The sequence below is a fragment of the Microbispora amethystogenes genome, from assembly GCF_016863015.1.
GTDB lineage: Bacteria > Actinomycetota > Actinomycetes > Streptosporangiales > Streptosporangiaceae > Microbispora > Microbispora amethystogenes.
In genome coordinates this window covers 1-109,418 of the sequence record NZ_BOOB01000029.1, presented here as the reverse complement: position 1 = coordinate 109,418, position 109,418 = coordinate 1, and the positions used below count along the sequence as shown (strand labels likewise).

General features: G+C 71.4%; 92 protein-coding genes, 2 tRNA genes and 1 pseudogene. 56 read left to right on the top strand and 39 right to left on the bottom strand.

The window, feature by feature from the left end:
* Positions 1–121 precede the first annotated feature (121 nt).
* The 4 genes from Mam01_RS20495 to Mam01_RS20480 all read right to left on the bottom strand — a co-directional run bounded on the left by Mam01_RS20495 (position 122) and on the right by Mam01_RS20480 (position 3,471).
* Positions 122–1,564, bottom strand: a complete 1,443-nt coding sequence (locus Mam01_RS20495) for an AAA family ATPase (protein WP_204286857.1) — start codon at positions 1,562–1,564, stop codon at positions 122–124.
* A 62-nt stretch (positions 1,565–1,626) separates the two neighbouring features.
* A complete protein-coding gene (locus Mam01_RS20490; RefSeq protein ID WP_204286856.1) occupies positions 1,627–2,121 on the bottom strand; it encodes an MSMEG_6728 family protein in 495 nt (164 codons plus the stop codon).
* Between the two features lie 55 nt (positions 2,122–2,176).
* Positions 2,177–3,280: a Zn-dependent alcohol dehydrogenase gene (locus tag Mam01_RS20485; protein ID WP_239101462.1), complete on the bottom strand. Its 1,104-nt coding sequence runs from the start codon at positions 3,278–3,280 to the stop codon at positions 2,177–2,179.
* Positions 3,277–3,471 (bottom strand): ferredoxin, encoded by a 195-nt coding sequence (locus tag Mam01_RS20480; RefSeq protein WP_204286855.1) that lies wholly within the window; start codon positions 3,469–3,471, stop codon positions 3,277–3,279. The genes Mam01_RS20485 and Mam01_RS20480 overlap by 4 nt, the downstream gene beginning before the upstream one ends.
* Before the next feature lie 41 nt (positions 3,472–3,512).
* Between Mam01_RS20480 and Mam01_RS20475 the strand changes: the two genes are divergently transcribed.
* The gene (locus tag Mam01_RS20475) at positions 3,513–4,157 is read left to right on the top strand and encodes a class I SAM-dependent methyltransferase (RefSeq protein WP_204286854.1); all 645 of its coding nucleotides are present in this window, start codon (positions 3,513–3,515) and stop codon (positions 4,155–4,157) included.
* Between the two features lie 45 nt (positions 4,158–4,202).
* Here Mam01_RS20475 and Mam01_RS20470 read toward each other — a convergent pair whose 3' ends face one another.
* From Mam01_RS20470 to Mam01_RS20460, 3 genes are all read right to left on the bottom strand, one after another.
* Entirely contained in the window at positions 4,203–5,264 is a 1,062-nt protein-coding gene (locus tag Mam01_RS20470) for a prenyltransferase (RefSeq protein ID WP_204286853.1), read from the bottom strand.
* Positions 5,261–5,974, bottom strand: a complete 714-nt coding sequence (locus Mam01_RS20465) for a class I SAM-dependent methyltransferase (RefSeq protein WP_150935526.1) — start codon at positions 5,972–5,974, stop codon at positions 5,261–5,263. Before Mam01_RS20465 ends, Mam01_RS20470 begins: the two co-directional genes overlap by 4 nt.
* A gap of 87 nt (positions 5,975–6,061) precedes the next feature.
* Positions 6,062–7,303 (bottom strand): glycosyltransferase family 4 protein, encoded by a 1,242-nt coding sequence (locus tag Mam01_RS20460; RefSeq protein ID WP_204286852.1) that lies wholly within the window; start codon positions 7,301–7,303, stop codon positions 6,062–6,064.
* Between the two features lie 245 nt (positions 7,304–7,548).
* On the opposite strand from Mam01_RS20460, the gene Mam01_RS20455 reads away from it, so the two are divergent.
* On the top strand, positions 7,549–8,577 hold the full coding sequence (locus Mam01_RS20455) for a GDP-mannose 4,6-dehydratase (RefSeq protein ID WP_150935524.1): 1,029 nt from the start codon (positions 7,549–7,551) through the stop codon (positions 8,575–8,577).
* A 77-nt stretch (positions 8,578–8,654) separates the two neighbouring features.
* Positions 8,655–8,990 carry an MmcQ/YjbR family DNA-binding protein gene (locus Mam01_RS20450; RefSeq protein ID WP_150935523.1) on the top strand — a complete coding sequence of 112 codons (336 nt, stop codon included), beginning with the start codon at positions 8,655–8,657 and terminating at the stop codon, positions 8,988–8,990.
* Between the two features lie 103 nt (positions 8,991–9,093).
* On the opposite strand, the gene Mam01_RS20445 is transcribed toward Mam01_RS20450, so the two are convergent.
* Positions 9,094–9,750 (bottom strand): TetR family transcriptional regulator, encoded by a 657-nt coding sequence (locus tag Mam01_RS20445; protein WP_204286851.1) that lies wholly within the window; start codon positions 9,748–9,750, stop codon positions 9,094–9,096.
* A gap of 112 nt (positions 9,751–9,862) precedes the next feature.
* Positions 9,863–12,469: an RNA polymerase sigma factor gene (locus Mam01_RS20440; RefSeq protein ID WP_204286850.1), complete on the bottom strand. Its 2,607-nt coding sequence runs from the start codon at positions 12,467–12,469 to the stop codon at positions 9,863–9,865.
* A 283-nt stretch (positions 12,470–12,752) separates the two neighbouring features.
* Between Mam01_RS20440 and Mam01_RS20435 the strand changes: the two genes are divergently transcribed.
* Genes Mam01_RS20435 through Mam01_RS20415 form a run of 5 tightly spaced genes read left to right on the top strand, consistent with a single transcriptional unit; the run spans position 12,753 to position 16,611 of the window.
* Complete coding sequence (locus tag Mam01_RS20435) at positions 12,753–13,805, top strand: ABC transporter ATP-binding protein (RefSeq protein ID WP_204286849.1); 1,053 nt, start codon at positions 12,753–12,755, stop codon at positions 13,803–13,805.
* The gene (locus Mam01_RS20430; protein ID WP_204286848.1) at positions 13,802–14,476 is read left to right on the top strand and encodes an ABC transporter permease; all 675 of its coding nucleotides are present in this window, start codon (positions 13,802–13,804) and stop codon (positions 14,474–14,476) included. Before Mam01_RS20435 ends, Mam01_RS20430 begins: the two co-directional genes overlap by 4 nt.
* A 13-nt stretch (positions 14,477–14,489) precedes the next feature.
* Positions 14,490–15,152, top strand: a complete 663-nt coding sequence (locus Mam01_RS20425; RefSeq protein ID WP_204286847.1) for an ABC transporter permease — start codon at positions 14,490–14,492, stop codon at positions 15,150–15,152.
* A gap of 38 nt (positions 15,153–15,190) precedes the next feature.
* The gene (locus Mam01_RS20420) at positions 15,191–16,108 is read left to right on the top strand and encodes an ABC transporter substrate-binding protein (protein WP_204286846.1); all 918 of its coding nucleotides are present in this window, start codon (positions 15,191–15,193) and stop codon (positions 16,106–16,108) included.
* A 44-nt stretch (positions 16,109–16,152) separates the two neighbouring features.
* Positions 16,153–16,611: a flavin reductase family protein gene (locus tag Mam01_RS20415; protein WP_204286867.1), complete on the top strand. Its 459-nt coding sequence runs from the start codon at positions 16,153–16,155 to the stop codon at positions 16,609–16,611.
* On the opposite strand, the gene sppA is transcribed toward Mam01_RS20415, so the two are convergent.
* Positions 16,593–18,284, bottom strand: a complete 1,692-nt coding sequence (gene sppA, locus Mam01_RS20410) for a signal peptide peptidase SppA (RefSeq protein ID WP_204286845.1) — start codon at positions 18,282–18,284, stop codon at positions 16,593–16,595. The genes Mam01_RS20415 and sppA overlap by 19 nt on opposite strands.
* Positions 18,285–18,381: 97 nt before the next feature.
* The gene (locus Mam01_RS20405; RefSeq protein WP_239101460.1) at positions 18,382–19,926 is read right to left on the bottom strand and encodes a glycosyl hydrolase family 18 protein; all 1,545 of its coding nucleotides are present in this window, start codon (positions 19,924–19,926) and stop codon (positions 18,382–18,384) included.
* Positions 19,927–20,105: 179 nt separating this feature from the next.
* Here Mam01_RS20405 and Mam01_RS20400 point away from each other — a divergent pair, with 179 nt between their 5' ends.
* Both Mam01_RS20400 and Mam01_RS20395 read left to right on the top strand, forming a co-directional pair.
* Positions 20,106–21,260, top strand: coding sequence for a sensor histidine kinase (locus Mam01_RS20400; RefSeq protein WP_204286844.1), 1,155 nt, complete (start codon positions 20,106–20,108; stop codon positions 21,258–21,260).
* Positions 21,257–21,913: a response regulator gene (locus Mam01_RS20395; protein ID WP_204286843.1), complete on the top strand. Its 657-nt coding sequence runs from the start codon at positions 21,257–21,259 to the stop codon at positions 21,911–21,913. The genes Mam01_RS20400 and Mam01_RS20395 overlap by 4 nt, the downstream gene beginning before the upstream one ends.
* Here Mam01_RS20395 and Mam01_RS20390 read toward each other — a convergent pair.
* Positions 21,903–22,544 carry a DUF2306 domain-containing protein gene (locus Mam01_RS20390; RefSeq protein WP_239101459.1) on the bottom strand — a complete coding sequence of 214 codons (642 nt, stop codon included), beginning with the start codon at positions 22,542–22,544 and terminating at the stop codon, positions 21,903–21,905. The two genes, Mam01_RS20395 and Mam01_RS20390, sit on opposite strands and share 11 nt — an antisense overlap.
* Before the next feature lie 273 nt (positions 22,545–22,817).
* Here Mam01_RS20390 and Mam01_RS20385 point away from each other — a divergent pair, with 273 nt between their 5' ends.
* Positions 22,818–23,801 carry an NAD(P)-dependent alcohol dehydrogenase gene (locus Mam01_RS20385; RefSeq protein ID WP_204286841.1) on the top strand — a complete coding sequence of 328 codons (984 nt, stop codon included), beginning with the start codon at positions 22,818–22,820 and terminating at the stop codon, positions 23,799–23,801.
* 6 nt (positions 23,802–23,807) lie between these two features.
* Here the strand turns inward: Mam01_RS20385 and glgB are convergent, their stop codons facing one another.
* From glgB to Mam01_RS20365, 4 genes are all read right to left on the bottom strand, one after another.
* Complete coding sequence (gene glgB / locus Mam01_RS20380) at positions 23,808–26,063, bottom strand: 1,4-alpha-glucan branching protein GlgB (RefSeq protein ID WP_204286840.1); 2,256 nt, start codon at positions 26,061–26,063, stop codon at positions 23,808–23,810.
* 46 nt (positions 26,064–26,109) lie between these two features.
* Positions 26,110–27,459 (bottom strand): maltokinase N-terminal cap-like domain-containing protein, encoded by a 1,350-nt coding sequence (locus Mam01_RS20375; protein ID WP_204286839.1) that lies wholly within the window; start codon positions 27,457–27,459, stop codon positions 26,110–26,112.
* Complete coding sequence (treS, locus tag Mam01_RS20370; protein WP_204286865.1) at positions 27,456–29,192, bottom strand: maltose alpha-D-glucosyltransferase; 1,737 nt, start codon at positions 29,190–29,192, stop codon at positions 27,456–27,458. The genes Mam01_RS20375 and treS overlap by 4 nt, the downstream gene beginning before the upstream one ends.
* Before the next feature lie 61 nt (positions 29,193–29,253).
* The gene (locus Mam01_RS20365) at positions 29,254–31,305 is read right to left on the bottom strand and encodes an alpha-1,4-glucan--maltose-1-phosphate maltosyltransferase (RefSeq protein WP_204286838.1); all 2,052 of its coding nucleotides are present in this window, start codon (positions 31,303–31,305) and stop codon (positions 29,254–29,256) included.
* Between the two features lie 356 nt (positions 31,306–31,661).
* On the opposite strand from Mam01_RS20365, the gene glgP reads away from it, so the two are divergent.
* The 13 genes from glgP (at position 31,662) to Mam01_RS20300 (ending at position 47,524) form a co-directional block, all read left to right on the top strand.
* Positions 31,662–34,259, top strand: coding sequence for an alpha-glucan family phosphorylase (gene glgP, locus Mam01_RS20360; RefSeq protein WP_204286837.1), 2,598 nt, complete (start codon positions 31,662–31,664; stop codon positions 34,257–34,259).
* Positions 34,260–34,331: 72 nt separating this feature from the next.
* Positions 34,332–35,390: a glycosyltransferase family 4 protein gene (locus tag Mam01_RS20355; protein ID WP_204286836.1), complete on the top strand. Its 1,059-nt coding sequence runs from the start codon at positions 34,332–34,334 to the stop codon at positions 35,388–35,390.
* Between the two features lie 22 nt (positions 35,391–35,412).
* Positions 35,413–36,186 carry an enoyl-CoA hydratase/isomerase family protein gene (locus Mam01_RS20350; protein ID WP_204286835.1) on the top strand — a complete coding sequence of 258 codons (774 nt, stop codon included), beginning with the start codon at positions 35,413–35,415 and terminating at the stop codon, positions 36,184–36,186.
* Positions 36,187–36,242: 56 nt separating this feature from the next.
* Positions 36,243–36,593, top strand: a complete 351-nt coding sequence (locus Mam01_RS20345) for a hypothetical protein (RefSeq protein WP_150935505.1) — start codon at positions 36,243–36,245, stop codon at positions 36,591–36,593.
* Between the two features lie 6 nt (positions 36,594–36,599).
* Positions 36,600–37,826, top strand: coding sequence for a DUF6395 domain-containing protein (locus tag Mam01_RS20340; RefSeq protein WP_204286834.1), 1,227 nt, complete (start codon positions 36,600–36,602; stop codon positions 37,824–37,826).
* Positions 37,823–38,665, top strand: a complete 843-nt coding sequence (locus tag Mam01_RS20335; protein WP_204286833.1) for a M55 family metallopeptidase — start codon at positions 37,823–37,825, stop codon at positions 38,663–38,665. Before Mam01_RS20340 ends, Mam01_RS20335 begins: the two co-directional genes overlap by 4 nt.
* A gap of 44 nt (positions 38,666–38,709) precedes the next feature.
* Positions 38,710–39,225 carry a YbaK/EbsC family protein gene (locus tag Mam01_RS20330; RefSeq protein ID WP_204286832.1) on the top strand — a complete coding sequence of 172 codons (516 nt, stop codon included), beginning with the start codon at positions 38,710–38,712 and terminating at the stop codon, positions 39,223–39,225.
* 106 nt (positions 39,226–39,331) lie between these two features.
* A complete protein-coding gene (locus Mam01_RS36790) occupies positions 39,332–41,584 on the top strand; it encodes a serine/threonine-protein kinase (RefSeq protein ID WP_239101458.1) in 2,253 nt (750 codons plus the stop codon).
* Positions 41,585–41,595: 11 nt separating this feature from the next.
* Positions 41,596–43,518 carry a serine/threonine-protein kinase gene (locus Mam01_RS20320; protein ID WP_239101457.1) on the top strand — a complete coding sequence of 641 codons (1,923 nt, stop codon included), beginning with the start codon at positions 41,596–41,598 and terminating at the stop codon, positions 43,516–43,518.
* Positions 43,519–43,655: 137 nt separating this feature from the next.
* Positions 43,656–44,894 carry a serine/threonine-protein kinase gene (locus Mam01_RS20315; RefSeq protein WP_204286830.1) on the top strand — a complete coding sequence of 413 codons (1,239 nt, stop codon included), beginning with the start codon at positions 43,656–43,658 and terminating at the stop codon, positions 44,892–44,894.
* Between the two features lie 180 nt (positions 44,895–45,074).
* On the top strand, positions 45,075–45,854 hold the full coding sequence (locus Mam01_RS20310) for an electron transfer flavoprotein subunit beta/FixA family protein (RefSeq protein ID WP_150935499.1): 780 nt from the start codon (positions 45,075–45,077) through the stop codon (positions 45,852–45,854).
* Between the two features lie 11 nt (positions 45,855–45,865).
* Positions 45,866–46,819 carry an electron transfer flavoprotein subunit alpha/FixB family protein gene (locus Mam01_RS20305; protein ID WP_204286829.1) on the top strand — a complete coding sequence of 318 codons (954 nt, stop codon included), beginning with the start codon at positions 45,866–45,868 and terminating at the stop codon, positions 46,817–46,819.
* A 144-nt stretch (positions 46,820–46,963) separates the two neighbouring features.
* Entirely contained in the window at positions 46,964–47,524 is a 561-nt protein-coding gene (locus Mam01_RS20300; protein ID WP_204286828.1) for an SRPBCC family protein, read from the top strand.
* A gap of 31 nt (positions 47,525–47,555) precedes the next feature.
* On the opposite strand, the gene Mam01_RS20295 is transcribed toward Mam01_RS20300, so the two are convergent.
* Positions 47,556–48,773 carry an MFS transporter gene (locus Mam01_RS20295; RefSeq protein ID WP_204286827.1) on the bottom strand — a complete coding sequence of 406 codons (1,218 nt, stop codon included), beginning with the start codon at positions 48,771–48,773 and terminating at the stop codon, positions 47,556–47,558.
* Between the two features lie 257 nt (positions 48,774–49,030).
* Positions 49,031–49,522, bottom strand: a complete 492-nt coding sequence (locus tag Mam01_RS20290; RefSeq protein ID WP_204286826.1) for a TetR/AcrR family transcriptional regulator — start codon at positions 49,520–49,522, stop codon at positions 49,031–49,033.
* Between the two features lie 119 nt (positions 49,523–49,641).
* Between Mam01_RS20290 and Mam01_RS20285 the strand changes: the two genes are divergently transcribed.
* Entirely contained in the window at positions 49,642–50,796 is a 1,155-nt protein-coding gene (locus tag Mam01_RS20285; protein ID WP_204286825.1) for a cysteine desulfurase family protein, read from the top strand.
* 10 nt (positions 50,797–50,806) lie between these two features.
* Positions 50,807–51,157 carry a hypothetical protein gene (locus tag Mam01_RS20280; protein ID WP_204286824.1) on the top strand — a complete coding sequence of 117 codons (351 nt, stop codon included), beginning with the start codon at positions 50,807–50,809 and terminating at the stop codon, positions 51,155–51,157.
* Between the two features lie 14 nt (positions 51,158–51,171).
* Here Mam01_RS20280 and Mam01_RS20275 read toward each other — a convergent pair whose 3' ends face one another.
* The 6 genes from Mam01_RS20275 to Mam01_RS20250 form a co-directional block, all read right to left on the bottom strand.
* Positions 51,172–51,441, bottom strand: coding sequence for a hypothetical protein (locus tag Mam01_RS20275; protein ID WP_204286823.1), 270 nt, complete (start codon positions 51,439–51,441; stop codon positions 51,172–51,174).
* Entirely contained in the window at positions 51,441–52,931 is a 1,491-nt protein-coding gene (locus Mam01_RS20270; protein WP_204286822.1) for a molybdopterin-dependent oxidoreductase, read from the bottom strand. The genes Mam01_RS20275 and Mam01_RS20270 overlap by 1 nt, the downstream gene beginning before the upstream one ends.
* An 11-nt stretch (positions 52,932–52,942) precedes the next feature.
* A complete protein-coding gene (locus Mam01_RS20265) occupies positions 52,943–53,452 on the bottom strand; it encodes a hypothetical protein (protein ID WP_204286821.1) in 510 nt (169 codons plus the stop codon).
* A 28-nt stretch (positions 53,453–53,480) separates the two neighbouring features.
* On the bottom strand, positions 53,481–54,035 hold the full coding sequence (locus Mam01_RS20260; protein WP_204286820.1) for a hemerythrin domain-containing protein: 555 nt from the start codon (positions 54,033–54,035) through the stop codon (positions 53,481–53,483).
* Positions 54,032–54,952 (bottom strand): Rieske (2Fe-2S) protein, encoded by a 921-nt coding sequence (locus Mam01_RS20255; protein WP_204286819.1) that lies wholly within the window; start codon positions 54,950–54,952, stop codon positions 54,032–54,034. The genes Mam01_RS20260 and Mam01_RS20255 overlap by 4 nt, the downstream gene beginning before the upstream one ends.
* Before the next feature lie 184 nt (positions 54,953–55,136).
* Positions 55,137–56,177 (bottom strand): DUF695 domain-containing protein, encoded by a 1,041-nt coding sequence (locus tag Mam01_RS20250; RefSeq protein ID WP_204286818.1) that lies wholly within the window; start codon positions 56,175–56,177, stop codon positions 55,137–55,139.
* A gap of 86 nt (positions 56,178–56,263) precedes the next feature.
* Between Mam01_RS20250 and mnmA the strand changes: the two genes are divergently transcribed.
* Positions 56,264–57,373, top strand: a complete 1,110-nt coding sequence (gene mnmA, locus Mam01_RS20245; RefSeq protein WP_275409056.1) for a tRNA 2-thiouridine(34) synthase MnmA — start codon at positions 56,264–56,266, stop codon at positions 57,371–57,373.
* A 2-nt stretch (positions 57,374–57,375) separates the two neighbouring features.
* Here mnmA and Mam01_RS20240 read toward each other — a convergent pair whose 3' ends face one another.
* On the bottom strand, positions 57,376–58,005 hold the full coding sequence (locus Mam01_RS20240) for an MBL fold metallo-hydrolase (RefSeq protein ID WP_204286817.1): 630 nt from the start codon (positions 58,003–58,005) through the stop codon (positions 57,376–57,378).
* An 18-nt stretch (positions 58,006–58,023) separates the two neighbouring features.
* On the opposite strand from Mam01_RS20240, the gene Mam01_RS20235 reads away from it, so the two are divergent.
* From Mam01_RS20235 to ligA, 3 genes are all read left to right on the top strand, one after another.
* Complete coding sequence (locus tag Mam01_RS20235; protein WP_204286816.1) at positions 58,024–59,028, top strand: methionine synthase; 1,005 nt, start codon at positions 58,024–58,026, stop codon at positions 59,026–59,028.
* A 111-nt stretch (positions 59,029–59,139) separates the two neighbouring features.
* Positions 59,140–59,574 carry a hypothetical protein gene (locus tag Mam01_RS20230; RefSeq protein WP_150935489.1) on the top strand — a complete coding sequence of 145 codons (435 nt, stop codon included), beginning with the start codon at positions 59,140–59,142 and terminating at the stop codon, positions 59,572–59,574.
* A gap of 317 nt (positions 59,575–59,891) precedes the next feature.
* Complete coding sequence (gene ligA, locus Mam01_RS20225; RefSeq protein ID WP_204286863.1) at positions 59,892–62,117, top strand: NAD-dependent DNA ligase LigA; 2,226 nt, start codon at positions 59,892–59,894, stop codon at positions 62,115–62,117.
* A gap of 424 nt (positions 62,118–62,541) precedes the next feature.
* Here the strand turns inward: ligA and Mam01_RS20220 are convergent, their stop codons facing one another.
* The 4 genes from Mam01_RS20220 to Mam01_RS20205 form a co-directional block, all read right to left on the bottom strand.
* The gene (locus Mam01_RS20220) at positions 62,542–62,985 is read right to left on the bottom strand and encodes a hypothetical protein (protein WP_204286815.1); all 444 of its coding nucleotides are present in this window, start codon (positions 62,983–62,985) and stop codon (positions 62,542–62,544) included.
* Positions 62,982–63,371, bottom strand: coding sequence for a hypothetical protein (locus tag Mam01_RS20215; RefSeq protein WP_204286814.1), 390 nt, complete (start codon positions 63,369–63,371; stop codon positions 62,982–62,984). Before Mam01_RS20215 ends, Mam01_RS20220 begins: the two co-directional genes overlap by 4 nt.
* A gap of 27 nt (positions 63,372–63,398) precedes the next feature.
* On the bottom strand, positions 63,399–63,827 hold the full coding sequence (locus Mam01_RS20210; RefSeq protein WP_204286813.1) for a hypothetical protein: 429 nt from the start codon (positions 63,825–63,827) through the stop codon (positions 63,399–63,401).
* Positions 63,828–64,076: 249 nt separating this feature from the next.
* Positions 64,077–65,489, bottom strand: coding sequence for a glycoside hydrolase family 6 protein (locus Mam01_RS20205; protein ID WP_204286812.1), 1,413 nt, complete (start codon positions 65,487–65,489; stop codon positions 64,077–64,079).
* A 287-nt stretch (positions 65,490–65,776) separates the two neighbouring features.
* Between Mam01_RS20205 and Mam01_RS20200 the strand changes: the two genes are divergently transcribed.
* The 7 genes and pseudogenes from Mam01_RS20200 to Mam01_RS36785 form a co-directional block, all read left to right on the top strand.
* Complete coding sequence (locus Mam01_RS20200) at positions 65,777–67,924, top strand: putative bifunctional diguanylate cyclase/phosphodiesterase (protein ID WP_239101456.1); 2,148 nt, start codon at positions 65,777–65,779, stop codon at positions 67,922–67,924.
* Positions 67,925–68,072: 148 nt separating this feature from the next.
* Positions 68,073–68,372, top strand: a complete 300-nt coding sequence (gatC, locus tag Mam01_RS20195) for an Asp-tRNA(Asn)/Glu-tRNA(Gln) amidotransferase subunit GatC (protein ID WP_150935484.1) — start codon at positions 68,073–68,075, stop codon at positions 68,370–68,372.
* Positions 68,369–69,859: an Asp-tRNA(Asn)/Glu-tRNA(Gln) amidotransferase subunit GatA gene (gene gatA / locus Mam01_RS20190; RefSeq protein ID WP_204286811.1), complete on the top strand. Its 1,491-nt coding sequence runs from the start codon at positions 68,369–68,371 to the stop codon at positions 69,857–69,859. Before gatC ends, gatA begins: the two co-directional genes overlap by 4 nt.
* A 25-nt stretch (positions 69,860–69,884) precedes the next feature.
* Positions 69,885–71,060, top strand: coding sequence for an AAA family ATPase (locus Mam01_RS20185; RefSeq protein ID WP_204286810.1), 1,176 nt, complete (start codon positions 69,885–69,887; stop codon positions 71,058–71,060).
* The gene (locus tag Mam01_RS20180; RefSeq protein ID WP_204286809.1) at positions 71,057–71,647 is read left to right on the top strand and encodes a DUF4276 family protein; all 591 of its coding nucleotides are present in this window, start codon (positions 71,057–71,059) and stop codon (positions 71,645–71,647) included. Before Mam01_RS20185 ends, Mam01_RS20180 begins: the two co-directional genes overlap by 4 nt.
* Positions 71,644–73,152: an Asp-tRNA(Asn)/Glu-tRNA(Gln) amidotransferase subunit GatB gene (gatB, locus tag Mam01_RS20175; protein WP_275409053.1), complete on the top strand. Its 1,509-nt coding sequence runs from the start codon at positions 71,644–71,646 to the stop codon at positions 73,150–73,152. Before Mam01_RS20180 ends, gatB begins: the two co-directional genes overlap by 4 nt.
* Before the next feature lie 727 nt (positions 73,153–73,879).
* A pseudogene (locus Mam01_RS36785) lies at positions 73,880–75,220 on the top strand (VanW family protein); the annotation flags it as partial.
* 342 nt (positions 75,221–75,562) lie between these two features.
* On the opposite strand, the gene Mam01_RS36780 reads toward Mam01_RS36785, so the two are convergent.
* The gene (locus Mam01_RS36780) at positions 75,563–76,774 is read right to left on the bottom strand and encodes a PQQ-dependent sugar dehydrogenase (protein WP_239101455.1); all 1,212 of its coding nucleotides are present in this window, start codon (positions 76,772–76,774) and stop codon (positions 75,563–75,565) included.
* A gap of 64 nt (positions 76,775–76,838) precedes the next feature.
* On the opposite strand from Mam01_RS36780, the gene Mam01_RS20165 reads away from it, so the two are divergent.
* The 5 genes from Mam01_RS20165 to ilvC all read left to right on the top strand — a co-directional run bounded on the left by Mam01_RS20165 (position 76,839) and on the right by ilvC (position 84,691).
* On the top strand, positions 76,839–77,759 hold the full coding sequence (locus Mam01_RS20165) for a 2-hydroxyacid dehydrogenase (protein WP_239101454.1): 921 nt from the start codon (positions 76,839–76,841) through the stop codon (positions 77,757–77,759).
* Positions 77,760–78,060: 301 nt separating this feature from the next.
* The gene (locus Mam01_RS20160; RefSeq protein WP_239101453.1) at positions 78,061–80,724 is read left to right on the top strand and encodes a putative bifunctional diguanylate cyclase/phosphodiesterase; all 2,664 of its coding nucleotides are present in this window, start codon (positions 78,061–78,063) and stop codon (positions 80,722–80,724) included.
* Between the two features lie 319 nt (positions 80,725–81,043).
* The gene (locus Mam01_RS20155) at positions 81,044–82,987 is read left to right on the top strand and encodes an acetolactate synthase large subunit (protein WP_275409052.1); all 1,944 of its coding nucleotides are present in this window, start codon (positions 81,044–81,046) and stop codon (positions 82,985–82,987) included.
* Positions 82,988–83,113: 126 nt separating this feature from the next.
* A complete protein-coding gene (ilvN, locus tag Mam01_RS20150) occupies positions 83,114–83,638 on the top strand; it encodes an acetolactate synthase small subunit (RefSeq protein WP_111698790.1) in 525 nt (174 codons plus the stop codon).
* A gap of 51 nt (positions 83,639–83,689) precedes the next feature.
* The gene (ilvC, locus tag Mam01_RS20145; RefSeq protein ID WP_507762934.1) at positions 83,690–84,691 is read left to right on the top strand and encodes a ketol-acid reductoisomerase; all 1,002 of its coding nucleotides are present in this window, start codon (positions 83,690–83,692) and stop codon (positions 84,689–84,691) included.
* A 113-nt stretch (positions 84,692–84,804) separates the two neighbouring features.
* On the opposite strand, the gene Mam01_RS20140 is transcribed toward ilvC, so the two are convergent.
* Positions 84,805–85,338 carry an FHA domain-containing protein gene (locus Mam01_RS20140; RefSeq protein WP_150935476.1) on the bottom strand — a complete coding sequence of 178 codons (534 nt, stop codon included), beginning with the start codon at positions 85,336–85,338 and terminating at the stop codon, positions 84,805–84,807.
* Positions 85,339–85,580: 242 nt separating this feature from the next.
* Between Mam01_RS20140 and Mam01_RS20135 the strand changes: the two genes are divergently transcribed.
* Complete coding sequence (locus Mam01_RS20135) at positions 85,581–86,366, top strand: hypothetical protein (protein WP_150935475.1); 786 nt, start codon at positions 85,581–85,583, stop codon at positions 86,364–86,366.
* Between the two features lie 93 nt (positions 86,367–86,459).
* On the opposite strand, the gene Mam01_RS37380 is transcribed toward Mam01_RS20135, so the two are convergent.
* The 3 genes from Mam01_RS37380 to Mam01_RS20120 all read right to left on the bottom strand — a co-directional run bounded on the left by Mam01_RS37380 (position 86,460) and on the right by Mam01_RS20120 (position 90,080).
* Positions 86,460–87,353: a CAP domain-containing protein gene (locus Mam01_RS37380; protein ID WP_204286806.1), complete on the bottom strand. Its 894-nt coding sequence runs from the start codon at positions 87,351–87,353 to the stop codon at positions 86,460–86,462.
* A gap of 243 nt (positions 87,354–87,596) precedes the next feature.
* Entirely contained in the window at positions 87,597–89,000 is a 1,404-nt protein-coding gene (locus Mam01_RS20125; RefSeq protein ID WP_204286805.1) for an MFS transporter, read from the bottom strand.
* 198 nt (positions 89,001–89,198) lie between these two features.
* Entirely contained in the window at positions 89,199–90,080 is an 882-nt protein-coding gene (locus tag Mam01_RS20120; protein ID WP_204286804.1) for a hypothetical protein, read from the bottom strand.
* 371 nt (positions 90,081–90,451) lie between these two features.
* On the opposite strand from Mam01_RS20120, the gene serA reads away from it, so the two are divergent.
* The 4 genes from serA (at position 90,452) to Mam01_RS20105 (ending at position 94,886) form a co-directional block, all read left to right on the top strand.
* On the top strand, positions 90,452–92,041 hold the full coding sequence (serA, locus tag Mam01_RS20115; protein WP_150935471.1) for a phosphoglycerate dehydrogenase: 1,590 nt from the start codon (positions 90,452–90,454) through the stop codon (positions 92,039–92,041).
* Between the two features lie 357 nt (positions 92,042–92,398).
* Positions 92,399–92,524 (top strand): hypothetical protein, encoded by a 126-nt coding sequence (locus Mam01_RS37375; RefSeq protein ID WP_263641850.1) that lies wholly within the window; start codon positions 92,399–92,401, stop codon positions 92,522–92,524.
* Positions 92,525–92,605: 81 nt separating this feature from the next.
* Positions 92,606–93,652 carry a 3-isopropylmalate dehydrogenase gene (locus tag Mam01_RS20110; RefSeq protein ID WP_150935470.1) on the top strand — a complete coding sequence of 349 codons (1,047 nt, stop codon included), beginning with the start codon at positions 92,606–92,608 and terminating at the stop codon, positions 93,650–93,652.
* 142 nt (positions 93,653–93,794) lie between these two features.
* Positions 93,795–94,886 (top strand): branched-chain amino acid aminotransferase, encoded by a 1,092-nt coding sequence (locus tag Mam01_RS20105; protein ID WP_150935469.1) that lies wholly within the window; start codon positions 93,795–93,797, stop codon positions 94,884–94,886.
* A 33-nt stretch (positions 94,887–94,919) separates the two neighbouring features.
* On the opposite strand, the gene Mam01_RS20100 is transcribed toward Mam01_RS20105, so the two are convergent.
* Positions 94,920–95,543: a hypothetical protein gene (locus Mam01_RS20100; protein ID WP_204286803.1), complete on the bottom strand. Its 624-nt coding sequence runs from the start codon at positions 95,541–95,543 to the stop codon at positions 94,920–94,922.
* A 388-nt stretch (positions 95,544–95,931) separates the two neighbouring features.
* Here Mam01_RS20100 and Mam01_RS20095 point away from each other — a divergent pair, with 388 nt between their 5' ends.
* Positions 95,932–97,188 (top strand): PAS domain-containing sensor histidine kinase, encoded by a 1,257-nt coding sequence (locus tag Mam01_RS20095; RefSeq protein WP_204286802.1) that lies wholly within the window; start codon positions 95,932–95,934, stop codon positions 97,186–97,188.
* Positions 97,189–97,253: 65 nt separating this feature from the next.
* Here Mam01_RS20095 and Mam01_RS20090 read toward each other — a convergent pair whose 3' ends face one another.
* A complete protein-coding gene (locus Mam01_RS20090) occupies positions 97,254–97,907 on the bottom strand; it encodes an O-methyltransferase (RefSeq protein WP_204286801.1) in 654 nt (217 codons plus the stop codon).
* Positions 97,908–98,217: 310 nt separating this feature from the next.
* On the opposite strand from Mam01_RS20090, the gene cimA reads away from it, so the two are divergent.
* The 4 genes from cimA (at position 98,218) to Mam01_RS20070 (ending at position 102,350) form a co-directional block, all read left to right on the top strand.
* On the top strand, positions 98,218–99,792 hold the full coding sequence (cimA, locus tag Mam01_RS20085) for a citramalate synthase (RefSeq protein ID WP_204286800.1): 1,575 nt from the start codon (positions 98,218–98,220) through the stop codon (positions 99,790–99,792).
* Between the two features lie 399 nt (positions 99,793–100,191).
* Positions 100,192–100,587, top strand: a complete 396-nt coding sequence (locus Mam01_RS20080; protein WP_204286799.1) for a group I truncated hemoglobin — start codon at positions 100,192–100,194, stop codon at positions 100,585–100,587.
* Positions 100,588–101,709: a globin domain-containing protein gene (locus Mam01_RS20075; protein WP_204286798.1), complete on the top strand. Its 1,122-nt coding sequence runs from the start codon at positions 100,588–100,590 to the stop codon at positions 101,707–101,709.
* Positions 101,706–102,350: a DivIVA domain-containing protein gene (locus tag Mam01_RS20070; protein WP_150935463.1), complete on the top strand. Its 645-nt coding sequence runs from the start codon at positions 101,706–101,708 to the stop codon at positions 102,348–102,350. Before Mam01_RS20075 ends, Mam01_RS20070 begins: the two co-directional genes overlap by 4 nt.
* A 26-nt stretch (positions 102,351–102,376) precedes the next feature.
* On the opposite strand, the gene Mam01_RS20065 is transcribed toward Mam01_RS20070, so the two are convergent.
* Positions 102,377–104,053, bottom strand: coding sequence for a heparinase II/III domain-containing protein (locus tag Mam01_RS20065; protein ID WP_204286797.1), 1,677 nt, complete (start codon positions 104,051–104,053; stop codon positions 102,377–102,379).
* A 310-nt stretch (positions 104,054–104,363) separates the two neighbouring features.
* A complete protein-coding gene (locus tag Mam01_RS20060) occupies positions 104,364–104,765 on the bottom strand; it encodes an antibiotic biosynthesis monooxygenase family protein (RefSeq protein ID WP_204286796.1) in 402 nt (133 codons plus the stop codon).
* Positions 104,766–104,846: 81 nt separating this feature from the next.
* On the opposite strand from Mam01_RS20060, the gene Mam01_RS20055 reads away from it, so the two are divergent.
* Both Mam01_RS20055 and gltX read left to right on the top strand, forming a co-directional pair.
* Complete coding sequence (locus Mam01_RS20055) at positions 104,847–105,617, top strand: fumarylacetoacetate hydrolase family protein (RefSeq protein WP_150935461.1); 771 nt, start codon at positions 104,847–104,849, stop codon at positions 105,615–105,617.
* On the top strand, positions 105,610–106,983 hold the full coding sequence (gltX, locus tag Mam01_RS20050; RefSeq protein WP_150935460.1) for a glutamate--tRNA ligase: 1,374 nt from the start codon (positions 105,610–105,612) through the stop codon (positions 106,981–106,983). Before Mam01_RS20055 ends, gltX begins: the two co-directional genes overlap by 8 nt.
* A 12-nt stretch (positions 106,984–106,995) precedes the next feature.
* On the opposite strand, the gene Mam01_RS20045 is transcribed toward gltX, so the two are convergent.
* Entirely contained in the window at positions 106,996–108,978 is a 1,983-nt protein-coding gene (locus Mam01_RS20045) for a M3 family metallopeptidase (protein WP_204286795.1), read from the bottom strand.
* Positions 108,979–109,162: 184 nt separating this feature from the next.
* Between Mam01_RS20045 and Mam01_RS20040 the strand changes: the two genes are divergently transcribed.
* A tRNA-Gln gene (locus Mam01_RS20040) sits at positions 109,163–109,234 on the top strand.
* A gap of 43 nt (positions 109,235–109,277) precedes the next feature.
* Positions 109,278–109,350, top strand: a tRNA-Glu gene (locus Mam01_RS20035).
* Positions 109,351–109,418: the final 68 nt, after the last annotated feature.

Sequence of the window (109,418 nt, the reverse complement as noted above, 5' to 3'; positions counted from 1 at the left end):
CCCGACGCGGCCTTCGACGCCGCCTTCTCCTCCGAGAGCTGATCTGTCAGCCGGCTGACGGGTAGCCCAAGGGGGGACACCTCCGGGGGCTACCCGTCCGTCCGGTGGAGCCGCCTACCGATCAACGCCATGCGGCGATGAGGTTGTCGGCGTTCCACACCAGGTCAGCGCCGATGGTGCCGTCGGTGCCGGACAGGGAGACCACAACGAGACCGCTCGTACCGGTCTCGAAGCCAGGCACCTGTAGTGCGTCGCGACGCAGCGCGGCCAGGTCGTGGCCGTCGAACGGCGTGCCGAGCCACTTGATCGAGCCCGCGAACAGCACCCGTCGTGCCACCGGCGCCCGATCCGCTCCCACCAGATCCACTTCCGGGGAGAACCGGCGGTTCCACCATCCGCCGACGGTCTCCGCGTCGGGCCAGGGCAGTTCTCCCGCCGCGGCCGCCATGCCCAGCGCATCTCTGACGACCGGTTCGACGGCCCGCCCTCTCAGGCTCGCCCAACGTCGCTGCACGAGCCGGAACGCGAGATCGGGCCGCCCACGATGCGAATGTTCCGCTGCGGCGCGCAGGACGCCCAGGTACATCCGCAGATTGTGGTCGCGGATGCGGTAGAGCGCCGGCTTGCCGGCCTGGACTGACAACGGTTCGTCCATCGCCAGGACACGCTTCTCCTCGGTGAGCCGGCGAAGAAGAGGAGAGAGCGACCCCGACTGCACAGGCCCCTCGCGCCCACCCGCCGTCGCGGCGATGGCGGCGTGTGTCCTGTCACCGCTGCCGACCGCCTCCAACACCCGGCGCGCCTGATCGGGTGAGGGAAACTCCGCGAGAAGGACGGATTCGGGCACGCCGAACAAGGCGGACGCCGGGTCCTCGCACTCCTGCCGGATGAACTCCTGCGTGGGAGTGCCGTGCGGCCAGGCCCGCAGGATTCCGGGCAGCCCTCCACTGGTGAGGTATGCGTCGATCGCGTCACCGCCGGTAAGACCGAGGGCGTCGGCGGTCTCCGCGGGATCCAGCGGGTCGAGCGCCATTGTGTCGGCGCGACCGTAGAACGGGCGGTCGTAGGCGGTCAGCCGCTCCATCATGTGGAGGTCGCTGCCGAGCAGGAGCAGGAGAACGGGCTTGGCCGACAGGAGTCTGTCCCAGGCCGTTTGCAGCGCGCCGTCGAACAGGTCGTCCTGTTCCGCGAGCCAGGGCATCTCGTCGAAGACGACAATAGAAGGGGCCAAGGGGATCGCCGTGTGCAGCACCCGAAACGCCTCCGGCCAGCTTCCGCTGGAGACGTGGACGACTTGTTCGGGGTCGGCGGGCAGGCACGACTCCTTGAGTTCGGCGCAGAGCGCCCCAACCGCCTCGACCGGCGACATCCCCTTGGTCGCGGTGAAGAAGAGGTACGGCACTTCAGCCCGGTCGCAGAACTCTTGAACGAGCCGGGACTTGCCGACCTGGCGACGTCCCCTGATGGCCATCGCGGAGCCGGCGCCGGTCCGGCGGACCCGGTCGAGGCGCTTGGTCAAGGCAGCCAGCTCTCGTCGCCTGCCGATGAAAGGAACCGCACTCACTCTGACATTATGTAGATTGTATCTACGTAGATGCAATCTACACACAACGGCCTCTGTGGGTTTCAGACGGGCCGGCGGGGTGGGAGCAGGGCGTTGACGCGGTCGGAGCCGGGCCAGACGTAGGGGAGGTCGTCGGGCTCGCCGGGGAAGAGCGGGCCGTAGAACCCGGGGTCCTTGCGCAGCAGGGCGGAGCGGTGGCTGAGGTGCAGGGCGGGATCGCCCAGCCACGGCGGCAGCTCGCCCGCCTCGGCGAGGGCCGTCTGGGGGCGGGGCGTCTCGATGCCGCGGCAGCCGAGCAGTTCCCTGGTCATCGTCCCGGCGCAGGTGTCGGCCCGGCCCATGTCGCACCACGCCGCGACGATCTCCAGGCCGTATCGGACCAGCGCCTCCTCGTATCCAGCCCACATGTGGGCGACGGGATGGTGCCGCCAGCCGTACCCCGGGATGGTGAGCGTGCGCAGGACCTGCAGCGCCTCGACCCGCTGCTTGCCCAGGCGGAGCGGGTCGAGCACGCGTGCGGAGGCGGTGAAGTCCGGGTACGGCAGGAACGTCTGCATGTCGCCGACCGGGGTACCCGTGACCGCCGGAGATATCCCCTCGGACGGGGAGATCTCAGTCGAACAGCACGATCTGCCGGAGCACCTCGCCGCCGCGCAGGGCGGCGACCGCCTCGTTCAGGTCGCCGATCCTGATCCGCGCGCTGATCATGCTGTCGAGGTCGAGTCTGCCCGCCTTGTAAAGGTTCACGAAGCGGGGGAAGTCCCTGCGGACGTCGGCGCCGCCGTACAGCGAGCTGAGGATGTTCTTGCCCTCGAACAGCAGGCCGAAGGCGTTGAGGGGCACCTGGTCGTCCACGGCGCCCGCGCCGACGACGATGACGTCGCCGCCGCGCCGGGTCGCCCGCCAGGCCGTCATGATGGCCGCCGACTTGCCGACCGCCTCGAAGCCGTGGTCGAAGCCCTGGCCGCCGGTGAGGGCGCCGATCGCGTCCGTGAGCCGGTCGGGGGTGCAGGCGTGGGTGGCCCCCACCTTCAGGGCGAGCGCGTGCTTGGACTCCAGTGGGTCGATCGCGAGGATCGTGGTCGCGCCGGAGATCCGGGCCCCCTGGATCACCGACAGCCCGACGCCGCCGCACCCGACCACGGCCACGGTCGCCCCCGGGCGCACCTTCGCCGTGTTGAGCACGGCGCCGACGCCCGTGGTGACGCCGCAGCCGATCAGCGCCGCCACCTCGTACGGCACGTCGGGGTCGACCCTGATCGCCCCCTGCCAGGGCACGACGATCTCCTCGGCCCAGGTGCCGCACCCGGCCATACCGAACGCCGGGGTGCCGCCGCCGAACCGGAAGCGCGGCTCGGCGAAGCCCTTCATCATGTAGGTCATGCACAGGTTCGGCTGCCCGGCCAGGCAACTCGGGCAGTCGCCGCAGGCGGGTGTCCAGTTGACGATGACGTGGTCGCCCGGCCGGACCGTGGTGACGCCGTCGCCCACCTCGACCACCTCGCCCGCGCCCTCGTGCCCGGGGATGATCGGCAGAGGCTGGGGGAGCACGCCGGTCAGCACCGACAGGTCGGAGTGGCAGACGCCGGTCGCCCGCACGCGCACGCGCACGTCGCCCGGGCCCACCGGCGTCAGCGTGATGTCGTCGCGGATGTCCAGCTTCTCGTCGCCGACCGCGTGCAGGATCGCGCCGCGCATGGTGACAGGCACGGTCACTCGTCCACGAGGGACAGCGCGGCCTTCGGGCAGGACCGGACCGCGTGGCGGACCCGGTCGAGCAGCTCGGCGGGCGGCTCGGGCATCAGCACCCAGAGGTTGTCCTGGTCGTCGACCTCGAAGACCTCGGGAGCCAGACCCATGCAGACGGCGTTGGCCTCGCACGCCTCGTAATCCACAACGATCTTCACGACGCGTCCTCCTCATCGGGGGCCCGGGTAGGGTGCCCGTCATGGTAACTCCGATGCCCCTTCCGCTGCGCCGTGCCGCCGAGGAGGCGCGCGGCTTCATGCCGCCCGCCGAGGGCGAGGCGCTGTACGAGACCGCCGCGACGTACGGCCTGCGGGGGCCGGTCTGCGAGATCGGCACGTACTGCGGCAAGTCGGCGATCTATCTGGGCGCCGGGGCGCGGCAGGCGGGGACGGTGGTCTTCACCGTGGACCATCACCGGGGATCGGAGGAGATCCAGCCCGGCTGGCCGCACCACGACCCCGACCTGGTCGACGCGCGGACCGGGCGGATGGACTCGCTGCCGTTCTTCCGCGACACGATCGCCGCCGCCGGCCTGGAGGACGAGGTGATCGCGGTCGTCGGCGAGTCGGCGACGGTCGCCCGGTTCTGGGCCACGCCGCTCGCCGTGCTGTTCGTCGACGGCGGCCATTCGGAGGAGCCGGTGACCGCCGACTACGAGGGATGGGCGCCGCACGTCATGCCGGGCGGCGCGCTCGTCTTCCACGACATCTATCCCGACCCCGCCGACGGCGGGCAGGCGCCGTACCACGTCTATCTGCGCGCGCTGGAGTCCGGCGCCTTCACGGAGGTGCGGGTCACCGGGTCCCTGCGGGTGCTGGAGAAGAGCTCATCAAGCGCAGTGTGATCGGGCGCAGTGTGATCGGGCGCGGTGTGATCAGAAGCAGGCTGATCAGGCGCGGGCGCGCTCGCAGCCGCACTCGCCGGTGACGCGGGCCTCCCGGCCGCCGGCGTCGCGGAAGATCCCCGAGCCGGGGGTCGCGTGGGCGAGCGCATCGGCGGCGAGCACCACCGCGGCCGCCGTGTAGCCCGACCGCTCGTCGGGGAAGTGCCGCTCGTTCACGAACTGCCAGCCGGTCCAGTAGGCCCCGTCCTCGTGGCGCAGGTGCTGCATGTCCGCGAACACCGTCAGTGCGCGGTCCGGCAGCCCGGCGGCGTCGAGCGCGAGCGCCAGCTCGCACGACTCCGCGCCGGTCACCCACGGCTGGTCGGAGACACAGCGCGCCCCGAGGCCGGGTTCCACGAAGGTGTCCCATCCCAGGTCGAACCGGCGTACGGCGTCCACCCCGCGTACGGCGCCGCCGAGCACGGGGTAGTACCAGTCCATCGAGAACCGGCTCTTGTCGGCGAACGCCTCGGGGTGGTGGGCGACGACGTGGCCGAGCCGGTCGGCGGCGAGCTCCCAGTCGGGCTGCGGGTCGCCCAGCCGTTCGGCGAGCAGCGCCCCGCACCGCAGGCCCTGGTGGATCGACGAGCACCCGGTGAGCAGGGCGTAGTCGGCCGGGCGGCCCTCGGCGTCGCGCTGCCAGAGGATCTCGCCCCGCGTGGTCTGCAGCCCCATGACGAAGCCGAGGCCCCGGACCACCGTCGGCCACATGGCGCGGGCGAAGTCCTCGTCGCCGGTCACCAGCAGGTCGTGCCAGACCCCCACCGCGATGTAGGCCGCGTGGTTGGACTCGCCGGCGGCCTCGGCGGGCCGCCCGTCCCGGATCCGCATCGGCCAGGAGCCGTCCGGGCGCTGATGCCGTACGAGCCAGTCGTAGCCCCTGCGGGCCTCCTCGCTCAGCCCGGCCACGGTCAGCGCCATCAGGCACTCGATGTGGTTCCAGGCGTCGATGTGGCCCTCGGGCCAGGGCACCCCGCCCTCGTCGTCCTGGATGGCGGCGATGCTCTCGGCCGTACGGAGGACCTGGTCGGCGGTGATGATCCCGGGAACGTGCGGCAGCCGCCTCATGCGGGCTTCCGGACGTAGACGACCACGCTCTTGCCGATCAGGGGGTTGAGCACGGCCTCGGCCAGCCGGGTGGCGAGGGGGCGCTTCATGATGTCCCAGACGAGAAGCTCGTGGTACGCCTTGGCGAGCGGATGCTCGTCGTTCTTCACTCCGACCGCGCACTTGATCCACCAGTACGGCGTGTGCAGCCCGTGCGCGTGGTGGTGGCCGCCGACCTCCAGGCCCGAGGCCTTGAGCTTCGCCTGGAGCTCCGCCAACGTATAAATCCGGATATGTCCGCCGGGGGTGGTGTGGTAGTCCTCCGACAGCGCCCAGCAGACGCGCTCGGGGAGGAAGCTCGGCACCGTGATCGCCGCCCGGCCGCCGGGCTTGAGCACGCGTACGATCTCCCGCATCGCGGCCATGTCGTCGGGGATGTGCTCCAGCACCTCGGCGGCGATGACGCGGTCGAAGGAGGCGTCGGGGAACGGCATGTCGAGGGCGTCGCCGACGACGGTGTCACCGGTCGCGCCCGCCGGCACCTCGCCCTCCTTGTCCATGGCCGCGAACATGGCCGCCACGCTCTCCATCTCGGCGGCGTCCATGTCGAAGGCGGTCACGTCGGCGCCGCGGCGCAGCACCTCGAAGGCGTGCCGGCCACCACCGGCCCCGAGGTCGAGGACGCGGTCACCCGGTCCGACCGGCAGCCGGGCGAAGTCGACGGTCAGCACTCGGTGCCTGCCTTTCGTGGGTGGCGCTGCGTGGGGTGGCGCTGCGTGGGGTGGTGCCGCGTGGGGTGTGCTTCGGGGGCCGGGGAGTCACCGCGAGGGGGTGTGAGCGGCGATGGCCTCGTGGTAGGCCTCGACGGTGCGCCGGGCGACGACCGGCCACGCGTAGCGCTCCATCACGCGGTCGTAGCCGCGGCGGCCGTACTCCTCGCGCTCCCGCGGGGAGTCGAGCAGGCGGCGCAGCACGGCGGCCAGCTCCTCCGGGTCGCCCGGTGCCACCTGGATCGCCGCGTCGCCGACCACCTCGGGCAGGGCGCCCGTACGCGAGGCGACCAGCGGGGTGCCGCACGCCATGTGCTCGACGGCCGGCAGCGAGAAGCCCTCGTACAGGGAGGGGACCACCGCCACCTCGGAGGTGGCGATCAGCTCGGCCAGCTCCTCGTCGGGGATGCCGTGCACGAACCGTACGCGGTCGTGCAGCGACAGCTCGCCGACGAGCTGTTCGGTGGGCCCGCCGGGGGTGGGCCTGCTCACCACGGTCAGGTTGACCTCCCGTTCGGTGGCGAGCTTTGCCACGGCCCGCAGCAGCGTCGCGACGCCCTTCATCGGGGAGTCGGCGCTGGCCACGGCCACGATCGAGTTCTCCCGCTTCGGCAGTTCCGGCCGGGGGTGGAAGAACCGCGTGTCGACGCCGAGGGGGATCAGCCGCATGTTCGACTGCGGCACGTTGAAGTCGCGGTGGATGTCGGCGAGGGACGACTCGCTGACGGTCAGGATCGGGCTGAGCCGGGGGGCGACGACGCTCTGCATGCGGACGAATCCGTACCAGCGGCGCATCGACAGCCGCTTCCATCCCTTGGCGGCCTTCAGCTCGATCCGCCGGTCGACGCTGATGGGGTGGTGGATGGTGCCGACCACGGGGAGCAGCTTCTGGATGCCGAGCAGGCCGTACCCAAGCGTCTGGTTGTCCTGGACGACGTCGAAGTCGCCCCGCCGCTTCCTGAGCTCGCGGAAGGCACGGAGGCTGAACGTCAGCGGCTCGGGGAACCCGGCCGTCCACATGGTGGCGACCTCCAGCGCGTCGATCCAGTCGCGGTATTCGGCGAGCTTCGGCGTGCGGAACGGGTCCTCGTCGCGGTAGAGGTCCAGGCTGGGGATCTTGTTGAGGATCACGCCCTCGTCCAGCTCCGGGTAGGGCTGGCCGGAGAAGACCTCGACGTGATGGCCCAGGGCGACGAGCTCACGGCTGATGTGGCGTAGGTACACCCCCTGGCCGCCGCAGGTGGGCTTGCTGCGATAGGACAGCAGCGCGACTCGCAGCCTCTCCGCCAAGAGGCACCCCTTTCCAGTCGTGCCCCCGTGGGGCTGCTGCCAGGAACACTACCATTTGACCTTATCTAGGGTGATGTGAGGTGGAAGGGGTCCTCGCTCGACCCTCACCCTCCCCGACCTGGGGTGTTAGGTTACCCGAACGAGATTCGGTGTAACGCGTTCTACTACCGGCTATGTGGGTGAGGTCGGGCAGGGCGGTACATTCGCCTCTCATAGGCCGAGTTGGGTGGTATGAGGAGGATCCGTTGGCCAGGCGTGCGCTGATCACCGGCATCACCGGTCAGGACGGCTCCTATCTCGCCGAGCACCTGCTGCGTGAGGGATACGAGGTCTGGGGGCTGGTCCGCGGCCAGGCGAACCCGCGCGTGCCGCGCGTGCGCCGGCTCCTGCAGGACGTGCGGCTCGTGCGGGGCGACCTGCTCGACCAGGGATCGCTGATCTCCGCGGTGGAGAAGGCGCAGCCGGACGAGGTCTACAACCTCGGGGCCATCTCGTTCGTGCCGATGTCGTGGGAGCAGGCCGAGCTCACCGGGGAGGTGACCGGCATGGGCGTGCTCCGGGTGCTGGAGGCCATCCGCGTCTGCTCGGGGATCACCGCCTCACGCGGCTCGTCCGCGCGGCAGATCCGCTTCTACCAGGCGTCGTCCTCCGAGATGTTCGGGCAGGTGAGAGAGACGCCGCAGACCGAGCGCACCCCCTTCCACCCGAGGTCGCCGTACGGCGTGGCCAAGGCGTACGGGCACTTCCTCACGCAGAACTACCGCGAGTCGTACGGGATGTTCGCGGTGTCGGGCATCCTGTTCAACCACGAGTCGCCCCGGCGCGGGGCGGAGTTCGTCACCCGCAAGGTGTCGCTCGGCGTCGCGAGGATCAAGCTCGGCCTGGCGTCGGAGCTGCGCCTCGGCAATCTGGAGGCGCGCCGCGACTGGGGCTTCGCGGGCGACTTCGTCCGGGCCATGCACCTGATGCTGTCGGCCGCCGAGCCGGAGGACTACGTCATCGGCACCGGGCGCACGCACTCGGTGCGCGAACTGGTCGAGGCCGCCTTCGGCGCCGCCGGGCTGGACTGGGAGCGGCACGTCGTCTGCGACTCCTCCCTGCACCGGCCGGCCGAGGTCGACCTGCTGTGCGCGGACCCGAAGAAGGCCCGCACCCAGCTGGGCTGGGAGCCGACGGTGTCGTTCGAGGACCTCGTGGCGATGATGGTCGAGGCCGACCTGCGCCTCCTCGCCGACGGCCGCGATCCCGAGCAGGACAATCCCTCCTGGCCGTGACCGTGCCATGACCGGTGACAGGACCGTCCCGCCCGGGACGGCGCGGTTCTGTCGGTGCGCTCTGGTACGACAGACGCATGGGTGTGAGCGTCGAGGAGTTCCTGGGCATGCTGGACCGGCTGCCCGAGGTGCGGCAGAGCGAGGGGGGCGACTGGGTCGCCTTCAAGGTGCGCGACAAGGGGTTCGGCTACCTCTGGGAGCGGACCCGGACGGTCGGCCTCAAGGCCACGATCGAGGAGCAGATCGCGCTGGTGGCCGAGCGTCCCGAGGTGTTCGAGCCGCAGTTCACCGCCGGGCGGTTCGGCTGGGTCGTCGTCCACCTGGAGGGGATCGAGCCGGACGAGCTGTTCGAGCTGGTCACCGAGGCGTGGTGCCTGACCGCGCCCAAGGCCCTCGTCGAGGCATTCGAATGACGCCCTGTTGAACTGGAACCCGTTCCAGCCCGATTGCGGGGGCAGGGTGAATACGGGGGCGGCGGTGAATACAGGGTCGGGTGAATACGGCCGACGGTGAATATCAGAAGCCGGCGAGCAGCCGCTCGGCGGCGAGTTCGATCCGGTGCTGGATCTGCTCGTAGGTTCGCCGTCCGCGCAGCATCTCCAGCAGCTCCTGCACCCACACGCCCACCAGGGACGCGGTGAGGGCGAGCTGATCGTCGGGAGGAAGGTCCGCGGTGTGGCCGCCGGCGGCGACGCGCAGCACCAGGCTCGCCATCCGGTCGCCGAACGGCGCCTCCACCTCCGCGATGATCAGGGAGCGGATCAGCGCGTCGGCCAGTTCCGGCTCGCGCATCAGCCCCCGGGTCGCCCGCATCAGCACGTCGACCGCGCGGCCGGCGGGCTGGGCGGCGGTTGGGGGCCGCCGCTCGATGCTGGACTCCAGCAGGTCGATCTCCTCGCCCACGACCGCCACGACCAGGTCCATCTTGGAGGGGAAGTAGCGGTAGAGCGTTCCCAGCGCGACGCCCGCGCGTTCGGCCACCGTGCGCATCTGCATCGCCTCGACGCCCCCGCGGGAGGCGAGGGCCGCGGCCGCCTGCACGATCCGCCGGCGTCGCTGGTGCTGGCTCCGGGCGCGGACTCCGGGGGTGGCCGGAGCCGGATGCGCGCCCGTGCCGGAGGGCGCGTCGGGGCGCGGCGGCGGGACGTCGGCGACCACATGCGAAGTGCGCATGGGAACACGCTATCCGACTCCCGCCCGTCCAGGCTGGTTACCCGCCAGTCGCGAAAACGCCGGGATTTCGCGAAATGTAATCGGTTCTACTTCGCTGTCCCGAGCGGGGAGGTCAGTGCGTGACGATCGTCGGCACGGTGAAGAAGACGACCAGTGCGATTATCAGGCAGATCAGGAAGCCGACGGCCTCCCACAGCCAGTCGTAGTGCCGGTCGCTCTTCTTGCGCGACCCCTTCCCCGCAGCCCTGGCACCGGCCTCCCCGGCGTTCCCGGTGCTGCCGGCCTTCTCCTTGGCGCTGCCGGCCTTCTTGGCGCCGCCGGTGTTCGTGTGCTTCTTGGCCGTGCGCTTGCCGTCCTTCCGCCCGGGCGCGACCGGCGAGGAGGCAGGGACGGCAGCAGGGACGGCGGCTGGGGAGGCGGCAGCGGCGGCCGGTGCGGTAGCCGATGTCGATGTAGTGGCCGATGCGGTGTCAGGCGCCGGGGTGGGGTCCAGGGCCTCGGCCTCCGCCTGAGGCGCCTCGGGGGCTCCCCCCTCGCGGAACGCCGCCGGATACTCACCGGTGAGTGCTGTGTCCTGGGAGACGTCGCGCGAGGCGCTTGCGGAGACCGCCGGGGAGACGTCCTCGCGGAATGCCGCCGGATACCCGCCGGTGAGTGCCGTGTCCTGGGAGGCGTCGTGCGAGGTGCTCGCGGAGACCGCCGGGGGGACGTCCTCGCGGAACACCGCCGGATACCCGCCGGCCGGATCCTCGACCCGCTCCTCAACCTGCGGGAATTCGACCTGCGGGAACCCGGTCGCTGGGAACTCAGCCTGTGGGAACTCAGCCTCCGGGAACACGACCTGCGGGATCGCGGCGCTCTCGGCCGGGGGGAACGCGTCGGATGGGGTGGAAGGTTCGGGGTGCTCGGACTGCCAGAACTGCCCGGACGGCCCGGATGCCTCGGGCGGCGAGGCGGCCTCTGTCGCGGGCCGTGGGTCCGGCTCAGCGGCGCCGGCCGTGGGCTGAGGAGCCGACTCGTCGGCTGGCTTGGGGGGCGCCTCGCCCGGGGCGGCGAAAGCGTCGAAGGGTTCGGCGGAGCGGAGCGTCTCGAACAGGAGCGTGTGCGCCGCGTCGAACGGCTCGCCGGGCCTGGAGGCGGTCGCCGGGTCCGCAGGGGTGAAGGCGTCGAAGGACTCGCCGGTCGGGAGCGGACTGACGGGCGTGAAGGCGTCGAAGGACTCCCCGGGCGGGAGCGGACCGGCGGGCGTGAAGGCGTCGAAACCGCGCCGTTCGCCCGGCACCTGTCCCGGTGCCTGCCTCTGCGGATCATCCGCGAAGACGGCGTGGCCGGGCAGTGGATCGGCGGATGGTGACTCGGCGGATGGTGACTCGCCGGGCGGTGGGTCGGCGGGCCGGGCCACGCCGGGAGGAGTCGCGGGAGCGAAGGCGTCGAACGGGTCGGCCGGTTCGGCTGGGCGGAAGGCCTCGAACGGCTCAGCGTCCGACCGCTCGGCGTCGAAGCCCTCGGAGCTGAACCAATCGACGTTGGACCTGTCTGCGGCGAGGCCCTCGGCACCCACAGCCGTCGCATGACCCGCGTGTCCCACCGAGCCCGCCGACTCCGGAACGCCGAAGCCGGACGGCTGTGACAGGTCCTGCGACGGCGGCTGTGACAGGGCCTGGGACACAGCCTCGGGCAGGGCCTGAGACGGGAACTGCGGGGAAGCCAGCGGCTCCACGGGCGCCGCCAAGGACTCCTGCGCCGGGCTTTCCTGCGCCCGGGTCTCTGCCGGTGTCTCCTGCTCCCGGGTCTCCTGTGATCGGGGCTCGGGCCGGGTGGCGCGCTTCCTGCGCAGGCGGCCCTCGGTGAGCGAGTTGAGCAGCGCTCCGCGCAGCCGGGGCATGGGCTCGGTCGTCGCCTCGTGCTTGGCCTTGCGCCGGGACTCCTGGGGCGTGATGGCCTCGGTATTGACCACGCAGGTGTTGGTGACCTGGTCGGGGTCGCTCAGCGGCAGCGGCCAGGTCGGTGTGGTCGGCCACAGCCTCTTGGTGACAAGCCCCCCGGACCGAGCCCCCGACTGCTCCGCCGCCTGCTCCGGACCGGCCTCGGACGAGTCGCCGGGCTCCTCGTACGGCAGCGCCGCCAGCACCCGGTTGCGTACGGAGGCGGACGGGTGACGCCAGGGCAGCCGGGCCAGCACGTCGGCGATGGGGGCGACCCCGATGGCGTCGTACACCTCCGCGACGGGGGGAGGCACGAACGGCGCGGACCTCGCCGCGGCGACCGCCGTCGCCAGTGTCTGGGTGAAGCGGCGCCTCGCTCCGGCGGCGAGCTCCTCCGCGGTGTCGCCCGCCACGTCGAGCACCAGCGACAGCTCGGGCGGCGTGAGGCCGCAGACCTCCGACAGCAGCAGGACCTCCCGCTGGTGCGGCCGGATGTCGCGGAACACCCGCTCGATCAGCGCGGTCGCCGGGTCGGCGACGGAGTCCACGGCGGGCAGCGCGTAGCTGACGTCCCGGCGGTAGATCTCGCGGCGGGCCAGCGCGTACAGCACGGCGCGCGAGGGGGGCTCGGGGGTGGCCGGAGTGGTGGTGAAGACGGCGACCACGGCGTCGGCCGCCGAGGCGGTCTCGCCGAGCTGGTCGTGGCAGTAGGCGAACAACCCCGCGGCGTGACGCTCGAAGAGCTCGGCGATCAGCTCGCTCCTGGAGCGCTGACCGGTGAGCGGTGAAGTCACGACCGGCTCCTCAAGGGTTCGTGGCTGGTCCCTACGGGAGGAACGGAGCGGAGGGACAGGAGAGGCGTGAGAGTAATCATGCCAACACATCGGCGCACCACGCATCAGGAGATGCCCTATTGATAGATATTCAGGCCCGGATCTCGCGAGTATCTCCATAGGCTGACTGCCGGGCTGACGAACGCGGTGGGGGCCGCCATGATTTCCGGGGAGCTGACGGGGAAGAGCGAAGGCGCCTCCGGTGTTGCCTTGATCGCACACTCTTTCGAAGGGCAGATACGGCGTGATCACATTCGAAGGTGTCACCAAGCGCTACCGGGACGGGACGGTGGCCGTGGACGACCTGAGCCTCGAGGTGCCCACCGGTGCGATCACCGTGTTCGTGGGCCCCTCCGGCTGCGGCAAGACCACCTCGCTGCGGATGATCAACCGCATGATCGACGCCACCTCCGGGCGTATCGCCCTCGACGGCCAGGACGTGCGGGAGATCGACCCGCCCACGCTCCGGCGCGGCATCGGGTACGTCATCCAGCAGGCGGGCCTGTTCCCGCACCGCAAGATCGTGGACAACGTCGCGACGGTGCCGTACCTGCTCGGCTGGAACAAGAAGAAGGCCCGTGCCCGGGCGATGGAGCTGCTCGAACTGGTCGGGCTCGACGCGGGCCTCGCGAACCGTTATCCCTTCCAGCTCTCCGGCGGCCAGCAGCAGCGGGTCGGCGTGGCCCGGGCGCTCGCGGCGGACCCGCCGGTGCTGCTGATGGACGAGCCGTTCAGCGCCGTCGACCCGGTCGTGCGGGCCAGCCTCCAGGACGAGTTGCTCCGCCTGCAGTCGGAACTGCGCAAGACGATCGTGTTCGTCACCCACGACATCGACGAGGCGGTCAAGCTCGGCGACACGGTGGCCGTCCTGCGCGTCGGCGGGCGGCTGGCCCAGATGGCGGGCCCGGCCACGCTGCTCACCGAGCCGGCCGACGACTTCGTCCGCGGCTTCCTCGGGCGTGACCGGGGCATCCGGCGGCTGTCGTTCATCTCCGCCAAGGAGGTGCGGCTCGGCCCGGCGCCGCCCGACCTCGTGACCGACGGGGACGGCAGGCCGCTCGGCTGGCGGACCGGCGACGGCCTCGCGGCGTACGGCACCTTCGACCCCGAGACCGACTCGCTGCGGGCGGCGCTCGACGCGGCGCTGCTGTCGCCGAACGGCGTCGCGGTCGCCGTGGACGAGGAGGGCCGCGTGCGCGGGGTGGCCGGGCGGGACGCGATCGACGACCTGCTCGCCGAGTACGCGCCGCCCGTCAGGGGCGCCGGCTCCGCCGCGGCCGAGGAGGCGCCCGCGTGATCGAGGAGCCCCTGGTCCGCTGGGACTGGATCGCGCGCAACTGGGACAGCGGAAGCCCCTCGGCGATCAGCACGCTGCTGGAGAACCACGTCGTGACGGCCTTCCTGCCGGTGCTGCTCGGGCTGGTGGTGGCGCTGCCGCTCGGCCTGGCCTGCGCTCGGTGGCGGTGGCTGTACCAGCCGACGGCGGCGCTGATGAACGTGACCTACTCCCTGCCCTCCCTCGTCCTGTTCTCGATCTTCCTGTCCGTCACCGGGCTCACCCGTGCGACCGTCGTCATCCCGCTGACGTTCTTCGCCCTGGCGGTCCTGATCCCCGCCGTCGTGGACGGGCTGGCCTCGGTCCCCGATCCCGTACGGCAGTCGGCCGTGGCGATGGGCTTCCGGCCCGCGCGCCGCCTGCTCCGGGTCGAGTTGCCGGTCGCGGTGCCGGTGGTCCTCGCCGGGCTGCGGATCGCGACCGTGTCCAGCATCAGCCTGGTGAGCGTGGGCGCGCTGATCGGCCAGGGCGGGCTCGGCAATCTGTTCATCGACGGCTGGCAGCGGCAGTTCTACACGCCGATCGTGGTCGGGATCGCGCTCATCGTGCTGCTCGCGGTGCTCGCAGACGGGCTGCTCGTGCTCGCCCAGCGGCTGCTGACCCCCTGGTCCCGGGCAAGGAGCGCGGCGTGAAGGGGGGCACGGCGTGAACTGGCTGGCCGACTTCTTCGGCGACGCGGCGCACTGGTCCGGCCCCGACGGCATCCCGGCCCGGCTGCTGGAGCACCTCGGATACTCGGCGGCGGCCTTCCTCGTCGCGGCGCTGATCGCCGTGCCGCTCGGCATGCTCATCGGCCACACCGGCCGGGGCGCGCTGCTCGTCGTCGTCGCGGCGAACGCCGCCCGGGCCCTGCCGACGCTCGGCCTGCTCGTGCTCGTCGTGCTGCTGGCCGGGGTGGGGACCGTGCTGCCGGTGCTGGTCCCGCTGATCGTGCTGGCGGTCCCGCCCATCCTGGTCAACACGTACGAGGGCCTGCGCGGCGTGGACGCCGACCTGCGCGACGCCGCGTACGGCATGGGCCTGCGCGGGCGGCAGGTGCTGTTCCGGACGCTGACGCCGGTCGCGCTGCCGCTGATCCTGCTGGGACTGCGCCTGTCGGCCATCCAGGTCGTCTCCACGGCCACCGTCGCGGCGTTCGTCGGCCTCGGCGGGCTCGGCCGGTTCATCATCGACGGCCTCGCCACCAAGGCGTACTCCAGCGTGATCGGCGGCGCGGTCCTGGTCGCGGCCCTCGCGCTGGCCGTCCAGTTCGGCTTCCTCCTCCTCGACCGGGTGGTCGTCTCGCCGGGAGTCCGGCAGACCCGCTAATCTCCGTATTATCTCCCAGAAATGAAGGGTTTTTCCTTATGAGGCGTATGTTCGGCGTCGCGGCGGTCGCCCTGACCACGGCGCTCACATTGTCGGCCTGCGGGGGGTCCGACCCGCTCACCACCGCGACCGCGGCCCCGGCGGCCTCCGGGTCCGGCGGCGCGGCCGCCGCCAAGGTGGTCGTCGGCTCCTTCGACTTCCCCGAGAGCGTCCTGCTCGCCTCGATCTACGCCCAGGCACTCAAGGCCAAGGGCGTCACGGTCGAGGAGAAGCCCAACATCGGCAGCCGCGAGGTGGTCTACGACCAGGTCAAGAGCGGCGGCCTGACCGTCCTGCCGGAGTATGCCGGGTCGCTGCTGGCGTTCATCGACAAGTCGAGCACGGCGCGGACCAAGGACGACATCCTCTCCGGGCTGAAGGCCAAGCTGCCGCCCGAGCTGGAGATCCTGGAGCCCGCCGCGGCCGAGGACAACAACTCGCTCACCGTCACCAAGGCGACGGCCGACAAGTACAAGCTCGCCACGATCGAGGACCTCGCGAAGGTCTCCAAGGACTTCACGGTCGGCGGCCCGCCGGAGTTCAAGGACCGCCAGGAGGAGAACTTCAAGAGCGTCTACGGCCTGGAGTTCAAGCAGTGGAAGCCCACCGGGGCCACCACGGCTGACGCGATCAAGAGCGGCACGGTCCAGGTGGGCAACGTGTTCACCACCGACCCCAAGATCGTGCTGAACGACCTCGTGCCGCTGCAGGACAACAAGAACGCCTTCGGCTCGGAGAACGTGACGCCCCTGGTCCACAAGGCCGAGGCGAACGAGACCGTGGTCTCCACGCTCAACGCGATCTCCGCCAAGCTGGACACCGAGACGCTGGTCTCGCTGATGAAGCGGATCGCCGTCGACAAGGACGACCCGCCGGCGGTCGCCAAGGACTGGCTGACCCAGAACGGTCTCGTCTAGGTGAGTCCTGAGTGAGTCCGGTGCAGGGGCTGTTCACCGAGGCCATGCGGCAGCTCGCCGCGGGCGTCGCCGTGGTGACGGTGAAGGACGACCGTGACGACCTCGGCACGACGGTCGCGACCCTGATGTCGGTGTCGCTCGATCCGCCGCTCGTGCTGGTCAGCCTCGACTCGGCCGGATATCTCGCCGAGGTGCTCCTGCGCCGGGACCGGTGGGCCGCCAGCCTTCTCGCGGACGGCCAGCAGGCGGTCGCCTCCCGCTTCGCCGCCGCGGGGCGGCCGGGGGCGCGGCTCCTGCTGGCCGGGGCCGCCCACCACCGCGGCGAGCACAGCGAGGCGCTGGTGGTGGAGGGCGGCGTGGCGGCGATCGAGGCCGAGACGACGCAGGTCGTCCCGGCCGGTGATCACACGCTGTTCGTCGGCGCGGTGCTGGGCGTCGACTACGTCGACGCCGCCAAGCCTCCGCTCGTACGGCTGCGCTCCCGCTACCGGATGGTCCAGTAGCCCGGCAGCGCGAGCGGGCCGTACGCCGGGAGGCCGAGCTCCCCGGCGAGCCGGGCCAGCGGTCCCCACGCCTCCAGGCGGATCCGGGAGATGGCGGCCGACCTGTCCTCGCTGGACTCCGCCGGCCGCAGCCGCTCCAGCGGGTGCATGCGGGGATAGGTCCGCACCGGGGCGGCGGTGGGGAGCCCGGCCCGGCGGCGGGCCATGGCGAGGGCGTCCTCCAGGCCGCCGAGCTCGTCGGCGAGGCCGGCCGCCCGGGCGTCGGCGCCGGTCCACACCCGGCCCTTGGCCAGCTCGTGCGCCCGCTCCCTGCTCAGGCCGCGGCCGTCGGCCACCTTGCCGACGAAGTCGTCGTAGATGCGGTCGAGCCAGGCGTTGACCCGCTCCCACTGCGTCTCGGAGAACGCGGTCGTCGGCGAGAACATCCCGGCGTTGGCGCCCTCGGCGACCGACTCCGTCGCCACGCCGAGCTTGCCGAGCAGCTCACCGACGACGGGCTTACCGCCGAACACGCCGATCGAGCCGGTCAGCGTGCCCGGCTGGGCCACGATCACGTCGGCGGCCATCGACACGAAGTAGCCGCCGGAGGCGGCCAGGTCGCCCATCGACACGATGACCGGCTTGCCCGCCTCCCGGGCCAGCACGACCTCCCGCCAGATGGCGTCGGAGGCGACGTACGAGCCGCCGGGGCTGTCCACCCGGAACACGATGGCCTTGACCTTGTCGTCCCGCCGGGCCGCGCGGAGGGCGGCGCAGACGGTGTCGGAGCCCATGGCCCCTCCGCCGCCGAGGGGAGACCTGCCGCTGCGCCCGAGGCGGATCATGCCGGTGCCGTGCACCAGGGCCACGGTGTCGGCGCCGGGGTGCGGCAGCTTCCCGGACAGCGCGCTCTTGGCGTACCGGGACACGTACAGCAGGTGGGCGCCGTCCTCGACGGTCTCCGCGTAGACCTCGTCGCGGTACTTGAGCCCGTCCACGAGCCCGGCCTCGACGGCCTCGGCGCCGATGAACGGGCCCTGGTCGATCAGCTCGCGCACCCGCTCGGGGGTGAGCCGGCGCGCCTCGGCGATGCCGGCGGTGATCTGCTCGGTCACCGACTCGGCGATGCGGGCCGCCGACTCGCGGTGCGCGTCCGTCATGTGGTTCTGGGTGAACATGTTGGCCGCGGTCTTGTACTCGTGCCGCTGGCCGAGCTGATACTCCACCCCGGCCCTCGCGAGCGCGTCACGCAGGAAGCGCTGCTCCAGCGCCACCCCGGTCAGGCCGACGTCGCCGGAGGGCTGGAGGTAGACCCGCTCGAAGGCGCTGGCCAGATAGTACGGAACCGTCCCGGCGCCGAACTCCCCGAAGGTCTCGGCGAACGCGACGGTCGGCTTGCCCGCCGCGCGCAGCTTCACGACGGCTTCGCGCAGTTCCTGCACCATCCCCAGGCCCAGGGGGTTCCCGCCGATCTTGACGATGAGCGCGGTGACCCGGGGGTCCTTGCGGGCGCGGCGCAGGCCCGACAGCACCTCCGCCAGGCGCGGCTTGCGCATCGACAGCAGGGCGGTGACAGGGTCGGCGGGCGGTCCCTCGGACAGCCCTTCGGTCAGGTCCAGCTCCAGCACCAGCGGCCCGGTGCGGCGCTGCCGCAGCTTGGCCACGGTCTCAACGATCGTCCTCGACGCGTCCATAAATGCCACCATAAGCGACGGTTTTGGCCGGTATGCCCCGACGGTCAGGGCCCCCGCGTGAGTGTGGCACGCGGAGGCCCCGATCGGTGCGAAGTGGTTACCTCAGGCCGCTCGACATCGCGGTGATCAGTTCGCCGTTGGCGGTGTCACCGCTGAACTCCCAGAAGAAGGCCCCGCCCAGACCCTGGTTCTTGGCGTAGGTCATCTTGCCGCCGATGGTGGCGGGGGTGTCGTAGCTCCACCAGTTGGAGCCGCACTTGGCGTACGCGGTGCCGGCGACCGTGCCGGTGGCCGGGCAGCTGTTCTTGAGGACCTTGTAGTCCTCGATGCCCGCCTCGTACGTGCCGGGCGCGGCGCCGGTGGCGGTGCCGCCGGGGGCCGACTGGGTCACGCCGGTCCAGCCGCGGCCGTAGAAGCCGATGCCGAGCAGCAGCTTGCTCGCGGGCACGCCCTTGCTCTTCAGCTTCTGGATGGCCGCGTCGGAGTAGAACCCGGCGGTGGGGATGCCCGAGTAGGAGGTCAGCGGGGAGTGCGGAGCCGTCGGGCCCTGGGCGGCGAAGGCGCCGAAGTAGTCGTAGGTCATCACGTTGTACCAGTCGACGTACTGCGCCGCTCCCGCGTAGTCGGCGGCGTCGATCTTGCCGCCGTTCGTGCCGTCCGCGGTGATGGCGGCGGTGACGAGATAGCTGGAGCCGAACCTCGCGCGCAGGGCCGCCATCAGGTTCTTCAACGCCGCCGCGCCGCTGGAGTCACAGCTCAGGCCGCAGGCGTTCGGGTACTCCCAGTCGATGTCGATGCCGTCGAACACGTCGGCCCAGCGGGGGTCCTTCAGCAGGTTGTAGCAGGAGTTGGCGAACGCGGTGGGGTTGGCCGCGGCCTGGGCGAACCCGCCGGACCAGGTCCAGCCGCCGAAGGAGTAGAGGACCTTGATGTTCGGATACTGCGCCTTGAGCTTGCGCAGCTGGTTGAAGGCGCCGCGCAGCGCGCCGGCGTCCCAGGTGTCGGCCTTGCCGTCCACGCTGTTGGCCGTCGTGTAGGCCATGTCGTAGTCGGCGTAGGAGTCGCCGATCGCGCACTGGCCGTTGGTCACGTTGCCGAACGCGTAGTTGATGTGGGTGAGCTTGGCGGCCGAACCGCTGGTCACGATGTTCTTCACGAAGTACTGGCGGCCGTAGACGCCCCAGTCGGCGAAGTAGCCCAGCACCTTCTTGCCGCCCGGCGGCGGTGTGACGGTCGGGGTGACCGTCGGCGTCACGGTGGGCGTCGCGCTAGGGCTGGGGCTCGGGCTCCTCGTGGGGCTCGGGCTCGGGGAGGGGCTCCTCGTGGGGGTCGCGCTCGGGGAGGGGGACGAGGTGGAGCCGCCCGGCAGGAGCTTCCACAGGGCCGGCACGATCGGCGGCTCCCACCCGGTCAGGGAGGTGTGCGCCTGGATGCACTCGTAGTCCTTGCCGGCGTACGTGACCCGGGCGCCGACGGCGTACCAGGTGTTGGGGGCCCAGGCCGCGTAGGCCAGGGTGACGACTCCGGCCTTGGGGGCGGTGGCGGCGGTGCTCGTGGCGACGGTGGCGGAGGCGGTCCCGATCGCGAGCGGCGCGAGCAGCGCGGCCCCGGCGATCATGGACCCGAGGAGGATCTTTCGCAACGGAAACTCCCGGTCTGGGGGGATAAACGATAGGAAAGTTTCCTATTAGTTGGCAGCGTAAGCACCGATCGCCGGAGGGTCAACGCCCCTGCGGCCGGTTAATCGCCGGTTAACTCCTCGCTAAGGTCCCACCCGCGCGCGACCTGCCCCGAAGGCGCGGGCTCCCGTACGATGATGCGGTGAGCGGTCTCGTTCGCTCGGTCTGGCACGAGCCCCGTCCCCCCGACCCGCCCAGGCGGGTGTGGCGCGACTGGGCGCTCGTCGTGGTGCTGGTGCCGCTCGCGGTGCTGGAGGGGGTGCTGCGGCCGGACCTGCCGTGGCGGGTCTTCTCGGTGGTCGTCACCGCGGGGCTGACGCCCGCGCTGCTGTGGCGCCGGACCCGGCCCCTGGAGGCGCTGGCGGCCTGCTTCGTCGTCACGACCCTGGTCCCGGTCGCCCTGGACGGCGCGACGCTCGACATGTACTCCCTGGCCTACCTGCTGATCCTGCCGTACGCGCTGCTGCGGTGGGGGTCGGGCCGCGAGATCGTGATCGGCCTCGCGGTCATGCTCGCCGGGGCCGGCCTGTCCGTGCTCGTCGAGCACGCCGCGCTCGCCGACGCGATCGGCCCGTTCGCCGTCGTGCTCTCCACGACCACGCTGGGCTGGGCGTTCCGCTACCGGGCCAGGGCGAGGGCCCGCGAGCTCGACCAGGTCAAGCTGCTCGAACGCGAGCAACTGGCGCGCGAACTGCACGACACCGTCGCCCACCACGTCTCGGCGATGGCGATCCGCGCGCAGGCGGGCCTCGCCACGGCCGCGTCGCGGCCGGACGCCGCGACCGACGCGCTGCGGGTGATCGAGGCCGAGGCGGCGCGCGCCCTCGACGAGATGCGGGCCATGGTCCGTGTCCTGCGCCGGGACGAGCCGGCGGACCTGACCCCCGGACGGCAGATCGCCGACCTGGAGGGGCTCGCGGCGCCCGGCGGGCCGGACCACCCGTCCGTCGGGGTCGAGATCTCCGGTGACCTCGGCGGCATCTCCCCGTCGGTCGAGGCGGCGGTCTACCGCATCGCCCAGGAGGCGGTCACGAACGCGCTGCGGCACGCCCGCCACGCCACCCGGGTGGCGGTGCACGTCGCCGGGGACGGCCCTTCGGTGTGCCTGCGCGTGAGCGACGACGGCGACGGCGGCTCCGCCCGCCCGCCGGGCCCCGCAGGACACGGCGGGGGATACGGCATCGTCGGCATGGCCGAACGCGCCGACCTGCTCGGCGGCACCTGCGTGGCGGGCCCGGACCCCGGCCGGGGCTGGACCGTCACCGCGGTGCTGCCCAGGAACGGGGTGGCGACGTGAGCATCCGGGTGCTGGTCGCCGACGACCAGGAGATCGTCCGCACCGGGCTCGCGATGATCCTCGACGCCCAGCCCGGCATCGAGGTCGCCGGCACGGCCGCCGACGGGCGGCGGGCCGTCGAGCTCGCGCGGCGCCTGCGCCCGGACGTCTGCCTGTTCGACATCCGCATGCCCGGCGTCGACGGCATCGAGGCGACCCGCTGCCTCGCCGGGCCGGGGGTCGCCGACCCCCTCGCCGTCGTGGTCATCACCACGTTCGACCTGGACGAGTACGTCTACGCCGCGCTGCGGGCCGGCGCCCGGGGGTTCCTGCTCAAGAACGCCGGCGCCGAGATGCTCTCCCAGGCCGTGCACGCCGCCGCCGGAGGGGACGCGCTCATCGCCCCGAGCGTCACCGCGCGGCTGCTCGGAGCCTTCGCCCGGTCCGGCCCCGCCGCACCGGCGGCGCGGCTCGTCGAGCCGCTGACCTACCGGGAGGAGGAGATCCTGGCCGCGGTGGCGCGCGGGCGGACCAACAGCGAGATCGCCGACGAGATGCACATCTCGCTGAGCACGGTCAAGACACACGTCGCCAGCCTGATGGCCAAGCTCGGCGCCCGCAACCGCGTCGAGATCGCCATGTGGGCCTATCAGACGGGCCGCGTCACGGGCTGACGGGCGCGGGCCGGCGGGCGCCGGGCTTACGGGCGCCGGGCCGGCGCCGGACGGCCCACTCGGCCACGGCGAGGTTGATCACCCACGCGAGGGTCATGAGCAGCGCGCGGGGGAGCGGGCCGGGCTGCCCGCCGGTCACCACGACCCAGGGCAGGATGGTCAGCGCCTGGGTGCCCGCGCCCATGCCGAGCGCGTAGCCGCGCGCCATCCACGCGCGGTGCCGGGTGACGTCCCGCCGCCGGATCGCCGTGAAGCCGAGCACGATCGACACGATCATGCCGCCGCCCACCGCCAGCCGTACGCCGACCAGGAGGGCGCTGTCGTCCGGCATGTGCGGGTAGAACAGCGTCATCCACAGGCCCGACAGGGCCGTGACGAGCCCGGCGGGCACCAGCACCCGTCCCGAGACCCGGTGCCAGCGCGGCGCGCGGCGGCGGAGCGCGGGGGCGAACTGCAGGGCGCCGAGAAGGCTGAACAGGGTGACGGCGACGATGTGCGCGACCACGGGGAAGGGCGTCGCGAAATACCGGGCGCTGTCCGCGGTGACCGGTCCGCCGCCGGTGAGCTGGGACAGCCGGGCCGCGCCGGCGACCACGGGCACGGCGCTGAGCGCGATCAGCCCCGCCGGCACCAGCCACTCCCTTTTCCTCCGGCCACCTCGCGGGGGTACGGACCGTCGCGTCGATGTCACGTCTGCCGATGTCAGTTCTGTCATGGCCCGATCGTCGTACGCGGGGCGGGGGCGGTTCATCGGCGGAACGGCTCGATCCGCACCGGTCCATCGGCTGCCGATCGGGCGTACTTTCGGCCGATGAGTCCCGGGCGCGGCGCTTCCTACGCTGGCTCTCCCAGCCACCACCCAGCCACCACCCAGCCAGCCGCAGAGGCGACGAGGAGAGATGCCATGAAGGCCTACGTCCTACGCTCGTACGGCCCGCCCGAGGTCCTGGAGCTCGGCGACGTCCCGACGCCGGCGCCCGGTCCCGGGGAGGTGCTGGTCCGGGTCCGCGCCACCTCCGTCCAGCCGTACGACTGGCACCACATGAGAGGCGAGCCGTACGTCGCGCGCCTGATGGGCGGCACGCTCGGCCCGCGCGGGCCGCGGATCGGCATTCTGGGCGCCGACGTCGCGGGGGAGGTCGAGGCGACCGGTGCGGGCGTCACGGCGTTCCGGCCCGGCGACCAGGTGTTCGCGATGGTCACCGGGGGCGGCTTCGCCGAGTACGTCAGCGTGCGGGAGAGCGAGCTGGTCCGCAAACCGGAGAACCTGTCGTTCGAGCAGGCGGCGGCGGTGCCGCTGGCGGCCGCCACCGCGCTGCTGGCCCTGGACGAAGGGCAGGTCCGGCCGGGGCACGAGGTGCTCGTGAACGGTGCCTCGGGCGGGGTGGGCACCTTCGCCGTGCAGCTCGCCCGGGCGTTCGGCGCCGAGGTCACCGGCGTCTGCGGCCCCCGCAACGTGGACCTGGTCCGGTCGCTCGGCGCGGGCGAGGTCGTCGACTACAGCAGAGCGGACTTCACCCGGACCGCCCGGCGGTACGACCTCCTGCTCGACATCGCGGGCACCCGGCCGGCGGCGGCCTGCCGGCGGGTGCTCAGGCCCCGGGGGACGCACGTTCTCGTCGGCGGGCCGGCCGGACGGTGGCTGCAGCCCGTCGGCCACACGATCGCGGCGCTCGCGACGTCGCCGTTCACGTCGAGGCGGGTGGTCCTCGCCGACGTGACCCGATGCCGCGAGAAGCGGGCGAAGCTGGTCAGGCTGGCCGCGCTGATCGAGCAGGGCGACCTCACCCCGGTCGTCGACCGCGTCTACCCGTTCGACGACCTCCCCGCGGCCGTCCGCTACGTGGAGGAGGGGCACGCGCGCGGGAAGGTCGTCGTCAGCGTGTAAACGGCGTCAGGACTCGGCGACCAGGCCCTCCGGCTCCTCCAGCGCCGCCTCCGCCTGCTCCGGCTCCGTCTCCGGCAGGGCCGTCACGGTCTGCTCGTCCATCTCGGCGCTCACCGGGGTCGGCGTCTCCACCGGCCGCAGCCACACCACGCCGAGCGGCGGCACGCGCAGCCGCGCCGAGCAGGGCAGGCCGTGCCGCGGCGTCTCCACCGCCTCGACGGAGCCCATGTTGCCGACCCCGCTGCCGGCGTACTCGTACGCGTCGGTGTTGAGGATCTCCTCCCACCGGCCCGGGGTCGGCAGGCCCAGGTGGTAGTCGTCGTGCGGCGCGCCGGAGAAGTTGGCGACGCAGGCCAGCACCGAGCCGTCCGCGCCGTACCGGAGGAACGACAGCACGTTGCCCGAGGCGTCGTCCGCGTCGATCCAGCGGAAGCCCTCGTGGGTGTTGTCGCGGGAGTAGAGCGCGGGCGAGTCGCGGTAGACGTGGTTGAGGTCCCTGATCAGCCGCCGCACGCCCTGGTGGAAGTCGAAGTCGAGCAGCCACCAGTCGAGGCCGCCCGCCTCCGACCATTCGGCGCCCTGGCCGAACTCGCCGCCCATGAACAGCAGCTGCTTGCCGGGGTGGGCCCACATGAAGCCGTACAACGCGCGCAGGTTGGCGAAGCGCTGCCACTCGTCGCCGGGCATCTTGCCCAGCAGCGATCCCTTGAGGTGGACGACCTCGTCGTGCGAGAGCGGCAGCACGAAGTTCTCCGAGAAGGCGTACATCAGGGAGAACGTCATCTGGTGGTGGTGATACTGCCGGTAGACGGGCTCCCGGGACATGTAGCTGAGCGTGTCGTGCATCCAGCCCATGTTCCACTTGAAGCCGAATCCGAGACCGCCGAGGTACGCCGGGCGCGAGACGCCGGGCCAGGCCGTCGACTCCTCCGCGATCGTCACGATTCCGGGCTCCTCGCGGTAGACGACCGCGTTCATCTCCTTGAGGAACTCGATCGCGTCGAGGTTCTCCCTGCCGCCGTACTCGTTGGGCGTCCACTCGCCCTCGCGGCGCGAGTAGTCGAGGTAGAGCATCGAGGCCACCGCGTCCACCCGCAGGCCGTCGACGTGGAACTCCTTCAGCCAGAAGAGCGCGTTGGCCACCAGGAAGTTGCGCACCTCCTTGCGGCCGAAGTCGAAGACGTACGTGCCCCAGTCGGGGTGGGTGCCGCGGCGTGGGTCGCCGTGCTCGTAGAGCGGCGTGCCGTCGAAGCGGGCAAGGGCCCACTCGTCCATCGGGAAGTGCGCGGGCACCCAGTCGACGATCACGCCGACGCCCGCCCGGTGCAGCTCGTCCACGAGGTGGCGGAAGTCGTCGGGGGAGCCGAAACGCGAGGTCGGGGCGTAGTACGACGTCACCTGGTAGCCCCACGAGCCGCCGAACGGATGCTCGGCGACCGGCAGGAACTCCACGTGCGTGAACCCCATGTCCGTCACGTACTCGACCAGCTCGCGGGCGAGGTCGCGGTAGGACAGGCCGGGCCGCCAGGAGCCGAGGTGCACCTCGTAGGTGCTCATCGGCTCGACGAGGGCGTCCCGCGACGCGCGGGCGGCCATCCACTCCTCGTCACGCCACTCGTACGCCGGCTTCTCCACGATGCTGGCGGTCGCGGGCGGGATCTCGGTGCGCCGGGCCATGGGGTCGGCCTTCTCCCGCCAGACCCCGTCGAGGCCGAGGATCTGGAACTTGTACCGCGTGCCCTCGCCGATCTCCGGGACGAACAGCTCCCACACGCCGGTCCCGCCGAGCGAGCGCATAGGGTGGGCGCCGCCGTTCCAGTGGTTGAAGTCGCCGATCACCCGCACGCCCTGCGCGTTCGGCGCCCAGACCGAGAACGCCGTGCCGTCCACGTCCTCGTGGCGGACCACCCGCGCCCCGAGCACCTCCCAGAGCCGTTCGTGCCTGCCCTCGCCGATCAGGTGCAGGTCGAGCTCGCCCAGCGTCGGCCAGTGGCGGTACGGATCGTCCGTCTCGTACGGCGGGGCGTCGGGATAGGTGATGCGCAGGCGGTAGTCCGGGACCTTGTCGAGGCCGGGCAGCGTCACCTCGAACACCCCGAAGTCGGTGTGGGCCATCTCGTGCGCCGAGCCGTCGGCCAGCACCTCGACCTTCTCCGCGAAGGGCCGCAGAGCCCTGATCGTGACGCCGTCGGGCCCGGGATGGGCCCCGAGAATCGAATGGGGGTCGTGATGAGCGCCCCCCGCCAGCCGGTCCAAATCCATGTCGCAAACCTGCCCTAGATGTATCCCACCGAACACTGCGATCTTGTCAGCGGAAGGCGGCGAGCGGTATGGGCAACCAGGAGGGCCGGTTGCGCGCCTCGTAGACGACCTCGTACACGGCCTTGCTCAGCTCCAGCGCGCGCAGCAGGACCGCCTCGTCGCCGCGGACCCGCCCGCCGCCCTCGGAGTAGCCGGCGAGGAACGCCGCGCGGTTGCGTTCCGACCACTCGCGGGCCCGGTGCTCCAGCCCGTCGGCGTCCGGGTGGTCGGCCAGCAGATGCCGGGCGGCGTACTCGAACGAGCGCAGCATGCCCGCCACGTCGCGCAGCGGCGAGTCGAGCGCCCGGCGCTCGGCGAGCGGCTGCCCCGGCTCGCCCTCGAAGTCGAGCACGACCCAGTCGGTCATGGTGCGCATGACCTGGCCGAGGTGGTAGTCGCCGTGCACCCGCTGCACCTGCACCGCGTGCCCGAGCTCGCCGAGCCGGTCGAACGCCTCGGCCGCGACGTCGGCGTGCTCGCCGAGCAGCGGCACCTCGGCGACCGCCTTGTCGAGCCTGCGGCGGAACCGCTCGGTCATCCGCTTGAGCTCCGGCGGCTCGATCGTGCCCGTGGGGAAGGCCCGGGCCAGCTCCCGGTGGACCTGCGCGGTGGCCACCCCCAGCCGCCGGGCCTCGCCCGCGAAGTCGCCTCCGGCGTCCTCCGCCGGCATGCCGTCGGCGGACGCGTAGAGATCGCGCACGCTGGTCAGCGCCATCGACCAGCCCTCGTTGGCGTTCCGCAGGTACTCCTGCATGATCGCCAGGGTGGTCGGCTCGTCCTCGAGCGTGGTCTCGATCCAGCCGTACGGCCGGGCCACGTGGGACGAACCCGCGCCGGCGAGCGCCGTGATGATCTCCAGCTCCGGGTTGGTCCCCGGGCTGAGCTGGCGGAACAGCTTGAAGATGTACGTGTCGCCGAACACCAGCGAGGTGTTCGACTGCTCCGCGGTCAGCACGAGGCTGCGCTGCGAGGTGTCGATCTCCACGCCGTCCGCGCGGTGGAAGGCGAGGCCGTCGAACGCGTGGTCCGCGGCCATCCCCTCCAGCAGGTGCGTGGTCAGGGCGGAGTCGTGCAGCGCGTCGTAGACGTCGGCCTCGCGGCCGTCGCGGCGGCACCTGCCGATGCGCACGTGCTCCAGCCGGTCGGGCAGCCGCTCGCGCAGCCCGACCGGGATCTGGTAGCGCGTGCGGCGGTCCCCCTGACGCACGCACACGACCAGATGGAGCAGCGCCGGGTCCCCGCCGGCGATCTCGATCTCGGAGTCGATGGACAGGTCGTCGATGGCGCGCCCCTTGCCGGCGAACCACCGTTGCCCGGTGATCCAGCCGGCCAGAAGCTCCTGAAGTGAAGTCGTCACTCCTCCTTCGTGCCGGCCGTCCGGTGCGTGACGGGCAACGTGAACCAGTAGAACCCATGCCCAGGGAGCGTCAAAAGATACGGAAGTTCGCCGATCGGGGGAAAAGGAACTCCGCCCATGCACTCGACCGGTGTCGATCCCTCGAACCTGCGCAGGTCGAGCTCGACCGGCTGGGGGAAGCGGGAGAGGTTGTTGACGCACAGCACCCGGTCGTCGCCGAGCTCCCGCACGAAGGCGAGCACGCTGGGGTTGGAGGAGTTCAGCTCGGTGAACTCGCCGAGGCCGAACACGGGGTGCCGCTTGCGGATCTCGATCATCCGCTTGGTGAAGTGCAGCAGCGAGCTGGCGCTCTTCTGCTGGGCCTCGACGTTGATCGCCTGGTAGCCGTAGATCGGATCCATGATCACGGGGAGGTAGAGCCGGCCGGGGTCGCAACTGGAGAAGCCCGCGTTGCGGTCGGGGGTCCACTGCATCGGGGTGCGGACGCCGTCGCGGTCGCCGAGCCAGATGTTGTCGCCCATCCCGATCTCGTCGCCGTAGTACATCACCGGCGAGCCGGGCAGGCTCAGCAGCAGTGCGGTGAACAACTCGATCTGGTTGCGGTCGTTGTCCAGCAGCGTGGCCAGGCGCCGCCGGATGCCGACGTTGGCCCGCATCCGCGGGTCCTTGGCGTACTCCGAGTACATGTAGTCGCGCTCTTCGTCGGTGACCATCTCCAGCGTCAACTCGTCGTGGTTGCGCAGGAAGATCCCCCACTGGCAGTTCTCGGGGATCTTGGGCGTCTGGGCCAGGATCTCCGAGATCGGATAGCGCGACTCGCGGCGCACGGCCATGAAGATGCGCGGCATCAGCGGGAAGTGGAAGGCCATGTGGCATTCGTCGCCCCCGGTGACGGGGTCGCCGAAGTACTCCACCACGTCGGCCGGCCACTGGTTGGCCTCGGCCAGCAGCACCCGGTCGGGGTAGAGGCGGTCCACCTCCGCCCGCACCCGCTTGAGGTAGGCGTGCGTCGGGGGCAGGTTCTCGCAGTTGGTGTCCTCCTGCTCGAACAGGTACGGGATCGCGTCCAGGCGGAACCCGTCGATCCCCAGGTCCAGCCAGAACCGGATGACCTCCAGCATCGCGTCCTGCACGGCCGGGTTCTCGAAGTTGAGGTCCGGCTGGTGGTGGAAGAACCGGTGCCAGTAGTACTGCCCCCGCACCGCGTCGAACGTCCAGTTCGACGCCTCGGTGTCGACGAAGATGATCCGCGCGCCGGGGTACTGCTCGTCGGTGTCGCTCCACACGTAGAAGTCGCCGAACGGCCCCTCGGGATCGTTGCGCGAGGCCTGGAACCACGGGTGCTGGTCGCTGGTGTGGTTCATCACCAGGTCGGCGATCACCCGGATGCCCCGCTTGTGCGCCTCGTCCACCAGCCTGATGAAGTCTCCCAGGTCACCGAAGTCCGGGAGGATCTTCATGTAGTCGGAGATGTCGTACCCGCCGTCCTTGAGCGGGGACTCGTACAGCGGGAGCAGCCAGAGGCAGTCGATGCCGAGCCACTGGAGGTAGTCCAGCTTCTCGATCAGGCCGCGGATGTCTCCGGTGCCGTCGCCGTTCGAGTCGGCGAAGCCGCGGATCAGCACCTCGTAGAAGACGGCCCGCTTGTACCAGCGCTGGTCCCGTGGCTCCTCCTCGGTGAAGGTGTTCGGGATCGGCTGCGTGTGGCTGGGCTGTGTGTGGCTGGGCTGCATATGACTGGACTGAGGCGTGGTCGAGCTCACCTGTTGACTCCCCGGAGTGTGCAGGGCTGCGTCACGGGCGGAGCACTGACCCGTGGCGGAGCGTGAGGATGTGTGCGGGTTGTACGTGCGGGTCGAGGCGCACGTAGTTCGCCTGCCCCCAGCGGTACGACTCGCCCGACAGTTGGTCGTCCACGACGAAGTCGGCATGCCAGTCGAGACCGAGGGCGGGCATGTCGAGCCGGACCGTCGCCTCGTGGGTGTTGTATGGATCCAGGTTGACGACGGCCAGTACGACATCGCCTAGTCCGTGCCGTCGTGAGGCCGTGTCATAGGCGCCGGGCAGCCGCTTCGAGAAGCAGATCACGTCCGGCTGGTCGACGTTGTGAAACCGTAGGTTACGCAATTCCTGGAGCGCCGGGTGCGCTCTTCGCAACAAATTGAGCTGGGTAATGAACGGGGCAAGGCTGCGGCCCTCACGCTCCGCCGCCGCCCAGTCACGCGGCCGGTACTGGTACTTCTCGCTGTCGAGATACTCCTCACTGCCCGGGCGGACTGGGACGTTCTCGGCCAGCTCGTACCCGGAGTAGACCCCCCAGGTGGGCGCCGTCAGCGCGGCCAGCACCGCCCGGATCCTGAACGCCGGCACGCCGCCGTGCTGGAGGTACTCGTGCAGGATGTCGGGCGTGTTGACGAACAGGTTCGGCCGCAGGAAGTGCGAGGTCTCGTGGGACAGCTCCCACAGGTACTCCTCGGCCTCCTGCTTGTGGTTGCGCCAGGTGAAGTACGTGTAGGACTGGTGGAAGCCGATCTTGGCGAGGGTCCGCATCATGGCGGGACGGGTGAACGCCTCGGCCAGGAACAGCACGTCCGGGTCGGTCGCGTTGATGTCGGAGATCAGCCGCTCCCAGAACCGCACCGGCTTGGTGTGCGGGTTGTCCACCCGGAAGATCCGCACGCCGTGGTCCATCCAGTGCCGGACGACCCGCTTCACCTCCGCGTAGATCCCCTCGGGGTCCTTGTCGAAGTTCAGCGGATAGATGTCCTGGTACTTCTTCGGCGGGTTCTCCGCGTACGCGATCGTGCCGTCGGCCCGGATGTTGAACCACTCCGGGTGCTCCTTGACCCACGGGTGGTCGGGGGAGCACTGCAGCGCGAGGTCGAGCGCGACCTCCATGCCCAGCTCGCGGGCCTTCGCGACGAACGCGTCGAAGTCCTCGATCGTGCCGAGATCGGGGTGGATCGCGTCGTGGCCGCCCTGCTCCGAGCCGATGGCCCACGGCGAGCCGGGGTCGTACTGGTCGGGCGTCAGGGTGTTGTTGCGGCCCTTGCGGAACTGCGTGCCGATGGGGTGGATCGGCGGCAGGTAGACCACGTCGAAGCCCATCTGGGCGATCGCCGGGAGCCGCCTGGCCGCCGTCCCGAAGGTTCCCGACTTGGGGGCGACGCCCTCCTGCCCCGCCACGGCTCCCTCCGAGCGGGGGAAGAACTCGTACCACGAGCCGAACAGCGCCCGCCGCCGCTCCACCCGCACGCGGAGGCGCCCGGACCGGGTGAGCAGGTCGCGCAGCGGATGCGCGGCGATCAGCTCGGCGGTCTCCGGCAGTTGCGTGACCGCGAAGCGCGCCCGGGGGTCCACGGCGTCGTCCCGCAGGCGGGCCGCCAGGGCCAGCAGCGCGGCCCGGTGCCCGCAGGTGCCGCCCGCCTCCGCCGCCGCCCGGCAGTCCGCGGCCCGCACGCCCTTGGCCGCCCGCTCGAACAGCCGGGCGCCCTCCTCGCACATGAGGTCGGCGTCCATGTCGCGGGGGATCTTGATGCCCGCGTCGTGCGTCCACGTGGCGATCGGGTCGCTCCAGGCCTCCACCCGGAACTGCCACAGCCCTTCGGCGGGCAGCGACACCTCCACGCTCCACCGGTCGGTGCCCGGCCCGGCCTCGCGCATGGGCAGCATCCGGCCCGGCGCGCCGTCGGGGTCGATCAGGACGACGCCGGCGGCGACCGCGTCGTGCCCCTCGCGGAACACCGTCGCGCTGATCTCGAAGGTCTCTCCCGCGGCGGCCTTGGCGGGCCACTGGCCGCAGTCGACGACGGGCTGGATGTCCTGGATGGGAATTCGTCCGATCATCGTCACTTCGTACTCAGGGGCGGCACACCGGGTACCGCCGGCAGGCGGGCAGCACGACAGAAGGGACCCGTAGACCGGAGTCCCACCTCGCTCATACTGGGGTTGCCCTAATAGTCCACTCTTACCCCTGCCGAACGAAAGACCGCTCGCCGTGTTTGGCGCGACGAGGCCTGGAGATCGATCACTGGTGCCGGGGTAGATCGTCCGGCATGGACATCACCAGGTCAAGGGTACTTTGGTGAGGTTTGAACCTGCGTGCTGGGGGTGAAAGCGTTCATCGAAGAACTTGATTCTGCAGTACGACAGGTATGTTTTCGGTCGCGCGTCGTGGCGCTGAGTAACTAGGGTCTGACCTCGTGAGAGCTATCCGCAGGTTCACTGTCCGAACCGTTCTTCCCTCGCAGCTCGCACCTCTGGGTGAGCTGGTCCAGAACCTCCGCTGGTCGTGGCACCCCGAGACCATGGACCTGTTCGCCGAGGTGGATCCCGAGGTCTGGGAGCGTGTCGATCACGACCCCGTCGCGCTGCTGGGCGCGGTCGAGGCCGACAGGTTGCGCGTGCTCGCCCAGGACCGGCGCTTCCTGCGCCGCCTGGCCGACGCCGCCGACGACCTGCGGGAGTACATGACCGCCCCCCGGTGGTACCAGTCGCTGGAGGGCGCCCCCAGGGCGATCGGCTACTTCTCGCCCGAGTACGGCATCGCCGCCGCGCTGCCGCAGTACTCCGGCGGCCTCGGGATCCTCGCCGGCGACCACCTGAAGGCCGCCAGCGACCTCGGCGTGCCGATCCTCGGCGTCGGTCTCCTCTACCGGCACGGCTACTTCACCCAGTCGCTGTCGGCCGAGGGCTGGCAGCTGGAGCACTACCCCTCCCTCGACCCCGGCGGCCTGCCGCTCACGCTGCTGAAGGAGCAGGACGGCGCGCCGGCCCGGGTCGCGATCAGCCTCGCGGGCGGGCGCACGCTGCACGCCCAGGTCTGGGTGGCGCAGGTCGGCCGGGTGCCGCTGCTGCTGCTCGACTCCGACGTCGCCGAGAACGACGCGGTCGCCCGGGACGTCACCGACCGCCTGTACGGCGGGGGCGGCGACCACCGGCTGATGCAGGAACTGCTGCTCGGCATCGGCGGCGTACGGGCCATCCGGGCCTACTGCCGGATCACCGGGCACCCCGAGCCCGAGGTGTTCCACACCAACGAGGGGCACGCGGGCTTCCTCGGCCTGGAGCGCATCCGCGAGCTCACCGAGGCCCGGCTGTCGTTCGAGGAGGCGCTGGAGGCCGTACGGGCCGGGACGGTGTTCACCACGCACACGCCGGTGCCCGCGGGCATCGACCGGTTCCCCGCGGAGATGATCGCCCGCCAGTTCGGCGGCTCGAACGCCTGGCCGACGGTGTCGGTCGACCGCATCCTGGAGCTCGGCGCCGAGCCCGAGGGGCCCGAGGCCGACCCCGCGGTGTTCAACATGGCCGTCATGGGCATGCGGCTGGCCCAGCGCGTCAACGGCGTGTCCGAGCTGCACGGCCGGGTCAGCCAGGAGATGTTCCAGGGCCTGTGGCCGGGCTTCGACGTCGACGAGGTGCCGATCGGCTCGATCACCAACGGCGTCCACGCCCCGACCTGGGTGGGCCGGGAGATGATGGAGCTCGCCGGCAAGGAACTGCCGTCGCTGATCGACAAGGCGCAGGGCTGGGAGGGCGTGCACAAGCTCTCCGACGCTGACATCTGGGGCATCCGGGGCACGCTCCGGGCCCGCCTGGTGGAGGAGGCGCGCCGGCGGCTGCGGAAGTCGTGGCGGCAGCGCGGCGCCACCGAGGCCGAGCTGACCTGGGTGGACGAGGCGCTCGACCCGGACGTGCTGACGATCGGGTTCGCCCGGCGGGTGCCCTCCTACAAGCGGCTCACCCTCATGCTCAACCAGCCCGACCGGCTGCGCAGGCTGCTGCTCGATCCGGACAAGCCGGTTCAGATCGTCATCGCCGGCAAGGCGCACCCCGCCGACGAGGGCGGCAAGAAGCTCATCCAGCAGATCGTGCGCTTCGCCGACTCCGAGGACGTGCGGCACCGCATCGTCTTCCTGCCCGACTACGACATGGCGCTCGGGCAGCTCATGGTCACCGGGTCGGACGTGTGGATGAACAACCCGCTGCGCCCCCTGGAGGCGTGCGGCACGTCCGGCATGAAGGCGGCGCTCAACGGCGGTCTCAACCTGTCCATCCGCGACGGATGGTGGGACGAGTGGTACGACGGCACCAACGGGTGGGCGATTCCCAGCGCCGACGGGGTGGACGACGTCGACCGGCGCGACGAGCTGGAGGCCACGGCGTTGTACGACCTCGTCGAGCGCGAGGTGGCCGACCGGTTCTACGACCGGGCCGCCGACGGCCTGCCGCGGCGCTGGCTGGAGATGGTCAAGCACACGCTCAGCTCGCTCGGGCCGAAGGTGCTCGCCGGCCGGATGCTTAACGACTACGTCACCGACCTCTACACCCCGGCCGCCACCAGCGCCCGTGTGCTCGCGGCGGACGGCTTCGACAACGCCCGGCTGTTCGCCGCCTGGAAGCTGCGCGTGGCCAAGGCGTGGCCGGGGGTGCGGGTCGAGCACGTGGAGGCGGCCGGTGTGGGGGACACCCCCGAGCTGGGAGCCCAGCTGGAGCTGCGGGCCACGATCGCCCTCGGCGAGCTGTCCGCCGAGGACGTGCGGGTCGAGGCGGCGTACGGCCGCGTGGGACCGCACGACGAGCTTCTCGCGCCGTGCTACGTCACGCTCAAGGCCGACTCGTCGGGCGACGACGGCCGGGCGCACTACACCGGCGCCGTGCCGCTGGACCGCACCGGCGCGTTCGGCTACTCGGTGCGGGTGGTCCCGTCCCACCCGCTGATGGCGTCCCCGGCGGAGCTGGGCCTGATCGCCGTACCGGAGGAGCCGGTCGGGATGACCAACGGCACCCTGAGGTAACCCTGGGCCGATGCGTGGCCTGTCCCCCCTCGTCCTGCTTTCGCCGCAGGTGAGGGGGGGTAGACCCGCACCATGGCACAGGTGCTGCACATCGGGATGGTCGCGCCGCCGTGGTACGACATCCCGCCCCGCGCGTACGGCGGCATCGAGGCGGTCGTGCACGGGCTGGTCCAGGGTCTGCGGCACCGGGGGCACCGGGTGACCGTGATCGGGGCCGGCCCGACCGTGGACCTGCGGACCTACGACGAGCCGCCCTCGGCGCGCATCGGCGACCCCTTTCCCGAGGTGGTGCACGCGGCCGGGGCGGCCCGCCTGCTGCGGGGCCTGGACGTGGACGTCGTCCACGACCACTCGCTGGCGGGGCCGCTCACCGCCGCCGCCCGGCTCGTGCCGACGATCGTCACCTGCCACAACCACGTGGGCGGTGAGCTCGGTGACTACTACCGGAGGCTCGGGCCGGACGTGGCGCTGGTGGCCGTCTCCGCCGCCCAGCGCGCCCACGCGCCCGACCTCAACTGGACGGCGCGGGTGCACAACGCGGTGGACGCCGCGGCGTGGCCGTTCCGGGAGCACAAGGACGAGTGGGTCCTGTGGCTGGGGCGGATGAGCCCCGACAAGGGCGCGCACCTCGCGGTCGAGGCGGCGCGCGCGGCGGGCCGCCGCATCCTGCTGGTCGGCAGGCAGGCCGAGCCGGTGGAGGTCGCCTACTTCCGGCGGCGGGTGTCGCCGCTGCTCGGCCCGGACGCCGAATACCTGGGTGAGGCGGACGGCGCGCTCAGGAGCGAACTGTTCTCGCGGGCCCGATGCCTGGTGCTTCCACTGCTCTGGGACGAGCCGTTCGGCATGGTCATGATCGAGGCGATGGCCTGCGGCACGCCGGTGGTCGCGCTGCGCCGGGGCGCGGTCCCGGAGATCGTGGTGGACGGGGTGACCGGATTCGTCCGCGACACGCCGGCCGAACTGCCGGCGGCGATCGAGGCCGTCTCCGCGCTGGACCCGCGCGCGGTGCGCGCCCGCGTCGAACGGCACTTCGACCTGCCCGTCATGGTGCAGGGATATGAGCAGGTGTACCGCAAGGCGATGGCGCGGGAGCCCGGCGCTCCCCGGCGGCCCCTCCCGCTCGGACGCTGATCTCCGTTCTAGGGTGAGGGCCATGGGTGAATTCGTCAGGGTGGAGACCTCGGGGCACATCGCCACGATCCGGCTCGACCGGCCGAAGATGAACGCGCTGAACCGGCAGGTCCAGGAGGAGATCGCGGAGGCCGCGCGGCTCGTGGACGCCGATCCGGACGCGCACGCGGTCGTCGTGTACGGCGGGGAGCGCGTCTTCGCCGCCGGGGCCGACGTCAAGGAGATGGCGGTCATGTCCTACGCCGAGATGGCCGTGCACTCGCGTACGCTGCAGGACTGCTTCACCGCCGTCGCGCGGATCGGCAAGCCCGTCATCGCGGCGATCACCGGGTACGCCCTGGGCGGCGGCTGCGAGCTCGCGCTGTGCGCCGACCTCCGGGTGGCGGGCGAGAGCGCGAAGCTCGGCCAGCCGGAGATCACCCTCGGGATCATCCCGGGCGCGGGGGGCACCCAGCGCCTGCCCCGGCTCGTCGGCCCGGCCAGGGCGAAGGACCTGATCTTCACCGGGAGGCACGTCTCCGCCGCCGAGGCGCTCGCGATCGGCCTGGTGGACCGGGTCGTCCCCGACGAGGAGGTCTATTCGGCGGCGCTCGAACTCGCCGCCACCTTCGCCGGGGGAGCGGCTGCCGCGATCCGGGCGGCCAAGCTGGCCGTCGACCACGGCCTGGAGACCGACCTGGACACCGGCCTGGAGATCGAGCGGCTCCAGTTCTCCGGTCTGTTCGCCACCGAGGACGCCAGAGAGGGCATGACGGCCTTCGCCGAGAAACGCCGCCCCACCTTCACCGGCCACTGAAACGGCCTCCGGAGTTGGGCCGAGATCGCTCCAAAATGCCGCTATCGTGGCGGTTCATGATGCGGTTGCGAGTCCTGACCCCGTCACGGTTGCGCCGGGCGCTGCTGTCCCGGCTCGATTCGCGGTACGTCACCAAACCCGACCACCGGCAGGACCTCAAGGACGCCCTGTGGGAGGTGCAGATGCTCCGCCGGGAGGTCGTGGCGCTGCGCGACGAGATCGACCGGCTGCGGCGGGGGAGCGCGGCGCCGGTGAAGGCGGCCGCCGACCCGAAGGCGGCCGAGGCGCACCGCCTCGCGACCGAGACCGCCGAGGCGGTCGACACGCTGCTGCAGAACGAGATGCGCATCTGGCAGGCGATCGACGGCCTGTCGGCGCGCGTGGGCGACTCCGGGCGTGTGGGGTAGCCGGTCATGCGGGTGACATGGACGCGTGACGAGGGCGTGTGGCGGCTGGTCTTCCTGCTCGACCCCGAGGACGAGACCACGGGGGCCTGCACCGACGGCACCCCGGTCGAACTGCGGACGAACTCCTGTCACGTCCACACGGGAGCCGGCGGCGGGTCTCCCCACCCCGACCTGCTCGCGCTGTCCGCCTGGACGGTCGTCGCCCCGTGGACCCGCCGCCGGGTGACCTTCGACCGGCCGATCTCTCCGGGACTCGCCGAGGCGCTGCGTACGGGATGGGGGGTGGACGCCGGGCCGGTGGGAGAGGACGCCAGGAGCGGCGCCCGCCTGGCCGTCTCCTACAGCGGCGGCGCCGACTCGATGGCCGTGGCCGCGATGTTCCCCGACGCGCCGTTCGTTCACTTCCAGCGGGTGAGTCATCCGCGCGTGCCGAACCGGTGGACGCACTACCGCGCCGAGGTGCTCGCCGATCTCGCCCGGCGCACCGGCCGGGAGCTCCACATCGTCCCGTCGGACCTGGAGTTCCTGCTCAGCCGTCCCCGGCCCGGTTATCCGGAGCACCACGCCGTCACCGTGGGGGCGCTGCTCCTCGCGGACGACCTGGATCTGGGCGGCGTCGCCCTGGGCTACGAGCTGGGGTCGCGATGGCTCGACAACGGCCGGCAGGCCGACCGCTTCACGTCGGACAACCCCATGTGGGGGACGCACGGGCCGTGGGGCCGGCTGTACGCCGCCGCCGGTGTCCCGCTGGCGCTCCCGGTCGGCGGGGTGAGCGAGCCCGTGACCATGCGCATGGCGCTGGGCTCCGACCTCGCGCATCTGGTGCGCTGGTGCCTGCGTGGTGACATGTCCGGACCATGCCAGAAGTGCGGCAAGTGCCTGCGCAAGGAGCTGATCCTCGCCGCCGTCGAGGGACGCCCGCTCAAGACGACGCTCACTGCCCGATCAGTCCCCGCCCGCCCCTGGCAGCAGCCGCCGCCGTACCCTGGCCAGGAGACGATCGAGTACGGCTGCGCGCGGGTGCCGGGCATCGAGACCACGCCGTTCGCCAACGCGGCGGAGCATCTCCGGGCGACCGTGGAGTCCACCCGCTGGATGGACCACTGCTATCCCCCCGCGATCGACGAGACGCCGGAGCCCTGGCGCGGGGAGGTCGGCGCCTACATGCGGGAGCACGTCGGGCTCATGACCGCGGACGAGCAGCGCCAGGTGGAGGCATGGACGGCGGTATGAAGATCTATCTCTCGGTGGACATGGAGGGGGTCACCGGCCTCACCGACCCCGAGGAGATGCACCACGGCGGCCGGGGCTACGAGCGCGGCTGCGAGCTGATGACGGGGGACGCCAACGCGGTCGTCCAGGGCGCCTTCGACGCCGGCGCGGCGTCCGTGCTGGTGAACGACGCGCACGGGTCCACCAAGAACCTCAGGATCGACCTGCTGGACGAGCGGGCCACCCTCATCAGGGGCCCGGGCAAGCCGCACCGCATGGGCCAGGGCCTCGTCGCGGGCATGGACGCCGCCTGCCTCGCCGGCTACCACGCCCGCGCGGGGGTGGCGCACGGCGTGCTCAACCACACCTGGATGGGCAGGGAGATCCAGAACGTCTACCTGAACGGCGAGATCTGCGGCGAGACCCGGCTGGTCGCCGGCTTCGCGGGGTCGATGGGCGTGCCGGTCGCGCTCGTCGCCGGCGACGAGGCGGTCTGCGAGGAGGCCCGGGAGCTGCTCGGCGACGTCGAGACCGTCGCCGTGAAGAAGGGCGTCGACAGGTTCTCCGCCGAGTTGCTGCCCCCGGCCGTCGCCTGGCGGCGGATCCGCGAGGGCACGGCGCGGGCCCTCGGCCGGCTGGCCGGCTTCCGGCCCTACGTGGTCGAGCCGCCGTACGTCCTGGGCGTGGAGTGGAACTCCACCGCCATCGCGGCGGCCTGCGCGATCATCCCCGGCGTGCGGCTCGTGGACCCCCGGCACACCGAGTTCGCCACGGACGACTACCACGAGATCATGGCCCTGTTCGGGCTCTTCTCCATGATCGGCGGGCAGGTCGCCTGCGGCAGCGGCCGGTACGGCTGACGTCCCGCGCCCCACACTCCACCTACGCGGTCAAGGAGGACCGAATGCCGCTCGAATGGGTTCCCGTCTCCGACCGGCCGGATCTGCTCGCCGATCCCGTCGCCAAGGCCGTCGCCTCGCTCGGCGTGCCGCCGCGGGTGGCCGAGATCGACCCCGGCCTCGCCGACACCGCGGCCTTCTGCGAGCGGTACGGCGTGGCGATGGAGGACTCGGCCAACTGCGTGATCGTGAGCGCCAGGCGCGGTGGGGAGACGAGGTACGCGGCCGTCATGGTGCTCGCCACGATGCGGGCCGACGTCAACGGCGTCGTGCGGCGTCATCTGGACGCCAGGAAGGCGTCCTTCGCCCCGCAGGCGGAGGCCGTCGAACTGACCGGAATGGAGTACGGCGGCATCACCCCGATCGGGCTGCCCGACGGCTGGCCGGTGCTCGTTGACGAAAACGTGACCCGGCTGTCGTTCGTCGTGATCGGCAGCGGCGTCCGCCGCTCCAAGCTGGCGCTTTCCGGCGAGGCGCTGGTCGAGGCGACCCGTGGGGAGGTCCTCGCGCTCACCGTGTGATCACCCGCCCGGAAACCGATCGCGTCCTTTCTCCGTTGTGCTGAGCGGAGATGTGGCGCGATGGTTCACTCATGGGCGTTCTTTTAGTCGGTATGGTGCTAAGGCGATGAATCAAGACGACCGACTCGGCCCGTACCGGCTGCTCCGGCGGCTCGGTGAGGGTGGCATGGGGGTGGTCCACCTCGCCCTGGACCCGCAGGGCCGGCAGGTGGCGGTCAAGGTCCTGCGCCCGGAGGTGGCGGGGGACGACGTGGCGCGCAGGCGGCTGTCACGCGAGGTCGAGACCATGCGCAGGGTGCGCGGGCGGCACATCGCGGAGGTCGTCGACGCCGACGTCACCGGCCGCCGGCCGTACATCGTCACGCGGTACGTGCCGGGACGGGCGCTGGACGAGATCGTCAAGAAGGACGGCCCGCTGCCGCTCGACGGTGTGCTCAAGGTCGCCATGGGGGTCGCCGAGGCGCTCGCCGCCGTCCACGCCGCTGGGGTCATCCACCGCGACCTGAAGCCGGGCAACGTGCTGATGCTGGACGGCCAGCCGGTCCTCATCGACTTCGGCATCGCCCAGGCGGTGGACGCCACCCGGCTCACCCAGACCGGGATGTTCATCGGCACGCCCGGCTATCTCGCCCCGGAGATCATCGAGGGCCACGAGGCGGGGCCGCAGGTCGACGTGCACGCCTGGGCCGGCACCGTGCTGTACGCCGCGACCGGCCAGCCGCCGTTCGGCAAGGGCACGCTGGAGATGATCTTCTTCAACATCACCTCCGGGCGGGCCAACGTGGACGCCGCCCCGGCGCCGATCCAGCCGGTGCTGCGCGCCGCGTTCAACCGCGATCCGGTCAGACGGCCGACGTCGGCCGAGCTGGTGCGGCAGGTCGGCCGGCTCATGCCGCAGGGCGCGGGGGGCAGGCCGCGGGTGCCCGACGAGATCACCACGGTGCCCAACGTCGACGACACCGGCGGCCAGCAGATGCCCGACTTCGGCGGCCGGTCACCGGCGCGACCGCAGACGGCCGGACCACAGGCGGCCGGACCGGTGGTGACGCCGCCGGTCGCGCCCGTGGCGACGCCTCCGGTCACGCCGTCGCGCCCCGCCGACCGGGCGGAGGAGTTCGTCTCGCTGCTGCGGGACACGCCCGTGGCGGGCCAGGGCGGCGATCCCTTCCCGACCGTGCGGGTCACCGGGGAGGACCTGCGCAAAGCGGGCCTCGGGTCGCCGGCGGAGGGCGACATCCCCACCCGGACGCCCCCGTCCCGCCCCGGCACGCACCCGGCCACCGGGTCTTCTCCGGCGACCGGGCCCGACGAGTGGCGCACGCCGATGCTGCGGCCGGAGGGGGACGTCCCCACGCGGCGGGTCACCTCCGAGGAGGTGCGCCAGGCCGTCACCGGCGGCGCCGCGCTGCCGCACGACCCGCCGCCGCCGCCGCGCCAGGCTCCGCGCGAGGCGGGCCCGCACGGGCCGGGCTCACAGGGGATGGGCTCGCAGGGGACGGGGCACCGGGACGTCGCGGCCCGCGACCAGGCCCTCTTCGGGCACGCGCCGGAGATCTACGAGCAGACGCCGCACATCCACCAGCACTATCCGCCCCCGCAGAACGCCCATCAGCAGAACCTCCACGAGCAGAACCTCCACGAGCAGAACCTCCACCAGCAGAACACCGTCCAGCAGAATCCGGCACCGTACATGCCGACGCTGCGGGTGCCGCCGCCGACCGTGCCGCCGTTCCCGCCCGGTGGGCTGCTCCAGCGCTCCAGGGCGTACGGCGTGGCGAGCGCGCTGCTGCTCGTCGTGATGACGAGCCTCGCGGTGGTCGCGCCGATGCTGGTCTGCCTGCTGGCCGTGCCGGTCGCGGTGCTGCTCCGCGCCGCCGACCTCGACCAGGCGCACCTCAACACCCGCCGCGCGGCGGGCGCCGCGGCCACGGACGTGCTGCGGGTGGTGGGCCGGCCGGCGGCGCTCGTCAGGTCCGCCGGGATCACGCTGGCGCTCGTGCCGTACGCGCTGGTCCTGGGGCTGGCCGTGACGCTGGCGCTCACCGTGCTCGTGGGGTCGGCGCCCTTGCTCGCCGCGCTGAGCTGGGGCGTCGCGGTGGCGCTGTGGACGCTGTGCGCGGGGCCGGGGGTGACCGGCCCGAGCCGGCAGATGCGGCGGACCCTCGCCTCGCTCGCTCCCGGCGACGGCGCGGCGCAGGGGCTCGCCTGGGGGATCGGGGCGTTCGCGGTGCTCACGGCGGCGATCGCGCTCGCCGCCCTCCTGGGTAAACAGACAGCAGGGCACTTCTGGGGCCCAATCGACGTTCTGTCAGTACTTGATCGGCTCGGGGACCTGCGGAGACAGGCAGGGTATGGGTGACGGGGGACGAGATGTCGGCTACTGAGGCTCCCGAGAGGATCGGCCCCTACCGGCTGCTGCGGCAGCTCGGCGAGGGCGGCATGGGGGTGGTCCACCTCGGCCTGGACGCGGAGGGGCGGGAGGTCGCGGTCAAGGTCCTGCACCCGCACGTCGCCTCCGATCTCAAGGCACGCGACCGGCTGACCCGCGAGGTCGAGACCATGCGGCGGGTGCGCAGCAGGCGCGTCGCCGAGGTCCTCGACGCCGACCTGACCGGTGCCGCGCCGTACATCGTGACGCGGTACGCCCCCGGGCGGACCTTAGAGCAGACCGTGCTGGAGGACGGCCCGCTCCGCGACGACGCCGTGGTCCGGCTCGCCCGGGGCCTCTGCGAGGCCCTGGTCGCCATCCACGCGGCCGACGTGATCCACCGCGACCTCAAGCCGGCCAACGTCATGCTGGTGGACGGCGAGCCGCTGGTGATCGACTTCGGCATCGCCCACCTCGTCAACGCCACGCGGCTGACCCAGACGGGAATGTTCGTCGGCACGCCCGGCTACCTCGCCCCCGAGATCATCCGGGACACCCAGATCACCCAGGCGGCCGACGTGCACGCGCTGGCCGCCACGGTGTTCTTCGGGGTCACCGGCAAGCCGCCGTTCGGCTCGGGCACGTTCGAGTCGGTCTGCTACAACATCCTCGAGGGCAAGGCCCAGGTGGATCTCGCGCCGGCCTGGCTGCGCGGCTGGCTCCGCCTCGCGCTGGCGTCGGACGCCGTGTCGCGCCCCACCGCCGCGTCGCTGCTGCGGCTGACCCGGTCGCTCGACCCCACGGTCACCGTGTTGCGGGAGACCCCGCAGGACGGCGGGACGAGGGTCCTCGACGGCACCCGGCTGCTCGACGAGACGGCGGTCCCCGGCAACGGCCAGGGAAACGGCCAGGGAAACGGCACGCGCAACGGACCCCGGACCAGCGTGCTGCCGTCGGACGACGACAGCTACTCCGACCTGCTGCCGCCGGTGAACTACGTGGAGCCGGAGCGGCCCTACCGGGAGCCCCGGGCGCCGAAGCAGCGCCGTCCGGTGTCCGCGCCGCCTCCGGCGCACCCGCAGGCCCCGCCGTACGGCCAGGGGGGCCCGCCCCCGCCGCCGTACCAGCCGGCGGTCTTCCAGCCGCACACCGACCAGCGGGTGGCGGGTTATCCCGAGCCCCAGGTCGCGCGGCCGCCCGCCCCCGGCCCGGCCACACCGGCCGCGCCGTACGCGCCGGAACCCCCGCGCGCTCCCTACCGCGCGCGGCACCCCGTGCTCGCGGCCCTGCTGCTGGCCACGCTCGTGGCGCTGGCCTGCCTGCTGCCGGTGGTGGTGAGCCTGTTCGCCGCGGTGGCGGCGCTGTGCCTGCGGGTGGGGCAGTACCTGCTCGGCGACCTCGCCGACCGCAGGGCGGCCAGGGGCACCAGCGGCGCCGATCCGCTCCTCGCGGTGCTCGGCACGCCCTGGGCGCTGATCAGGGCCGGCCTGGCCACGGTGGTACAGGTGCCGCTGGCCGTGATGTTCGCCATGTGCTGCTGGGGCGGGTTCCACTACCTGGGGGGAGTGCATACCGACCCCGCCGCGGCCTACGCGGCCGGCGCCTTCGTCGCGGGGCTGTTCCTCCTGCCCGGCGGCAAGGCCCCGCGCAAGGCCGTGGCCCGTACGCTCACCGCGGTGATCCGCAGCCCGGGCGCGGGCATGATCGTCACCATCGTGGTCGGCACGGTCGCGCTGTTCGCGATCATGACGGCGCTGTCCGCGGACGCCTCCTGGGCACCCTGGCAGCCGCCAAAGGTGGCGATCGACAAAATCGTCGGGGATCTCCAACGGAAGGGTGAGGACACCGTCGTCAACCTGATCGGCGGCGTCGTGGGCGACATCATGGACCGCATCGGCCTGGGCTTCCTGACCTTCTGGACCTGACCCCGTCCCGACCAATCGGCCAGCTAAGTGGAAACACCGAGCGAGCCGGAGGGGCGCGCCGGTGTCTGGACTGAGGAGCGCGCGGGAGCGAAGCGACCAGAGCGCGACGAGGGAAGACACCGGGTGTGAGCGCCCCGATGAGCGAAGCGGGAGGCACAGTGCAGCTCGGTCCCTATCGTCTGATCTCCGCACTCGGGTCGGGAGGGTTCGGGGAGGTCCATCTCGCGCTCGACGCCGACGGGCGCACGGTCGCCGTCAAGGTCCTGCATCCCCACGTCGCCTCCGACGCGTTCGCGATCACCCGGCTGGCCCGCGAGGTGGAGACCATGCGCAGGGTGCGCGGGCGGCACGTCGCCGAGGTGCTCGACGCCTCGCTGTCGGGGGAGCGGCCGTACATCGTCACCCGGTACGTCCAGGGCAGGCCGCTCAGTGCGGTGGTGGCGAAGGACGGGCCGGTCACCGGAGCGGCCCTGCTGCGGCTGGCGCTGGGGCTGGCGGAGGCGCTGGAGTCGATCCACGCGGCCGGGGTCGTCCACCGCGATCTCAAGCCGGCCAACGTCATCGTCTCCGACGGCGAGCCGTACGTGATCGACTTCGGCATCGCCTGCGCGCTGGAGTCGGCGTCGGTGACCGCGTCGGGCGCGGTGGTGGGGACGCCCGGCTATCTGGCCCCGGAGGTGCTGGAGGGCCGGGACGCCGGGCCGGAGGCCGACGTGTTCGCCTGGGGGGCGACGGTGGCCTTCGCCGCGTCCGGGCGCCAGCCGTACGGGACGGGACCCGCGGCGGCCGTCGCCTACCGGGTGGTGCACCGGGAGCCCGACCTGTCGGGCGTGCCGGCGTGGCTCGCCCCGCTCGTGGAGCGGTGCCTGAGCGGCGATCCGGCCGGTCGCCCCGAGACGGCCGAACTGGCCGGCCGCCTGAACGAGGCCGCGCCGGTGCTGGACGGGATCGAGCCCTCGCGGCAGGCCCTCTCCGAGGCGTCCACCCGCGAGTGGCGGCCGGGCGACCGGCGGCCCGCCCGGCGCGCGAGGCGGGCGGAGGTGGACGACCCGCGGGCCGCGCACCGGGAGAAGCTGCACCGCCGCTGGGTGGTGGGCTCCGCGGTGGTCGTGGGCCTGTTCGCCGCCGCCGCGCGGGCGAACTTCCCGGAGGTGTCCCTCCTCCTGCTGGTCCTCTACGGCATCGCCCTGGTGGCCGACGCGGGGTTCGGGCTGCTGGCCAGGTCGCGGCGGCGCAGGCTCGTGGTGGACGCCGTCAGCGGTGTGGGCGCCGTCGGGGTCTGGGCGCTGCTCAGCACGCTGTTCAGCACCACGACGCTGCTCATGGCCGTCGGCACCGTGGTGTTCATCCTCGGCACGCTCGTGTTCGCGAGCTGACCCGGCGACCCGCGGCCGCTCGGGCCCCGGATTCCGGAACAAAGTTCGGTAGTGTGAGATGGGCCGGTATGTGACATGGGCACGGTGCGGGCCTGGAGGTTTGCGGCTAAGCTACCCATGGGTAACATTGTGCGTAATCGCGGCGTCAGCCGTACGGAAAGGGGAGGTCGGCCACCGGCCATGAACATCGTCGTCTGCGTGAAGCAGGTCCCCGACACGGCGACCGAGCGCAAGCTGAGGTCCGAAGACAAGACGCTCGACCGCGACGCCGCCGACGGCGTCGTCAACGAGCTCGACGAGTACGCGGTCGAGGAGGCACTGCGGCTCAAGGAGGCCCACGGCGGTGAGGTCACCGTCCTGAGCATGGGCCCGGCCAAGGCCACCGAGACCATCCGCAAGGCCCTGGCGATGGGCGCGGACAAGGCGGTGCACCTGCACGACGACGCGCTGCACGGCTCGGACGCCCTCGGCACCTCCTACGCCGTCTCCCAGGCCCTGAAGAAGATCGGCTTCGACCTGGTCATCCTGGGCTCGGAGTCGACCGACGCCCGCACCGGCATGCTCGCCGCGATGCTGGCCGAGCGGCTCGGCGCCCCCCAGCTCACGCTGGCGAGCAAGGTCGAGATCGAGGGCACCGCCATCCGGGTCGAGCGGATCACCGACTACGGCTACGACAAGGTCGAGGCCTCGCTGCCGGCCGTCGTGTCGGTGGTCGAGAAGATCAACGAGCCGAGGTACCCGTCGTTCAAGGGCATCATGGCCGCCAAGAAGAAGCCGGTCGAAACGCTCGGCATCGCCGACGCGGACATCGCGGCCGACCAGGTCGGCCTGGCGAACTCGTGGAGCGAGGTCGTCGACTTCGCCGCCGCCCCACCCCGGGCCGCCGGCACCGTGATCAAGGACGAGGGTGACGGCGGCGCCAGGGCCGCCGAGTTCCTCGCGTCGAAGAAGTTCATCTGAGGGGCCCCGAGATGACTGAGATTCTGGTTCTCGTCGACCACGTCGACGGCGACGTCAAGAAGGTCACCTTCGAGCTGCTGACCCTGGCCCGGTCGCTGGGCACGCCCGCCGCGGTGTGGGCCGGCCCCGGCTACTCGGACAGCGCGAAGGCCAGGCTCGCCGAGTACGGCGCGGAGAAGATCTACGTGGCGGCGGCCGACGAGATCGGCGACTACGTGGCGGCGCCCAAGGCCGAGGTGCTCGCGCACCTGGTGGCCGAGCGTTCCCCGGCCGCGGTCTTCCTCGCGGCGACCGGTGAGGGTAAGGAGGTCGCGGGGCGGCTCGCGATCAAGACGGACTCCGGAGTGATCTCCGACGCGGTGGGCGTCGGCGAGGGCTTCGTCGCCGAGCAGTCGATCTTCGGCGGCGGCGTCAACGTCCACAGCCGGGTGACCCGGGGCCTTCCGATCATCACCGTACGGCCGAACAGCACCGCTCCCGTCGCCGCGGCCGGCGCCGGCGCCGAGGAGAAGATCGAGGTCGCCCTGTCGGACGCCGCCCGCGCCGCCCGGATCGTGGAGCGGGTCGTGCAGGAGAAGGGCGGCCGGCCCGAGCTGACCGAGGCCGCGATCGTGGTCTCCGGCGGCCGGGGCGTGGGCTCGGGCGAGAACTTCGCGATCATCGAGAAGCTCGCCGACTCGCTCGGCGCGGCCGTCGGCGCCTCGCGCGCCGCGACCGACGCCGGGTGGTACCCCCACCAGTTCCAGGTCGGGCAGACCGGCAAGACGGTGTCGCCGCAGCTCTACATCGCGGCGGGCATCTCCGGCGCGATCCAGCACCGGGCCGGCATGCAGACCTCGAAGACGATCGTGGTGATCAACAAGGACGCCGAGGCGCCGCTCTTCGAAGTCGCCGACTACGGCGTGGTGGGCGACCTGTTCCAGATCGTCCCGCAGCTCACCGAGGAGATCGAGAGGCGTAAGTAACACCCCGGATCGGAAGCGGCGCCGCGCCTGACGCGGCGCCGCTTCCGGCGTTCATGGGGTTGTATGGAGGCGGCGCGGCGATCCCGCGCGAAATCTTCTCCGGCACCTGGCAATCTGTCTTATACATACGTATGATACAGACAGATGACCAAATTCGAGGGGATGGTTCGGATGGCAAGCGGGATCAAGATGCTCATAGGCGGTTCGGCCGGAACGGCGGTGCTCGCCGCGACGGTGGCCGCGCTCGGGAAACTGCGCACCACGCACCTCATCACGGTCACGCGGCAGACCACGGCCGAGCCGGAGCACATCTGGCCCCTGTGGGCCGACGTCCCCGCACGCGTCCGCTGGGACGACGGGCTGGACTGGATCCGCCTCGACGGAGGGCCGTTCGCCCTCGGCGCCACCGGCCGCGTCAAGCTGAAGGGCCAGTCGGCCGTCCGCTTCGAGATCATCGACTGCGAGCCCATGCGCAGGTACACCGACCGGTTCTTCCTGCCCGGGGGCACCTTCATGGACTGGGAGCACACCATCGACGACCGCGGCGACGGCACGCGGGACGTGACCTTCAAGGTCTCCGTGAAGGGGCCGACCGCGCTCGTGCTGACCCCCATCATGAAGAAGATCCTGGGCGGCGCGCTGCCCGAGACCGTGGACCGGCTCGTCACCCTCGCCGAGGAGGCCGCCCTGGCCGGCCGGGGGTGACCCCGGGCGGGCTGGGCTCCCGGGACGGGCGTCAGGCGGCCAGCGGCAGGTGGGGCTCCTCGCCTCTGTCGCGGGCGGCCGCCCGCAGCGGGACGATCTCCGTACGGGACGCGGGCAGCAGCCGCCCCGCCGCGGCGATGACGACGCCGAGGACGACGGCCACTCCCATGGCCAGCCGCAGCGACGCCGCGGCGGACAGGAAGCCGATCACGACCGGCCCGAGCAGCAGCCCCGCGTAGCCCATGGCGCTCGCCTGCGCGATCGCGGGGCCCGGCTCGGCCGTCGCGGTGCCGGCGAGCGACAGCGCCATCGGCGAGATCGTCGCCACCGCGAGCCCGACGAAGAACAGCGCGGCCACGGCCGCCGCCGTCACCGGCGCGGCGACGACGGCGAGGAACGCCAGTGCCGTGGCCCCGCCGGACAGGGCGATCAGCGCGCGGGCGCCGAGGTGGCCGCGCAGCCGGTCGCCGCCGAGTCGCGCGACCAGCATGCCGGCCTCGAACACCGGATAGCCGAGCGCGGCGACCGCCTCGGAGGCGTGCAGCGTGCCGAGCAGGTAGAGCCCGTTCCAGTCGGCGACGACGCCCTCGACCATGAACGCGGCGAACGTGATCGCTCCGAGCAGGTAGACGACCCCCGGCAGCCTCCGCCGGGCGCGGCCGCTCTCCCGCGCGGCGCCCGTCTCCGGCGCGCGGTCGGGCAGGTGCATACGGCTGAGCGCGAGAGCCGCGGGCGCCGAGACCAGGGCCACCAGGAGGATGTGGGTGGTGAGGGACAGGCCCAGCGCGATGGCGGCCGTGCCCAGCAGGCCCGCCGAGATCGCGCCGACGCACCAGCCCGCGTGCATGCCGATCATGATCGGCCGGCCGTACGCGCGCTCGACCAGCGAGCCCTGCGCGTTCATGCCGACGTCGACCGCGCCGAACGCCATGCCGAACAGCGCGGTCGCGGCGACCAGCGCCGGGAAGGACGGCGCGAGCGCGACGAGGACCAGTGATGCCGCGCACAGGGGAACGGCCGCGCGCAGAACGCCGCGGCTCCCGGCTCTGCCCAGCACGACGCGCATGATCTGCATGGTCAGCAGCGCGCCGACGCCCCAGCCGAGCAGGGCGAGGCCGACCGACGACTCCGGGAGGCGGAGCCGGTCGGCCAGGGCGGGGAGGCGCACGGTGAACGTTCCGCACATCAGGCCGGCCAGGACAAAGGTGAGGACTGCCCCGTGACGGGCCTTCCTCAAAGCGCGGGTCATCACAGCTTCCTTTCCATGTGAGTCAAGTGGGTTTCCGAACCCGGAGAAGTGGGCAGACAGCAGCAGGTCGCCCTTTCACGGCGTCAGCCGGAAGGAAGGGCGACCACCAGTCGCGCGTGCGGCACGGTGTAGTGGGCAGCGGTGTAATGGGCATGGTCCGCGCCCGGCGCGGACGCGCCGCAGGGGGCATGTCACAGAGGGCGTGTCACAGAAGGCGCCGCTGCGGTGGCGCCTGGGGGAAGAGCTCTGGCGGAGCCCTATAACAGGGCGAGCAGCCTGGCGCGGACGGCGGCGAAGTCGACGATCGCCGAACAGTGGGTGGCGACCTCCCAGACGCCCTCGCAGGCCAGCCGTACGATCTGGGACGCGGGCGGGTCGGGCTCGTCGTCCAGTCCCTGCCGCATCCAGCGGGCCATCGCCTCACGCAGCGGCGCGAGCAGCGCGGGATCGCCGGCCGCGCCGGTGACCACCGCCCAGCGTCTGAGCCGTCCGGTCTCCACCGCCTCGAACGTCGCGGCGACGTAGGAGCGCGTGTAGGTGCTCTCCCCCTGTGCCTCGATCAGCGCGTCGAAGTCGGCGATCAGGCGCTCGATCATCCCTTTGACGAGCGCTTCCTTGGTGGAGAAGTGGTAGAGGAGGCCGCCCTTGCTGACGCCGGCGCGCTCGGCCACCGCCGCCAGGGTCAGGGCCTGGGCGCCCTGGTCCTGCAGCAGGGCCTCGGCCGCGTCGAGCAACTCGTCTCGCCTCATGCCACCCTCCTCATGCCGCCTACTGTACCGGCTGGACGGTTAACCCGCGACACCGTTCCGGTGTTCCCGGTCTCCCCGGATACGCTTGGTGCGCACGAAAGGCGTTCAGGGGAGGGGTCATGGGATCTGCGTACTTGGACCATGCCTCGACCACCCCGATGCGGCCCGAGGCGATCGAGGCGATGACGGCCCAGCTCGGTCAGGTGGGCAACCCCTCCTCGCTGCACGCGGCGGGCCGCCGCGCCCGCCGGGTCGTCGAGGAGTCGCGCGAGACGATCGCCGGAGCGCTCGGCGCCCGGCCCAGCGAGGTCGTGTTCACGGCCGGCGGCACCGAGGCCGACAACCTCGCCATCAAGGGCCTGTTCTGGGCGAGGAAGCGGCCGAGGATCCTGGTCAGCGCGATCGAGCACCACGCCGCCCTCGACCCCGCCCACTGGCTGGGCGACAACCACGGCGCCCGGGTCGAGTTACTCCGGGTCGACGAGCAGGGCCGGGTCCACCCCGAGACGCTGCGCGAGGCCATCGACCGTGACCCGGACGACGTCGCGCTGGTGAGCGTGATGTGGGCCAACAACGAGGTGGGCACCGTGCAGCCGGTGCGCGTGCTGGCCGCCATCGCGCACGAGCACGGCATCCCGTTCCACACCGACGCGGTGCAGGCGGTCGGCCAGCTTCCGGTCTCGTTCGCCGACTCGGGCGTGGACGCCATGACCGTCTCCGGCCACAAGGTCGGCGGGCCCGTGGGCGTCGGGGCGCTGCTGCTGGCGCGCGGCGTCGATCCCGTCCCCGTCCTGCACGGCGGCGGGCAGGAACGCGACATCCGCTCCGGCACGCTCGACGCCCCGGCCATCGCCGGGTTCGCCGCGGCCGTCGAGGCGGCCGTCGCGCGCCAGCCCGCGGCCGCGGAACGCCTGTCGGCGCTCCGCGACGATCTCGTCGAGCGCGTACGGCGGGCCGTGCCCGACGTCGTGCTGAACGGCGACCCCGCCGACCGGCTGCCGGCCAACGCCCACTTCTCGTTCCCCGGCTGCGAGGGCGACGCCCTGCTCATGCTGCTCGACGCCAAGGGCGTGGAGTGCTCCACGGGCTCGGCCTGCTCGGCCGGGGTGGCCCAGCCGTCCCACGTGCTGATGGCGATGGGTCAGGACGGCGTGCGCGCCCGCGGGTCGCTGCGCTTCTCGCTCGGCCACACGTCCACGGAGGAGGACGTCGACCGGGTCATCGAGGTCATCGGACAGGTCGTCGAGCGCGCCCGGCGCGCCGGTCTGTCGTAGCTTGCCCTGTTTGTCGCTTCGGGTCGCGGGCACGCCCCGGGACATGACGCGGCAGGTGCGCAGGACGAGGGTGGCGGGCGCCGACGCGGACCTCGACATGGTGTCCGGCCTGCTGGACGAGCTGCGCGAGCTCGCCTCCGCCTCCGGCCGGTCACGTGACCAGGGGCGGATCTACGACTTCCGCGTCCGCTGGGGAATCGCGATCGCGGGACGGCTGGAGCGGCTGGCCCACTACCACGCGGCGGGCGCGCTCGCCCCGGACGAACGGGTGCGCTACGAGGCGCTGCGCGCGCGGTTGCGGGAGAGCCTGCCGCTCATGGACCGCCTCGCCGTCCCGCGCCCGCGCGTCCCTCTCGTCTGACCTCGTCTGAGGTTCTACTGGTCGAGGAACTCCGATGCGCGCAGCCTGATGCCGGTGTAGGTCACCGGACATGAGGGGTTGGGGCAGGTGAGCCCGACCATGTACGCGTCGGCGGGCTCACTGAGGAAGGCGAACCCGAGGAACAGGGCGTCGCCGATCCCCAGGTCCTCGCTGCCGCAGGCCGGGCACGCGCCGTGACCCGCGCGCAGGCGGGCGCGCACCCGCTCCCGCTGTTCGTCGCCGAGCGGCACGATCTCGGAGAGGCCGGTGCGGGCGCCGTCCATCAGATCTCCACCTCCATGTCGAAGTAGACGTTGTCCTCGCGCCAGCCGCCCATCCCGTGGCCCACCAGGCGATAGTCGGAGACGAACTCGATGTCGTGGATCCACTTGGCCATCTTGAAGCCGAGCTGGGTCTCCAGGCGCAGCCGCAGCGGGGCGCCGTGCTCGATCGGCAGCGGGCCGCCGTTCAGCTCGTAGGCGAGCAGGGCCTGCGGGTGCCGGGCCAGCCGCAGGTCGACGATCTCGTAGAAGTGCCCCTCGCCGGGAGCGCCCGGCTCGTCCCTGCCGGTGTCCTGCATGGTCAGGAAACACACATATCGGGCCTGCGGCAACGGCCTGACCAGGCCGATCAGATCGCGCAGGGGCAGCCCGGCCCACTCCCCGACGCTCGACCAGCCTTGTATGCAGTGGTGCAGCACGCACTGGGACTGCCGGCCGTCCAGGGCGCGCAGGTCCTCCAGCGTGAGAACCAGAGGGTTCTCGACCAGGCCGCCGACGGTGAGCCGCCACGGCGCGAACCCGTGCACCGCCATGATCTTGTACGTCTCGCTGTCGGGCGGCCTGCCGTTCACCCGGTGCCGGGCGGAGACCGCCGCCCGGGGATAGCGCTGGCGGGAGACGGCGGGCCGGAGCAGCGCCCGGCGGACCGCCGTGACCACCGCCCCGAGAACGCGCTGCACGCTCCGGGGGCGGCGCAGGGACCACACCGTGACCGCGGCGTTCACCGCGACGATCGCGGCGATGACGACGAGCGAGACCCAGAGCCCCGCCGCCGGCGCGTCGCCGTGCCCGAAGAGCATGAGGGAGTTCTCCCGGCCCCAGCCCCACACGGCGATCATCAGCAGGTGGACGGCGGTGAAGGCGAGGAAGGCGAGCAGGACCAGGAAATGGACGCTCCGCGCCCGCTGGCGGCCGCCCCACAGCCGCAGGTACCAGGGGAAGCGGGCGTCGACGGCGGGCGACTGCGCGAGCCCGGTCAGGATCGCGACCGGCGCCAGCACGAAGATCACCAGCGCGTACGCCAGCTTCTGCAGGGCGTCGAACGGCTCGCCCGGCAGGCGCGAGGGAAGCCGGAAGCTCAGGTAGGTGACCAGGTCGTGCCACGCCTGGGGGAAGATCGCCCAGGAGGCCGGGACGTAGCGGCGCCACTGGCCGGTGGCGAACAGCAGCGCGATGTAGACGGCGCCGGTGAGCACCCAGAGGATCGCGGCGAAGAAGTGCCAGTGCCTCCCCATGCCGAGCTTCCGGCGCCCCGGCAGGGAGACGAGCGGCGAGTAGGACTCCTCCTCGTCCAGCGTGTCGTAGAGCCTGTCCCTCGGCATGGTCTTGCGGGTGAACCGCGCCCACTCGGATCCGGGCCTGCTGTCGTCGTGCCAGTACAGCTTGGGATGCGTGGCGATGATCTCGACTCCGCTTCGCACGAGCAGCGTGACGAACAGGACGTTGATCCAGTGCTCGATCCGGATCCAGGCGGGAAAGCCGTAGAGGTCCACTGTCGCCTCACTCAGTCGTGCCAGTCGCGCCGCCGGGGGAAGGCCACGTTGACCCCGGCCAGGACGCTGCCGTGCAGGGCGAGGAAGAGCGCCGCGGCGCCCATGGTGACCGTGCCGAGGGGGCAGTCCCACCGGCCGATGAGCTGCGGCATGCGGGGAAGGCCGGCAGTGCGGCTGACCAGGTGGACCGCGAGCGCCACCGCCGACACCGCCGAGCCGAGCCACCATCCGGCCCTCGCCGGGCGGCGGAGCGTCATCAGCACGGCCGCCGCCGACGCGCCGGCGGCGATCAGCTCCCGGTACGCGATCAGGTAGGCCGGGTCCGCCGTGGCGTCCGCGATCAGGTACGCGTGGACGGCGCCGAGCCCGGCCAGCAGCGTCACGCCGGCGGTGGTCGTCGTCCTCGGCAGGGCGAAGGCGAAGTACTCCAGCAGCCCGGCCAGCCTGCCGAGCCCGGTGTAGCGGAGCACGACCGTCGCGAGCGGCCCCCGCCGGATCTCGTGTCCTCCCGCCGTCCCCATCGCCGTCCCGCCTGTCGCCGTACGGCCTCTAGCGGGCCGTCAGGCGCAGCAGGGCCCGTTGCAGGCGGAGGAGCGTCCGCGTGCGCCGCGACGAGCGCAGCCGCGCCAGCCGGTCCCGGAGCCGGTCACCCAGCTCGACCAGCAGGTCCTCGTCCGCGAAGCGCTCGATCTCGGGGAACATCTGCCGTTCCTCGTCCAGGTGAGCGTGCGACTCCAGCGCGTCGTGCATCACCCCCAGCTCCCGGTCGAACCGCCCGGACCGCGGGTCGGCGCGCACCAGCGCCGCGAGCTGGTCGCTGAGCTGTCGGTGCTCGGACCAGGCGGCCGCGATGCCCGGGGTGACGTCCCGCATCGCCGGATAGAAGACGTCCTCCTCGATCATCTCGTGCATCCGCAGCTCGTCGAACAGCTCGTCGGCGAGCGCACGCCGCCGACCGGGCTCGGAGCGCGGCGTCTCCAGCAGGCGCCGCATCAGCCCGCGCAGCACCTCGTGGTGCTCCACGAGCACCCGCGTCGCCTTCTCGCGCTCCGGCGGGGCCGGCGCCTCCCGCACCTCGGTGAGCACCTGCGGTCGTCTCCTCATGGCCGCACCTCCTGCTGGTGGACCAGGGTGCTGCCGGGCGGCGCGCCGACCACCGTGGGCGCCCGGCGCACCTCGATCCACCCGTCCCGTACGCGGGTCTGGAAGCACGGCGCGGCCGCGACGGCCGGGCCGTTCAGGCTCTCTCCGCTGTGCAGCTCGAACGCCGAGCCGTGCCAGGGACAGGTGATGGAGCCGTCGCGGAGCCAGCCCTGGGACAGCGGGCCGCCCAGGTGCGGGCAGGCGTCCTCCAGGGCGTGGATGCGGCCGTCCGAGCGGACCAGGACGACATCCACGCCGCCCGCCCGCGCCCGGTGCGGCCTGCCGTCGGTCAGGTCGCGCTCGGCCAGCACCCGGGTGAAACGGCGTGGTTCGAGCCGCCGGTCCGTCTGGTCGACCCCGATCCGGTGGTTGTAGGTGAGCGCGCCGCCCAGGTAGCCGCTGACCATGATCAGGGGATAGCCGAGCAGGGCGGCGAGCAGGCCGCGCAGGTGGCGTTCCCGGCCCCGCTGCCACCACGACCAGCCGTACAGGCCGAGGGCGAGCGCGTTGAGCGTGCCGTGGACCAGCCCGACCCGCCGCGCGTTGTCGTGCGTGTACTGCCAGTCGTGCAGACCGGTGACGGCCGCGGCCAGCGCCCCGGCGAGACCGACTCCCACGGCTGTGCGCGCCGCGCGCTTCTGCCCGGTGAGGTCCAGGACCAGCGCCATCGTCCATGAGCCGATCGGGACGTCGGTGAGAAACGGATGAACGGGGTGTCCCAGCCAGACGCCGTGCAGGAGGCCGCGGGCGCGGCCCCTGGTGACCCCGAGGAGGTTCTCCGTGAACGCGAGACCCTGTTCGAGCCGGTGGCCCGGCCGGTCGAGGCGGCCGTCGCCCTCGATCGCGTCCAGCATCCGGTCCAGTGCGCGATGAGCCATGTCCGATCCCAATCCCATCGCCGGATCGGCCCCGCAGGCTGCGGGAACGGGCGGAGCGCGGGCGCTCGCCCGCGCGTCGGTCTATCGCGGCGTGCCCGTCCCGTATGTCATGAAACGCGCTGAATTTCTGGTTCGGGTCAGGAGCTGGTCGGGGTCGGGAAGCCGGCTCAGGTCAGGAGGGGGCTCAGGTCAGGAAGGGGGCGACCGCGCTCCAGGAGGGATCCTCGGCCGTCTCGACCCGGGCGGGCCCCTCCTTCCAGCCGGCCGTGACCTCCTCGATCACCGGCGGCACGTCCGCGGCGGGGTCGGCGTAGAGGTGCAGCGTCCGGGTGCGGTCGGCGCTCAGGTGGGCCGCCAGCACGGCCGACCCGTGCGCGGCCAGCCGTCCGGTCAGCCGCTCCTCGAACTCGCGCAGCGCGTCCAGCGAGGCTCCGGTGGGCTGCCCGTCCGCGTCGGCGTGCTCGTACGGCACCGTGACGGCGATGTGCTGGTCGAACAGCGGGAAGTCGACCGGGCGCAGGGGATAGCGGGCCGCGGCGGTGAGACGGCCGCCGGTGGCGGTGTGGCCCTCCAGCAGCGCCCACTGCTCCTCCGCGAACCCCTCCGCCACGTCGGCGACGACCGAGGGCAGGTGGATCGCCGGCAGGGCGTCGATCGGCTCGAACTCGGCGGCCTGGATCTCGCCGACCCAGCGGGCCACCTCGTCCTCGCCCAGCAGCCAGTCGAGGGCGGTGAGGGTCGCCTCCATCCGGGCGTCGTCATCGATATCCGGAAATATGGGGTGAAAGGCGGTGACGTCCACGCGCGGCGTGCCGGGCGGCACGCGCAACGCCACCACCAGCCGGTCGAGCCCGAACTCCCGCCCGCCGACGTCGATCGTGACGTTCTCGGCCTGCGGGTTCGCCTGCCGCGAGGGGTGGAACTCCCACATCGCGTCGACCGGCGGCGCGGCCAGGGCCCAGCGGTGGGCGAACGGCCGCAGTTCCGGATCGCCCGACGCGCTGACGACCAGGGCGTGCACGGCGAAGCGCCCGGGCACGACCTCCCAGACGAGGGACGGGTGCAGCGCGGCCACGGCCGGCCCGATGGTCTCGGCCAGGGCCTCGGGATCCTCCGCCTCGACGTGCGCGTCGATCCCCGGACGGGCCTGTTCCCACCAGGCCCAGAACGCGGCGATGGCCTCGGCGGGGTCGGCGTGCTCGCTCTCGCGCCCGAACAGTCGCATGACCCCGCATCCTCCCAGCCCGCCCGCCCCGATGCCAACGCGGGCGCGCGCCCGCGCCGGCATCGGGGCGGTAACCTCGAACTGTTATGGCTCCCACAGCAAAGCCCACCGGAAAGCCCACGGGAAGGCTCCGCGTGCTCGCCGCCATGTCCGGCGGGGTCGACTCCGCGGTGGCCGCCGCCCGGATCGCCGAGGCGGGGCACGACGTGACCGGCGTCCACCTGGCGCTGTCCTCCAACCCGCAGTCCTACCGCACCGGCGCGCGCGGCTGCTGCACCCTGGAGGACGCCCGCGACGCGCGCCGCGCCGCCGACGTCATCGGCATCCCCTTCTACGTGTGGGACATGGCCGAACGGTTCCACCGCGACGTGGTCGAGGACTTCGTCGGCGAGTACGCCGCCGGGCGCACCCCCAACCCCTGCCTGCGCTGCAACGAGAAGATCAAGTTCGAGGCGGTGCTCGACCGGGCGCTCGCGCTCGGCTTCGACGCCGTCGCCACCGGCCACCACGCGCGGCTGGAGGACGGCGTGCTGCGGCGCAGCGTCGACGACGCCAAGGACCAGTCGTACGTGCTGGGCGTGCTCACCCGCGAGCAGCTCGCGCACGCGATCTTTCCGCTGGGCGGCTCGACCAAGGCGGAGGTGCGCGAGGAGGCCGCGCGGCGCGGGCTGACCGTGGCCGACAAGCCGGACAGCCACGACATCTGCTTCATCGCCGACGGCGACACCCGGGCCTTCCTCGCCGAGCGGCTCGGCGGGGCCGAGGGACCGATCGTCGACGCGCTCACCGGCCAGGTGGTCGGCAGTCACCAGGGGGCGTACGGCTTCACGATCGGGCAGCGCAAGGGCCTGCGCGTCGACCGGCCCGCCGCCGACGGCAGGCCGCGCTACGTGCTGTCGATCGAGCCGGTGTCCAACACGGTCACCGTCGGTCCGCGCTCCTCGCTGGAGGTGCGCGCCGTCGTGGGCGAGCGGCCGGTGTGGAACGGACCGCTGCCGGAGCCGTACGAGCCGATCACCTGCACGGTGCAGCTACGCGCGCACGGCGAGGTGTACGGCTGCCGCGCCCAGCTGTCGGGCGGTGAGCTGCACATCGCGCTGGACCAGCCGGCCACCGGCGTCGCGGCGGGCCAGGGGGCCGTCCTGTACGACGGGGACGCCGTCCTCGGCTCCGCCACGATCGCCTCGGCCGGCTGAGGTCAGACCTCCACACTCTCCCCGGGCGGGATGCGGCGGAAGTCGGCCTTCTGCCGGCCGGCCTCCATGCCGAGCCAGTTGTCGATCAGCTTCGCGCCGATGTCGTTGACGATGCCGTCATGGGTCGAGTACGCCCGCGCGGGACGGACGTACCGCAGGTAGAGCAGCATCTCGGCGGCCTTGAGCCACGGCGCGTTGGTCGGCACCAGCAGCGTCGGGACGTCGCGTCCCGGCGGCGTGAGGGCGTCGCCGGGATAGAACACCTCGTCGTCCACGAAGAAGCCGATGTTCTGCACCGGCGGGACGTCGGGCAGGTTGAGCGCGTGCCACTCGCCGACCGCGCTGACGTGGAAGCCCGCCGCGTCGAAGCCGTCCCCGTGGGCGACGACCTGGACCTTCGCCGGGATCTCGGCGAGCTGGTCGGCGACGGCCTGGCAGGTGAAGACCTCCAGGTCGGGGCTCGCGCTTGCGAGCAGGCCCGCGTCCACGTGGTCGAAGTGCTCATGGGTGATCAGCACCGCGTCCGCGCCGTCGAGGAGCCCCGGGCCGCTGAAGGAGCCGGGGTCGATGACGAGCGTCCGCCCGTCCTTCTCCAGCCGCCAGCACGCGTGACCGAGTTTGGTGAGTTTCATGTCTCTAAGCTAGTGACCGTGAGCGAGTACCCGTGGAGCGAGGCCACGGCCACCGGGGTGGGGTCCTACCCGGGCGAGGACCATCTTGAGGCGTTGCGCACCGCGTTCGGCGAGCTGCCCATGCCCTATCTGCCCGAGTTGCCCGCCCGAGGAGTCGGCGCGGACATGATCGGCCGTACGGCGTCGCTGCTGGTCGAGCTGCCCGTCGAGGTGCAGCCGTCCGGCTGGCGGCTCTCCGACCGTCCGGGCCGGGATTTCAAGCGGGCCAGGGACCATCTCACCCGTGACCTCGACGGCCTGGAGGAGGTGGCGCAGGGCTACCGGGGGCCGTTCAAGATCCAGGCGTGTGGCCCGTGGACGCTCGCCGGGGCGATCGAGCTCAGGTACGGCGACAAGGTGCTCGCCGACGCCGGAGCCGTACGCGACCTGACCGAGTCGCTGGCCGAGGGACTGGCGCAGCACGTGGCGGAGGTCCGGCGGCGGGTCCCCGGAGCGGACCTCGTCGTCCAGATCGACGAGCCGGGGCTGCCCGGCGTGCTGGCGGGCACGGTGCCGACCGCGTCCGGCTTCGGGCGGCTGGCCGCCGTCGAGTCGCCCGTCGCGGCCGAGCGGCTGAGGACCGTGCTGTCCGCGCTCGCGCCCGCGTTCCCGGTCGTCCACTGCTGCGCGCCGGGCGTGCCGTACGAGGTGATCCGTACGGCGGGCGCGCGCGGCGTCTCGGTGGACGCGGGGCTGCTGCGGCGCAGGGACGAAGACGATCTGGGCGAGACGATCGAGAAGGGCCTCGCGCTGCTGCTCGGCGTCGTGCCCGGCACGGACACCCGGCTGGCGGACGTCGGCGTGGTGGCCCGGCCGGCGGTGGAGCTGTGGCGGCGCCTCGGCTTCCCGCCCGTCCGGCTCGCCGAGCAGGTCGTGCTCACCCCCGCCTGCGGCCTGGCCGGAGCCTCGCCCGCGTACGCCAGGGCGGCGCTGGCCCGGTGCCGGGAGGCGGCCCGCGTCCTGCGCGAGGACCCCGGCGAGTAGGTGCGGGGGACGGGCGATCCAAGCGATCTCCCAGCCCGTTCCCAAGTGATTCACAAGCCCCGGGGCCTATCTCTTGACGTGCTGGAAGTTCACCCGTCAGGAGAAAGACCCATGCGAAGCGCTGTGCGCCTTCTGCTCCCTCTCGCCGCCACCGGCCTGTGTGTGGGGCTCGTCGCGGCTCCGGCCTCGGCCGCCACGGCTACCACTGCGGCGGAGACCTGGAAGTGGGGGCCGACGGCGTCCTCCGACTACAAGGGTTGGGCGAGCGGATCGGTCCGGTCGAGCTCGTCGGGCCTGCGCATCGCCGGCGACCTCTACGACGCGGGCGGGGCCAGGACCTGCTCGTGGGTGACGATCAAGTGGCTGACCGACCACGGCAGGTATCGCACCGCGACCTTCCGCAACTGCTCGCAGTCCACCCCGCGCGCCTTCCGGGTGAACGCCGGATACATGCTGCTCGCCAAGGCCAGGGTCTGCCGGGGCACCGCGACCCGCGTCACCGGCCGTTGCTCGCGCTGGGAACGGGTCTGGACCCAGGGCGGCTGAGCTCTCGGGCCGGTCCCCCTCCATCCACCCTGACCGGCCCGAGTAGACCGGACAAAAAGGAATGAAAGTGGGCTGCAAGCGGTCTACCGTAATTCTCGATCGCTCCTGAAAACGAGGGGCCGCGCGGTCTGGAGCGGTCCCCTCGCGGAGTGGTCCGGCGGGAGCCGTTCCTCGTCCTCGGCGCGGCTCCCGCCCCCGTCCTTCGCGTTCTGTCGGTCCCCGGGGATACGGTTGGCCTGGGTCGTTGACGAGGGGAGACGGGCGACGTGACCGACAGGGCGGACGGGCTCGACGACATCGTGGACGAGTCCGAGGATGTGACAGACGAGCCCGCCGAGAGCGGGCAGGCGCAGAGCGCGAAGAGCGCGGCGAATGCGGAGAGCGCGCCGAGCGAGGCGCGGGAGCGGCACGCCGAGCTCGCGGAGCTGCTTGATGAGGCCAACTGGCGCTACTACGTGCTCGACTCGCCCACGGTGAGCGACGCCGAGTACGACGGCTGGATGCGGGAGATCCGCGCGCTGGAGGAGCGGCATCCCGACCTGCGAACGCCGGACTCGCCCACCCAGCGGGTCGGCGCGCCCATCTCCACGGACTTTCCCGAGGTCACCCACCTGCAGCGGATGGAGAGCCTCGACAACGCGTTCAGCCAGGAGGACCTGGCCGCCTGGCAGGCGCGTGCGCAGCGGCTCATCGAGGCCGATCCCGGGCCCTATCTGTGCGAGCTGAAGATCGACGGGCTTGCCGTCGCGCTCGTCTACGAGAAGGGCCGCCTGGTGCGGGGGGCCACGCGTGGCAACGGTCGTACGGGTGAGGACGTCACGCCCAACGTCCGGACCCTGCGCGACGTGCCGCAGCGGCTCACCGGAGACGACGTGCCCGACCTGGTCGAGGTGCGTGGCGAGGTCTTCCTGCCGGTCAAGGGCTTCGAGCAGCTGAACGAGCAGCTCATGGACGCCGGCAAGGCGCCGTTCGCGAATCCCCGCAACTCGGCCGCCGGTTCGCTGCGGATGAAGGACCCGCGCATCACCGCGCAGCGCCCGCTACGGATGATCGTCCACGGGGTCGGCAAATGGGAGGGAACCACACCGCCCGCCACCCAGTCGGAGATGTACGAGCGGCTCGCGTCCTTCGGGCTGCCGGTGAGTGACCGCTACAAGGTCGTGGAGTCGCTCGACGAGGTGCGCGAGTTCGTCGAGTACTACAACGACCACCGCCACGATCCGGAGTACGAGATCGACGGCGTGGTCGTGAAGGTCGATCGGGTTCCGATTCAGCGGCAGCTCGGGTCCACGAGCCGGGCCCCGCGCTGGGCGATCGCGTACAAGTACCCCCCGCAGGAGGTCAACACCCGGCTGCTCGACATCCAGGTGGGAGTAGGCCGGACCGGCCGGGTCACACCGTTCGGCGTGATGAAGCCCGTCGTGGTTTCCGGGTCCACCGTGGAGCGCGCGACGCTGCACAACGCGTCGGAGGTGAAGCGCAAGGGGGTGCTGATCGGCGACATGGTCGTGCTGCGCAAGGCGGGCGACGTCATCCCCGAGATCGTCGGGCCGGTCGTGGACCTGCGGCAGGGCGACGAGCGGGAGTTCGTCATGCCCACGCACTGCCCGGAGTGCGGCACCGAGCTGGCCTACGAGCGGGAGGGCGACGCCGATCTGCGCTGTCCGAACGCCCGCTCCTGCCCCGCGCAGCTCCGTGAGCGGATCTTCTTCGCGGCCGGGCGCAACGCGTTCGACATCGACGGACTGGGCTACGTCGCCGCGACCGCGCTGACCCAGCCGCTGCCGCCGCAGGAGCCGCCGGTCCGCACCGAGGCCGATCTGTTCGACCTGACGATCGACAAGCTGCTGCCGATCAGATCGGTGGTCCGCGACGCCGACACGGGCCTGCCCAAGACCGATCCGGAGACCGGCGAGCCGAAGGTGGTCTCGTTCTTCGCCAACATGTCCGGAGAACCGAGCAAGCACGCGGAGCTGATCCTCCAGCAACTCGAGGAGAAGAAGGACCAGGCGCTGTGGCGGGTGCTCGTGGCGCTGACGATCCGGCACATCGGGCCGCCGACGGCCCGAGCGCTGGCGGACGGGTTCCGCTCGATCGACGCCATCGCCAAGGCGTCGGAGGAGGAACTCGCGGCGGTCGAGGGCATCGGGCCCAGGGTCGCCACCACGATCAAGGAATGGTTCGAGGTCGACTGGCATCAGGAGATCGTCGACAAGTGGCGGGCCGCCGGAGTCCGGATGGCCGACGAGTCCGCGGCCGACGAGGGGCCGCGACCCCTTGAGGGGCTGACGTTCGTCGTCACCGGCACGCTCGCGGACTTCAGCCGCGACGAGGCGAGCGAGGCCATCGCCGGCCAGGGGGGCAAGGTCACCTCGTCGGTGTCAAAGAAGACCAGCTTCCTGGTGGTGGGGGACAACCCCGGCTCGAAGTACGACAAGGCGGTCAAGGCCGGCGTTCCCATCCTCAACGAGGAGGGCTTCCACACGCTTCTCCGCGAGGGTCCCGACGCCGCCCGCGCCGCCGCCGTCACCCCCGAGGAGTGACCCCGAGGAACGCCTCCGTGCCCCCCGCGCCCGTACTCGGAGTCGCCAGGGCCGGCACTCGGAGTCGCCGCGAATCAGACCAGCGCGACGCGAGGCGTACGGCTGCCGAGACGGCCCTGGGCCGTCACGGCCAGGCGGCCAGCAGCTCGTCGGGACCCCAGTGCGCGGCGAGCGGCAGGTTGCCGTCCACCCCCGACCGTGAGACGGCCACGCCCGCTAGCACTGCAGTGGCTCCCTCACCTAGAGGTCGCTGCCAGCCAGGTCGTGCCGGTTATACGTAGAACCGATCTAACGTAGATGCGATCTTACATTGTGCGATCCAGGCGCTTCCTGAGCCGGTGCCGCTGAGCGGCAACACAGCGCTCCCGGTCCTGTGCGGATCGGGAGCGCTGTGTTGCCCGGTGGTCACCCGAGGAGGTCGACGTCAGCAGTCGACCAGCTGCGCCATCGCGTTCTTGGTCTCGCTCGCGATGTCGAGGCCCATGGAGAGCTGGTCGAACACTGCTTTCAGCAGACCCAGGCGCCTGATCGTCTCGCCTTCGACGGGAGCGCCCGAACGAAGTCGTGCGTTGACAGCGAGAGCCGCCATGATCTGCTTGCCAGTGAACGCTTGATCGAGCAGGAGAGTGAAGTCTTCACCCTGGCCTTCCTGGATCTTCTGCACCTCGGCCGCGTCGACGTGGGCATACACCCATACGTTGCCTTCCATAGCGTGGCCTTCGAGGCAGTCGAACACGAAGAGCTTGTGGTTCTGCCTGATCAGGCCGGCGGTAGGCATATTGAGACGGTCGAAAACTTCGATCATCTCCGAATCGGGGGTAGGCAGCCAGGGGCGCTCTCCGATACCCAGCTTGATCAGGTCGCTCACAGGATGCCTTCCTTCCAGCTTGTCGACTCGAAGCAGGCGTCAAACCTGTCCCTGTCATCATTGGTCCACAGGCGGTCGTCGTCTACCAGTGCTACGGAGACATGCCCGGGTATACGTCTCGTTGGACTGGCCCATACCCGAAATCCGGCAGCTCGCAGCTTGCCGACTAGCGCATAGCGTACGCCTTCTCCCGGGATCGCTCCTTGAACGCGTCGGTGGTTCACCGCCATCGCTGCTTCGTCTGGCGTCAGCTTGCCCCTGAGGAGTGAGAGTTCGTGTGGAACTTCGTGGGCCGAGGGATTCCGTTTGAACGGCGTACCGTCGATCGGCTTGTGGATCGTTCCATACTGTGTGACCCAATCCTCATCGTTGAGGTGGTTGTTCATCTATTCGCCTGCGAGCTCGCTTGGGGATCAACAGTTGATGGGGGTGCTTGATTCGATGAGGTTGTCGAAGACGAGGGCGGCCATGGATGGCCTGTCGGCGAAGAGGGCGTCCAGCAGGCGGATGAGGTCGTCACCCGCGGCGTTCTGGAGGCGGCTGACCTCGATGGCGTCGACCTGGGTGTAGGCCCAGAAGCTGACTTTCGACCCGCGGCCGTCGATGCAGTCGAAGACGTAGAGCCTGCCGTCCTGTTCGATCAGTCCCGCGGTGGGCGGGTCGCACTCCTCGTAGATCTCGACCACCCGGGTGTCGGGAGTGGGCAGCCAGGGGCGCTCTCCGATCTGCAACCGGATCGGGTCACTCCCTCGTCGCCGGCTGAAGGGACGCAGCTCGATCACCTTGCCGTCGATCACGTCGTGCCGGCCTGCCTGCTCTTCGCAGAGGGCGTCGTCACCCATGAGCACCTACTGGGGGAGTAGTGACGGTAGTTTCCCTCGACATCCTAAACGCTTCGCTGTCCACCGGTTACCTAGTGTGAGTGCCAGTGGATAAAGAGGCTGCGAGCAAGACCGTACGAGTGGCGGTGCCGCGGTGGCCGGGAAGTCGGCCGGGGACGTGCCCGGGACGCAGCCTTCGTGGCCATCACACGCGAAGGCGTGCCGTACGGCTGGGGAGGACCGTACGGCACGCCTGGCTTCATGCGGGGATCAGGAAGCGGTGCAGCTCAGCGGGTTGGGAGTGGAGGGGGTTCCGCTGGAGTTGGCGAGGAAGCCGAACGTGGTGCTGGAGCCCGGAGCGAGGTTCCCGTTCCAGTTCAGGTTCGAGGCCGTGATGCTGGTGGTGCCGGTCAGGTTGGCGTTCCACGACTGGGTGATGGACTGCCCGCCGGGCATGTTCCACTTGACCGTCCAGTTGCTGATCGCCGAGGAGCCCGCGTTGGTCACGGCGACCTCACCCTGGAACCCGCCGCCCCACGCGCTGACGACCTTGTAGACCGCCGTGCAGCCCTTGTCGCCGGTGAAGGTCGGCGACGCCGAAGGCGAGGCGGAGGGCGACCGGGTGGGCGAAGTGGACGGAGAGGGGGAGGGAGTCAGGGAGGGCGACGGCGACGGAGACGGGGACCGCGTCGGCGAGGCCGACGGGGACTGCGGCGGGGTGTACGGGGCGGCGATCGCAAGGTCGTACGCCCGCTGCGGGACGAACTGACCGGCCGGGGCGATGCAGCCGTCGGACTCGCCCGGAGGCTTGACCCACAGGTACGCGGCGATGGCCGAGTCGCCGGTGTTGGTGGTGCTCCAGGTGCCGGTGGCGCGGCCGGCCGGGTCACACCACTCGCTGCCGACCGGGCCGTTGCCGTTGCGGCTGGTGTCGATCACGGCCTTCAGCCAGGACAGGCCGGTGGCCCCGATGACGTTCTTGGCGTAGGAGACCGTGGCGGAGGTGGACCGGTAGTTGGAGACGTTGAGCGAGATGCCGTCCGCGCTGTTGGCGATGTCGGCGCCCCGCAGCCGGTTGGCCATGTCGGAGGCGCCCACCCAGGCCTCGTTGCCCGCGTCGAAGTAGACCTTGACCTGCGAGGAGGTGGCCTTGAACTTCTTGCCGGCGTACGCCATGGAGGCCTGGACCTCGGCCTGCTGGGAGGAGTTCATGCAGTTCGGCATGATCGACAGGGCGTCGGGCTCCAGGATGATGTAGGCCGGACGCCCGCCGAGGCCCGCGGCGACCTGGTCGATCCAGGCACGGTACGACGCGTGGTCGGGAGCGCCACCCGCGCTCGCGCCGCCGCAGTCGCGGTTCGGCATCTCGTAGACCACCATGATCGGGATCTTGCCGGCCGCCGCGGCCGCGCCCACGTAGGCGTCGACCTGGCTGCGCACCGCGGAGGGGTTGTAGCTGGCGAACCAGCGGCCCTGCGGGACGGCGGCGATGCGGTCCCGGATGACCGCGGTCTTGCTGTCATTGGGGTTGGCGGCGACCCACTTGGCGGCGCTGGTCGTCGGATCCACGTAGAAAACGGAGTCGGCGGCCTGGGCCGCGGTGGAGGTCACGACGGCCGCTCCCACGGCGACCGTGGTGGCCGCGGCGAGAATGGCCGCCGTCAAGGGCCTTCTGCGAGACATGGAATTACTCCGTCCGGTAATGTGGGAGCGCTCCCACAGTTCCCTCGGATCGTAGGGACCGGGACGGGGGTCCAAGAAGGGCCGACATGAGTTCGGCTGGACGATCAACCTAATAGACGCAGGCGGGCGGGGGAATGGGCGCGTGGATCACTTGAAAGTTTCACCACGAGTCCAACCGTGCCGTGATTTCTCCAGAAATCATGGTGACGCAGTGTGCCCAACCGGTTTCGCGAAGTGGCCCAGAGGCCGTACCCTCCGATAGTGACCTCTTGGGGGGTTTCTTACCTATGACGCTTTCACGCGGTCTCATGCCGCTCGCCGGGGTGCCACGCGTTCTCCTCCCCGCCGCCGACCTGGGCGAACTGGGTGCGCCGGTCGACACCCGGGACACCGGGCCACGCCCCGGATCGCCTTTATGGGCGTACCTCACCATGGTCAGCGCCGCCGGTGTCACCGCGCTCGCCGTCGCCGAGTTCGGGCTGGGCGCCGGCCCCGGCACGCTGGCCGAGGCGGCGCGCACCCCGTTGTTCTGGATGCTGACCGTCCTGGTGGTGCTGGGCGAGCTGCGTCCCGTCATGTTCAGCTCCTCGACGCTGGTCGGAGGCACGCCGACCTCCACGATGTTCACCTTCGCGGTGCTCATGTACCAGGGCCTGCCGACGGCGGCGCTGATGCAGGCGGTCGCCGTGGTGGTCAGCGGGCTGGTGCACCGCAGGGCCTGGCACCGGGTGCTGTTCAACCTCGCCCAGGTGACCCTGGCCTGCACGGCCGCGGCCGGCGCCCTGGCCGCGTTCGGCGCGCACCCGCAGCCGCGCTCGCCGTGGACGCCCGACGGCCTGGACATCCCTGCCATCGCGCTGGCCGCGGCGGCGTACTTCGTGGTCCGCGCCGTCCTGGTCTGCCAGGCGGTGGCGCTGCACGAGCGCCGCCCCCTGCTCCGGGTGATGAAGGCCTCGCTCGGCCCGCAGGCGCTCGTCTACGGGACGCTGCTCGGCCTCGCGCCGCTGGTCGTGGTGGTGATGGCGCACTCCCCGGCGCTGGTCCCGCTGTTCGTCGCGCCGCTGGCCGCCGTCCACTGGACCGCGACGCTCTCGCTGCGCCGTGACCACCAGGCGACGCACGACGGGCTCACCGGCCTGCCGAACCGCAAGATTTTGATCGTCCGTACGGAGGAGGCGCTGGCCGAGGCGCGCGCGCACGAGCGGGTGGGGCTGCTGCTGCTCGACCTCGACCGCTTCAAAGAGGTCAACGACACGCTCGGCCACCCGGTCGGCGACCGGCTGCTGCAGATCGTGGCCCACCGGCTCACCCACAGCGTGCGGCCGGGTGACGTGGTCGCCCGGCTCGGCGGGGACGAGTTCGCGGTGCTGCTTCCGTCCATCAGGGACGCGCAGGCGGCCAGGGAGGTCGCCTCGCGGCTGCGGGTCGCGCTGACCGAGCCGGTACGACTCGAAGGCATGACGTTCGACCTCGACGCGTCGGTCGGCATCGCGCTCTATCCCGACCACGCCCCGGACTTCGAGCTGCTGATGCAGCGTTCCGACGTCGCGATGTACCTCGCCAAGGAGGGCCGCACGGGCGTCGAGTTCTACCTGCCGGGCAAGGACCGCAACTCGCCCGAGCGGCTGAGCCTGCTCGGCGACCTGCGGCGGGCGATCGACGCCGACGAGCTGGAGCTCCACTATCAGCCCAAGGTGAGCCTGGAGGACGGCACGGTCGAGGGCGTCGAGGCGCTGCTGCGCTGGTGGCACCCGGTGCGCGGGCCGATCTCGCCCGCCGAGTTCATCCCGCTGGCCGAGCAGTCGTACCTCATGCGCGAGCTCACCCAGCATGTGATCGGGAAGGCGCTGGGGCAGGCGGCGCGCTGGTGGCACGCGGGCCTCGACGTGCCGGTCTCGGTGAACGTGTCGGCCCGCGACCTGCTCGACTCGGGCCTGCCCGAGCAGCTGGAAGCGGGGCTGGAGAAGCTGGACCTGCCGCCCGAGGCCATCCGGCTGGAGGTCACCGAGCGCATCCTGATGACCGACCAGGCCTACAGCGCCGAGGCCATCCGCACGCTGGCCGGGCTTGGCGTCCAGCTCGCGCTGGACGACTTCGGCACCGGCTACTCCTCCCTGGTCCGGCTCCAGCGACTTCCGGTCTCCGAGGTGAAGATCGACGCGTCGTTCGTACGGCGGCTCGGTGAGCCGGGGGACGACGAGCGGATCGTCCGCTCGATCATCGACCTCGTCCGGTCTCTCGGGCTGAGGTCGGTCGCCGAGGGCATCGAGTCGCCCGAGATCGCGGCATCGCTGCGGGAGATGGGCTGTCACGCGGGGCAGGGATGGTGGCTGGCCAAGCCCATGTCCGCCACCGAGGCCACCACCTGGCTGCGCGCCCGGCTCGGCGCCGCCCTGGGCGGTCACCCGGGTGACGCCCGGCTCGCCTCGCACTGAGTCGCCGTCCCGGGCCGCGGGCAGCCGCCCGGGGCGGGAAAGCTCGGATTAAGACCGTGTGACGCGGCGTCGCCAGGTCGGTCGCGCTCGGCGGCGAGCCCTAGGATGGGTAGGTCCAATCTCCATCATGAAACGGGTTCGACGACTCATGTCCGCCATAACCCGCGATGAGGTCGCTCACCTCGCCCGGCTGTCCCGGCTGGCACTGGCCGACGACGAGCTCGACCACTTCGCCGCCCAGCTCGACCAGATCGTCGGCGCCGTCGCCCGCGTCTCGGAGGTGGCGGCCGGTGACATCCCGCCGTCCTCGCACGCGCTGCCGCTGACCAACGTCTTCCGTCCCGACGCCGTACGGCCGAGTCTGACACCCGAGGGAGCCCTGTCCGGCGCGCCCGCGGTGGAGGACGACCGGTTCCGCGTGCCGCGGATCCTCGGGGAGGAAGAATGAGCTTGATCCAGAAGACCGCCGCCGAACTGGGCGCGCTCATCGCCGCCCGCGAGGTCAGCGCCGTCGAGGTCGCCCAGGCTCACCTCGACCGCATCGCCGAGGTCGACGGCCGCGTCAACGCCTTCCTGCACGTGGACGCCGAGTCGACGCTGGCCCAGGCCCGCCAGGTGGACGAGCGCCTGGCCGGGGGCGAGAACCCCGGCCCGCTCGCTGGGGTGCCCATCGCGCACAAGGACGTCTTCACCACCGCCGACATGCCGACGACGGCCGGTTCGAAGATCCTCGAAGGCTGGCGCCCGCCGTACGACGCGACCGTGACCGGCCGGCTGCGCGCGGCCGGCCTGGTGATCCTGGGCAAGACGAACCTCGACGAGTTCGCCATGGGGTCGTCCACCGAGAACTCGGCGTACGGCCCGACGCACAACCCGTGGGACCTGTCCCGGATCCCGGGCGGCTCGTCGGGCGGCTCGTCGGCCGCGGTGTCCGCCTACGAGGCGCCGCTGTCCACCGGCACCGACACCGGCGGCTCGATCCGCCAGCCCGCCGCGGTGACCGGCATCGTCGGCATGAAGCCGACGTACGGCGGCTCGTCCCGATACGGCCTGATCGCGTTCGCGTCCTCGCTCGACACGCCCGGGCCGTTCGCCCGCACCGTGCTCGACGCGGCGCTGCTGCACGAGGCGTTCTCCGGCCACGACCCGCTCGACTCGACCTCCATCGACGCGCCGGTGCCGCCGGTGGTGGAGGCCGCACGGCAGGCCGACGTGGCGGGGATGCGGATCGGCGTGGTCAAGGAGTTCGGCGGGGAGGGCTACCAGCCCGGCGTGCTCGCCCGCTTCCACGAGGCCGTGGACCTGCTGGAGTCGCTCGGGGCCAAGGTCGTCGAGGTCTCCTGCCCGGCGTTCTCCTACGCGCTGCCGGCCTACTACCTGATCGCGCCGTCGGAGTGCTCGTCCAACCTGGCCCGCTTCGACGCCATGCGGTACGGCCTGCGGGTCGGCGACGACGGCACCCGCAGCGCCGAGGAGGTCATGGCGCTCACCCGCGCGGCCGGCTTCGGGCCCGAGGTCAAGCGGCGCATCATGCTCGGCACGTACGCCCTGTCGTCGGGCTACTACGACGCCTACTACGGGCAGGCGCAGAAGGTCCGCACGCTGATCATGCGCGACTTCGAGGCGGCGTTCCAGCAGGTGGACGCGCTGGTCTCGCCGACCACGCCGACCACCGCGTTCCCGATCGGGGAGCGGGCCGACGACCCGATGGCGATGTACCTCGCCGACCTGTGCACGATCCCGACCAACCTGGCCGGCAACGCCGCGATCTCGGTGCCGTGCGGCCTCGCGGACGAGGACGGCCTTCCGGTCGGGCTCCAGGTCATGGCCCCGGTCCTCGCCGACGACCGCTGCTACCGGGTCGGCGCGGCCGTGGAGAAGGCGTTCGAGAGCCGGTGGGGCGGCCCGCTGCTGTCCCGCGCGCCCGCGCTGTAGTCGCCGAGGGGAGGGGAACGGCGGCATGATCACCCGCATCGAGATCGACGGCTTCAAGTCCTTCCTGGACTTCCAGCTCGACATCCCGCCGTTCCTCGCCCTCGTCGGCCCCAACTCCAGCGGCAAGTCCAACCTCCTCGACGCCCTGGAGTACCTGGGCGATGCTCGCTGGTTTAGAAAGAATCCCCTGCTCTCAGCTCGACGTGGACGGCCGCACGAGCTGTTTCACCGGGTGAGCAAGGGGCGACCGGTGAGCTGGTTCGAGATCGGGGCTCATACGCTCACCGATCTCGGGAACGGCCTCGTGCCTCTACGATTCGAGAGCGCGGCGGAGCTGAGCCCGGACGGCGCGCCGATACCGGCGAGTTTCGGCCATGAGCCGTCTCTGGGCCCGGTCCCAACGCTGCCCAAATGGGTGCTTGACCAGAGGGAAAGGGCGCTGACGGGGTGGACTCGGATCGAGGCCAGGTTCAGAGAAAAGCCAGACCTCGCGCTCTTCCAGCCACTTGACGCGGAACTCGCCTCGTGGCGCTTGCATCAGCCCGATCCGCAGGGTCTGCGATCGTGGTCGTCGGCTGCGGACTACGGGCCACTTCGAGTGGATGGGAGCAACCTCGCTACCGTCCTGGGCCGGTTGAAGGCAGTAGGTGCGATCGAGGACCTTCTGGTGGATCTCACTGCTCTTATTCCGGACTTGGCTGGAATCGAGCCGATTCTGGAGGAGCGGCGTCAGGAGTGGACGTTCGACGTGTTCGTGGACGGGCAGGGAGCGGTGCCGAGCACGTTGCTCTCCGACGGCACGCTCCGGGTCATCGCGCTGCTGGCTGCGCTCCACGACCCGGACCACGCCGGGGTGCTGCTCATCGAGGAGATCGAGAACGGGCTGCACCCCAGCCGCCTCGCGGAACTGCTCCGCAGGATCCAGGGCAGGGTCACCGATCTCAGCGACCCGGAGTGCGTCAACCGGCCGTTGCGGCAGGTGATCCTCACCACGCACTCGCCGGTGGTCGTCTCCGAGCTGTACCGCCTCAGGCCGGACGCGCTGGTCTTCCTTGACGCCGCCGTACGCGTCGATCCCGAAAGGGACAGGATCTCCAGGGTCACGGTCGCCAAGCCGGTGCGGGCGGAGGGAGAGCCCGGCACGTTCGTCTCTCCGCGTCAGGTGCGCAAGTATCTGAGCGCGGTGGGCGAGGTGCCATGAGCAGGCCGCTCGTGCCCGGACTCATCGCCGAGGGGGAGACCGACGAGGTCTTCCTCGGCGTGGTGATCTCGCGGCAGCTTCGTGAGATCACCGTCCAGTCCTCTCGCTGCGCGGTCGACGTGGAGAGCACGGAGATCGGCTCCCGTCGATCGATCTACGACCACGACCGGACGACCGGCGCACTCCGCGAGCTGGCGGGCGACTGCCATCTCCTCTTCGTGCACAACGACCACAAGGAGCGGGACAAGGCGGAGCGGGTCGTGCGCGACTCGGGCCTGTCCACGCCGGTGATAGCGCTGGTGCCCGTTCAGGAGACGGAGGCGTGGCTCCTGGCGGATGTCGCCCTGTGGCGCCGCTTGAGCGGGAGCGACCACGGGCGCCTGCCTGCCCGCCCACCGGATGTCGAGAAGATCGCCGATCCCAAGAAGGTGCTCGCCGAGGTGGCTCCTCGTCGTGGGAAGCCCGTACGCGACTACTTCGAGTACATCGCTCGTAACATCGACCTCAACGTCCTCGCCCAGGTGCCCGCGTACGCGGAATGGGTCGTGGACGCGAGAAACGCATTGAAGGGACTTGGTTACCTGTGAGCAGCACTGAGACGCTCATGCCGTACGACGAGGCGCTGGAGCGCTTCGAGCCGGTGCTGGGGCTGGAGACGCATGTCGAGCTGGGCACCGCGTCGAAGATGTTCTGCGGCTGTCCGACGGCCTTCGGGGCACCGCCGAACACGCAGGTCTGCCCGGTGTGCCTGGCGCTGCCCGGCTCGCTGCCGACGGCCAACGAGCAGGCGATCGAGTCGACGATCAGGATCGGCCTCGCGCTGAACTGCACCATCGCGACGTGGTGCAGGTTCGCCCGGAAGAACTACTTCTATCCGGACATGCCGAAGAACTACCAGATCAGCCAGTACGACGAGCCGCTGTGCGTGAACGGCTACCTCGACGTCGAGGTGGACGGCCGGACCGTCCGCGTGGAGATCGAGCGGGTGCACCTGGAGGAGGACACCGGCAAGTCCACCCACGTCGGCGGTGCGACCGGGCGCATCCACGGCGCCGACTACTCGATCGTCGACTACAACCGGGCCGGCATCCCGCTCGTCGAGATCGTGACCAAGCCCATCGAGGGCACCGACCGGCTCGCGCCCGAGGTCGCCCGTGCGTACGTGACCGAGCTGCGCGAGGTGATGCGCTCGCTCGGCGTGTCGGACGTGCGGATGGAGCAGGGCTCGCTGCGCTGCGACGTCAACGTCTCGCTGATGCCGCGCGGCTCGTCCGAGTGGGGCACCCGTACGGAGACCAAGAACGTCAACTCGCTGCGGAGCGTCGAGCGCGCGGTGCGCGGGGAGATCGAGCGCCAGGCGGCCGTCCTCGCCGGGGGCGGGCGGATCGTGCAGGAGACCCGCCACTTCCACGAGGACACCGGGCAGACGACCTCCGGGCGGTCGAAGGAGGAGGCGCAGGACTACCGCTACTTCCCCGAGCCCGACCTGCTGCCCATCGCCCCCGATCCGGCCTGGGTCGAGTCGCTCAAGGCCGCGCTGCCCGAGCTGCCCTCGGCCCGGCGCAGGCGGCTGCAGGACGAGTGGGGCGTGTCCGACCTGGACATGGCCGCCATGCACAACGCGGACGCGATCGACCTGGTCGAGGCGACCGTGGCCGCCGGCGCCCCGGCGGCCGACGCCCGGAAGTGGTGGATGGGCGAGCTGGCCCGGCGGGCCAACGAGTCGGCCACGACCCTCGCGGATCTGCCGATCACCCCGGCCCAGGTCGCCCGGGTGACGGAACTGGTCGCCTCCGGCGCGCTGAACGACAAGCTGGCCCGCCAGGTGCTGGAGGGTGTGCTGGCCGGCGAGGGCGGCCCGGACGAGGTCGTGGACAAGCGCGGGCTCCAGGTCGTCAGCGACGAGGGCGAGCTCATGTCGATCATCGACCAGGTGCTCGCGGACAACGCCGACGCCGCGGAGAAGGTGCGCGGCGGGAAGATCGCGGCCGTCGGGGCGCTGGTCGGCGGCGTGATGAAGGCCAGCCGGGGCAAGGCGGACGCGGGCCGCGCCCGTGAGCTGATCCTGGAGCGGCTCGGCGTCCAGGGGTAACGAAGCGTCCCGCGCCGCCCGCCGCGGAAGCGGCGGGCGGCCGGCAGGGAGTGGGCCCGGGCGACACCTGCGTCCCCGCGTGAGGGGTGTGCGCCGCCGAGGCCGTCTCCACTGTGCCCTCTTTTGCTCGGTCCCGCTCCGCCGTACCGAGGCCACGTGTGCGGCGGTGCGGGGTGATCTGTGCTCGGGCGGCGGCGACGACCGGTTGGGTGACAAAGGCGTGCGCACTCCACGGAAAGCGTGGCAGAGCTGTTGCTTCCGGAGATATCCAGCGGAGGGTGTTTTAGGGTTAACTGATCGGAGTTGACCTTGAGCCTGAGGAGAGCGAGGCGTGCGTAACGCCGGAGCGTCCGGCGACCCGCCCACGGATCCCGCGGATCCGTCCGGAGCGGCGTCTCCCCCGCCGCGCGTACACCCGGTGCGCCGGGTCACGTCCCTGCCTCGAGGGGTGTCGGCGCTGCCCAAGGGGGTGTCGGCCGACCTCTTCGCCGAACCGCCCGCCCCGGTGGCGCCTGCCGCCCGGCCGTCCGGTGCGGGCGCCGTTCCGCCCGCACCGCCGATCGAGCCGTGGCCGGTGCCCGACCGCGCCGTCCGGGAGGAACCGGTCGTCGTCGCCGCACCGGACCTCGACCTGCTCGACCCGCCGAAGAAGGGCGGCATCCTCGGCCGCACGCTGATCGGCCTGGTGGCGCTGCTCGTCGTGCTCTATCTCGTGCCGGCCTTCACCATGACCGGGAAGGTCCTGCCCGGCACCAGCGTGCTCGGTGTGGACATCGGCGGCCAGAGCCGGACCGAGGCCGCCGCCACCCTGAACGAACGGTTGTACGCCCAGACCAGGACGCCGGTGATCGTACGGCAGGGCACGCGGCGGCTGACCGTGAACCCGGGGGACGCCGGTCTGTCGCTCGACGTCGAGGGGACGGTCCGCCGGGCGGTGACCGGCTTCCCGAGCCCGTGGGCGGTGTGGGCCGCGCTCACCGGCAGCCGTGAGGTGGAGCCCGTGGTGTCGGTCGACCGGCGCCGCCTCGACGACCTGGTGGGGGACATCGCCGACCGGCTGGACAACCCGGCGCGGGAGGGCGGCGTCTCGTTCGACGGAGTCACCCCGGTCCCGGTCTATCCCCGGGTGGGCCGCGTCCTCGACCGGAAGGTCACCGCCGACCAGATTGTGAGGGGATACCTCGACCCCGAGATCGTCGTGGTGGCGCCCACGCTGCGGGACCTGCCGCACATCACCCGCGCCGAGGTGCACCGGGCCCTGCGCTGGGCGAGCCGGGCGGTGGCCGCGCCGCTCACGCTGACCAACGGGACCCGCTCCGTCTCCCTGCCGCCGGCCGTGGTGGCACGGCACCTGACGTTCACGCCGGACGGCGCGGTCCTGCGTCCCCGCTTCGACGCCGTCGCGGCGGCCACGCCCGTCGCGCCGAGGCTGCTCGACCCCGGGCGGGCGTCCCGCGACGCCTCCTTCACGATCAGGAGCGGGCGGCCGGCGCTGGTCGGCGCGAGGCCGGGGGAGCGCGTGGACACCGACCGCCTCGCGGCCGACGTGGTGACCGCTCTTGGCGCCGGTGATCGTACGGTGGCCGTGCGGGTCGTGGACGGGCCGCCGCGGAGCGGCGACGACGACGTGCGCCGTATGGGGATCAAGGAGGAGGTCGGCCGTTTCACGACCTCCTACGCCTGCTGCCCGGAGCGCGCCGGAAACATCCGGGCCGCGGCCGCGCTCCTGGACGGCCGCCTGGTCCCTCCGGGGGAGACCTTCTCCTTCAACGAGGCGCTCGGGCGGCGCGACGCGGAGGCGGGGTTCGACGGCATCGTCCCCACGCTGATCGACGGGAAGGCCGGCACGGACGCGCCAGGGATGTCCCAGGTCGCGACCACCCTGCTGAACGCGGTGATCCGGGCCGGGCTGCGGGTCGCCGAGCACACCCCGCCCGAGGTCCACGCCCCGCAGTTGCCGGTGGGCACCGAGGCCGCGGTGTCCTTCCCCGACCCGGACCTGCGGTGGAGGAACGACTCGCCGTACGGCGTGTTCGTCCAGGCGTCGGCCACCGGCACGTCGCTGGACATCGCGTTGTGGAGCACCCGGCGGTACGAGGTGGACCTGCAGGGGCCGGTCTCCGGCGCCCAGGTCACGCTGCCGCCGATGACCGGGCACGGGCCCGGCTGCGTCGAGGCGCCGGGGCAGCCCGGGTTCACCGCCACCGTGACCCGCGTGCTGCGGCAGGGCGGCGAGGTCGTCTCCCGGCAGACCTTCCGGACCTCCTACCGGGCCCAGGCCAAGGTCGTCTGCCGTGCGGCCAAGGGGCGCGGCGGCGACCGCGGAAAAGGCCAGGGCCAGGGGCAGGGCTCAGGACGGAAACAAGGGCAAGGCCAGGGGCAAGGCCAGGGGCAAGGGCAGAGAAAGGGATCAGGACGGGGGCGCGGCGGCAACCAGAAGAATGCGATCGTCGCCGTCCCGGGGGGAACCCCGTCCGTCGCGGTTGCTGGTGCTCACCCACAGGGTTCCGTCGGGCGCGGCGGCCACCGCGCGCAGCCGGCCGTATTCGCCGTCGTAAAGCGCGGTGGGCCGCCCGGCGCGTCCTGACCCGTCCACCGGCACCCGCCACAGCCGCTGGCCGCGCAGGGCGGCGGCCCACAGCGCGCCCCGCGCGTACGCGAGACCGGACGGCGACGCCTGGTCGGTCGACCAGGTCAGCAGGGGATCGGCGTATTCGGGACGGCCGCCCACGCCCTCGACCTCCGGCCAGCCGTAGTCGCGGCCCTTCTCGATGAGGTTGATCTCGTCGTAGGTGTTCTGGCCGAACTCGGTGGCGTACATGTGGCCGCGCTCGTCCCAGGCGAGCCCCTGAACGTTGCGGTGGCCGTACGACCAGACCAGCGTGCCGAAGGGGTTGCCCGGGGCGGGCCGGCCGTCGGGGGTCATGCGCAGGATCTTGCCGCCCAGCGCGTTCCGGTCCTGGGCCATGCCGCGCTCGCCGGTCTCCCCGGTGGAGGCGTAGAGGTAGCCGTCGGGCCCGAAGGCGAGGCGGCCCCCGTTGTGGATGGCCCCCTTCGGGATGCCGGTGACGATCACGCGGCGCTCGGAGAGCCGCCCGTCGTAGCGGTAGCGGACGATCCGGTTGTCGTCGCCGGAGGTCAGGTAGACGAAGACGTGGTGGTCGGTCGCGTAGCGGGGCGAGACGGCCACGCCCAGCAGGCCGCCCTCGCCGCTCGCCGACACCCCCTCGATCACGCCCGCCTCGTGGACCCGGCCCTCCGGCGTGATCCGCAGCAGCCGTGCCGACTCGCGCTCGGTCACCAGCGCGTCGCCGCCGGGCAGGAACGCGATCGCCCAGGGGACCGAGAGCCCGCGGACCAGCGTGCGCGGCCGGCCCGGGGCGACGGCGGTCGCGGCGCCGTCCGGACCGGGCTCCGTGCCCGCGCCGGAGTCGCCGGAGCTGCCCGAGTCGCCCGAGTCGCCGGAGCCGCCGGTGGCGCTCGCGGCGGGCAGCGGCGGGGGAGTCCTGCCCGCCTCTCCGCCCTGCCCGCACCCCGCGACCACCGGCAGGGCGACCGCCAGCAGCGCCGCCGACAGTCTCGCCATCGACAGGGCAGTGCCCGCGCCGTGCCTGTCCGTCATCACCGTGACCTCCTCGTCCACCCTTACTCGCGGGCCGTCGCGATGGTTCCCTAGGTTGTTGCCTGTGAACATCTGGGTCGCCACACAGGACATCGCCGACGATCTGTCCACCCTGCCGGACGGGCTGCCCGTCCCCGACCGGAAGGTCTACGACGGGACGGGCCCGCTGCCGGGACCGCCCGAGGAGGTGGAGATCTGGGTGCCGCCGCTGGTCCCGGTGCCGGGCATCCCCGGCCTGCTGGGCCGCATGGGCAACCTCCGCCTGCTGCAGACCGTGACGGCGGGGGTCGAGCCGTACCTGCCGCACCTCCCGCCGAAGGCGGTGCTGTGCAACGCGCGCGGGGTCCACGACGCGGGTACGGCGGAGTGGGCGGTGGGCGCGATGATCGCGATGCGGCGGGACTTCCCCGGCTTCGTGACCGCGCAGGCGCGCGGGGAGTGGACCTACCACCACACCGGGGTCCTCGCCGACTCCACCGTGCTGATCGTCGGGTACGGCTCGATCGGCGAGGCGCTGGAACGGCGCCTCGCCGGGTTCGAGGTGGAGATCGTCCGGGTGGCGCGGACGGCCCGGGACAACGTCCACGGCCAGGACGAGCTTCCCGCGCTGCTCCCGCACGCCGACGTGGTCGTGCTGCTCGTGCCCGCCACCACGAGCACGGCCGGCCTGGTGGACGCGGAGTTCCTCGCCCGGATGAAGGACGGCGCGCTGCTGGTGAACGCGGCGCGCGGATCGGTGGTGGACGGCGACGCACTGCTGGCCGAACTGCGGGCGGGCAGGCTGCGGGCGGCCCTCGACGTGACGCCGGTCGAGCCGCTGCCCTCCGATCACCCTCTGTGGACCGCGCCGGGGGTCTTCATCACGCCGCACGTGGCCGGCAGCACACCCGCCTCCGTCCGGCGTACGCGCGAACTGGTGCGCGAGCAGATCATCCGTCATCTGACGGGCCGGCCCCTCGCTAACATGATCACCGGGCATTACTGACCGCTCCGTTAAGGATTCCGGAACGTGGCTGCGCCGTGACCTGGGGTGCGTAGGGTGAGGCTCATCGTGCACGGCTTGGTTATCAGATCGGTGACGACTCGTCGGTTGTCCTCCTCTCGATCAGCGGCTGTGCGCACACTGGCCATGTGACAGGGAGAGTAAAGCCGAGTCGAGGACGGGAGGGGCAGTGACGGCACACCCCACCGGAACCGGCGACGCTGACGCGACTCCGGACCCCGCCGAAACCCCGGAAGGCGCCTCCGCCACGGGTGAGGCGGCGACAGGTGCAGAGGCGACGCACGTGAACGTCAGGCGCGACCCCAGGGTCCCCCTCACCACCGCCGCCGGGCTCGGCGCGGTGGCGATCGTCGTGGCTCTGATCACCGGGGGTTCCGCCCCGGTGGTGACCGCGGTCGCGGGAGTCGTCACCGGTCTCCTCGCGGCGGTGTCGCTGATCATGGCCGCCTCCCGCGTGACTCCCGGTCACCGGCGCCAGCCCGCCGCCTGGCGGTGGATGACCGCCGGATCGCTCACCTGGCTCCTCGGCGTGGGCGTCCGCCCGGTGGCCGACGGCACGCCGTTCGTGCTCACTTTCGCCGACCTGCTCATCCTCGCCGGATCGGTGCTGCTCGCGATCGGCTGCGGTCTGTCCGTGAAACCCCCGGCGTACACGCGGGGGGTGATCCGCCAGGCCGCCGACGCCTATCTCGGCGCGGCGTCCGTGTTCGCCGTGGCCTGGGTCGCCGTGCTCGGCCCGGCGTTCCGCCGTACGGAGGACACCGGCGCGTTCTTCGCCGCGCTCGCGCTCCCCGTGATCTGCCTGCTCGCGACCTGCGCGGTGACGCCCGCGGTGGCCGCGTCCCGGTCGGGCAACCGGGTGGTCGGGCTCACCGGCGTCGGGGTGCTCGCCGCGATAACCGTCGCGGAGCTGGCGACCGCGCTCGCCCGGCTCGGCGGCGACCATCCGCCCCTCGTCGCCGGACTCCTCGTGCCCGCCCTGCTGCTCGTCCTCGCCGTCACGCCGTGGGTGGAGCAGGACCGGCCGGCGAGGCCGCTGACCGCGGCGGTGACCGCCGCCACCCCGCTCGTGCTGGTCGCCGTCGCGACGCTGGTCGCCACCCTGCACGCCGTCGGGGGCACCCGCGACGCCGCCCTCGCGATCGTGGCCGCCACGGTCGTGCTCGTCCTGCTCGGCCGCCTGTTCGTGCTGCTGGTCGAGACCGCGGGCATGCGCCGCCTCGTCGACGTGGGGGAGCAGCAACTGCGGCGGCTCGCCGAGAACACCGGCGACGTGGTGCTCGTCTGCGACCCCGAGGGGATCGTCCAGGAGGCGGGTCCCGGCCTTGAGGCGACGTACGGCTACCGCCCGGAGGACCTCGCCTTCCGGCCGATCTTCGACTACGTCCACCCCGAGGACCTCCCGGCCGTGCAGGCGCTGATCAGCCGTATGGCGGACGAGGACGACGGGCCGGAGCAGGAGGGCGGCACCCGTGTCTCCTGCCGCTTCCGGGCCTCCGACGGCACCTGGCGGCCGACCGAGACGGTCGCCGCCCGGCACGTACGCGACGACGACCTCGTCCTGGTCACGATCCGTGACCTGAGCGACCAGGTCGCGCTGCGCAACCAGGTCACCCATCTGACCTTCCACGACGGGGTCACCGGGCTGCCCAACCGGGCCTACTTCGAGGAGCGGGCCCGCGACGTGCTCACGCGCCGCGGCGCGGCCGGCACCGCGGTGATCTTCCTGGACCTCGACGGCTTCACCGCCGTCAACGACTCCGTCGGGCACGCGAGCGGCGACCACCTGCTCGGCCAGGCCGCCCGCCGCCTGCGGTCCGCCGTACGGGCCGACGACACGCTGGGCCGGTGGGGCGGGGACGAGTTCGCGGTCCTCCTGGAGGGGGGCGCGTCGGGCGGCAGCATGTCGGGCGGCACTGTGGGCGGCGCCGACGCGCAGACCGCCATCGACCTGGCCGAGCGGCTCGTCCGCGCGGTCTCCAACGAGCCCTTCCGGGTGGCCGACCGGGACATCGCGCTGACGGCCAGCGTCGGCGTCGCCTTCGCCGAGGAGGGTCTGCCCTCCGGGGACCTGCTGCGCAACGCCGACGTGGCGATGTCGCGGGCCAAGGAGCTCGGCGGGCGCCGGGTGGAGGTCTTCGCCACCCACATGCACGCCGACGTCGTACGCCGCCTGGAGATCGCCTCGGACCTGCAGCGGGCGCTGATGGAGAACCAGTTCGCGATCGAGTACCAGCCGGTCGTCGACCTCGCCACGTCGCGGGTGACCGCCGTCGAGGCGCTGATCCGCTGGTGGCGTGGAGGCACGTTCGTGCCGCCGGAGCAGTTCCTCGGCCCGGCCGAGGACACCGGGATCATCGTGCCGCTGAGCGAGTGGATCCTGCGCGAGGCGTGTCAGGAGGTGGCGGCCTGGCGCGCGTCGTCCTGGGACATCGGGCTGGCGCTGAACCTGTCCGCACGGCAGATCATGGCGCCGCGCTTCGTGGAGACCGTGTCGGAGGCGCTGAGCGACAGCGGGCTGCCGGCCAGCGCGCTCACCCTCGAAGTCATCGAGGAGATGCTGGTCGAGGACGCCGGCGAGATGATCGGCAGGCTGTCGGAGCTGAGAACCCTTGGCGTACGGCTGGCCATCGACGACTTCGGCACCGGCTACGCGTCGCTCGCGTTCCTGCGCCAGCTTCCGGTCGACATGATCAAGATCGATCCGTCCTTCGTCTCCGGGCTGGGGCGCGACGACACGCTGACCCTGCTGACGCGGACCATCGTGCAGCTCGGCAACGATCTCGGCCTGATCGTCGTCGCCGAGGGCATCGAACGTCCCGAGCAGCTCGACCTGCTCCGTAAAATGGGCTGCACGCGTGGGCAGGGCTACCTGGTCGCCCGCCCGATGACCGCCCGCGGAGTCGACGACCTCATGCCGGGCACCACCCTCCAGAACACCGCCTAGCCGGGAAACACCGAGCGAGCCGGAGGGGCGCGCCGCCGGTCTGGACTGAGGAGCGAGGGACGAGCGACGAGGGAAGACGGCGGGTGTGAGCGCGCCGACGGTGAAGCGGGAAACACCGAGCGAGCCGGAGGGAAGACGCCGGGTGTGAGCGCGCCGACGGTGAAGCGGGAAACACCGAGCGAGCCGGAGGGGCGCGCCGCCGGTCTGGACTGAGGCGCGAGGGACGAGCGACGAGGGAAGACGGCGGGTGTGAGCGCGCCGACGGTGAAGCGGGAAACACAGTCTTGGATGGTGAGATGGGCGTCCCAGATGATTTGACGTGAGGGCGGTCATCGGACATCGTTGTAGCCATGAATCGCGGTGGGATCCTCGTAGTACTTCGCAGGCGCGCAGCCTGACGAAGCCCTCAGTCCTGCGCGCGCCCCAGCTCCGCCCAGCGGAACGGGGCATTTTTTATGCCGGTAGAAGACCAGCCACCAGCACAGCCACCACAAGCTCAGCCACAAGGAACGAGCCGATGACCGAAAAGATGACAGGTGCACAGGCCCTGGTGCGGGCACTGGAGCACGTCGGGGTCGACACGGTGTTCGGGATCCCGGGCGGCGCCATTCTCCCCGCCTACGATCCCCTCTACGACTCGACCAAGGTCAGGCACGTGCTCGTACGGCACGAGCAGGGCGCCGGCCACGCGGCCGAGGGCTATGCGCAGGCGACCGGCAGGGTCGGGGTGTGCATGGCCACCAGCGGCCCGGGGGCGACCAACCTCGTCACCGCCATCGCGGACGCCTACATGGACTCGGTGCCGATCGTCGCGATCACCGGGCAGGTCGCGACCCCGCTCATCGGGACCGACGCCTTCCAGGAGGCGGACATCTCCGGCATCACCATGCCGATCACCAAGCACAACTTCCTGGTCACCAACGCGGAGGACATCCCGCGGACGATCGCCGAGGCGTTCCACATCGCCGCCACCGGCCGCCCCGGGCCGGTCCTGGTGGACATCGCCAAGGACGCCCTGACGGCGACGACCACGTTCTCCTGGCCCCCGGTCATGCAGCTGCCCGGTTACCGCCCGGTGACCCGGCCGCACTCCAAGCAGATCCGCGAGGCCGCCCGGCTGATGACGGAGGCGAAGCGGCCGGTGCTCTACGTCGGCGGCGGCGTGCACAAGGCGCGGGCGTCGGCCGAGCTGCTGGAGCTGGCCGAGCTGACCGGCATCCCGGTGGTCACCACGCTCATGGCGCGCGGCACCTTCCCCGACAGCCACCCCCAGCACATGGGCATGCCCGGCATGCACGGCAGCGTCTCGGCGGTCGGCGCCCTCCAGCGCTCGGACCTGCTGATCGCGCTCGGCACGCGGTTCGACGACCGCGTCACCGGCCGGCTGGACAGCTTCGCCCCGCACGCCAAGGTCATCCACGCCGACATCGACCCGGCGGAGATCTCCAAGAACCGCCACGCCGACGTGCCGATCGTGGGCGACTGCCGCGAGGTGATCGGTGACCTGACCAACGCGGTCCGCACCGAGCAGGCCGACGGGCGCAAGGGCGACTACGCCGACTGGTGGCAGCTCCTCAACGGTTACAAGGAGACCTACCCCCTGGGCTACGAGGAGTTCGCCGACGGCTCGCTGGCCCCGCAGTACGTCATCGAGCGGGTGAGCGCACTGGTGGGCCCGGAGGCGATCTACACGGCGGGCGTGGGCCAGCACCAGATGTGGACCGCGCAGTTCGTCAGGTACGAGCACCCAGGGACGTTCATCAACTCCGGCGGCGCCGGCACGATGGGCTTCGCGGTCCCGGCGGCGATGGGCGCGAAGATGGGGTGCCCGGACAAGGTCGTGTGGGCGATCGACGGCGACGGCTGCTTCCAGATGACCAACCAGGAGCTGGCCACCTGCGCCATCGAGGGCGTGCCGATCAAGGTCGCCGTCATCAACAACGGCAACCTCGGCATGGTCCGCCAGTGGCAGACGCTGTTCTACGACGAGCGGTACTCCAACACCGACCTGCAGCAGGTCAAGCGGATTCCGGACTTCGTGAAGCTCGCCGAGGCGTACGGTTGTGTCGGCCTGCGGTGCGAGCGGCCGGAGGACGTTGACGCGACCATCGCCAAGGCGATGGAGATCAACGACGTGCCGGTCGTGATCGACTTCGTCGTCCACAAGGACGCCATGGTCTGGCCGATGGTCGCCGCCGGCACCAGCAACGACGACATCAAGTACGCCCGCGACATGGCGCCGAACTGGGAGGGCGGAGAATGAGCGCGATCCCGTCCCGTCCCGAGCCCGGCCCGCAGCACGAGGAGATGGCATGAGCGAGCGCAGCGAGCGAATCAGTGAACACAGCGTCTGGCTCAGGCCACTCCGAGCCGAAGGCGAGGAGGTGGCATGAGCCGCCATACGCTGTCCGTCTTGACGGAGAACAAGCCGGGTGTGCTGGCCCGGGTCGCCGCGTTGTTCAGCCGCCGCGGCTTCAACATCGACTCGCTGGCGGTCGGGCCGACCGAGCACGACGACATCTCGCGGATGACCATCGTCGTGAACGTCGAGGAACTCCCGCTGGAGCAGGTCACCAAACAGCTCAACAAGCTGGTCAACGTCATCAAGATCGTCGAGCTCGACAACAGCCAGTCGGTGCAGCGCGAGCTGATGTTGATCAAGGTGAGGACCGACTCCGAGAGCCGGTCCCACGTTCTCGAACTCGTGAACCTCTTCCGGGCGCGCTGCGTGGACGTGGCCCCGGACGCGGTCACGATCGAGGTCACCGGGACGACCGACAAGCTGGACGCGTTCGTCCGGGTCCTTGAGCCGTACGGCATCAAGGAGCTCGTGCAGTCGGGCATGGTGGCCATCGGCCGCGGCGCCCGTTCCATCACCGACCGCTCGCTCCGCGCGATCGACCGCAGCGCATAGCGCCGCGGTGGGACCGTACGGCGCGAGGGAAACTGTTCGAAAGGCAAGCATGTGACTGAGATCTTCTACGACGACGACGCCGACCTGTCGATCATCCAGGGCCGCCACGTCGCGGTGCTGGGCTACGGCAGCCAGGGCCACGCGCACGCGCTGAGCCTGCGCGACTCGGGCGTCGACGTCCGGGTCGGTCTGCCCGAGGGTTCCAAGAGCCGGGAGAAGGCCGAGGCCGACGGGCTGCGCGTGCTGTCGCCGGGCGAGGCCGTCGAAGAGGCCGACCTCACGATGATCCTCGCGCCGGACCACATCCAGCGGCACCTGTACGCCGAGCACGTCGCGCCGAACCTCGTCGAGGGCGACGCGCTGTTCTTCGGCCACGGCCTCAACATCCGCTACGGCCTCATCGAGGCCCCGTCGGGTGTCGACGTCGCGATGGTGGCGCCGAAGGGCCCCGGTCACCTCGTCCGCCGTCAGTACGCCGCCGGCCGCGGCGTGCCCTGTCTGGTCGCCGTCGAGCGTGACGCCACCGGCAGCGCGTGGCCGCTCGTGCTGTCGTACGCCAAGGGCATCGGCGGCACCCGGGCCGGCGCGCTCAAGACGACCTTCACCGAGGAGACCGAGACCGACCTGTTCGGCGAGCAGGCCGTGCTGTGCGGCGGCGTCTCCGAGCTGATCAAGGCCGGGTTCGAGACCCTGATCGAGGCCGGCTACCAGCCGGAGGTCGCCTACTTCGAGTGCCTCCACGAGATGAAGCTGATCGTGGACCTGATGTACGAGGGCGGCGTCTCCAAGATGTACTGGTCGGTGTCCGACACCGCGGAGTACGGCGGTTACACCCGTGGCCCGCGCGTGGTGAACGAGGAGACCAAGAAGGAGATGCGCCGCATCCTGGACGAGGTCCAGGACGGTCGCTTCGCCCGCGAGCTGGTCGAGGAGTTCGACGGCGGGCAGACCAACTTCAAGCGTTACCGCGAGGAACTGGCCGTCCACCCCATCGAGGAGACCGGCGCCAAGCTCCGCCCGATGATGAGCTGGCTCAAGGGCGAGCAGGCCTGATCCTCCGCACCGGGGAGCGTCCGACGCGACCCGAGGCCCGTGTGACCGCGGCGCCGCTACCCGCCTGAGGGCGGGGAGCGGCGCCGCGTCGCGTTCACGACCCTCGCGAGCGGTCAGGCCGGCATGGAGACCAGGAACTCGCAGTCGCCGAAGGCCACCTCGTCGCCGGCCCTGACGGTGGCGGGGCCGACCAGCCGCCAGCCGTTCAACCTGGTGCCGTTCATCGAGCCGAGATCGACGAGCAGCCAGGAGTCGTCCTGCCGCCGTAGCTCCGCGTGCATCCGGGAGACGGTCAGGTCCGCGAGAACCAGGTCGCAGGCGGATCCGCGGCCGACCAGATAGCGCGCACGTCCGTCCGCGGGCAGGGCGAGGCGGGGCAGCCGCGGACGCCGCCAGGCGGTCTCGAGGCGGTTGCTCAGCTCCGACACGGAGGCGACCGCGTCGGTGATCCTTCTGCGCCAGCGCCCGCGCTGCGGGAGATCGGCGACCAGTTCGTCCAACTCGCCGCGGCTGCGCGCCCGAAGCGCCAGGTCAACCCGGCCGACGAAGGTCTCCATGGACAGGCGTCCTTCGGCGGCCCGGTCGCGGAGTTCGCTCAGCGCACGCTCGCGGTCCCCGTCGGAGGCGCGCACCGGGGGAGAGCTCATGACTGGAGTATCCGCCGCTGTGGTCCGAGGTGTCCAGAAGACGCCGTATTCCGCTGCCCTCGGAACCGTCGCGCACCCGTTCCCTTGCTGTGCGTGATCACATTTAAGCGGCCTTCAGGAAATCTGACAAGATCTGTTACCTCCAACATCAAGATCTTTGTCATGTACCGAATACGCATTCCGATCGGATAGATCCTCTTTGACACTCAATTTGTCGGCATTCCCTACTTAAGGAGAGACCGTTGGTCCGCTCCCTCCTCCGTGTCCGGTGGTTGACCGCCGCTCTCATCGTGGCCTGCGTCGCGGTGTTCGGCACGACCCCGGCGAACGCCGTTCCGCACCCCCCGAAGTCGGGTGTGACGACGGCAGGCGTGTACGCGCTCACCACGGGGTACAACGGCACCATCGGCAACACCCGTGGCTGGACGGTCACCTGGAAGGTCCCCGCCCTCAACAACGGCAGCACCGCCTGGGGTGCTATCGGGCAGTGGTACTACAACCTGGAGTCCGGCATCTACCGCGGGCCCAGCTCCTGGTCGGTCTACTACTACGGAGACGACAACGGCACGACCGGGAACAACTCGCTCTGCAACGCGAGCCTCTGGGGAAGCGGGGGCACCTGCACCGGCGTCATGACGAACCTCAACGTCGGACAGGAGCTCACCTTCATCTACGAGTGGTGTGACTCCAACCACTCGGCCAACGTGAACGGTTCCCTGATCTGCCTCTACGTCGACCTGAAGGACGGCAACGGCAGGCGCTTCCTGGCGGACGACAGCCGGACGACCGTGGAGATGTACGCCCACGACATCGAGGACTTCTCCGACTCCGGTTCCGCCTACCCGATCCCGCAGATCAGCTGCACCCAGCCGACCGTCATGGTCGCGCAGACGGTGAAGAACTCCTCCGGCACCTGGAGCAACATGACCGGCAGCCTGTGGAACTTCAACGACAGCACGCCGAACTACAAGTTCCAGAACACCAACACCTCGGCCAACCCGGCCACCTGGCAGTCGTGCACCGGCTGACCTGACCCGCACTGATCGGCACTGATCGGCACTGATCGGCACTGATCCCGGCCCGCGGCGCCGCCGCGGGCCGGGATTCGTGTCGGTGGGGTTCTACTGCTTGCCGAAGTCCTGCGTCCAGTAGTTGCCGGAGGCGGCGTATCCCACGCCGATGTCGGTGTAGGTGCAGTTGAGGATGTTCTGCCGGTGCCCGGAGCTGTTCATCCAGCCCTGCACCACCGCCTGGGCCGAGGGGTAGCCCATGGCGATGTTCTCGGCGGCGGCGCGGAAGGAGTAGCCCGCGGCCTTGATGCGGTCCGCGAAGGAGCGGCCGTCCTTCGACGTGTGGTCGAAGTACTTCTGCGCGGACATGTCGGCCGAGTGGCCGTACGCGGCGGTGCGAAGCCGCGCGTCGTGCTTCAGCGGGCCGCAGCCCGCCTTCGCCCGCTCGACGTTGGTGAGGCGTACGACCTCGTTCTCGACGGCGGTGCCCACCGTCGTGCCGCCCGTCGGAGAGGCGCTGGGCGCCTGACTGACGGTGGGCTTCGCGGACGGGCTGGGGGCGGGGGTCCCGGGAGTGGGAGTCGCCGGGCCGGTTGTGGGGGTGCTCGCCGAGGGACTCGGCACGGGCGTGGGGGAGGAGCAGTCGAGCCGCACCGGCTTCGACCGCGACACGTGGCCGCGGTAGTCGGTGACGAAGCTGTAGTAGACGCCGTCGACGCAGGTCGTGGTCACCGTGACGCGTGCGTTGCGGACCGCCTTCGAGCCGCTCTTGACCACGCGGTCGGGGCCCGGCCTGCTCTTCAGGATCCGGACCCGGAACCGGGCGCCGTTCTCGCAACCGGCCCGCGAGCCCGCCGCGCGGATCTTCCCGTCCACGGCGACGTACGGCTTCGCGGCGGCGACCCGGCAGCCCGCGTGCTGGGTCTCGGCCTGAGCGGGGCCGGCGGACACGCCGATGGCCACGACACTCCCGAGGCACAGGGCCGCTCCGAGCGCTCTGTTCACGATCATTCTCCAGTGGGGGTTAGACGCTGGGGAAGTCGTCATTATGGTGCGCTCCGACCTGACATGTCCGAAAAAATCACCCCAACCTCTAAAATATCTACCCTCCCTTAAGCCTCACTTATCCCCCGCACACCACACGATCTCGGACAATCTGCAGGTCACGGGCAGGTTACGGCGAGAGGGCCGCCTTAAGGCCGTCCCAAGCGTCCGGGAGCGCCTCGGGAGCGCCTCGGGAGGCGCGGCTCAGCGCTCCGGAGAGGTCTGGTCCTGCCGGGGAAGGGGGGCGGGCTGTTCCGGGTGCGCGTGCGCCATCGCCTCGGCCAGGCGGGCGGCGGTCAGGTCATACCGGAACGTCATCAGCACGCCGGCGAGCGTGATCAGGGCGGGCACCGCCGTCACGCCGATCATCACGGCGACGTGGGCGCTCTCGGGCTGAGTTACCGGGTGCTCGGGATCGGACGACAGGAAGCCTCCCGCGCTCAGCACCCAGCCGTAGATGGTCGCGCCCAGCGCCGCCACTGCGTTCTCCACGGCCGTCCACAGGCCCGTGAAGACGCCGCCCCTGCGCTCGCCGCTCACCACGCCGTCGTGGGCGATCACGTCGGCGAGCATGGAGTACTGCAGCAGCTGCAGACCGGCGTAGCCGATGCCGACGACCATCACGCACAGGTGCGCGTACAGGGCGCCGAGGGCCGGCGTCGCGAGGAGCAGCAGCCCGCCGCCCGCGAACATCGTGCCGGAGAGGATCATCGCGCCGCGTTTGTCGAGCCGGCGGGCCAGCCACACCCACAGCGGCATGGTGACCAGCATCGGGCCGACCAGCGCCGCGAAGAGCGTGGTGGTGGCCTTCGGGTCGCCGATGATGTAGGCGGCGAAGTAGGGCGAACCAGCCAGCATCACGCCCACCGCGAGCGTCTGCGCCGAGCTCAGCCCGAGCAGCCACATGAACGGCCTGCTCGTACGGGCCGCGGCGAGTTGCTCCCGCAGCGTCCCCTCGGACTTCTGCTGCCCGGTGAAGGGGGCGCGGGCGGTGCCGAAGAACGAGGCCAGCATCGAGGCGAGCAGGACGAGGCCGAAGACGACGCCCATGGTCCGGTATCCCCCGGCCGTCCCGCCGGCGATCATGGGCGCGAGGATGCCGCTCATCGCGATCGAGATCGCGATGAGGACCATGCGCCACTGCAGCAGCGAGGTCCGCTCGTGGTAGTCCGTGGTCATCTCCGCCGGCATCGCCTTGTACGGCACCTCGTACAGGGCGTATCCGGTCGCGGCGGCCAGGAAGGTGAGACCGACGTACACGGCGGCGGGAGCCCCGGTCAGCGGCGGCCCGGCGAACATCAGGGCGAACGACACAGGCAGCACGACCGCCCCGGCGAGCAGCCAGGGACGGCGGGGACCCCAGCGCGAGACCGTGCGGTCCGACCAGCGGCCGACCAGCGTGTTGGCGACCAGGTCCCACGCCTTGGGGAGGAAGAGCACGACGCCCGCGAGCGCGGCCGGCACCGCCAGCACGTTCGTCATGTAGAAGAGCAGCAGCAGCCCGGGGATCGTGGAGAAGTTGGCCGTGCAGAACGAGCCGACGGCGTACCCGAGGCGCACACCGAGGGACACTGCGGAGGGGGAGGGCGTCGCCGCGGTGGGGGCCATTGCGTCATTCAAGCCGAGCGCGGGCCCGGCCGGAAGATCTCCCCGGCAACGGTTCGGCGGCTAACGGCTCCGCCGGGACGGCGGGGCGGGAAAGCCGGTCCGCCGCCGGGGCGGACCGGCGCCGCCCGGCGCGAGCGGGACGGCGTCACGAACTCCGTGCCCGCGGACCCATGGGAAGCGGGCCCGCGGGCACGACGTTCAGTCGCGTACGTCGGGGCAGACGACGTGCGCGCCGATCTCGATCAGGCGGCGCTCGGTGTGCGCGTCGGCGACGCGGGCCATGAGCACCGGAGCCTCGCTCGCCGCGAGCTGCGGCAGCCGGGCGCGCACCCGGCGGTGCAGTTCCTTCACGATGTCGTCGGCGACGGGAGTGCGCACCTTGACGTGCAGCATGATCCCCCACAGGCCCGCGGCGGTCCGCGCCTCGCAGATCCACACGTGGTGGACGAGTGGATACTCGCGCAGCAGCTCGCCTATCGCCACCCGGAGCGCGGGCAGGATCGGGTGGCTCGACCTGCGGTAGCCGGGGTCGACGACCTGCATCGCCCCCGACAGGTGCTGGCGGGGCGCCGGGATCCACTGCGACGGCAGCCCCGTGGGCGCGGCCGGAGCCGGGGCGGGCGGCGGAGCGGCCGGGCGCGCGGCCTGCGCGCGGGTCACGGTCGCCATCGCCCCCGTGGCGTACGCCGTGGGGACGGGCGAGCCCAGGGCCGACAGGGCCGGCGTGGGGCCGGTGCGGGTCGCCTCCAGGTAACGCCGCAGGTCGTCGATCGGCACCGCGGCGGCGGCGGGGCCGGCCGCGTCGATCACGATCTCCCGCACGCCGGTGACGCGCTGGATGTCGAGGACGGTGTCGGCGTCGCACGCCGACAGGGAGTGACTGCCACGGTGCCGGGCGTACGTCGCCTCGGACGTGTAGCCGAGCAGAACGCGTTCGCCGTTCTGCGTCGTGCCGAGCACCACGGAGCGGTCGGGTCGGACCGCCACCAGGATGCCCCACTCCGCGAGGGCCGCCAGGAGTTGCCGGGGGCTGCCATGTCGCGCGAGAACGTCGCCCAGGGAGGGGTTCCCGATGCTCATAGCCAGAACGATAGGGACTGGACCATGGCGAATCAGGCTAATCCCCAAGAATAGGTGCGATCAATACCAAGATGGCGACAGTCCGGATGGGATCTCCCGGGGTGGGGTACACCGACCGATCGGGCGTGTACATGAGGGAGTCTCATGACTCCCCTCCGTCATAATGGCACCCTCCGCCTCCGGCCGTTCCTCTGCGCCCGCCGGCCTGGCGGAACCAGCGGTGCCGAGGGGCCGATCTGAGACCGGGTCGTCGTGCCGCCGCGACGCCCGCGTGACGTCCGTCTCGTATGCCGGGCTCTCGTGAGGACTTTCACAAGCCCCGGATAGACTCGCGTCGTCCAGGCAGTCGCACCTCACGAAGGACTCATCCAGTGACCAAGCCCGTCGTACTCGTCGCAGAAGAGCTCTCCGAAGCGGGCCTCGCCGTGCTCGGCGCGGATTTCGAGGTCCGTCAGACCGACGGCGCCGACCGGTCGCAGCTGCTGCCCGCCCTCGCCGACGTGGACGCCCTGATCGTCCGCAGCGCCACCCAGGTGGACGCGGAGGCCATCGCCGCCGCGCCCAAGCTGCGCGTCGTCGCGCGCGCGGGCGTGGGCCTGGACAACGTCGACGTCGAGGCCGCGACCAAGGCCGGCGTCATGGTCGTCAACGCGCCGACCTCCAACATCACCAGCGCCGCCGAGCACACGGTCGCCCTGATCCTCGCCAGCGCCCGCAACGTCGCCCAGGCGCACACCGCGCTCAAGGCCGGCGAGTGGAAGCGCTCGAAGTACACCGGTGTCGAGCTGGACGAGAAGGTCGTCGGCATTCTCGGCCTCGGCAAGATCGGTCAGCTCGTGGCGCAGCGGCTCCAGCCGTTCGGCGTGGAGCTCATCGCCTACGACCCCTACCTCCAGCCGGCCCGCGCCGCCCAGATGGGCGTGCGGCTGGTGTCGCTGGACGAGCTTCTCCAGCAGGCCGACTTCATCACCGTCCACCTGCCCAAGTCGAAGGAGACCGTCGGTCTCATCGGCGACCGCGAGCTGCACATCGTCAAGCCGACCGTCCGGCTGGTCAACGTCGCCCGCGGCGGGATCATCGACGAGAACGCCCTCTACTCCGCGCTGAAGGAGGGCCGTGTCGCGGGCGCCGGCATCGACGTCTTCGCCAAGGAGCCCTGCACCGACAGCCCGCTGTTCGAGTTCGACCAGGTCGTGGCCACGCCGCACCTCGGCGCCTCCACCCACGAGGCCCAGGAGAAGGCCGGCACGCAGGTCGCCCGCAGCGTCAAGCTCGCGCTCGCCGGGGAGTTCGTGCCCGACGCCGTGAACGTCCAGGGCGGCGCGGTCGCCGAGGACGTCAAGCCGGGCCTGCCGCTCACCGAGAAGCTGGGGCGCATCTTCACCGCGCTCGCGGGGGAGGTCGCGACCCGCCTCGACGTCGAGGTCCGCGGCGAGATCGCCGCGCAGGACGTGCGGGTGCTGGAGCTGGCCGCGCTCAAGGGTGTCTTCTCCGGAGTGGTGGAGGACGCGGTGACCTACGTCAACGCGCCGCTGCTGGCCAAGGACCGCGGGGTGGTCGTCGAGCTGGTCACCAGCGCGGAGAGCCCCGACTGGCGCAACGTCATCACGGTCCGCGGCGTGCTCGCCGACGGCCGTACGGTCTCGGTCTCCGGCACGCTGTCCGGCCCGCGGCAGATCACCAAGATCGTCGAGGTCAACGGCTACGCGATGGAGATCGAGCCCACCGAGCACCTGGCGTTCTTCACCTACGCCGACCGTCCCGGCATCGTGGGCACCGTCGGCCGCCTGCTCGGCGAGCACGGCGTGAACATCGCCTCGATGCAGGTCTCCCGTGACGTGAAGGGCGGCAAGGCGCTGATCGCGCTGACCGTCGACACCGCGATCCCGTCCGAGGTCGTCGAGCAGATCGCCGGGGAGATCGGGGCCGACAGCGGCCGCTCCGTAGACCTGGAGGACTGATCCCCCGGAACTCCGGTCACCTGGAGAACCGTCGAGAACGGCCCGGCGCGCGTGCGCCGGGCCGTTCTGTTCTCCGCCGGCTCACGGACCCGCGTCTCACGATCCGAGATAGTAGGTCGTCCTAGGAGATTCTGGGGTACTGTCTGGGTTGACGCCCCGCACGTGACACCTGTCACGACGGAGCCCGATCAGGGCGGGCCGGCCCGTCGTGGAGCGTGGCGTCATCGGCCTTCGGTCCACCTGTGCCGCGTGACCCGCGGTCCACCGGTGGCCGGTGCACCCGGATCCGCGACGCGCGGAGACGCCTCGAACGACGTACGGATCCGCATCCACTCCTCGGTCGAAGTGAGATTCGCCATGTACGACATGTATCCCTGGAATCGTGCCCCCCTGACCCGCGCCGACGAGGCGGAGGACGAGGCGGCCGCGGCCCTGCAGATCGCGCTGGACCGCCGCGACAACGGGGGCGTGCCCCAGCGCTGACCCCGGACGCTCCGGTGCCGGCAGTGGACCGAATGGTGAGATCGGTGTTTCGGTCTCCGAGACAACCGGTAAGGTGAACGCATGGAGTCGAGCAACATCCGCCTGGCAGTCATCCCCGGTGACGGTATCGGCACCGAGGTCGTCGCCGAAGGCCTCAAGGTCCTCAACGCCGCGGGCGTCAAGTCCGAGACCACCGAATACGATCTCGGCGCCAGGCGTTACCACGCGTCCGGTGAGACGCTTCCCGACGAGGTGCTCGACGAGCTGCGCGGATACGACGCGATCCTGCTGGGCGCGGTGGGCGACCCGAGTGTGCCGCCCGGCGTCCTGGAGCGCGAACTGCTGCTGCGCCTGCGCTTCGAGCTCGACCACTACGTGAACCTCCGCCCGGTCAAGCTGTTCCCCGGCGTGGCGACCCCGCTCGGGCAGGCGGGCCCCGAGGACATCGACATGATCGTCGTCCGGGAGGGCACCGAGGGCCCGTACGCCGGGGCGGGCGGCGTCATGCGCCGCGGCACCCCGCACGAGATCGCCACCCAGGAGTCGCTGAACACGGCCTACGGCGTCGAGCGCGTCGTGCGCTACGCCTTCGAGAAGGCCCTCGCCCGGCCGCGCCGCAAGCTGACCCTCGTGCACAAGACCAACGTGCTGACCTACGCGGGCGACCTGTGGGCCCGCACCGTCGACCGGCTGAGCCTGGAGTTCCCCGAGGTGGAGACCGACTACTGCCACGTCGACGCGGCCTCGATGTTCTTCGTCAGCCAGCCGCAGCGCTTCGACGTCATCGTCACCGACAACCTGTTCGGCGACATCCTGACCGACATCGGCGCGGCGGTGGCGGGCGGCATCGGCCTCGCGGCCAGCGGAAACGTCAACCCGGCCCGTACGGCGCCGTCCATGTTCGAGCCCGTCCACGGCAGCGCCCCCGACATCGCCGGCCAGGGCAAGGCCGACCCGACCGCCACGATCCTGTCGGTCGCCATGCTCCTCGACCACCTCGGCCACGCCGGGACCGCGGCCCGGGTCGAGCAGGCCGTGGCCGACGACCTGGTCGAGCGCCAGAGCGCCTGGACCGCCCGGTCCACCCGTGAGATCGGCGACGACATCGCCGCCCGAGTAGCCGGCTGATCCCGGCCGCTCATCCAGACGACGCGCATGGCGGCCCGGTATGGGCCGCCATGCGCTTTTTCATACCTGTCGAATGCCCTAGTTTTCCCTTAGCCGACTCGTCGCACAATGACTACGACGACGAAGAGAGAAGGACCTCGCCATGACCACCCACCTCAGGTTCGACGTGCAGCACAACCCCCAGGCCCGCGGTGCGGCCGAGCGTGAGCGGATGCTGGCGAGCCCCGGCTTCGGCCAGGTCTTCACCGACCACATGGTCTCCATCGACTACACCGAGGGGGAGGGCTGGCACGACGCGAAGCTCCAGCCGTACGGCCCCCTCGTGCTCGACCCCGCCACCGCGGTGTTCCACTACGCCCAGGAGTTGTTCGAGGGGCTCAAGGCCTACCGGCAGTCGAACGGCTCGATCGTCGCCTTCCGGCCGTACGCGAACGCGGCGAGGTTCAACCAGTCGGCGGCCCGGATGGCGATGCCCCCGCTTCCCGAGGAGACGTTCGTCGAGTCGCTCGAACTCCTCGTCCAGACCGACCGCGAATGGGTGCCGACGACCGAGGGCCACAGCCTCTACCTGCGCCCCTTCATGATCGCCACGCAGACCGCGCTCGGGGTGAACCACCCGTCGCAGAAGTACAAGTTCATGGTCATCGCCTCGCCCGCCGCGTCGTACTTCACCGGCGGCCTGAAGCCGGTGTCGGTCTGGCTGTCCACCGAGTACACCCGGGCGGCGCCCGGCGGCACGGGGTTCGCCAAGTGCGGCGGCAACTACGCGGCGGCCTTCGTGGCCCAGCGGCAGGCCGTCGAGGAGGGCTGCGACCAGGTGGTCTGGCTCGACGCCTTCGAGCACCGGTGGGTCGAGGAGATGGGCGGGATGAACCTGTTCTTCGTCTTCGGCGACCGCCTCGTCACCCCGTCGCTCACCGGGACCCTGCTGCCCGGCATCACCCGTGACTCGATCCTCAGCCTCGCCGGCGAGCTGGGCTACACGGTCGAGGAGGGCAAGATCTCGATCGAGGACTGGCAGGCGGGCTGCGCGTCGGGCGAGCTCACCGAGGTCTTCGCCTGTGGCACCGCGGCGGTCGTCACTCCCGTCGGCTCGGTGAAGGGCACCGACCGAAGCTGGACCGTGGGCGACGGCACCCCCGGCCCCGTCACCATGCGGATCCGCGAGGAGCTCGTCGGCATCCAGTACGGCGCCCGCCCCGACACCCACCACTGGGTGCACAAGATCTGCTGACGCGGTCGCGGGCGGCCCGCGCCGGAGACGTGCTCAGCCGGGGCAGGCCGCGCCCCTTCCGAGGAGGGACAGCGACAGCAGCCCGTCGAGCAGACCGGAGCCCCTGCCCACACCGACCCCGGCGCCGACCCTGCCGTCGATGCTCAGCAGGGGCCGGGGGGCCGGGCACGGCGCCGGTGCCGCCGGAACGGCGAGTGGTGCCGGCGCGGGCGCCGGTGTGGGGGTCATCGTGACCGTGACGGTGACCGTGGGCACCGGAACCGGCTTCGCGGCGGGCGTCGCCGGCGGCGAAGGGCTGGGAGTCACGGTCACGCGCGGACCGGCGATGGTCACGTGCTGGGTGATGTTGCAGACCCGGGCGCGCCGGCACAGCGCGTTCTGCACGTTCGAGGAGCCGCCGGACGTGTTCGCCGAGGTGTGCTGGTAGCCGTGGTTGCGGGTGGAACCGCCCGTGGCCGACCTGTCCCCGGGCGGGTCGCCGGGTCGCTCCCCACCGGGGGACTGTACGACGTTCCGCTCGGCGCGGTCGTGTCCGTTGTCGGCGGCGGCGCCCATCGGCGCGACACCGGTGATGAAGGCGGTCGAGGCCGAGGCGCCGGCGACGAGAAGACCGGCGACCCTGCCTGTGAGAAACGCCCCGCCGCGCCGGTGAGTCATTCGTCGCCCCCTGCTTTCCAAGTGCATGTGCTTCCGCGCGCATGTGCTTTCCGGTGCACTGATGTCCGTGCATGACGAGTCGGGCGGTCGGCCCGCGAACAAGAACCGATTCGCGAGCGTACTCGTCGGAGGAACGCCGATCATGAGTCCGGCGCCTTCATGGCGGGTTATTACTCCATCATTGCCGTGGCGCGGCCGGACGCCGCGGGCTCAGTTCTTCCTCGGCGGCCGGGCCGAGGCGCGGTTCGACGCGGCCGCCGAGGCCCGCCTTCGCCCGGCAGCGCCGGGCCACGTCGCTCCACTCGCCCCGTGCCGAGGGCTGCCACAGCGGGCTGAGCTGGGCGTTCACCTACTCTGGAAGGAGGGCCGGAGAAAGGGCGCCGAGGTGATGAAGCCGACGATCGATTACGAGGCGGTGTTCAGGGCGGGCCAGGTCCCCTCGCTGATCCTGACTCCCGATCTCGTCATGATCGCCGCCAACGACGCGTACCTGAAGGTGGTCGGCCGTACGGCGGAGGACCTGCTGGGCAGGCATCTGTTCGCCGTCTTCCCGCCCAACCCCGGGGCGCCCCCGGACGCCGAGACGCAGGGGGCCGACAGCCTGCGCGCCTCGCTGGAGCAGGTGCTCACCACGCGGCGGCGGGACTTCATGCCGCTCCAGCGGTACGACGTCGAGGCCCCCGGCAGGGCGGGGGCGTTCGAGGAGCGCTACTGGAGCAAGGTCAACACGCCCGTGCTCGGCCCGCACGGCGAGGTGCTGTGGATCATCCTCAGCGTCGAGGAGGTCACCGGTCTCGTCCAGGCGCTCCGGCGGCCGCCGGAGGCCGGCGAGGAGGGCGGGGGCGGCGAGGTCGGTCCCCCGGCCAGGGATGTGGACACCTTCGCCCGTGGGTTGCAGGCGCTCAACGAGGAACTCAGGCAGGCGCACAAGGAGCAGCACCACACGATCTCCGCGCTGCGCGAAAAGATCTCCGTGCTGCGCGAGGCCATCGAGCGGCAGCGGCGGCTGATCTTTGACGCCTCGCACGACCTGCGCAACCCCATCACCGGCCTCATGATCGAGCTGGAGTCCGCGCTTTCCGAGCCCGGCATCGACCTGCAGCGGATTCTGCGGAAATCCCTCTGCGACGCCGAACGGCTCAACGACATCGTGGCCGACCTGCTCGACCTCGCGCGGGTGGACACCGAGTCCGGCGAGCCTCCGGCCCAGACGGTCGACCTCGCCGAACTCGTCGACGACGAGCTGAACCGCCGCGCTCCGGGCACCGCGGTCGCCGTCCACACCCGCCTCGCCCCTGACGTGCTGGTGCGGGCCTCGCGGATCCGGATGGCCCGCCTGCTGGGCAACCTGATGGCCAACGCCGAACGGCACGCCCGCACGAAGATCGAGATCCACGTGGTCGCCGACCCGCCCGACGCCGTCCTGGAGGTCGTCGACGACGGTCCCGGCATCCCTCCTGCGGACCGCGAGCGGGTCTTCGAGCGCATGTACCGCGGGAGGGAGGCCCGGGAACGGGACCCTGGCGGCTCGGGGCTCGGCCTGACCATCGCGCGGGCGATCGCCGAGATGTACGGCGGCACCCTGTGCCTCGCCGACAGCCCCGTCGGCGCCATGCTCGTCCTGCGTCTGCCTCTCGCGTCGTAGAGGCGGGCCGGTCAGGCGGAATGCCGGGGATACCGGGGTAGCGGTTCCCCCCGATCAGCGCGGGCTCAGTTCTTCCTGACGAGGGTGAGCCCGTCGGCGACGGGCAGCAGCACGCTGGTGACCCTGTCGTCCCGCGCGACGAGGTCGTTGAACTCCCGCATGACCGGGACGTTGCCCCCGGCGGCGGGGTCGGTGATCGCGCCGTGCTGGAGCGTGTTGTCCACCGCGATCAGGCCGCCGGGCCGCAGCCGGGTCAGGACCTCCTCGTAGTAGACGGGGTAACCCGCCTTGTCGGCGTCGATGAAGGCGAAGTCGACATGCTCGTCCGGAGGCATCGCCCGCAGCGTGTCGGCGGCCGGGCCGAGGCGTAGTTCGACGCGGCCGCCGAGGCCCGCCTTCGCCCAGTAGCGCCGGGCCACGTCGGTCCACTCCTCGCTCACGTCGCAGGCGATCAGCCGGCCGTCGGCGGGCAGCCCCCTGGCGATGCAGATGGAGGAGTATCCGGTGAAGGTCCCCACCTCGACGGCCAGCCGGGCGCCGCTGATCTGGACGAGCAGGGTGAGCAGGGTGCCCTGCTCCGGGGCGATCTGCATGGTGCTGCGGTCGCCCATCAGCCTGCGGGTCTCCTCCGCCAGCTCGGCGAGCAGGGCGTCGGGCGGTGTGGTGTGCGCGGCGGCGTACTCGGCGACGGCGGGTGCGATGAATTCGGCGGCCTTCATGGTGATCACTCTAAGCTGTGACCCGCTGAGCTGGGCGGACACCCGCGCACATCTCGTAAGATGAGATCGATGTGCCAGAGGGCGACCGGCTGTGGCAAACTGCTGAGCACCATGAACAACGGTCTGCTCATTATCGGCAGGCGCGCCGGCTGAAGGACACATCGCCGGCGCGCAGACCTCTCACGTCCGTGAGGGGTCTTTTTGTTTGGGCCCCGTACCGGTGAACACAGGTCACTGAACACAGTCCGGTCGACGCGGCCCGGTGAACAGAACGCGCGGCGAGACGCGACCCCGCGAAGGAGACACAGAGATGGCCGACGACCGATTTCACGTATACGACACGACGCTCCGGGACGGAGCCCAGCAGGAGGGGCTCAACCTGAGCGTCGCCGACAAGCTGGCCATCGCGCGGCACCTGGACGGCCTCGGGTTCGGCTTCATCGAGGGCGGCTGGCCCGGCGCCAACCCCAAGGACACCGAGTTCTTCCGGCGGGCTCAGACCGAGCTCGACCTGAAGCACGCGCAGCTCGCCGCGTTCGGCGCGACCCGCCGGGCGGGCGTGAAGGCCGCCGACGACCCCCTGGTGGCCGCGCTGCGCGAATCCGGCGCGCCGGTCGTGACGCTTGTCGCCAAGAGTCACGACCGGCACGTCGAACTGGCTCTGCGGACCACGCTGGAGGAGAACCTCGCGATGGTCCGCGACACGGTCTCCCACCTGGTCACGGAGGGCCAGCGGGTCTTCCTCGACGCCGAGCACTTCTTCGACGGCTACCGGTCCAACCCCGCGTACGCGCTGGAGGTGCTGCGCACGGCGGCGGAGGCCGGGGCCTCGGTGATCGCGCTGTGCGACACCAACGGCGGCATGCTCCCCGACGAGCTGGCCGACGTGGTGCACGACGCGGTCGGCACGGGGGCCCGCGTCGGCATCCACTGCCACGACGACACGGGCTGCGCGGTCGCCAACACCCTCGCCGCGGTCAGGGCCGGCGCCACGCACGTGCAGGGCTGCGCCAACGGGTACGGCGAGCGCTCCGGCAACGCCAACCTGTTCACCGTGGTCGCGAACCTCCAGCTCAAGCGGGGCTTCGATCTGGTGCCGCCGCAGTCGCTGCGTGACATGACCCGCATCGCGCACGCGATCACCGAGGTCACCAACGTCACGCCGAACTCCCACCAGCCGTACGTCGGCATGTCGGCCTTCGCGCACAAGGCGGGCCTGCACGCGTCGGCGATCAAGGTGGACCCGAACCTCTACCAGCACATCGACCCCGCCCAGGTCGGCAACGACATGCGGATGCTCGTCTCCGACATGGCCGGCCGGGCCTCGGTCGAGCTCAAGGGCCGCGAGCTGGGCTACGAGCTCAGCGGCGACCAGTCGCGGTGGCTGGTCGAGCGGGTGAAGGAGCTGGAGGCCAAGGGGCACACCTTCGACGCCGCCGACGCGTCCTTCGAGCTGCTGCTGCGCGACATGGTCGAGGGCGGGCAGCGGCGGCACTTCACGGTCGAGTCGTGGCGGGTCATCGTCGAGCGCCGGCCGGGCGGCGACGTGGTCAGCGAGGCGACCGTCAAGCTCCACGCCAAGGGGGAGCGGATCGTCGCGACCGGCGAGGGCAACGGCCCGGTGAACGCGCTCGACCGCGCGGTGCGGCTCGGCCTGGAGAAGCTGTACCCTGAGCTGGCCGAGGTCGAGCTGATCGACTTCAAGGTGCGGATCCTCGAAGGCACCCACGGCACGGACGCGGTGACGCGGGTGCTGATCACCTCCAGCGACGCGACCGGCGAGTGGGCCACGGTCGGTGTCGCGGAGAACGTCATCGAGGCGTCCTGGCAGGCGCTGGAGCAGGCGGTGACGTATGGTCTGCTGCGGGCCGGCCACAGCGCATAATCCCCGCACCACCGGACGAACCGGGATGATCGGATCGCGATCGGACGCTCACGGGACGTGAGTTAACGTCTGTGGTTTTAGTGACATTTGGTCTAGTTAGTGCTTAGATAGGCGAAGCTCCTGAGGCGGTCTTCGCCATGATCGGCGATCCCGGCCACGGTTCCAGCCTCAGCGTCCATGCTCTGGCTCAACGGAGGGTGACGGCAAGAAGCATCTGCGCACCGAACCCCGTGCTTTCGCGCGCCCGCCCGGCTTCTGATCGTGTCCCCCGGAAGCGGCGGGCGCCGCAGGAGCCGAGCCATGTCCATCACCATGACCAGCCACGTGACTGAAATCCGTTCGAACATTTTTCGGACATCGGTCATCCCCTCGCTGGCACACCCGGAATGGGAGGGTCTTGTGATCACCTCGCCGTCTTACTATGACCAGATCGGTGGCGCGCCGGTCGTCCGCGACGTCGTCGACGCCTTCTACGTGCGCGTTCTCGCCGACGACGACCTGAAGCCGTACTTCGCCGGCATCGACATGCCCAGGCTGAAGCGGCACATGGTCGTGCTGCTGTGCTCCGTCCTCGGCGGCCCGGAGCCGTACGAGGGCCGTGACCTCGGAGAGGCGCACGCCGGCATGGGCGTGACGTCCGAGCACTACGACAAGGTGGGCGAGCACCTGTTCGCGGTCCTGCAGGCCGGCGGCGTCGGCGAGGACATCCTGCGCGACGTCGGCCTGGTGCTGGGCAAGGTGAAGCCGTCCATCGTGACCGGGCCCGCGGATACGCCGGCGGAAACGGCCGGCTGAGTGGACACGCAGGCTCTCAAGGACAGCTGGCACCTCGTCTCCCGTTCGGGTGACCAGGTGCCGCTGTACTTCTACTCCGTTCTTTTCCTCATGAATCCGGACGTGCGGGACATGTTCCCCGTGTCGATGGCGCGTCAGCGCGACCGGCTCGTGGGCGCGCTCGGGCAGGTCGTCAGCAACGTCGACCAGGTGGAGGACGTCGTCCCGTTCCTCCAGCAGCTCGGCCGCGACCACCGCAAGTTCGCGGTGACCGCCGCGCACTACCCCGCCGTCGGCCAGGCCCTGCTCGCCACGCTCGAACACTTCCTGGGCGAACGGTGGACCCCGGCGCTCGCGCACGACTGGACGCAGGCCTACAACCTGGTCGCGCAGGTGATGGTCGAGGCGTCCAACGAGGCGGCGAAGGTGTCCCCGCCGTGGTGGGAGGCCGAGATCATCGGCCAGGAGACCCGCACGCTCGGCATCGCCGTCATCCGGGCGCGGCTGAACTACCAGTACCCCTTCCGCCCGGGGCAGTCGGCGTCGATCTCCTACTCCATGCGGCCGCGCATCTGGCGGTTCTACTCGTTCGCCAACGCCCCGCGCCAGGACAACACCATCGACCTGCACGTACGCATGGTCGACGGCGGCGCGCTCAGCTCCGCGCTGGTGATGGGCGCGCGCCGCGGCGACGTCCTGCGCGTCGGCGCGGCCGTGGGCGAACGGCTGACGCTCGCCCCGGACGTCACGGGCGACCTGCTGATGATCGCGGGCGGCACCGGCCTCGCGCCGCTCAAGGCCCTGGTGGAGCAGATCGCCTTCGAGGGCCCGTCGCGCAGGGTGGACCTCGTCGTCGGCGCCCGTACGTCGAGGGACTTGTACGACCTGGAGGCGCTGGGCAAGATGGCGGCCGAGCACCCCTGGCTCAACGTCGTCCCGGTCGTCTCCCACGACCCGTTCTACCGGGGCACCCGCGGGTACGCCGTGGACGTCGCGTTGCAGGGATGGCGTGGCCAGCACGTCTTCGTCTGCGGCTCGGAGGAGATGGTCCAGGCCACGAACGGACGGCTGCTGGACGCCGGCGTGCCGTCCGAGCAGATCCACTTCGACGAGTTCACGAGCGACAGAGGTCGGGAGTCATGACGGCGGATATGCCTTGGGGAAGCCCGGCGGGTGAGCGCCAGCCTCTCACCCCGGATCGGGTACGCAAGCACGAGTTCACGCGCACCCCCCTCGGGCGCCGTGGCTACAGCGAGGACGAGGTGCGCGCGTTCCTGTACCGGGTCGCGGACGACATGGCCGCCGGCGACAAGGAGAAGGCGGACCTGCGGGCGTACATCGACCGCATGAAGCAGTGGTACAAGGAGCACGGCCTCAACCCCGAGCAGGCCACCGGGTCGCAGACGCCGAGCGTCGACGCGATCAACATCCTCTCCCGCGCGCAGCAGACCGCCGACGCCCAGATCGCCGAGGCGGAGGACTACGCCCGGCGGATCGTCGGCCAGGCCCGCCAGCAGTACGAGGAGATGCTGACGGAGGCGCAGCGCCAGGCGGAGGAGGCGGCCAACCAGGCGGTCGGCGCCTACCGCGCGGGCGACGGGGTTCAGAGCGCGGAGGCCGAGGAGCTGGAGCGCCGGATCGCCTACCTGCGGACGTTCGCCGACGTCACGCAGGTGCAGCTGCGCGCGGTCCTGGAGGGGCTCGCCAACGAGGTCGGCAAGCTCGGCCACGTGCCGGACCAGGCCAAGCAGTTCGCGGCCGGCTCCCCTTCGGTCTACGGGTAGCCGCCTGCCTGCCCCCGGGGGGAGGGCTACGACAGCGTGCCGGACGAACTCGTGCGCAGCGTGACCGGACCGGCCGGAGTGTGCACGATCAGCGTGCGTCCCGAACAGGTGACATCCGGCCGGTCGGTCCCGGGCACCACCACGGTCAGCAGCGAGCCGGCCACGGGCGAGACGATCACGTCGGCGGGCTCCTTGCGCATGTACGCCGGAGAGATCCAGCCCTGGTAGGGCGAGGTCCGCCCGCGCACCACCCGCTGGCCTCCGACCGGCCGGCACGACGGCATCGCGAGCTGGACGATCGACGCCTTCCACGCGCCGTCGGCGACCACCACCCGGCCGCCCGCGTTCGACACGACCTTCAGGTTCGGGGCGAGGTGCCACAGGTTGCGCAGCTTGCCGCCGCCGCCGTCGAGCACCGCCATCACGTCCTGGTGATGGCTGACCAGCACCGACCGCGTGCGCGCCACGCCGTACGCCCGGTCGGTGAACGTGAACGACTGCCGCTCCTTGTCCAGCGACCGGCGCACGAGCGTGGTGGGGGTGTGCCCCCGGAACCTCCGGCCCACGAGGACCGGCACGTTGTGGGCCTCCGGGCTCAGCGTCCACCGCCGGTACGGCGTGTTCTCGTAGGAGTGGAAGCCCGCCTCGGTGAGGATCGAGCGGCCCTGGGCGTAGTAGGTGACGCCCATGTGGTCCTCGTGGCCGTGGAACTTCAGGGCCGGCCCGAACCGGATCGAGTAGTAGGCCGACTGGGGGTCGCCCCAGGCCGTACGGCCGAAGACGTACCCGGCGTCGAAGACCTGCACGGTGGCGTCGGCGTGGTCGAACGCGGCGGGCTGGACGTCGGCGGGCCCGTCGCCGATCGGCACCATGTAGCCGTTGGGCTGGGTCGCGGCGCTGATGTGCCGCGGCAGGCTCTCCCAGCGGCTCGCCAGCGCCGCCGGCACCTTCATCCCGCAGTCCTTGATCGTGTCGACCGCCACCCTGAGCCGGTCGTGCACGTAGATCGCGTAGCGCGGCGCCTGCTCGCGCAGGGCGCCCTGCCCGTCGATGTCGAGCGTCATCGACCTGACCATCCGGCTCACCGCGAGGTTCTTCCACTTCGGGTTCCCGTAGCGGCAGCCGATGCGCAGGAGGCCGATGTCCTGGTCGAGCCCGTGGTTGTGGCCGAGCTCGTAGTGCTTGGGGTCCGACAGCAGCTTCGCGTGCAGGGCGAGGCTCGACGTGAGCCAGCCCGCCTTCACGTACCTGCTCAGGCACACCAGGGCCGGGGCGCGCAGCGCGATGGGATGCTCGGCCCAGGCGTACTTCGCGGTCGTCCGGCCGCCGTACGGGTTGTCCGCGACCCAGTCCCTGGCGATCTCGACGGCCCGGTCGAGGTAGTCGGTCTTGCCCGTCGACTCGTAGTCGGCCACGAGCCGGCCCATCCACCGCAGCGACTGGAACACCATCTGCCAGGACCGGTTCCGGTACGGGTCCATGCGCCAGTTGACGTCCTTGCCCACGGTGACGGCCGGGAGATCGAGGAAGGACAGCCTGCCGTTCATGACGTCGGGGGAGGTGGGGGTGGAGGGCAGCCAGTCCCCCTGACACTCCGGCGTGCGCTGCGGCGCCCGGGCCGCGGCGGGCATGGCCGTCGCGGCGGCGAGCGCGCCGAGGGGGAGCACGGCCGACAGGAGGAGGGCGGTGAGGCGGCGGGGCACGCCGGTTCCTTCCGGGATCAGGGCAGGGGTGCGCCATGCTGTCCGGTTTTTTGTGATCCGGTCAAGCCAGTTTGATCACAACTGCACAACTGGCCTCGGTCTTCACCCCGTAATGGCCCCGCCGCCGCCCGGTGATGGCCCCGACGTCGCCGCGTCGTCGCTCACCGTGGCGACGCGCCCTCGCGCGACGCGAGCCGGGCCGCGCGGCGGCCGGCTCCGTCGACGGCGACATCGGCGGCCGGATCGCCGCCGATCCTCCTGGACGCCCGACCGGCTCGCGGGCCCGGCCCAACCCGCTGATGGGGCCGGGTCACTCCTCCTTGGGTCCGGCGCTCTCGACCACCTCGAAGGACCACAGCTCGGAGCCGGTCGCGGCGGGACCGCCGTGCCCGTGCCCGTGGCCGTGCCCGTGTCCCTGTCCCTGTCCCTGTCCCTGTCCCTGGCCCTCGCCCTGCGCGGCGGCCTCGGCCGCGGCCCGCGCGTGTCCCGCCTGGAACGCCTGGCTCTCCTGCCAGCGCCGGAAGTCCTCCTCGCTGCGCCAGCGGGTGTAGACCAGGTAGCGGTCGCCGCCCTCCACCGGCCGCAGCAGCTCGAACCACTCGAACCCGTCGGCGGACTCCACCATCCCGGCCCGGCCGGCGAACCGCTGCTCCAGCTCGCGCCGCATCTCCTCGGGCACCGTCAGCACGTTGATCTTCACGACCGAAGGCACATCGACTCCCGTACGCTCGACTTCATCGACTCCAGACCACCTTAAGTACGCCCATGGTGCTTACCCCACTAGGCTCGTGACGTGCGTATCGCGAGGTTCTCGATGGGCGACCAGGTCGCCTTCGGCGTGGTGGAAGAGGGCGAGCAGGTCATCGCCAGGATCGGCGGGCACCCCTTCCACGGGGTGGAGTTCACCGGTGAGCGGTTCCCGCTGGCGGAGGTCCGCCTGGTGGCCCCCATGCTGCCCAGCAAGATCGTCGCGATCGGCAAGAACTACGCCGACCACGCCAGGGAGATGGGCGGCGAGCCCCCGGCCGAGCCGGTCGTGTTCCTCAAGCCCAACACGACCGTGATCGGGCCGTCGGAGGCGATCGCGTACCCGGGGAAGCTGTCGGAGCGGGTCGACTTCGAGGGCGAGCTCGCCGTGGTGATCGGGCGGCTGTGCCGCGACGTGCCGGCCGAGCGGGCCGGTGAAGTGATCTTCGGGTACACCTGCGCGAACGACGTGACCGCACGCGACCTGCAGGCCAGGGACGGCCAGTGGGCCAGGGCCAAGGGCTTCGACACGTTCTGCCCGCTCGGCCCCTGGATCGAGACCGAGCTCGACCCGGCCGACCTGGCGATCACGACCACGCTCAACGGCGAGGTCAGGCAGAGCGCCCGCACCTCCCTCCTGCTGCACGACATCCCCGCGCTCGTCGCGTACGTGAGCGCGGTCATGACCCTGCTGCCCGGCGACGTCATCCTGACCGGCACCCCCGCCGGGGTGGGCCCGATGGCCGTCGGCGACGAGGTCGGCGTCTCCATCGAAGGAATCGGAACTCTCACTAACCGGGTGATCTCACGTGACTAGGGTGCGCTTCGCCCCTTCGCCCACCGGCATGTTCCACGTCGGTGGCGCTCGTTCGGCGCTGTTCAACTGGGCGATCGCCGAGCAGTCCGGCGGCACGTTCGTGCTGCGCATCGAGGACACGGACGCCGCGCGCAACCGGCCGGAGTGGACCGAGGGCATCATCTCGGCCCTCGCCTGGATCGGCATCAACGGCGACTCGCCCCGCTTCGAGGGGCCCTACTTCCAGTCCGCGTACGAGCAGCAGCACCGTGAGGCGGCCGCGAAGCTGCTCAAGGACGGCAAGGCCTACCACTGCACCTGCACGCGGGACGACGTGAAGGCCAGGACCGGCTCCGAGCACCAGGGCTACGACGGGCACTGCCGCGACCTCGGCCTGACCGAGGGCGCCGTACGGTTCCGCACGCCCGACGAGGGCGTGACGGTCGTGGACGACAGCGTCCGCGGGCGGGTGGAGTTCCCGAACGCCGCGATGGAGGACTTCGTCATCGTCCGCGGGGACGGCTCGCCGCTGTTCATCCTCGCCAACGTGGTCGACGACATGGAGATGCGGATCGACCACGTGGTCCGCGCCGAGGAGCACCTGTCGAACACGCCCAAGCAGCAGTTGCTGTGGCGGGCCCTCGGCGCCGAGCCGCCGGTCTGGGCGCACGTGCCGGTGATCGTCAACGAGAAGCGGCAGAAGCTCTCCAAGCGGCGCGACAAGGTCGCCCTGGAGTCCTACCGCGACGAGGGCTACCTCGCCGAGGCGATGGTCAACTACCTGATGCTGCTCGGCTGGGGGCCCGGCGACGACCGCGAGATCATGCCGTGGTCGGAGATGATGCCGCTGTTCCGGCTGGAGGACGTGAACCAGGCTCCGGCGTTCTTCGACGAGAAGAAGCTGCGGGCCTTCAACGGCGAGTACATCCGGGCGCTGCCCCGCGAGGTGTTCGCCGCCCGCTGCGAGCCGTGGCTCGACCCGTCCTGGGACCGCGCGGTGTTCGCCCGCGTGGCCGACCTGGTGCAGACCCGGGTCGCGGTGCTGTCGGAGGTCACGGCCAACGTCGACTTCCTGTTCCTGGACGAGCCCGTCTTCGACCAGCCGTCCTGGGACAAGGCCATGAAGCCGGGGGCGGACGCCATCCTCGCCGGGTACGCCGAGCGCCTGGAGACGGTGAGCTGGGACCCCGAATCGCTCAAGACCGCGCTGGAGGAGGTGGGCCTCGCCCACGGTCTCAAGCTCGGCAAGGCGCAGGCGCCGGTCCGGGTGGCGATCACCGGCCGGACCGTGGGCCTGCCGCTCTTCGAGTCGATCGAGGTGCTCGGCCGGGAGCGTTCGCTCGACCGCCTCCGCGCCGCCCTCACCCGCCTCCAGGGCGCGTCCTGATCCCCTGAGGGGTCAGCGGAGGCCGCGCCGGTCGAGGAGCGGGGTGATCTCGGGGTCCCGGCCGCGGAACGCCCGGAACGCCTCCATCGAGTCCACGCTGCCGCCCCGGGAGAGCAGGGCCGTACGGAAGGCGTCCCCGTTCTCCCGGCGCAGCCCGCCGTTCTCGCCGAACCACTCGACCGTGTCGGCGTCGAGCACCTCGCTCCAGATGTAGGAGTAGTAGCCGGCGCTGTAGCCGCCCGCCCAGATGTGGGCGAAATACGCGCTGCGGTACCTCGGCGGGACGGCGGGCAGGTCCACCCCGGCGTCCCTGAGCGCCCGCCGCTCGAACTCCTCCACATCCTCGTCGCCGTCGTACGCCGTGTGCCAGGCCCAGTCGAGCAGGGTCGCGGCGAGATACTCCAGCGTCGCGAAGCCCTGGCCGAACTTCTGGGTCTCCAGCATCCGGTCGACGAGGTCGCGCGGCATCGGCTCGCCCGTCTCGTGGTGCCGCGCGTACTCCGCCAGGATCTCCGGATGCGTCGCCCACATCTCGTTGACCTGCGAGGGATACTCCACGAAGTCGCGCGGTACGGCCGTACCGGAGAACCGGGGGAAGCGCACGTCGGAGAACAGGCCGTGCAGCGCGTGCCCGAACTCGTGGAACATCGTGTTGACCTCGTCGAACGTCATCAGGGTCGGCTCGCCCCTGACGACGTTGAGGTTGTTGACCACCACCGGCCGGGTGCCCTCCAGGCCCGACTGCTTCACGAGGCTGTTCATCCACGCCCCGCCCCGCTTGGACGCCCTGGTGTGGTAGTCGCCGAGGAACAGGCCCAGCGGCGAGCCGTCCTCGTCGCGCACCTCGAAGACCCGCACCTCCGGGTGGTAGCCCCGCAGGTCGGGCCGCTCGTGGAAGGTGACGCCGTAGAGGCGCGTCGCCGCGTTGAAGACGCCCTTCTCCAGCACGGTGTTCAGCTCGAAGTACGGCCGCATCCGGCGGCTGTCGATGTCGTGGCGGGCCTTGCGCACCTTCTCCGCGTAGAACGCCCAGTCCCACGGCTCGATCGGGTGCCCGGCGATCTCTTCCAGGTCCGCCTGCTCCTTGCGGGCGTTGGCCACCGCGGGCGGCACGAGCCGGTCCAGCATCTCGGTGACGGCCCGCGTCGTGCCCGCGGTCTGGTCGGCCAGGACGTACTCCGCGTGGTTCTCGTAGCCGAGCAGCCGCGCCCGCTCACGCCGCAGGGCGGCCATCTCCCTGATGAGGCCGGCGTTCCCGGCGCCGCGGCCGGCGGAGGCGCGGTGGATCCGCTCGCGCAGGGACCGGTCGGTCAGCTCCGCCAGGGCGGGCTGCCCGGTGGGCAGGACCAGCGAGATCAGATATCTGCCGTCCAGGCCACGCTCCCCGGCCTGGTCGGCGAGCGCCTGGATCGCGTCCGGCGAGAGCCCGTCGAGCTCGGCGACGTCCTCGACCACCACCGCGCGCTCGTTGGTGTCGGCGAGCAGGTTCTGCTGGAACGTGGTCCCGAGGGCCGAGAGGCGCTCGTTGATCTCCCTGAGCCGGTCCTGGTCCCGCGCGTCCAGCGTGGCGCCCGCCCGGGTGAAGTCGGTGAGGTAGCGCTTCAGCAGCCACCGCTGCTCCTCGTCGGCCGCCTCGACCGCCTGGACGCGCTCGAACAGCCTCCGGTCGAGGTGGATCGCGTCGGCGTGCTGGGCGAGCCTGGGCGTGACGGCCTGCTGGATCTCCTGCACGCCCGGAGTGGTGTCGGACGACGCCTGGTTGAAGAAGACCGCCGAGACGCGGTCGAGCAGCGCGCCCGACCTCTCCAGCGCCTCGATGGTGTTCTCGAACGTCGGAGGCTTCGGGTTCGCGGCGATCGCCTCGACCTCCGCGAGGTGCTCGGCCATGCCCTGCTCGAACGCCGGCGCGTAGTGCTCCTCCCTGATCTCCTCGAACGGAGGCAGCCCGTACGGCAGGTTGCTGGGACTGAGGAAGGGGTTCGCGGCCGAGGTCATGGCGGGCGGCTCCTCACGTGGCGCTGGCGTTTGTCCCAGCCTCGCACAGAAGCGCCGGGGCCTTCGCCCGGGAGGATCGGATCACGAGATCGAGGGGCACGCCGCAATCGTTTTGGTAGTGGGTCGCAAGCTGGGCTATCCTTTCGGAGTCGCAAGCGGGAGCCGCGAGGCCCCCGCAAGCAGATGGGGTATGGGGTAATTGGCAGCCCGACGGATTCTGGCTCCGTTAGTCTAGGTTCGAGTCCTGGTACCCCAGCTGGATCCCCCCAAGGGATTCTGCTGGAAGCAGCGCAGTGCATGGTCCCGTCGTCTAGTGGCCTAGGACGCCGCCCTCTCAAGGCGGTAACGGCGGTTCGAATCCGCTCGGGACTACTTCACTGCACTCGGCTCCGTCGTCTAGTGGCCTAGGACGCCGCCCTCTCAAGGCGGTAGCGCCGGTT

Coding starts and splice junctions, on each gene's coding strand:
- Mam01_RS20450 (WP_150935523.1), top strand. CDS start 8,655: ATGGGTGTGAGCGTCGAGGAGTTCCTGGGCATGCTGGACCGGCTGCCC.
- Mam01_RS20070 (WP_150935463.1), top strand. CDS start 101,706: ATGACGGCGGATATGCCTTGGGGAAGCCCGGCGGGTGAGCGCCAGCCT.
- Mam01_RS20110 (WP_150935470.1), top strand. CDS start 92,606: ATGGAGTCGAGCAACATCCGCCTGGCAGTCATCCCCGGTGACGGTATC.
- Mam01_RS20445 (WP_204286851.1), bottom strand. CDS start 9,750: ATGCGCACTTCGCATGTGGTCGCCGACGTCCCGCCGCCGCGCCCCGAC.
- Mam01_RS20355 (WP_204286836.1), top strand. CDS start 34,332: ATGGCACAGGTGCTGCACATCGGGATGGTCGCGCCGCCGTGGTACGAC.
- Mam01_RS20090 (WP_204286801.1), bottom strand. CDS start 97,907: ATGAAGGCCGCCGAATTCATCGCACCCGCCGTCGCCGAGTACGCCGCC.
- Mam01_RS20095 (WP_204286802.1), top strand. CDS start 95,932: ATGAAGCCGACGATCGATTACGAGGCGGTGTTCAGGGCGGGCCAGGTC.
- Mam01_RS20140 (WP_150935476.1), bottom strand. CDS start 85,338: ATGAGCTCTCCCCCGGTGCGCGCCTCCGACGGGGACCGCGAGCGTGCG.
- treS (WP_204286865.1), bottom strand. CDS start 29,192: ATGCAGCCCAGCCACACACAGCCCAGCCACACGCAGCCGATCCCGAAC.
- gatC (WP_150935484.1), top strand. CDS start 68,073: ATGTCCGCCATAACCCGCGATGAGGTCGCTCACCTCGCCCGGCTGTCC.
- Mam01_RS20230 (WP_150935489.1), top strand. CDS start 59,140: ATGCGAAGCGCTGTGCGCCTTCTGCTCCCTCTCGCCGCCACCGGCCTG.
- glgB (WP_204286840.1), bottom strand. CDS start 26,063: ATGGATTTGGACCGGCTGGCGGGGGGCGCTCATCACGACCCCCATTCG.
- Mam01_RS37375 (WP_263641850.1), top strand. CDS start 92,399: ATGTACGACATGTATCCCTGGAATCGTGCCCCCCTGACCCGCGCCGAC.
- Mam01_RS20470 (WP_204286853.1), bottom strand. CDS start 5,264: ATGAGGCGGCTGCCGCACGTTCCCGGGATCATCACCGCCGACCAGGTC.
- ilvN (WP_111698790.1), top strand. CDS start 83,114: ATGAGCCGCCATACGCTGTCCGTCTTGACGGAGAACAAGCCGGGTGTG.
- Mam01_RS20345 (WP_150935505.1), top strand. CDS start 36,243: ATGATGCGGTTGCGAGTCCTGACCCCGTCACGGTTGCGCCGGGCGCTG.
- Mam01_RS20205 (WP_204286812.1), bottom strand. CDS start 65,489: ATGTCTCGCAGAAGGCCCTTGACGGCGGCCATTCTCGCCGCGGCCACC.
- Mam01_RS20365 (WP_204286838.1), bottom strand. CDS start 31,305: ATGATCGGACGAATTCCCATCCAGGACATCCAGCCCGTCGTCGACTGC.
- Mam01_RS20475 (WP_204286854.1), top strand. CDS start 3,513: ATGGTAACTCCGATGCCCCTTCCGCTGCGCCGTGCCGCCGAGGAGGCG.
- Mam01_RS20045 (WP_204286795.1), bottom strand. CDS start 108,978: ATGACCTCGGCCGCGAACCCCTTCCTCAGTCCCAGCAACCTGCCGTAC.
- Mam01_RS20385 (WP_204286841.1), top strand. CDS start 22,818: ATGAAGGCCTACGTCCTACGCTCGTACGGCCCGCCCGAGGTCCTGGAG.
- Mam01_RS20315 (WP_204286830.1), top strand. CDS start 43,656: ATGAGCGAAGCGGGAGGCACAGTGCAGCTCGGTCCCTATCGTCTGATC.
- Mam01_RS20295 (WP_204286827.1), bottom strand. CDS start 48,773: ATGACCCGCGCTTTGAGGAAGGCCCGTCACGGGGCAGTCCTCACCTTT.
- Mam01_RS20330 (WP_204286832.1), top strand. CDS start 38,710: ATGCCGCTCGAATGGGTTCCCGTCTCCGACCGGCCGGATCTGCTCGCC.
- Mam01_RS20180 (WP_204286809.1), top strand. CDS start 71,057: ATGAGCAGGCCGCTCGTGCCCGGACTCATCGCCGAGGGGGAGACCGAC.
- Mam01_RS20120 (WP_204286804.1), bottom strand. CDS start 90,080: ATGAGCATCGGGAACCCCTCCCTGGGCGACGTTCTCGCGCGACATGGC.
- Mam01_RS20350 (WP_204286835.1), top strand. CDS start 35,413: ATGGGTGAATTCGTCAGGGTGGAGACCTCGGGGCACATCGCCACGATC.
- Mam01_RS20305 (WP_204286829.1), top strand. CDS start 45,866: ATGACTGAGATTCTGGTTCTCGTCGACCACGTCGACGGCGACGTCAAG.
- Mam01_RS20200 (WP_239101456.1), top strand. CDS start 65,777: ATGACGCTTTCACGCGGTCTCATGCCGCTCGCCGGGGTGCCACGCGTT.
- mnmA (WP_275409056.1), top strand. CDS start 56,264: ATGGCTCCCACAGCAAAGCCCACCGGAAAGCCCACGGGAAGGCTCCGC.
- cimA (WP_204286800.1), top strand. CDS start 98,218: ATGGCCGACGACCGATTTCACGTATACGACACGACGCTCCGGGACGGA.
- Mam01_RS20105 (WP_150935469.1), top strand. CDS start 93,795: ATGACCACCCACCTCAGGTTCGACGTGCAGCACAACCCCCAGGCCCGC.
- Mam01_RS20100 (WP_204286803.1), bottom strand. CDS start 95,543: ATGACTCACCGGCGCGGCGGGGCGTTTCTCACAGGCAGGGTCGCCGGT.
- Mam01_RS20215 (WP_204286814.1), bottom strand. CDS start 63,371: ATGAACAACCACCTCAACGATGAGGATTGGGTCACACAGTATGGAACG.
- Mam01_RS20250 (WP_204286818.1), bottom strand. CDS start 56,177: ATGCGACTGTTCGGGCGCGAGAGCGAGCACGCCGACCCCGCCGAGGCC.
- Mam01_RS20260 (WP_204286820.1), bottom strand. CDS start 54,035: ATGAGGAGACGACCGCAGGTGCTCACCGAGGTGCGGGAGGCGCCGGCC.
- Mam01_RS20185 (WP_204286810.1), top strand. CDS start 69,885: ATGATCACCCGCATCGAGATCGACGGCTTCAAGTCCTTCCTGGACTTC.
- Mam01_RS20265 (WP_204286821.1), bottom strand. CDS start 53,452: ATGGGGACGGCGGGAGGACACGAGATCCGGCGGGGGCCGCTCGCGACG.
- Mam01_RS20310 (WP_150935499.1), top strand. CDS start 45,075: ATGAACATCGTCGTCTGCGTGAAGCAGGTCCCCGACACGGCGACCGAG.
- Mam01_RS36790 (WP_239101458.1), top strand. CDS start 39,332: ATGAATCAAGACGACCGACTCGGCCCGTACCGGCTGCTCCGGCGGCTC.
- Mam01_RS20335 (WP_204286833.1), top strand. CDS start 37,823: ATGAAGATCTATCTCTCGGTGGACATGGAGGGGGTCACCGGCCTCACC.
- Mam01_RS20275 (WP_204286823.1), bottom strand. CDS start 51,441: ATGGACGGCGCCCGCACCGGCCTCTCCGAGATCGTGCCGCTCGGCGAC.
- Mam01_RS20340 (WP_204286834.1), top strand. CDS start 36,600: ATGCGGGTGACATGGACGCGTGACGAGGGCGTGTGGCGGCTGGTCTTC.
- Mam01_RS20490 (WP_204286856.1), bottom strand. CDS start 2,121: ATGCAGACGTTCCTGCCGTACCCGGACTTCACCGCCTCCGCACGCGTG.
- Mam01_RS20300 (WP_204286828.1), top strand. CDS start 46,964: ATGACCAAATTCGAGGGGATGGTTCGGATGGCAAGCGGGATCAAGATG.
- sppA (WP_204286845.1), bottom strand. CDS start 18,284: ATGGACGCGTCGAGGACGATCGTTGAGACCGTGGCCAAGCTGCGGCAG.
- Mam01_RS20320 (WP_239101457.1), top strand. CDS start 41,596: ATGTCGGCTACTGAGGCTCCCGAGAGGATCGGCCCCTACCGGCTGCTG.
- Mam01_RS20240 (WP_204286817.1), bottom strand. CDS start 58,005: ATGAAACTCACCAAACTCGGTCACGCGTGCTGGCGGCTGGAGAAGGAC.
- Mam01_RS20255 (WP_204286819.1), bottom strand. CDS start 54,952: ATGGCTCATCGCGCACTGGACCGGATGCTGGACGCGATCGAGGGCGAC.
- Mam01_RS20420 (WP_204286846.1), top strand. CDS start 15,191: ATGAGGCGTATGTTCGGCGTCGCGGCGGTCGCCCTGACCACGGCGCTC.
- Mam01_RS20285 (WP_204286825.1), top strand. CDS start 49,642: ATGGGATCTGCGTACTTGGACCATGCCTCGACCACCCCGATGCGGCCC.
- Mam01_RS20210 (WP_204286813.1), bottom strand. CDS start 63,827: ATGGGTGACGACGCCCTCTGCGAAGAGCAGGCAGGCCGGCACGACGTG.
- gatA (WP_204286811.1), top strand. CDS start 68,369: ATGAGCTTGATCCAGAAGACCGCCGCCGAACTGGGCGCGCTCATCGCC.
- Mam01_RS20415 (WP_204286867.1), top strand. CDS start 16,153: ATGCGGCAGCTCGCCGCGGGCGTCGCCGTGGTGACGGTGAAGGACGAC.
- Mam01_RS20290 (WP_204286826.1), bottom strand. CDS start 49,522: ATGAGGCGAGACGAGTTGCTCGACGCGGCCGAGGCCCTGCTGCAGGAC.
- Mam01_RS20125 (WP_204286805.1), bottom strand. CDS start 89,000: ATGGCCCCCACCGCGGCGACGCCCTCCCCCTCCGCAGTGTCCCTCGGT.
- Mam01_RS36780 (WP_239101455.1), bottom strand. CDS start 76,774: ATGACGGACAGGCACGGCGCGGGCACTGCCCTGTCGATGGCGAGACTG.